The sequence below is a fragment of the Brucella sp. genome (genome assembly GCF_032066345.1).
Classification (GTDB): Bacteria; Pseudomonadota; Alphaproteobacteria; order Rhizobiales; family Rhizobiaceae; genus Brucella; species Brucella pseudogrignonensis.
The window spans coordinates 1-114,231 of sequence record NZ_DAMBKZ010000012.1 but is presented as its reverse complement, the minus strand read 5'-3'; the positions used below and the strand labels follow the sequence as shown (position 1 = coordinate 114,231).

Below are 114,231 nucleotides of genomic sequence, written 5' to 3'. Positions count from 1 at the left end.
GAATAGACCAGCATGATGCGTACCGAGTGCAACCATGATCGCGCCGGTCAGCGTAGCGAGATTGATCATGAACTGCGGCTTGAAACGATCATTGGTGTAGTAGAGTGCATCTGCCAGCACGAGGCGGCCTTCAGCATCGGTGTTAATCACTTCGATTGTCTGGCCAGACATCGATGTAACGATATCACCCGGACGCTGAGCATTGCCATCCGGCATATTCTCAACAAGACCGATCACGCCGATAGCATTGACCTTCGCCTTGCGACCAGCAAGAGCGCGCATCAAGCCGGTAACGGCTGCAGCGCCACCCATGTCGCCTTTCATTTCTTCCATACCAGCAGCAGGCTTGATCGAGATGCCGCCAGTATCGAAAACAACGCCCTTGCCCACGAAGGCAACCGGCTTCTCCTTGGACTTGGCACCCTGCCATTCCATGATGACCAGACGTGGTGGACGAACCGAGCCCTGTGAAACACCCAGAAGCGAGCCCATGCCGAGCTTCTTCATTTCTTTTTCGCCGAGAACTTCGACCTTTACGCCAAGCTTTTCAAGCTTTTCGGCTTCTTCTGCAAATTCTACAGGGCCGAGAATATTGGCAGGCTCATTGACGAGGTCGCGCGCCTTAAGAACACCGTCGGCCACAGCCTCGGCAACTTCAAGCGCTCTTTTGGCACTGTGAACATCTGCCGTCTGAATATGAATTTTTGCTGCGTGCTTCGGTTCGGCGTTTTCTTCGCTCTTGCGGGTCTTGTAGCGATTGAACTCGTATGAGCGGAGAATCATACCCAGAGCAACGTCGCCTGCTTCATCGCCCGCAATTGTCGTTTCAGGCAGAGCCAGCGTTAGGGTTGCGCGTTCGGCCTTGCCGATTCGCGAAAAAGCTGCGCCGCCAATCTTAATCCAATCATCATTACCAAGTTCGCCGGGGTCGCCGACGCCAACCAGAACGACCTTGTCTACGCCGCCTTCCGAGGTGTCAATCGCTTCTGCAGTCTTGCCCAAAGCACCTGTAAAGCCTGCAATTTCGGCGATTCGAGTGATTTTTTCGGCTCCGCCTGCCGCGTGGCCTGCTTCTTCTGCGAAGCCGCCGCCCTTGGCGACCAGAACAATGCTTACGCCTTTTTGCGGTGCTGAAAATTCACTGAAAGAAATGGAAGGACGTTTCGACATAACAACTCCAAACAAAGACCAGACAATGAGATGACACGATTGTGTCGCGACTTTTCCTTACTCATGTGAGACGAATATGGCGAAACGGCAAGTCCGCCGCATCATGAAAATCAGTTTTGCGTTAACTTCGGTGACAACTTGCCAAGCTCCGTTTCCGTACCCACCTATGTTCAGCAAAAACAGGTTGCAACCAGCCACGCTCTCCCTTTAGAGAAGCGAGCGCTAGCTTCGGCTGAAAATCTTTAGTAATCTGTTAACCAAATTTGTTCGGCTAATTTTAGCCAAGTGCAGTTAGACTGAATATTCATTTACGAGCGTTGTTTCTTTAGGGACAGGCTCCTTCAACGGAACCGGGATGTAAACTCCACCTATGAAATTGATTGAGTTGTACATCCTCCGCCGCGTGGCGATTATGTTCTTTGCGGTGTTGGGCGCCGCAGTGGGCATTACGTGGACTGTGCAGGTACTGCAACGTGTCGACTTTCTCACCACAAGCGGTCAATCAATTCAGACAATCATTCAGTTCAGTTCGCTGCTGATTCCGTCCGCAATTCCTCTTGTCATGCCTTTTGCGTTGATCATTGCAATTACGCAGACACTTTCGACAATGAACCAGGATTCCGAGCTCGTTGTCATCAATGCATCCGGCGCGCCTCGCAGCGCGGTAATGCGTCCGATACTCATGCTCGCAGCGATTATCTCTGTCGTTTCCTTTCTCGTCGCTAACTATGTCGACCCTTATGCGCGCATGAACATGCGTGCTATGATCGCCAATGCCAGCGCTGATTTGCTGAATGTGGTTGTTCAGGAAGGTAGCTTCCGCAAACTTGCGGACAATCTCTATATTCAGATCGCCGAGCGCCGTGGTGATGGCAGCATCGGCGGCCTGTTTATTGCAGATTCTCGCGATCCAACGCTTGATCTGATTTACTATGCAGCTGATGGCAACATCGCGAGCACGCCCGCAGGTGACATGCTGCTGATGAAGGATGGTGAAGTCCAGCGCCGCGATGTTTCAGACGGCACGGTTTCGATTATCAAGTTCAACTCCTATGCCTTCGATCTGAGCCAATTCACGTCAGCTGGCGATGATTTTGTGATCTATGCGAAAGATCGGCCGCTTACATATCTGCTGAATCCGGATCCGAACGACCCGATCTTGCAGACGCGCCCTCTGCGCTACAAGGCTGAGCTACATCGCCGTTTGACCGAATGGCTGTATCCAGTTGTTTTTGCTTTGATCGCGCTCGCTTTTGCTGGCGACTCCCGCTCACATCGTGAAGCGCGCGTATCCGCTTCTTTCTCCGCGATCAGCACGGCACTTCTGGTTTACTGGGCGGGTTATTTCTCGGCCGACCGGGCTGATAAGGACGAGACATATATCGTCATGATGTATCTTGTGCCGATTGGTGTAATGCTTGTCACCGGCTTTGCTCTGTTAACAGGACGGCGTGTCGGGCTCCCAGACAAGTGGAACGATCGGATACTTGATAGCTTCGACCGATTGAAACGAAATATAACAGCTACTTCAGATCGTCTACTTGGGCGATCCCGCAAAGATACGGGGGGACGAGCATGATTGGCTGGACTCTCGGTCGTTACTTTTTCATGCGATATGTGCAGATTACACTGTATTTTCTGCTCGGTATCTTTGCTTTGGCACTTTTGCTCGACTTTACCGAGAACGCCAGCAAACTCGCTAATCTGCCTGGTTACACGGTATGGGCTGCGCTAGGTATCTCTGCGATGCGCGTCCCATTCATCATGCAGCAGATGATTCCCTTCGTCGCGCTCTTCTCTGCAATGGCGACACTCATCTCGCTTAATCGCAAATATGAGTTGGTTGTCGCACGTTCCGTTGGCGTTTCGGCTTGGCAGTTTCTGCTTCCGGCATGTTTCGGCGCATTGCTGTTTGGCCTCGCCACCATCTTCATTCTCAATCCGTTTGCGGCCTATGGCTTTTCTAAAGCTGACGAGATCGCTTCGACCTGGAAGAGCGGCAAGGTAACCGACGTTTCCGCGCTCCGTGATCCTTGGCTTCGCCAAAAGACCGACGATGGCGAAACCATCATCGGCGCCAAGAGCATCCTTGATCGCGGGGCAACGCTTGCCGACGCTACCTTCATTCAGTTTGATGATAAGAAGAAAATCAGAGATCGCTATGATGCTCGCACCGCGAAACTCATGGATGGTCATTGGGAATTAACGGACGTAACGAGATTTTCGCGTGGTGAGGAACCGCGCAAACTGGAGAGCGTCAATATTCCTACGCAGTTGCGTCCGGAATATGTGGAAGAAAAGCTCGCCTCCCCTGATACAATTCCATTCACGCAGCTGCGTCACAAGATCGAAGTTGCGCGTTCTTTCGGTTATTCAGCAAACGCATTTGACATGCAATACCAGTCACTTCTGGCATTGCCTGTATTGCTGATGGCCATGACTCTCATTGCTGCAACAGTGTCCCTGAAATTTGTGCGGTTTGGTCAGTCCGGAGCGATGATTCTGGGTGGCGTTGTCGCCGGCTTCATGCTTTATGTCGTTTCGGTACTGGTGAAGGCATTCGGCAATGCAGGATTCGTTCCTCCATTCGTTGCAGCATGGGTTCCTGTAATTATTGCGACATTTTTTGGTGTCTCCTTTTTGTTGCATAAGGAGGATGGTTAGTGGGTTCGAGTAACGCCCGCATGGTATTGCCCCATTCATTCACGCGTCTTGCACGCGGGACTGCTTTGGTGTGCGCCCTTGCTATACCTTTCATTTCAGTCGCAATCCTTCCTTCGCAGGTACAGGCGCAGGATGCTCTGGGAGCAAATTACCAGAGCGATCCTAATGCGCGTATGCTTCTGCAGGCAGATGAGCTTGTCTATGATCGCGATGTGAACGTCGTTACCGCTCAGGGTAAAGTTCGCATTGAATATGACGGCAATCGCCTCGTCGCGGATAAAGTGACCTATAATCAGCAGACCCGTCGCATGACTGCGACTGGGAACGTTGAAATTGTAGAGCGGGATGGCAACAAGATTTACTCCGACCATCTTGATGTGACGGATAGTTTCCGCGACGGCTTTGTGAATGGCCTTCGCGTTGAGACCACCGACAACACCCGTTTTGCAGCCGAAAGCGCTGAGCGCAGCAACGGTGAGATCACCACCTTTAATAACGGTGTGTACACGGCCTGTCAGGCTTGCGAAAAAGATCCGGACAAGCCTGTGCTTTGGCAGATCAAGGCACGTAAGATTATCTGGAACAGCGCGACAAAGACGGTGCGTTTTGAACGTGGCAAGTTTGAGCTGCTCGGCATTCCGTTGGCTTACTTCCCAGCCTTCGAAATGGCCGACCCGACAGTCAAGCGTAAGAGCGGCTTTCTGTTCCCAGGTTTCAGCTATAAAGACGACCTTGGGTTCGGCATCAAGAACTCATATTTCTGGGCTCTAGCACCGAATTACGATCTGACGCTTTCGACCACTGCTTACACGAAGCAAGGCTTCCTGACGCAGGCCGAATGGCGTCATCGTCTCGAAAACGGCTCCTATAATCTTCAGATTGCTGGCATTCATCAGATGAAGCCGGGTGAGTTCAGCACCAATACGCTAGATCGCGGTGAAGATAACCGCGGCATGGTCGCATCCAAAGGCGACTTCGATATCAATTCGCGTTGGAAGTTTGGCTGGGATGTAATGGCCCAGACCGATCGCAATTTTAGCCGTACCTACAATCTTGAGGGCTATAACGCACAAACTCAGGTTTCAAAGATCTATTTAACCGGCATCAATAACCGGAATTACTTCGACCTCAACTTCTATCGCTTCAATGTGCAGGAATCTTATCCGCTCACGTCTACGTATAAAGACGTGGAAATGCATTCGAAGCAGCCTTGGGTTTTCCCAAGTCTCGACTATTCTTACACCGTGCCTGATCCTGTTTATGGTGGTGAACTTAACATCACCACCAATGCGCAGGTTCTGTATCGTCAGAATGCGAATTATACGCTCAATCCAGGTAATAATTCGATCTATTACCCACGCATCCCTGGTTTCAGCGGCACAAATGCGCGTCTTACGACGGAAGCTGAGTGGAAGCGTACATTTATCACGCCATCTGGTTTGGTAATTACGCCGCTTTTGGCTCTGCGCGGTGATGCTATCAGTGCCAATACGAACTTTGATCCAGCTGTTGCGGGTTACACCGACGCCGTAGTTCGCTCCGAAGCATTGCGCGCAATGGCTACCGCCGGTTTGGAATTGCGTTGGCCGATTTTGTTCTCAAGCACCAGCTCGACACATATTCTTGAGCCGATTGCGCAGATCTATATGCGCAACAACGAACGTTACGCGGGCGAACTTCCGAACGAAGATGCACAGAGCTTCGTGTTTGATGCTACGAACCTGTTCTCGCGTGACAAGTTCTCTGGCTATGACCGTGTGGAAGGCGGCACTCGTGCCAATCTCGGTCTTCGCTATTCGGGCAACTTCAGCAATAGCGACTGGGGCTTGTATGCTCTCGCAGGGCAATCATTCCAGCTCGGCGGTGTGAATTCGTATGGCACCAGCGATTTCCTGAATGTAGGGGCAGATTCCGGTCTTCAGGATGCACGTTCCGATTATGTTGCAATGATCGGCACCTCTAATTCGACCGGTCTTGCACTGGCTGCACGCGGACGTTTTGACAAGGATAACCTAGACGTTAAGCGTGGCGAACTCGAAGTACAGCAAAACTGGCAGAAGCTGTCGGTTTCAGCTCAGTATGCTTACATCGCTCCGCAGCCGGCTTATGGTTATTCAGAGCTCCGGCAGGAAGTTACGGGTGCTGCTACTGCACGTTTAGATGCTAATTGGCGTGTCTTCGGTTCAGGCACTTATGACCTTGTGTCGGATACACTTGTTCGCGCATCTTCTGGTCTTGCCTATGACGATGAATGCTTCACCTACTCGATGGCTTACGTTCAAACCCGTAATCCGGGTGAGGACAAGGCATCTCATAGCGTTGGATTCAATATATCGTTCAGAACACTCGGCGACATTGGCAGCGGTGCTCAAACCTTCTAAACTTCCAAAGAGCGGAAACAATCGAACTTGTTTCCGCTCTTTCCTTTTATGCCGCAGCATCACTTAATCATTTCAAATAACGTTCGCTTTTTTATCGATTTTATTCAGTTAAGTACCTTTAATTACCTCGTAAATTGCTAAAGGGTCATTGTTTCGCCGCTTTGGCTCCTCTATACAGGCATCATAATATGTCTGGCCTCTGATATGCTTGTTCAGTTTGAACTTGCGTCAGATGACTAGTAAGATTGGACACATCCGGTGAAATTTGTCATTCGCCGACCTGAAGGAAATCGGGAAATAAAGATGATGTTTGCAAGACCTCTATTCGCCTCCCTGCTGGGCGCTGCCGTATGTGTGACGGCGCTTGGAACGGCTGCGACTTTGACACCGGCATTTGCTGCCGGCGGAACGGAGGTCAAGGTCATTGTCTCCGGCAATGCAATCACCAACGGCGATATTCAGCGCCGTGCCGCATTTCTGAAACTGCAGCGTAAAGGCGGCAATCTTAATCAGGTTGCTCGTGAAGAACTGACTGAAGAAATGCTGAAGCGCGTCGAAATGAAATCGCGCGGCATTAACATTTCCGATCAGGAAGTCGATCAGGCCTATGCAGGCTTTGCGACCCGTAACAAGATGAGCGTCGCTCAGCTTAATCAGCTGATGAATCAGGCTGGCATTACACCTGATCATTTCAAGAAATACATCATGGTCCAGATGGGCTGGGGTCGCCTCGTCAGCGCGCGCTTCCGCGCCACTGGGATGGTTAGCGAGCAGGACGCTGTTCAGCGTATGCTGAAAGACGGCGGCAAAAAGCCTGTCTCAACTGAATACCATCTGCAGCAGGTTATTTTCGTCGTTCCAAATGCAAAGCGTTCGCCTGCTCTGCTCGGCAAGCGTCGCCAGGAAGCAAATGCATTGCGCTCGCGCTTCCAGAGCTGCGACACTACCCGTCAGCTAACCAAGGGCATGATCGACGTTACAGTTCGCGATCTCGGTCGGGTTATCGAACAGCAACTTCCGGGCGAATGGGCCAAAGACGTCAAAGCTGCTGGCGTAAACCGCGCAACTCCTCCACATGACACCGAAAAAGGTGTTGAAATTCTAGCCGTATGCTCGACGCGTCAAGTTTCCGATGACCGAGTCGCGCAGCTTGTCTTCTCCATGGAAGGCACCGATTCCGAAGCGGGACAGGAAAAGAAGGCTGATGATCTGAGCAAGAAGTATCTTGCTGAGCTGCGCGAAAAGGCAACGATTGTAAATCGTTGAGTTTCGCTCCAGAGCCTTGGCAGTGCAAAACTGACCGTATAATTTGAGGGGGCGTCTGCCCCCTTATTTCATCAGCCGAGATAAACAGCTATGACTATTCACCCGGTTCCTCCGCTCGCCGTCAGCATTGGCGATCCTTCAGGTGTTGGAGCTGATGTTGCTCTCAGCGCATGGTTGCAGCGCAAAGAGCTTTCTCTGCCAACGTTTCTGCTCATTGCCGATCCGGCGCAGCTTTCAGACCGCGCGCAGCATCTTGGCCTGAATGTGCCAATCGCAACGATTAGCACCCCTGCCGATGCTTGCGACGTCTTTGATGTAAAACTGCCCGTTTTGCCATTGAAAAACACGCATAAGGAAAGCCCCGGCAAACCTCTGCCGGAAAACGCAGCAGGTGTTATTGAAGCAATAGAACGCGCCGTTGCGCTGACATTGAGTGGCGAAACATCAGCCGTTGTCACCTGCCCGATTGCCAAAAAGCCGCTCTACGATGCAGGTTTCAAACATCCCGGACACACGGAGTTTCTCGCTGAACTCGCTAGCAAACATCTCGGACGCACAGTCATTCCGGTAATGATGCTGGCTGGCCCCGAACTACGTGCCGTTCCAGTCACAATCCACATCCCTCTCGTCGACGTCCCGCGCTTACTGACCAAGGATGATATTCTGGAAGTGGCTTACATCACGGCGCAGGAACTGACGGATCGTTTTGGCATAGCAGCACCTCGTATTGCGATTTCCGGCCTCAATCCTCATGCGGGTGAAGGGGGTGCACTGGGCAAGGAAGATGATGCTATTATTCGGCCAGCAGTCGAAGAATTGCAGCGTGAGGGCATCAATGCCTGGGGACCATTGCCTGCTGACACCATGTTCCATGCACAAGCACGCGTGACTTATGATGTCGCCATTTGCATGTATCACGATCAGGCGCTTATTCCGGCGAAGGCTCTCGCTTTTGACGAGACGGTCAATGTTACCCTCGGGCTTCCATTTATCCGAACATCCCCTGATCATGGAACTGCCTTCGACATTGCAGGAAAAGGCATAGCGCGCCCTGACAGTCTTATAGCATCCATAAGGCTGGCACAGGAACTCGCCGAAAACGAAGCAAGGCGGAAATCATGAGCATCGACAATCTTCCGCCACTGCGTGAGGTCATCGAACGGCATGACCTGATGCCTAAAAAGTCGCTTGGGCAGAACTTTCTGTTCGACCTGAACCTAACATCGAAGATCGCTCGACAGGCAGGCAATCTGCAAGATCAGCCGGTTATCGAGGTCGGTCCCGGTCCGGGTGGTCTGACACGCGCCTTGCTCGCTCAGGGTGCTATTGTCACCGCAATTGAGCGCGATGAACGGTGCCTTGATGCTCTTGCAGAGATCGAAGCGCATTATCCGGGACGTTTGCGCATTATTTCCGGTGATGCATTGGAGCAAGATTTCAAAGCTCTCTTTCCGGATGGCCCGAAGCCACGCATCGTGGCTAATCTGCCTTATAATGTGGGAACACAATTGCTGCTCAACTGGCTTCTGACAGAGCCTTGGCCACCCTTTTATTCCTCGATGACCCTGATGTTCCAACGTGAAGTTGGCGAGCGTATTGTGGCCGCACCTGATACGGATCATTATGGGCGCCTCGGCGTTCTGGCAGGCTGGCGTACGCATTCGAAAATTGCTTTCGACGTGCCCCCACAGGCGTTTACGCCTCCGCCGAAAGTTATGTCGTCGGTCGTCCATATCACGCCGCGTGAAGAGCCGCTCCCATGTCGCGCGGATGCTTTGGGCCAGATTACGCAGGCAGCCTTCGGGCAACGCCGAAAAATGCTGCGTCAGAGCCTCAAGCCTGTCGGCGGCGCACAACTTCTGGAAAAGACCGGAATTGATGGTACCCGGCGCGCCGAAACGCTAAGCGTCGAAGAATTTGTTGCACTGGCCAATGCTTACCGGCCAGTGTGATTCAATTCATCTTTGAACCATCTTTGGCGTCACTTGTCAGTGGCGCCAAATTCATCTGCTTGAAAACCTTATCGACATGATCCATTTCCGAGCGGAAGCTCGACATGGATGAACCTGTCAGCTTTTCACCCGCATTGAGCTGTGCTTTGAGCGGGTCGACATAATGATCACCGACTTTGAGCTCATAATACAAATGCGGTCCGGTCGAGTAGCCGGTTGATCCCACATAAGCGATCACTTCACCCTGCTTCACATGCTGGCCGACTTTCAGCCCCTTCGCTTCTCCGGAGAGATGAGCATAGGTGGTACTGTAGCCGCCCTGGTGGCGAATGCGCACATACTTGCCATAACCCTTTTGCGACGAAATCAGCTCAACCGTTCCATCTCCCGCAGCGACAATCGGCGAGCCGATCGGTGCATCGTAATCCACGCCATTATGATGTTTGCGGACATGCAAAACCGGATGCACACGCCAGCCAAAACCATCATTCAACCGGCCATTTGGTAGTGGCTTGTGCATGAGGTATTTGGTCATCGAGGAACCATCTTCGTTGAAATAGTCAGCGTTTCCCTCGACTTCATGCCTGTAAAGACGCTTGGCCTGACCGTTTGTAGTAAACTCCACAAACACCAGCTCAGGATCGGCATCCACGCTCTCACGAAACAGGAGGTCGATTTTATCAACCCCGTTGGCGCCCTTCTGAAGCGATACGTTATTCTCAGCCGCGAGTTTCTTCACATCATCCGCGACTTCGCTCGGTACCCCTGCTGCAATAAGCCGGGACTGAACAGATCCATCCGTTACTTTTTTAGCGGGCTGGCGCGATGCGGACAACATAGCATCATGAGAAAGACGCGCGAAAAGTCTCTGATTATCATTCGCGCGGAAAACACCATCGTCTGTCCGTCCATAAACGGAATCTGATGCATTACCATGTCTGAACCGTGCCATGGTTATATGCGCTGGCTTGCCCTGCGACTGATCGAGTAGCAGAACCAGATTATCACCAGGAACGAGGTCTTTTCGACCAAGCGCCTGTTCCAGATGTGCTGCATCGTCAGCGGAAACATCCGCCGCCTGCATGAGTACACCCACCTTCTCGCGCGACTGTGGAGCGAGAACAATTTCGTGCGCTTTTTTGTGAGGCGTATCCGCTGGCTTGGCAAAGCTTACATTCAGCGGCACACCTTTTTGATTGGCAAGCGCTGAAATTTCATCTGGCTGATCAGAGGTTTTCTCCCCTCGCCGTTTACCTCGTACCGATGCCAGATCGAGCAGACCCCGCCCGCTTCCTTCATTCTTCAAATCAAGGATGACATGCTGATAGGTAAAGAGCGTCGCTTCTCCATCGTCGGTACCTTCGGCAATATCGATGCGCTTGGCAATGCGTCGGTTCTCATCAACTTCATTCTGAGGAACCAGCCGCGCTTCTTTCATGGCCGCATGACTGTGAACCAGCGTGGTAGGATCGATCATCACAGGCTGTGAAGCATGTCCATGTCGCACCAAACCTCCCGTCACCAGAGCCATTGCGCCACCCGCCAGAAGCGTAGCTGACGCCAGCGCAATACAAGCGCGTCGATGTGTGTGAATTGAAAAGCGTACGCGTTCTAGTGGCTTGAGAGCACGCTGCGAAAGCGGAGGCAATTTCGTATGCTCAGCCAAAGCAGCAGCATGCGCGTCGTTGGACCGGATCATGAGATCTGGCGATACAACAACGTGAATCTGCTTATCTCTGCGGGCAGCACGAAACAGCATGCAGTGAGCGGCTCCAAATTCCATCTGAAATAACAAACGGACCAGAGGGCCAGAGCACGGCCAAATTATGGCTCCGGTGGCCATAATCCACCGGAGATAGAAGCTCAAACGCTCAAGTTAAATTTATCAGGCTCTGGCGCGTGCCTTACGATGCGCCGACAAAGACGACCACGTGTAGATAATCAGGCCTGTCCAGATGAGAACAAAAGCTACGAGCTGCGCATTCGAAAATGGCTCGTGGAAAATGAAAATTGCGAAGATAAACAGCAGCGTAGGCGTAAGATACTGCATAAGGCCAAGCGTCGTATAACGCAGCAGCTTTGCACCGCCAGCATATAGGATCAGCGGAATTGCAGTGAATGGTCCTGCAAGCAACAGCAGCGAAACGTTCGACATAGTGCCTGAGAAGAAATGATCCTGACCATTGGCCATCAACCAGAAAACATAGCCAAGCGCCGGGATTGAAAGGATAACCACTTCAAGCGTAAAGCCCTGCAAAGGTGGCATAGGCAAAGACTTGCGGAAAAACCCGTAAAGACCAAATGTCAGCGGTAGCACCAGTGAAACCCAAGGCAGGCCACCAGCATTGAGAGTCAGAACGAGAACAGCGGCAAATGCAAAGCCGACTGCAACATACTGCACTTTTGACAGCCGCTCACCGAGAAACAGCCCGCCCAAAACCACATTGAATAGTGGATTGATATAGTATCCGAGTGCGGCGCCGATAATCTGGTCATGCGCAACAGCCCAAACATAAACCGACCAGTTTACAGTGATAAGTGCAGCGGTCAGTGCAGCCATTGCAAGCATTCGCGGCTTGCGCAGAGCATCAAGGATCGTGCGAAATTGTCCGATGAAGAGTAGCAAAATCGCCGCAACTGGCACCGACCAGATTACGCGATGTGCGACAATTTCAAGTGCGGGGAGATGTGACAAAGCCTTGAGATAGAAGGGCAAAATAGCCCAAAGACCATAAGCCCCCATAGCCATCATGAAGCCACGGCTTCCATCTGAAAGCTGGCCTCCGGATAAGGTTTGCTCGGTCATTTCTATCTCCGAATTAAGTGTAGGCTCGGAAAAGCTACGAACTTTTTCGAGTTAGTCAGACTGCTATGCGCCGATCAATCCATAAAATCTATTCAATTAAACTGATCAAAGCATCAATCTTCGTGAAAGAAGCGGCTTATTCAGCCGCCACCAGACCAGCTAAAGAACGGTTCTTCATCAATTTATAATTGACCGAATCCATCAGCGCCTGAAACGATGCATCGATGATATTGTCGGAAACGCCGACCGTGCGCCAACGAGCACCCGTAGCATCACCAGATTCAATCAAAACGCGGGTGATAGCTGCCGTACCACCATTGAGGATACGCACCTTGAAATCCACCAGTTCGAGATCTTCGATTTCATCCTGATAGCGGCCAAGATCCTTGCGGAGCGCAATATCGAGAGCGTTGACCGGACCATGACCTTCGGCAACCGACATATGCATTTCACCGTCGACTTCGACCTTCACCACGGCTTCCGAAACAGTTTTCAATGAACCATTGGCATCGAACCGACGTTCAACAAGACAGCGGAAAGAGTCGACTTTGAAGAATTCTGGCTGCGGGTTGAGCATGGCTCTCGCCAACAGCTCGAAACTCGCATCAGCACCTTCATAAGCATAGCCTTCTGCTTCGCGCTCTTTGACCAGCGCAATCAACGTATCCAGTCGCACATCGTCCTTGGCAACGCGAATGCCGCGACGCTCCAGTTCGGCGATAAAGTTCGACTTACCACCCTGATCCGAAACCATGACGCGACGGCGATTGCCAACGGTTTCAGGCGGAACGTGCTCATAAGTCTGCGGGTCTTTAAGCAGTGCTGAGGCATGAATGCCTGCCTTGGTCGCAAAGGCGGACGTACCTGTATAGGGCGCCTGCTCGGTCGGCGCACGATTCAGAATATCATCGAAGGCGCGTGAAATGCGGGTGATTGCTTTCAGCGCATCAGGCTTGACACCAAGTTCAAAGCGATCAGCCCAATAAGGCTTCAATGCCAGTGTCGGAATAAGAGAGACGAGGTTCGCATTACCGCAACGCTCACCGATCCCATTCAGTGTTCCCTGCACATGCCGCACACCTGCATCGATTGCGGCAAGCGAAACGGCGACTGCCTGTTCGGTATCATTATGTGCGTGGATGCCAAGGCTTTCACCCGGAACAACAGCTTTGACCGCATTGATGATTTCAGCCACTTCCGACGGCTGTGTCCCGCCATTGGTATCGCAAAGCACGACCCAACGAGCGCCTGCCTCATAGGCAGCCTTCGCACAAGACAATGCATATTCAGGGTTGGCTTTGTATCCATCGAAGAAATGCTCGCAATCAACCAGCGCCTCACGACCAGCCATACGAACAGCTGTCACCGATGCAGTAATCGATTCCAGATTTTCCTCATTGGTGCAACCGAGAGCGATCCGCACATGGTAATCCCAGCTTTTGGCAACGAAACAGACTGCATCGCTTGAAGCCTGCAGAAGTGCAGTCAATCCCGGATCATTCGATACCGAAACGCCTGCACGCTTGGTCATGCCAAAAGCTGCAAACTTGGCCCGTGAGGTCTGTCGCTTTTTGAAGAAGGCCGTATCCGTTGGATTTGCACCCGGATAGCCGCCTTCCACATAATCGACACCCAGTTCTTCAAGCAGAATGACAATCGCTTTTTTGTCTTCGACAGAGAAGTCAATGCCGGGAGTCTGCTGTCCGTCCCGCAAGGTCGTGTCGTAGATATAGATCCGTTCGCGTGCCATTTTGCCTGCCTGTCGGTGGGTGTATGCCGTTATAATTTATGGCTTTTCAGTTCTCAGTATCGTGGTCGGGGTGCTGGTAGGACACCATGGTTCTCACAAACTCGATACTTTCCGGATCTCGTTCGGTCTCGAAACCGGGCAGTTTTGCGAGGTCATCGACATAGGGAAGCTTGACTTCGACACCCCATTGAATTGTGGGTTCAATCTCTTCTGGTGCATCGAAAGCGCCTATGGAAAGCGCCACACCATCCGGCGCCTCGTAAGTCAGCGGAGTTCCGCATTCAGCACAGAACCCACGCTTGACGTGATTCGACGACTGAAAACGCTTCGGTTCGTTACGGGTCCAGATGAGTTTTGCTTCACCCACCGAGACCAGCGGAGCATAGAAATTGCCAAAGGCTTTCTGACACATGCGGCAATGACAGATAGATGCTGAACCAAGTACGCCCTCGACATGAAAGCGCACCGCACCACACTGGCATCCCCCGCTATAGAGCAGCTTATTATCAAGCGTCATGGCTTCCTCCCAGAAACTAAACGATCGTCAGCTTACCACTTCCCATGTCGTGATGCGTTCGCCGGTGTCAGGATGTTTGCCGTCCTTCAACTGCACGCCCTGCGCCAGAAGTTCATCGCGGATACGATCTGCTTCTGCCCAGTTCTTGCCAGCTATGAAATTCAGGCGCTCGGCAATCAATGCATCGATTGCAGCTGTATCAACATCTGCCTTTGCAAATACTGGCACATCCTGTGCAGTCACAAAGTAAGGGTCGAGCAAGCCTAATAGCGCCATGCCCTCGCCCAAAGCTGCAACGTCCTTGGCCTTGAATGCTTTGCGTAGAGCCGTGATAGCAGACCAGGTGTTGAGATCGTCCGACAATGCGTCAGCGACTTCTTCAACAACGGAAAGTGCAGAAGGCGCAGCAAAGTCTGCATCGCGCAACAAACCATACCACCGATGCAGCTCTTCGGCAGATTCTGCTAGACGCTGCGCCGTCCAGTTGATCGGCTCGCGGTAATGCGTTTGCAGCATAGAAAGACGAGCAGCCAGACCGACCCAGCGATCGCGAGCATCCTTGTCATCCCAGACACCAAGCTGCGGCAAACCATCGTTCAGCACATCGCGAATGGTTATGAAGTTGCCAAGCGACTTCGACATCTTCTGCCCTTCAACCTGAAGGAATCCATTATGCATCCAGATGTTGGCCATACGCTCAGTTCCGAATGCGCAGCATGATTGCGCAAGCTCGTTTTCATGATGCGGGAACACCAGATCGATGCCACCGCCATGAATGTCGAACTGGTTCTTATACGGATCATCGCACTTCAAACCGCCGCCAAAAGGCGCCAGCAGCTTGGCCATAGACATGGCCGAGCACTCGATATGCCAGCCGGGACGACCAAGCGTTGCAATACCTGCCGGTGAAGGCCAACCCGGTTCACCATTGCGCGATGGCTTCCACAGCACAAAATCCATTTCATCGCGCTTATAGGATGCAACATCGACGCGAGCGCCAGCCAGCATCTCATCGAATGGACGGTGGGAAAGCGCGCCATAGCGTGCCCCACCCAAAGCGTTCATCGCTGACGGGGAAAACAGCACATGCTCATCTGCAACATAGGCAACGCCGCGCTCGATCAGCTTCTCAATAATATTACGCATGTCGTCGAGATGCTCGGTTGCACGCGGCTGGCTCGACGGCTCCAGATTTGCCAGAGCCTTGATATCAGCTTGAAACTGGTTGTTTGTGCCTTCGGTCACCCGGCGGATTGCTTCATTGAGCGGAAGGTTGGGATATTCAGTAGCAGCACGCGCGTTGATCTTGTCGTCAACATCGGTGATGTTACGCGCATAAGTGACTTTTTCCGTGCCATAGAAATGGCGCAGCAGGCGGAAAAGAACGTCAAAGACGATAACCGGACGTGCGTTGCCGATATGGGCGAAGTCATAAACGGTCGGTCCGCAGACATACATGCGCACATTATTTGCATCGATGGGGGTGAAATCCTCCTTCGTGCGAGTGGCAGTATTGTATAGGCGTAGTTGCGGCGCATCAGCCATTTTATTTCCCCAAAGGACCTGAAAATACGGGCACGAAAGACCGCAGCCGTCTGGCCGGGGCGTTATCATCCTGTTTCATGGTAGGGGAGACGAAAACGGCCGGGCCAGCAAGCTGCTAGCCAATAATAATCGAACCAGTACAAATGATCGTGGTCGGCGTTTTCATGACGCTACTTATCTCTCTCGACCTCAATCACGTCAAGAGCTTTTGAAAAAGTTCAATAGAAATAAAGTATTTCCCTCAGACTGCTGAAGCTGGAGTGCCTGACAGGCTTATATGAAGCCGGCCTCGTCAAAATCGCTGTTGCATTTCGGCAACCCCACTCCCCCTTCATCCTTATCCCGTTGATGTTAACCGGAATTCCTCAAAACCGGCTCTAAACAGCCTTCATTCCGTCCCAATCAATCACAAAATGGTGAGTGTAATTTGGAAGAGGATGGACCAATGCCTAAAAATGAACTGCAACCACGACAAGACAAGCTCATTGACCAGTACCGCGAAATCGGACCGGCTGTGCTGGTTGCAGCGTTGATGAGCAAGACCAATCGCGAAAGCAAAGGTCGCAACGACAATACGCGCCGCTCAATTCTGGCAGTCAAAAAGACAGGCTGATCCGCTTCATCGCGTCGTCAGCGTCCGGCTCGTCAGAACATGGAAAGCTGACCGTCGGGCTCATCACCCGGCCCAGGCTTTTTCTTTCTTTTGGCCTGATCCAGTGATGGCGCCACAAGATTTTCCTCTACTCTCGCCTGAACGTCAGGAGAGGTATTGGCAACTTTGTTGACCTTGTCCGACACCGGAATGGCTTCAAAAAAGTCATCCTGAACTGGCCGCATGATGTCGGCCACCTCTCGCGGAAGCAGGGTCTTGCAGTTAAGCCAGCGGGCATAATCCTCTGGCTTCACCACCACAGGCATACGCTCGTGGATGGGACGGAGAAATCCGTTTGCACTTGTGGTCAGAATACCCGCTGTATCGATTTGCGAGCCGTCAGCGCTGCTCCATGTTTCAACGAGCGCACCAAAAGCCACGATACCGCCGTTGCGTGGCCTGATCCAATAAGCCTGCGCTTTGTTCTTTCCCTCGCGCCGCCATTCGTAAAAGCCGGAAGCGGGAATCAGCGCACGCCGATGATTGAGTGCCGCACGGAAAGAATTTTTCTCGGCTGCCGTTTCAGAACGAATATTGAAGACAAGATTCCAGTCGTTGGGATCCTTGACCCATGACGGCACAAACCCCCAGCGCACCAACATCCCGATACGGTCGGGCCTGTTGCTTCCCGGAGGCGGCGTTTCGCCTGCCAGAATAGAGAGTATCGGCTGCGTTGGTGCAATATTGTAGCGCGGAGGAAAATCCTCCTCGATCATTGCACCGAGCAGGGCTTCAACTTCTTCGCGGCTGGCAGTCAGAGAAAAACGTCCACACATAACGGCCATGTTCAGATTTTTGAGTTAATCGTCAAGCGGGCTTTGCTGTTGCCAAAAGCGGTTTGCCGCATCATAGCTTGTGCATGGTTACAGTTCCCGTCATCCCTGCCCCCGTTCAGATACACGGTGTTTCTCTCATATGTCGCCGTGATGGCCGCTTTTTGCTGGTCGAACGCGGCAAGGAACCATGGAAAGGCTGGCTGGCTTTTCCGGGTGGAAGTATCGAAGCTGGGGAAACGCCGGAAGAAGCTGCCATTCGAGAACTGAAAGAAGAAACTGCGCTGGATGCGGACTCTCTCCGACATGTTATCACAGTTGATCTGGCACTCGAAGGCAAGGCCTATTCAAAGAGCTACTTCCTGTCAGTTTATCGTGCGTTTGACGTTTCAGGTGAGGAACAGGCTGGTGACGATGCAGCCGCAATACACTGGCTGAGCATCGAAGAAATGGCCCATGCAAATGTGACGGATAGTACGCTGGATGTGGCGCGCTCCATCGCTGAAATCGAGGATGCTTCAGGCGCGCATTCCGTATCGCCTTGAAGTGGCCCCGTTTCTCATTCAGGAATTTCTTTCTTCAGAGGGGCGTATATTGCAGGAAAAACGGCTTTCCATATTGGTCATAGCATTCTGGCTGGGCATCCTGTCCCCGGCCCTTTCTGCCCAGGATGCTCCTTATGAAGGCAAAATGCTCAGAATTGAGGATGCTTCAGGCGCGCATTCCGTATCGCCTTGAAGTGGCCCCGTTTCTCATTCAGGAATTTCTTTCTTCAGAGGGGCGTATATTGCAGGAAAAACGGCTTTCCATATTGGTCATAGCATTCTGGCTGGGCATTCTGTACCCGGCCCTTTCTGCCCAGGATGCTCCTTATGAGGGCAAAATGCTCAGAATTGCGGAAGTGCTTGGCTCGCTTCACTATCTGCGCAACCTTTGCGGAGAAACCAGCAACGAATGGCGTGAGCGCATGGATGCCATTATTGCCGCCGAAAAACCTGATGAAGCCGAGCGAGTACGTCTTGTTTCAAGCTTCAACCATGGATACCGCGTTTTCAGCGACAATTATGTTCGTTGCACGCCCTCGGCTCTTGCGGCGATTGATCGCTACATGAAGGAAGGAGAAAGCTTGTCGAACGAGCTTATCTCGCGCTATGGGAATTAACCAATTATTCAGTCTTGTGCGGAAGGGCAGAAATTGCCTCATTCAAATCCGCTTTAATCTGTTAACACTGTCTTAAACGTGACAGTCAGGCTGCAGGTGATCGTGCTCCCAATGGTGAGAAATCAGCTGATACAGCAAGAAGGGCGCAAGCCGGGATGAAGTCTATGGAATATATGCCAGCAGATCTGGACGAGATGATCGCCCGCGAAAAGAAGCTTGTTGCGATTGAATACCAGAATGAAGCCTGGGCAGACGGCATTTCCGAAGGAATTGAGCCGGAAATTCTGGCGGAAGCTGCTTTCACTACAGCCCTGACAGAACTTATGCGTTCAACGGGCGAAGACAGCGCGCTCGAACTTATCGAGAAGATGCGCGAGCAGATTATTGCAGGCACCTTCCTGCAGGATCGTGTTCTTCAGTAGGCAGAGTTATCTGTCGCAAATGCCCGCATACGACTAGGCGGCGTATCGTATATCCGCTCCCACACTCTGCGGAACTGTCTTGCTGACGCGAACCCTGCTCGCTCGGCAATATTCTCCATATCGAGAGCCGAATTCAGCAGCATCTCGCGAGCAAGGCTTATTTTCAGCCGATTGGCATAATCGATCACGCTCATGCCTGCATGTTCATTGAACAGGCGTGAAAGATTGCGCGGGCTTGCCCCGCTGGCTTCAGCGAGTTTCTCGACAGACCAGTTTTCAGCCGGATTTGCAGCCACAGCATCCTGCGCACGATGCACCACAGGATGCATGTGATTGCGGCCTTCAAGCCATGGCGAAAGCTGCGGATCGCCACCGCTGCGACGCAGATAAACAACAAGATAACGCGCCACTGATAGAGCCAGTGCATGCCCTGCCATCTCGGCCAGAATATGCAGCATTAGATCAATACCGGCAGTAATGCCCGCACTGGTCAGCCTGTCGCGATCCTCCACAAACAAACGGTTTTGCAGAACATGCGCGGTCGGTGCGAGTCGATGCAGCTCATCAATCGCCATATGATGCGTGGTGCAGTCATACCCCTCAAGCAAACCCGCGCGTGCTGCTAGAAGTGCACCAGAGCAGATTGAAACCAATTTGATACCCGGACGGATTGTACGACGCATCCAGCTCACGATTTGCGTTTCAAGCGCTGCATCTTCGTCGCGATTAACGACAGCAATCCCAAGCGGAATGTCAGCTGAGCCGGATATCACCACAAGCGCATCATCTGGCAGGTGATCGGGTAGAGGCTCAATATTGGCAAGCGTGAGACCGATGGAGCTGAGCGTCGTTTCGGAAGGCCCGATAAACGTCACTTCAAACTGCACCCTATTTTGCTCCAGATTAGCCTTGCGCAAAACCTCCATCGGCCCCGCCACGTCAAGCAAAAGCGTGCGCGGCGGGACGACGACAAAGACCCGGACAGTTTTATGGCTGTCGGCGGTTTGGTTCATGCAGCTTTCCGTTCTGCGCTGCCTGCAAGAGCCTGTTCCACCGTTGCTATCCTTGCAAAGCGATCCGCAAGTACCAGCTCGGTACGCGCGCGAATTTCCGCAGCACTCCACACGTGACCACTTATGTCAGTCATGGGGAAAGTCAGCGTGGCTTCGCCGACATAATCGACATCAAAGCCAAGGTCAGATGCATGACGCGTGGTGGTCTCGCAGCACTGCTCGGTGCGGATACCTGAAACGATAACCCGTTTGATGTTGTTAGAAATCAGCCAGACATCGAGACCCGAGCCCACCAATGCGCTATGGCGACGCTTACGGAAAACGGCATCCGGTTCGATCCTGATCGGTGCAAGCGCCTTCACAAGACCTGATGCCTCCGAAAACGGTCCCTCATTCTCAACATGAAAGATTTGCACGACCGGAATCCCTTTGCGCTTGGCACCGTCAATCAAAGCCTGCTGCCGCTCAATGTAAGCGGCAACCTCTTCTTCTCGATAGTAAGGTCGATGCCGAAAAGATTCCTGAACATCGATAACCAGCAAGGCTGTGTCGTTGGCGGACATTTTGTGCTCCTTGTAAATTTATACAAGAACACAATAATCCCGACAATCCAGGCCGAAAGATTAACTTCGGACAAAGATGGGACAGATCACGCCAATCGTTGAGCCATTAGTGGCGAGGCAAAGCTTCCAAAAACTCGACTGGCTCGCCCTTGTTGGGATTAACGATTTCCGCTTCCCACATGACTTTGATACCGCGCACGAAAGTACCAACCGGCCAGCCAGTAACAGTCTTGCCATGATAAGGCGTCCAGCCAGCCTTTGAGCCAGCCTGTTCATGCGTGATCGTTTCGCGGCGTTTCATATCGACGATGGTGAGATCGGCATCATAGCCAACAGCAATGCGACCTTTGCGAGCCATACCGAAAATGCGGTTGGGGCCGTGGCTCGACAGATCGACAAAGCGCTCCAGCGAAAGCTTACCCGCATTGACGTGATCGAGCATGATTGGCACCAGCGTCTGAACGCCGGTCATTCCAGACGGCGAAGCCGGGTAAGACTTCTGCTTTTCTTCCAGCGTATGTGGTGCATGGTCGGAGCCGAGTACATCGATAATGCCCTGATCAACGCCCTTCCAAACACCATCGCGATGGCGCTTTTCACGCACCGGCGGGTTCATCTGGATAAGATTGCCAAGCGTCGCATATTCATCCGCCGACAACGTAAGGTGATGCGGAGTGGCTTCACAGGTTGCCACATCCTTGTGGCCTTGAAGGAAATCTATTTCTTCGGCTGTAGAGATATGCAGGACGTGAATACGTGCACCGGTTTCGCGGGCGATACCGACAAGGCGTTCGGTGCATTGCAGCGCAGTGGTAACATCGCGCCAGACGGGATGGCTCGATGGATCGCCTTCAACACGGAGATTTTCGCGCTCCTTAAGGCGGAATTCGTCTTCCGAATGGAAGGCGGCGCGGCGACGCGCATTTTTCAGGATCGAACGGACGCCTTCATCGTCCTCAACCAGCAGATTGCCTGTCGAAGATCCCATGAACACCTTGATGCCTGCCGCACCTGGCAGGCGCTCAAGCTCGGCAACGTCTTTTGCATTGTCCCGCGTTCCGCCGACCCAGAAGGCAAAATCGCAATGCATACGATGACGGCCACGGCGAATCTTGTCCTCAAGCGTTTCAGCGGAAGTCGTCAGTGGTTTGGTGTTCGGCATTTCGAAAACCGATGTCACACCACCCAGAACCGCAGCAAGCGAACCTGTTTCCAGATCTTCCTTGTGCTCCAGCCCCGGCTCACGAAAATGCACCTGACTGTCAACAACGCCGGGCAAAATATGCAGACCGGTACAATCGATGACTTCACCGGCAGAACCTGCTGCAAGCGAGCCAATCGCCTCGATGCGCCCGTTACGAATACCAATGTCCCGCTGACCTATACCGTCGTGATTGACGATGGTTGCACCTTTCAGGATTGTGTCGAACGTTTGGGCCATTGTTGTCTCCTGCTGGCTGAATGGGACTTGCGAGCCTTTTCAATGCGGCTTACGTAACGATGGTTATAAAGGCAAGGAAGAAGCGATGGCGACGGTAGCGGAAACGATCAATCTTTCCAACAGAGCACTGGTTCACATTACAGGCGAAGACGCGGAAAAATTCGTGCAGGCCGTGATCACAACCAATCTCGACAAGCTTGGCGCCGATGAGCTGAAACCCGGCGCGCTGTTGGCACCGCAGGGCAAGATCATGTTCGACTTCCTTGTGTCGCGCATTGAAGACGGGCTGCGATTCGACATGCCTGCTGGCATTGCAGCTGATTTTGCTAAGCGGATGACCCTCTATCGTCTGCGCGCCAAAGCCGAAATTAGCCAATTGCCAGAATCACTTGTGAGTGTTTGCTGGCAGAACGATTCCGCTTCCTCAGAAAGCGATTCAATTAAGCGCGATACCCGGTTCCCTGAAGAGCTGAATGTTATTCGCATTTACGGACAGGCCGGTAAAATCAGCGATGAAAGTGCATGGATAGCTCTTCGCGCTGAATATGGCATTGCCGAAGGTGAAGCCGATTTCGCCTATAATGATGTGTTTCCGCACGACATTAATTTCGATCAGACTGGCGGCGTGACTTTCCCGAAAGGCTGCTTCATCGGGCAGGAAGTCGTCTCGCGTATGCATCACCGGGGCACGCCGCGTCGACGCGTCCTCGTAGCAAAATCTGATGCACCCCTGCCAGCAATGGGTACGTCGGTTACGGTCGGTGGACGCGATATCGGAACCCTTGGCAGTTCGTCCGGCAAACTCGGTCTGGCGCTTGTGCGCATTGACCGGGTGAAGGATGCGCTTGATTCCGGCACACCGATTCTGGCTGGTGAGATCGAAATTACGCTCGCCCTTCCCCCGCATGTACGCTTCACATTTCCAACTGCCGATGCGGACAAAGCCTGATGGCAGCCGCTGACCGGTCATCGGGCAAAGATCGCGCCTGGCAGCGCATGTTGTCAGGCCGCAGACTGGATCTTCTTGATCCGTCGCCCCTTGATGTAGAGATTGAAGACATCGCGCATGGTCTTGCGCGTGTCGCCCGCTGGAATGGGCAGACCGTCGGCGAACACGCCTATTCGGTTGCCCAGCACTCGCTGCTGGTTGAACAGATTTTCAACCGGCTTGTGCCTGATGCGAGCATCGAATGGCAAATGTTGACGCTCCTGCACGATGCGCCTGAATATGTCATTGGCGACATGATTTCGCCCTTCAAAGCTGTGATGGGCGGGAATTACAAACTGATCGAAGCACGTCTTGAGAGTGCAGTTCACGTTCGGTTTTCGCTGCCAGCTTCCATTTCCGTGTCTCTAAAAAAACTGATCAAGCGTGCCGATCAGGTCGCAGCTTTTTTTGAGGCAACACGACTTGCCGGGTTCAGCGAAACAGAAGCGACCAAATATTTTGGCCGTCCGCGCAGTTTCGATCCGTCAGGGCTAGACCTGACGCCCCGTCCGACACAAAGCGTTCAAAATGATTTTCTGGCGCGCTTTGCAACATTGGAACAGGCGCGAAAAAAATAAGCCATGACGCATATTGTGGTCAGCCCGCTTTCGAGGCTTGAAGCTCAAATAGCGCTGCATCGCCCAAGTCATATCTTGTCATTGAGCAGCAGCGATCTTCCATCAATGCCGAGCGCTGCCACGCGGCTTAGCCTTACTTTCAACGATATCGTTGAGCCGCGCGAAGGGCTGGTCATGCCTGACGATAGTCATGTTCACCAGATACTGGCCTTCGCACGGGATTGGGGTCGCTCCAGGCCAATGCTCATTCACTGCTATGCGGGCGTATCACGCTCTACCGCAAGCGCTTACATTATAGCTCTTGCGCTCAATCCGGCACTGGATGAAGTAGCTCTCGCGCAAAAGCTGCGACAGCTTTCACCATCAGCTACCCCGAATATTCGACTCATCGCGCTTGCGGATCAGATATTGGCAAGAAACGGTCGCATGATTGAAGCGATCAAGGCAATCCGGCGCGGAAAAGATACTTTTGAGGGCGAAGTCTTTAGCTTACCTGTTGCAGGTTGATGCTTCGCGATACCGCATTCAGAAAGCCCCCGCGTGCATCGGGAGGCGTTTGCGCGCGCGGTTCCCAAACATGCCGCAAAAAGAAGAAGCCCGTCATTCTGAATGCATCATTGAGGTCGTCATAGCAGGATGGACGCACTGATGTGCTGTTGACGAAAGCAGGCAACGGCAACATCTTATCGGCCCAAGGAGCACCGGCATCGCCGCAGACCGCACGTCCTGACTTGGGCGATACATAGATCAGGTTTTCACGGACACCTGTTGCTGCACATTCTTTGAGGTCCAGGCCAAAGCCGAGTTCTTCAAGCATCATCACTTCAAACCGAAGCAATAGTTCACCTGAGGCGAGCGGGTCGTCAAAATGCTCGATAATGAGGCGGAGCGTTTCGTATAAGCCACGATGGGAATCACGCTCTGGCAATAAGCGCAGATGGGCGGCAGCAAGCTGAATACCATAAAGCGCCACAGGCGTTTCAATGAGCCGCGCCGCCGCAAAGCCAAGCGGCTCAATGGTAAAGCTGCCCATATGCTCATCAAGCCTTGCCCACCATGATAGATCGACATGATTGCCCGGCTGAAGAAGAGGCTGCATGCGGCGGGAGCGCCCGCCGCGTACCATGCCCATATGACGCCCATGTTCACGGGTCATCACTTCGACAATGGCGCTTGTTTCGCCATGTCGTCGTGTGCCGAGAACTATGCCTTCATCGCGCCATTCCATGGAGCAGCCAGATATACCTTAAGTCGGGAAGTCCAGACCCATTTCACGATAACGCTCAGGATCGTTGCCCCAGTTTTCGCGAACTTTTACAAACAGAAAGAGATGCGCGTTCTGTTCAAGAATTTCGCTGATCTCTTTACGCGCAGCCTGACCGATAGCCTTGATCGTTTCGCCCTTATGGCCAAGTACGATCTTCTTCTGGCTTTCGCGCTCGACATAAATGACCTGCTCGATACGTACCGAGCCGTCCTTACGCTCTTCCCAGCGCTCGGTTTCTACCGTCGAGGAATAAGGCAGTTCTTCATGCAGGCGCAGATACAGCTTTTCACGGGTGATTTCCGCTGCAAGCTGGCGCATCGGCATGTCGGAAATCTGATCTTCCGGATAATACCAAGGGCCATTTGGAACGGTTTCCGCCAGGAACTTTGCGAGATCCTTACAGCCCGAACCGTTCAGCGCAGAGATCATGAAAGTCTGATCGAAGGTTACAAGCTCATTGGCCTTCTTTGCCAGATCCAGCAGAACCGGGGGATCAACGCGATCAACTTTGTTGAGCACCAGCACCTTCTTCTGGCGCACGTTTTTCATGCTTTCCAGAAGCGCTTCTGCATTCTCGTTGAGACCACCCTGTGCATCCAGCAGAACGAGGATGATGTCGGCATCTTTCGCGCCGCCCCATGCGGTCGTGACCATCGCACGGTCCAGCCTGCGCTTTGGACGGAAAATACCGGGTGTATCGACAAGTACGATCTGCGCATTGTTCTCGATGAAGATACCACGAACCAGCGCGCGCGTGGTCTGTACCTTATGCGTGACGATTGAAACCTTGGTTCCCACCAACTGGTTAACCAGCGTGGACTTTCCGGCGTTTGGCGCCCCAATCAGCGCTACAAAGCCAGAACGTGTCTGCCCGGTTTCAATTTCGCCGGAAGTCGGCGTCGTCGGATTATTCATTGCTTATCCTTTTAGGAGCAACCCATTTCACAAGAAGTGGGAAGCACTCCAATTTTGTTTTGCGCAATTCCCGACGCGGTCCCGTCCCCACTTTCGCTGGAATTGCTCGATTTCAAATTGATGGCAGAGATTGGCTCCTCGCCCAAAACCAATCTGCCCTATGCGACAAGCCCACCACTGTCGCTGTTGATCCGATTATAGCCGAATTTCGCTTAAAAGAATGCAGATTTCCGCATTAGCCGGAAGTGTCGCGTTTCCAGACAGATTCCCTATAAAGCATCGCTTCTGCAGCGCTTTGCTCAGCAATCCGCTTGGATCTACCTTCACCCGTTTCGGGTGCAAATCCTTTCACTGTCACTTCAACGGTGAAAAGCGGGTCGTGGTCCGGCCCACTGCGGCTCAAAATGCTGTAAGATGGATGTACATTGCCTTGCTGATGCGCCCATTCCTGCAACTCAGTCTTGGCATCACGGCGAGCTGCTCCGGTCTCAAGCGAACGCTCCTGCCAGTAGCGCTTTATGAAGCCGCGCGCAGCCTCCAGCCCTCCATCAAGATACATCGTGGCGATCAGTGCTTCGACAACATCCGCTCGCACATTCAACAAGCGCTTATCATTGAGCGATTTAATGTCGGAACCTGTGTGGATGAGATCGGCAAGCCCGATTTCGTCCGCAATCGCGGCACAGGTTTCCGCATTGACCAGCGCATTGAGGCGCACCGACAATTCGCCTTCTGGAGCCTCTGGAAATGCTTCAAAAAGCATTTGGGCAACCACGAGACCAAGCACGCGGTCGCCAAGAAACTCAAGGCGTTCATAATTAGCACGGGATGGTGCCTGGACACTTGAATGGGTGAGCGCACGTTCAAGCCGTTTCAGATTTTGAAAACGGTATCCTGTGCGCGCCTCCAGAATTTCTGCTGCTTTATTCGCGGAGACCATTTTAGTTTCCGGTTACAGCTGTATGCGGCTCGCCACTTACCCATGAAATAAGTCGGCTGAAACGAACATCAGACGGCCATTTCCAGATTTCAAGCGGGCTTGACTTATCGGCGATTGAAAAAAAGATGATGTTTGCACGACCGACAAGGTTTTCAAAAGGCACATAGCCGACGCCAAAGCGGCTATCGAGCGAGTTATCGCGGTTGTCACCCATCATGAAATAATGGCCAGCTGGCACCTCAAATACGCGCGTATCGTCGCCAATGGAATTTGGCGCCAGATCAAGCGTGTCGTAGGTCACACCGTTTGGCAGCGTTTCGCGATAGACTTCAACCGGGCGATTGACCTCCGTCACGTCGGGATTATCGATGGTGCCAACGCGTTCGCGCTTTACCGCAACATCGTTGATGTAAAGCACACCACCTCGCATCTGCACACGATCACCTGGCAGACCGATCACACGTTTGATGTAATCGACATTCGTATCACTTGGCAGCTTGAAGACGACAACGTCACCACGTTTTGGCTCAGCGGCCCAGATACGACCTGAGAAAAGGTCGAGACCAAAAGGCAGCGAATAGCGCGAATAACCGTAGGCATATTTCGACACAAACAGATAATCACCTTCCAGCAAAGTGGGGCGCATGGAGCCGGATGGAATACTGAATGGTTGGAAAAGCAGGCTACGGATAACCAGCGCCAGCAACAGTGCTTGCACGATAACGCTGATGGTTTCGCCAAAGCCACCCGATTTTTTAGTCTCACTTTTGCTGGACACGCTCATTGTATCTCCGCTTGCCGATGTGCGATCTAATAACGGCTTAGATTGCCCGAGGCAATCCAATCACCGGTTTCTCGCACGATTATGAGCAGGAGTTTACCTGTCACAATCGCAATTGTTTTGTTCATATCCTTGTCGGGAAACCAGTTTTCACCATTTCCGCAACATCAATTATTCCGCTAAAGGAAGAGCTTCGATAATGACGAAGGCCTGAGCGAGAGGAAAATCATCTGTAATTGTCAGATGTATGGCAGCACGCGTGCCTTGTGGAAGCATACGTTTCAATTGTTCTGCTGCTCCGCCCGTAAGCTTCATCGTTGGCTTGCCCGAAGGCGTATTGACGACACCCATGTCCCGCCAGAACACACCATTCGAAAGCCCGGTACCAAGAGCCTTTGAACAGGCTTCCTTTGCAGCGAAACGCTTTGCATAAGAGGCTGCACGCTGTTTACGACCGTCGGATTTTGCCTGTTCAATCTCAGTAAATACTCGTTGGGTGAAGCGATCGCCGTGCTTTTCAAGTGTTTTCTCTATACGGCGTATATCAATAAGATCGCTGCCAATGCCAATGATCATATGTTTTTCGGCTCCCGCGACCGATAGAGACTGTGCTTCTCAGCAAGGCGTTCGAGCCGACGCCGACGAAAGGCAGTTACCGCAAAGCGTGTGACGAAATAGGCGACTACCGCAAAAGCCGCACCGAGAATCGTCGATCCGAACAACATAGGCTTAAGCAGAGGCGTCCAGACTTCACCGAATTTCATCGTCTGAAGCGCATGTCCCAGGTGTAAAGGCGGCGCGTTTTCCAGGTCTCCGCTTATGACAAAGCGGCCCAGCTCATAGGTGCTTCCCCAGATGAACGGTAGCGTCAACGGATTGGCAAGCGTAGTGCCAAGAGCTGCAGCGGCAATATTACCAGCCAGAAAATAGGCCAGAACGATTGCGATAATCAGGTGAAATCCGAAAAACGGTGTGAAAGCTGAAAAAACGCCAACGGCCAAGCCTGCAGCCACCGCATGTGGAGAGGCGGTGATGCGCAGCACTCGCTTGCCGCCATATTTGAATGAGCGAGCAAAGGAACGGCGCGGCCAGACGAGCAGCCTCAGGCGCTCTTTTCGGCTCGGCGGATTTCGACGTTGGAACAACATGGGCTTCTAATACTGCTCTCTGCTCACCGAGACAATTGTTATTATTGAGCTACCAATCCGGATAACAGCTTCTCGTGACCCTCGATGTTGGCTGTTTGCATACGAGGTAAATAGAACTTCGGAGATACACCCAGCATACGGCGAAACATTGTCGTGAAGGCGGAAACGCTATCGTAGCCCAAATCAAGCGCCACGCTTGTAACCGCTTCGCCTTCGGTAAGGCGTGGGACAGCGGCAAAAAGGCAAGCCTGCTGCCGCCAGACAGATAGGCTAACACCAGTTTCTCGCTGAAAATGACGGGTAAATGAGCGTCTACTCATCGCCATACGGTCAGCCCATTCGTCAATCGTTGCGCGGGCCGAGGGCTTCGTCACGAACTCCCGACACAGCTTTTGTAAGCGTATGTCTGCCGGAAATGGCAATCCCAGCGGCCTTTGCGGCAAGGTGTGTAGGTCTTTCAGAATGAGATCGATTACCAAAGAATCGCGGCTTCCCGGTTCGGGAATGCTATCGACAGAGGTTGCATCGATAATCAGACAGCGCATCAGGTCGGTCAGCCCCACCACATGCAGATAGTCTGGCACACCGGAAATTGCATCAAGAGCGATATAGATTGAGCGCATGAACACATCGCCAACGATTTCGACGGAATGTTTGACACCAGCAGGAATCCACATCGCGTGATCACCGGGGATCATCCAGCGTCCTGCATCGGTTGTAACCAGCACCACCCCCTGTGACGCGCATAAAAGCTGCGCACGGCTATGACTATGTCGAGGAACAAAATAGCCATCAGGATATTTTGTTGGAAGTGCAATGACTGGTCCGCCCATGTTTTCCAACATGGCGATCCGTTGTTCGTGGAACTTTTGCAGGTCCTCACTGCCCGGTAATAAAAGCCCCGGTGGCGATTTTGGCTTCATTGGCTTTGGCCCACTCTCGAAGGTAATGGACCAAATCACGAAAGCAGGCGCGAAACAATATGATTATGAAATGGTCAGGTTAGAAATATTCGTAAACGTACGAATTGGGTTTCCGAACCGACCTCACCACTTTGCGGGAAAATCCCGTTCCAAATTACCTTCGGAGTAGGACTATGAGCATGAGTGCTGCCGAGCAGCCAACAAGCAGTAGCGCGAACAATACGGTTCTCGCCATTATTCTGGCCACGAGTATGGGCCACTTCCTGAACGACATGATGCAGTCGCTCCTTCCGGCCATCTATCCGATGCTCAAGGACAACTACAGCCTGTCTTTCTGGCAGATCGGCTTGCTAACCTTCACCTTTCAGGTAACGGCTTCGATCCTACAACCAATCGTCGGCATCTATACCGACCGTCGTCCGATGCCTTACTCCCTACCCTTCGGCATGGGTTGCACGCTGATCGGCCTGATCCTGCTTGCAACGGCTCATCATTATTCGGTCCTGCTTTTGGGTGCGGCCTTCATCGGCTTCGGTTCTTCGGTATTCCATCCAGAAGCTGCGCGCGTTGCACGTCTTGCATCGGGTGGCCGCCACGGCTTTGCACAGTCGCTGTTTCAGGTAGGCGGTAATTTCGGCTCATCGATTGGACCGCTGCTTGCAGCTTTCATCGTGCTGCCGTTTGGTCAAGCCAGCGTGTCGTGGTTCTCTATCGCAGCCCTGATCGGCATGGCTCTGCTGTGGTATGTTGGCAATTGGTACAACCAGCATAATCTTGCTAATAAGAGCAAGCCAAAGCCCGACAAAACCCTGCCGCTACCACGTAAGAAGGTTATTGCGTCGATCTCCGTGCTCGCCATGCTGATCTTCACCAAATACGTCTATATGGCCAGCCTTACGAGCTACTACACCTTCTATACGATCAGTCATTTCGGCGTGACCGTACAGGCATCGCAGTTGCTGCTGTTCGTGTTCCTCGGTGCAGTTGCAGCAGGTACGATCGTCGGAGGTCCTATCGGCGACAAGATCGGCACGCGCACTGTGATCTGGGTATCGATCCTCGGTATCGTTCCTTTCACACTCGCCTTGCCTTATGCAAACCTTGAAGTAACAGCTGTTCTCACCGTGATCATCGGTTTCGTGCTGGCATCTGCCTTCCCTGCCATCATCGTGTTCGCACAAGAGCTGCTTCCGGGACGTGTGGGCATGGTTTCAGGCCTGTTCTTCGGCCTCGCATTCGGCATTGCGGGCATTGCAGCAGCAGCGCTCGGCATCGTCGCCGACCGCACAAGCATCGAGTTCGTCTATCAGATCTGCTCGTATCTTCCGCTTCTCGGCCTGCTGACGATCTTCCTGCCTAAGATGGAAAAGGCACGATAAGCCCAACCAGCTTTTGGTTTGAAAATAGTGGGGCACCGTTCATCCCCCAACGAACGGTGCCCCTAATGCCACTGACCTTTTGACGGCCCGGTGCAGCGGCAGCTCTAAAATAGAGTGAAAACCACCCTACTTCTTTGCTCTGGCGCACATTGCGAATGATATTTCAGCAATGCGCAAATTGTAGCTCCGGCTACACGGCGAAACTGAAGCCGTGCATACTTTCCCTGCGAAACTCGTCGAATGTTGCCGCCACCAAGCGGATGAGTGGCTTGCCGTCTTCGGTCGCAGTAATTATCCCGTTATCCACCTCGACCAGCCCATCAGCGACCAGCGGACGAAGCAGCGCCATCTCATCGGAAAATTCCATATCCGGCGCGGCATGGTTCAGATCGACACGGAAGTTGCACATGAGGGCGGTAATGATCCCTGCCCGCACGCGATCCGTATCGCGCATTGTATAACCACGCACGGTTGCAAGATCGCCCGCTACTGCCCGCTTGCTGTATTGTCCAACATCGGAAATATTCTGCGCGTATCCACCCGGATATTGTGAAATCGATGACGGCCCAAAGCCGATCAGTGTATGGCAGCGATCCGTCGTGTAGCCCTGGAAGTTACGATGCAGTGCACCTTCACGCGCAGCAATAGCGAGTGCGTCGTCAGGTAGAGCGAAATGATCAATGCCAACAGACTGATAGCCGAAGCCGATGAAACTATCGGCAACTGTGCTTGCCTGCGCAAAACGCTCGTCGGCATCCGGAAGGCTGTCCTCGTCGATCAACCGCTGATTGGCACGACGCTGCGGCAGGTGTGCATAACCGAAGCAGGCAACGCGATCAGGCTTGAGCTCAGCGACCCGCTTGCAGGTCTCACGCAGCGTCTCAATCGTTTGCAGCGGCAGACCATAGATAAGGTCAAAGTTTAGCTTATCTATGCCGACTTCTCGCAGCAGAGTTGCCGCACGAATAACCGTTTCAATCGGCTGAACGCGACCAATTGCTTTCTGCACATCAGCATCCACATCCTGAACACCAAGGCTCGCACGGTTTACCCCCATCAACGACAAGGTCTTTGCCAGAATTGGATTGACCGTGCGTGGATCAAGCTCAATGGCGTGTTCCATGTCCGGATGAAAATCAAACGACAGGCGAAGAGCCGCCATGATACGCTTGAACTGCGTGGCATGCAGAATAGAAGGGGTGCCCCCGCCCCAATGCAGATGTACGACTCGCGGACGAGCCGTCAGACTTGCGCTTACAGTTTCAATCTCGCTCAACAGAGCTACGACGAAATTTTCGATGACATCTTCGCGGATCGCCATCTTGGAATGACAACCGCAATAGTGGCAGATCTCTTTGCAGTACGGCACATGGATATAAAGCGAGACGCTTTCTTCCGGACCGATCTGACGCAGCCAGCGCTTTGTGCTGTCAGGTGTGATAGGCGTGAAATCCACAGCAGTTGGGAACGATGTATAGCGGGGAACGGCAAGCGCCGCATATCGTCTTATCGCGGCTTCATGCATGATGGTTCCACTCCCCGCTCCTGACGATCCGGTGAGAGTCTCTCACCTTTACGCGCACTGGACGAAGACGGGCATTCTGCCGGGCAAGTCGGCATGAGGCGGCAAGGAAGCCCACACACATGACAGCCGATATTGTAATTGCCAGCCACAACGACACCTGTTCACCTCGTTATGATCGAGCAGCACTGCAATGTGCTGCATCATCCTCTACGGTCAGGTGTAATGGTGGCTGGGGCAAAGTTCATTGATTTGAATCAACGAATTCAAAACAAAAATATTGGGATTGCTGTAAATGAAATTATGCGGCGTCAGGGTCCATTCCGGCAACCGCAGCAAGCGAGCGGCGAGACAATATCTCGACCGTGTTGGCGTCCAGTAACTGGATAAGCCCCTGGGTCTTGAGCTTTGTGAAGCTCCGGCTAACGGTTTCAATCGTCAGGCCAAGATAGTCCGCGATGTCAGTGCGGTTCATCGACAGATGAACGAGATTAGGCTTTCCGCCACGCTTTTCCGTGCGTGCGCCTAAAACCAAAAGGAAGCTTGCTAGCTTTTCCACCGGTGCAAGACGGCCCAACACGAGCTGATTATCACGCGCGGTGCGCAATGCTTCGCGAGTCATTTGATGGAGGCGTTCTTTCAGCCTTGGAAACCGCTCCATCAGACTGTCCATTTCCTTGGTGGAAAAGGCACAAAGCACAGACGGAACAACTGCTTCTGCCGATTGCGAGTAGACGTCATCATCGGCCAAGCCGAGATAGTCACCCGGAACAAGAAAGCCCGCAATCTGGCGGCGACCGTCCGGCAGCGATGTATAGATGCGCAACATACCCGATGTTAGGCTGAAAACGCGGCGCTTTGGATCGCCCTCTTCCACCAACATCTCGTTTGCATCGAGCTTCTTGGAGGTCATAATCGCTTCAAGCGCGCCAAGATCACCGTCATCAAGCGCAGAGCAAACCGCCATACGACGCACGTCGCAATCCACGCACACTCCACAGGGAGCACGATAAGGGGATTTTGAGTCGAATATAAGAGGCGCAACAGCCACGACAAATTCCTAGATAGGGGGATGGGCATGGGCGTGCCCTTCCCCCTAAATTAAGGGTACTAGATGAATACCGCAAAGCGCAATTTCGCCGCAGGGTGGAAACAGCCTTGAGCAAAATCAATAATATAGTCGAAATCGCTTAAATATTACGGCTTCCTGGCTTAATCGCTGGGATTGCAGCGAGTTCCGGCGGCAGGTTATCTGGGGAATAGGCTGGTACTTCGTATTCCGCGAGGGCAATCAACTTCGTTCCGACATCAGCCTTACCCGCTGAACGATCAACGATGCATGCAGCAGCAACCACTTCGATGCCAATATCCTTCATGCACTCGATAGTTTCGCGAATCGAAAGACCTGTCGTGACGATGTCTTCCACAATCACAACGCGCGCACCTTTTGGCACATCGAAACGGCGCAGTCGGAAAACGCCATTTTCACGCTCAACCCAAACCGATGGGACACCAAGATGGCGTGAAGTTTCGTATGAAGGGATAAGACCACCGATTGCAGGGCCTACGACATAGTCAATCTTGCCGAGATCAGCGGCCTTGATCTTTTCTGCCAGCGCCTTGCAAAGCTTCTCGGTCTTATCCGCATGCATGAAAACGCGTGCTTTCTGCAAGAAGACCGGGCTACGCAGACCGGAAGTGAGAATAAAGTGGCCTTCAAGGATCGCTCCCGCTTCGCGGAAGACGGCAAGCACATCTTCGGTTTTCATATTTGTCCTACCCGTTCACACGCTTTGCGCCACTAACGCTTGCGCTTTCTTTTAGCTGAGAAATGATGCGGTTGAGGTGCTTTAGGTCCCACACTTCAACGTCAATTATCATTTCAGTAAAGTCCGGTGCAGTCCGCACCATTGAGAGATTGTGAATATTGGCGTCGTTGGCAGCAACGATCTGCGCAATCTCAGCCAGCGATCCCGGCGAGTTGATTGCAGATACGCTGATGCGCGCAGGGAAGCGTTCATGCATCCCTTCATCAATATCCCAGCGCACGTCGATCCAACGCTCCGGCTGGTCGTCATAGGCCGTCAATGCAGGCGACTGGATCGGGTAGATCGTGATACCGGCGCCTGGTTGCATGATACCAACAATACGATCACCCGGCACAGCACCTTCCGGCGCGAAACGCACTGGCAGATCGGAATTGGTGCCACGGATCGGCACAGCTTTGCGCTTCGGTTTTTCGCCGGTCGCAGCGGGTTCTTCGGCACCTTCAGAACCTTCCGGCACTTTAAAGATCATGCCAGCTGCGTTCTGAATGTTAAACCAGCCCTTTTCGCCAGTTTTTGCCGGGCTGTTCTGCGAAGTAACGCGCGTATCCTGATAGTCTGGATAAACTGCCTTCACCACATCTGTCGACGGCAATTCACCGCGTCCCACAGCCGCCAGAACATCTTCAACCTCTTTGCGTGCAAGACGCGGCAAACCAGGCTTGAGGATATCCTTGCTGAATGCTTTTCCGGCACGCTCAAAAGCCCGCTCGAGAATGCGCATGCCAAGGCCGGAATATTGCTTGCGAACAGCAGAACGTGTTGCACGGCGGATCGCAGCACGCGCCTTACCTGTTGCAACGAGCGACTCCCATGCTGCTGGGGGCACCTGCGCCTTGGAGCGGATGATATCCACTTCGTCGCCATTCTTAAGCTCCGTCATCAGCGGCATGATACGACCGTTGACCTTGGCGCCTACGCAGCTATCGCCAATATCGGTATGGACCGCATAGGCAAAATCGATTGGTGTCGCCCCACGCGGCAGCGCAATCAGGCGACCCTTCGGCGTGAAGCAGAAAACCTGATCCTGAAACAGCTCAAGCTTTGTATGTTCCAGAAACTCTTCCGGGTTATCGCCTTCGGACAACTGTTCAATTGTCTGACGCAACCAAGCATAAGCGTTGGTTTCAGTCGAAATCTGATGCGGATTGTTGGCGCTACCACGATCCTTGTAGATCGAATGGGCGGCCACACCGAATTCTGCAATCTCGTCCATGACGCGGGTACGGATCTGCAGTTCGATACGCTGACGCGACGGGCCGATGATCGTTGTATGAATCGAGCGATAATCGTTTTGCTTGGGCGTCGAAATATAATCTTTAAACCGACCTGGGACCATCGACCAGGTCGTGTGAATCAAACCGAGCGCGCGATAGCAGTCCTGCGTGGACTCGACCATAACGCGGAAGCCGAAAATGTCGGATAGCTGCTCGAAAGAAAGGCCTTTGGTTTCCATCTTGCGGAAAACCGACCAAGGCTTCTTCTGGCGACTTTTGACACTCGCCTTGATGCCGTTTTTCTGGAAGATCTCGGAAAGATCTTCTTCGATTTTCTGCAAAAGGCCGCGGTTTTTTTCAAGAAGTTCAGCAAGGCGATCTGTAACCGCACGCCAGGCATCCGGATTGATATAGCGGAACGCCAGCTCTTCAAGTTCTTCACGCGTGTCCTGCATACCCATGCGGCCAGCAAGCGGCGCATAGATGTCCATGGTTTCTTCTGCAATGCGCAGACGCTTGTCTTCGCGCATCACCCCAAGCGTGCGCATATTGTGCAAACGGTCGGCGAGCTTCACCAGAAGAACACGTACGTCTTCCGAGATCGCCAGCAACAGCTTGCGAAGGTTTTCAGCTTGCACCGCTTTCTTGGAAACAAGATCAAGCTTTTTAAGCTTTGTCAGACCTTCGACGAGCTTGCCGATTTCAGGACCAAAAAGCTGATCAATTTCCTGTCGGGTCGCGGTCGTGTCTTCAATCGTATCATGCAGAAGAGCAATCGCGATGGTAGCTTCATCCAGATGCATGTCGGTGAGGATGGCTGCGACTTCGAGCGGATGTGAAAAGTAAGGATCGCCCGATGCGCGCTTCTGACTGCCGTGCTTCTGCATGGCATAAACATATGCCTTATTGAGAAGCGCCTCATTGACGTCAGGCTTGTATCGCTGAACACGCTCTACAAGCTCATATTGGCGCATCATCTACAGAAACTCCCCACAGTCACATACGAAACAACAACTATTCAGATCAGAGCGGTTCCCATTAAACAGAATCCTTTGAGCCGCTCTCTCTTAACTTTTCCGCGCTACCCTACGCAAAACCACTTCGCAGTTTTGTTAGAAAAGCTCCAGATATCGCTAAAAAATAGAATATTTTGCGAGCTTCTGAACCTGTTTTTTACAAACAGCCTTAATTTCTCGTCGAAACCCTACTCAAACTCGCGTGAATTACCGCGTGATGGGCTTCTTGGCCGTCGCGTTCAAGCAGATAAAAACATGCGCTGCAGCCTTGCCGGGCTACAGCGCATGTAAAATACGGTAGTCTGAAAGGCTATTAGAAGTCGTCGTTCTTTTCAGGAGCAACGAGGCCTTCAATACCAGCCAGCAGCTCTTCTTCCGACATACGATCGAAGGAAACAACATCGTCTTCTGCAGCTTCGGAAATGCCCTCGGCCAGTGCGTCGGATGCATCGGTGATCTGAGCTGGAGCAGCAGCTTCTGGCTCATCAACCTCGACATGCTTCTGCAGCGAATGGATGAGATCTTCCTTCAGGTCGTCTGGCGACAGCGTTTCGTCAGCAATCTCGCGCAGAGCAACGACAGGATTCTTGTCGTTATCACGGTCGATCGTGATCTGTGCGCCCTGGGAAATCTGGCGCGCACGGTGACCGGCCAAAAGAACCAGCTCAAAACGGTTCTCGACCTTATCTACGCAGTCCTCAACGGTGACGCGGGCCATAGGCGGTCCCTTTCATCTCTTAAAACTTATCGGAATTTTCCCAGCACATAACGCTTATGCGTCGAAATTACAAGCAAAAGCGCAAATGCGTAGCGATAACCTTCATACAACAACGATGAACTCGTTATTCTTTGTTAATCTGTATGACAAATGTGTCTCTTGATAAATCTGTATGACAAATACGCGTCTTGGTTCAAATCGGAACAATAGAAATCGTGCTATTATCGGTTGCAATGTGCAAAATTCACGTAATGGTAATTTAGTTTGCACAAATAACAATCATAGGTTGCTTGTTTTTCTATAATATGTCCTTAGAACGCAATAAACGCATTGGTAAAAATGAATACCACCCGCCGTTTAAGAAACAAATCTGAATAAGCGGTCGCAGGCCCACTCCCTTCCGACCGTAGAGTGGATATATTACACGATGTTCGATTCTCGTGAAAAGATTGCGCTTTTTATTGACGGCGCCAATTTATATGCAGCTTCAAAAACCCTCGGTTTCGATATCGATTACCGTAAACTTTTGAAAGCCTTCCAGAAACGGGGCTATTTGCTCCGCGCGTATTATTACACCGCTCTGGTTGAAGATCAGGAATACTCATCGATCCGTCCACTGATCGACTGGCTTGATTACAACGGCTATAAGGTCGTGACAAAGGCCGCTAAAGAATTTACAGATTCAACGGGCCGACGCAAAGTCAAAGGCAATATGGATATCGAACTGACGGTCGATGCCATGCAGCTCACCGATACCGTCGATCATTTTGTCATTTTCTCGGGCGATGGCGATTTCCGTTCTCTCGTCGAAGCATTGCAGCGCAAGGGCCGCAAGGTTTCCGTGGTTTCCACTCTGACCACGCAGCCAGCAATGATTTCCGACGAATTGCGTCGCCAGGCCGATCACTTCATCGACCTCGTCTCACTGAAAGCCGAAATCGGCCGTGATCCTTCCGAGCGCCCACAGCAGCAGCGCCGTCAGGATGACGATCTCGACGACGATTATTGATATCGACTGGCAACAGCTCCTAAATCTCGAGCTGCCAGATTGTTTACAAACGAAAAGAGCGCCTAAATGGCGCTCTTTGTTTTTAAAGCGATCCACTTAAGAATGAATCGTTGGAACCGCTGTAACTTTTTGTTTTTACACATTATCCGACGCAAAATCGCTTCGCACTTTTGCTAGAAATGCTATAAAGACCTTCGAGCTGGTCAGCCCCGATCACGCAGCAAACGCGATTTCTCGCGGTTCCAGTCGCGCTGCTTTTCAGTCTCGCGCTTGTCGTGATTCTTTTTACCGCGTGCCACTCCAATTTCTAGCTTTGCACGACCACGATCATTGAAGTAAAGCTTCAACGGAACGACGGTCATACCTTCGCGTGATACGGAGTTAAAAATCCGCGACATCTCGCGGCGGCTTATCAGCAGCTTACGCAAGCGGCGCGGTTCATGGTTGAAGCGATTACCCTGCGTATATTCAGGAATATACGAATTAATCAGCCAGAATTCACCATTCTCAAAGCTGGCATAGCTTTCAGCAATATTGGCCTGATTGGCGCGCAAGGACTTAACCTCGGTGCCAGTCAGAACCAGACCAGCTTCGAGCGTATCGGTAATCTCGAAATTGTAGCGCGCTTTACGGTTTTCAGCGACCATTTTGCGGGCGGGAGAGTTTTTCGGCTTATTCATAATGGCACCATATAATGCTCATTCCCGGAAATGAAAACGCTCTCGCACTGGCGAGAGCGTAAAAATCCATCAACCGGGCAAAAATACCAGCTTTAGTTGACAAGACCGGCGTGTTTCATAGCCTGATCGATCTTTTCTGCGGTTGCTGCTTCGATCGTAACCATTGGCGAACGCAGAACATTTTCAATGCGACCCAAACGAGAAAGCGCATATTTCGGGCCCGAGGGATTTGGCTCGATGAACAATGCCTTGTGCAGCGGCATCAGGCGATCCTGCAATTCCAGCGCCTTCGCATAATCACCAGCCAGACAAGCAGCCTGGAATTCCGCACAAAGACGAGGAGCAATGTTAGACGTCACCGAAATACAGCCTAAGCCGCCATGCGCATTGAAGCCCAGAGCAGTGGCATCTTCGCCCGAAAGCTGGATGAATTCTTTGCCGCAAGTTGCCCGCTGTTCCGAAACGCGTTCAATCTTGCCGGTTGCGTCCTTCACGCCCACAATATTTTTATGGTCGCGAACCAGAGCACCCATGGTTTCCGGTGTCATATCGATTATCGAGCGGCCCGGAATATTGTAGATCACGAGCGGAATAGAGATCGAACGGGCCACACGCGAGAAATGCTCATAGAGACCACGCTGGTTCGGCTTGTTATAATAAGGCGTCACGACGAGAACTGCATCAGCACCTGCCTTTTCGGCGTGCTGCGCAAGCTCGATGGCTTCAACAGTGTTGTTAGAACCGGCACCGGCGATGACAGGCACGCGGCCTGCAGCAACTTCGATGCAAACCTCGATGACACGCTTATGTTCGTCATGGGAAAGCGTAGGCGTTTCACCGGTCGTACCGACAGGAACGAGACCTTTGGTCCCCTCTTCAATCTGCCAGTTTACGAAGTCACGAAAGGCTTTCTCGTCGAACGCTCCTTCACTATCGAATGGCGTGACAAGTGCAGTAATCGAGCCTTTCAGCATCAGTGAACTCCTGAGAAATAGAGACGTAACCCGGCAATACCAAGCTGGCTTTCCTATATGCCAGAACAGTTGCGAGGCGATGCACCATAGTCTCGCAGTGCAAATCCGGCAAGCGGGGGTCCCGCCCAAATCAGCGCCCAAATGACAGTTTTACGAAAATTTCTCTGCTAATGTTTGCTCCAAACTCATCGAAGCATCATCGTAAGATATGCCTTTATGGGGTAAAACGGATAAGAGAAAAACATAACTCTTTATTAACCAATGCTTCACGCATCGAGATCATAGTCTTACAGCAGACAGCCACTCCGTGGATCAGGCTTATAAAAGCCCGATTTGAACAATATTTTGCCTGCAAACAGGCACTCTATTCTCGTTAGATCATGTGTAAGAAAAATATAGATATGCCATTAAAGCAAAGAGCGCTCTTTTCGGGCGGTTTGATTATTGCTGCCTCGCTTCTTGCAGGGCAAATGGGGGCTGCATATGCCCAATCATCTTTGCCAACGGAGGTTCCCACGCCGCTGGCACGCCCCTTTGCGTCAACCGCTACACATGAATCGCCAATCAATCTGGTTACCCCTAAGCCTCGTCCTGCTGCGGCACCAGACCCGGTTATTACCTCCTCCTTTAGTCGCGTAGAAAACCCTGCAGCAATTGGCGGAACGCTAAAAAGCGGTCTCGATGCGCTTTATTCCCGGGACATTACGGGGGCAATTGCCTACCGCAATGGAATGCCCAAGGGCTCGCTTGATCGCCAGATTCTGACATGGTCGATCGCGACATCCGGATTGGACGGCGTTCCTAGCGCTGAGATCGCAATGGCAGCATCAGAGTTGCCAGGCTGGCCAGGCATGTCGGCCTTACGCCGTAACTCAGAACGCGCACTTGCAAAAGAAAACGCTTCGGCTTCAACGGTCATTGCTACATTTGGTACAACACGTCCTCAGACAACTGAGGGCATGATTGTTCTTGCACGCGCCTATGTAGCTAGCGGAAACAGTACCAAGGCGCGCCAGTTGCTAGCGCCATGGTGGGCAACAGAGCGTCTTTCTGCAGATGATGAAGCGAAAATTCTGAAGGAATTTGGCAGCGTTCTGAGCCGAGACGACCATCAGCGTCGTCTTCTGCGCTCGCTTTATAATGATCGCATGCAGTCGGCCAAGCTTCTATCTGGCCCCGCACAGGCACAATCACTTTATAACGCTTACGCAGCGCTTGCGCAAAAATCGCCGAATACGGCAAAAGCCATTGCCGATGTTGATCGGTCTTGGCACTCAAACCCTGCCTATATGTTCCTGCAGATTCGTTTTCTGCGGCGTGCAGATCGCTTTAGCGAAGCAACAGACCTGATGCTGAAAGCGCCAAAAGATGCAGCATCGCTCGTTGATCCAGACGCGTGGTGGGTCGAGCGACGCATTCTATCGCGCGAACTTCTCGATATTAACAAGCCTCAGCTCGCCTATCGACTTGCAGCAGCACATGCTGCCGAATCGCCCACTATGGCAGCCGAAGCCGAGTTTCATGCGGGTTGGTATGCATTGCGTGCACTCAAGCAGCCAAAGCTTGCGGCCCCGCATTTTGCCAAGATTGCAGAGATTTCCTCCCGTCCAATTTCCGCCTCCCGTGCCTATTACTGGTTGGGTCGCGCATCAGAAGCTGGAGCTGGCGGCGATGCACAGGGCTATTATCGACGTTCTGCACATTTCGGCACCACGTTCTACGGTCAGCTTTCTGCCGCAAAGCTCAATGAGAAGGCGCCTGAGCTAGCGTATCCGAGACCAACAGATGCCGAGCGTGTGCGTTTCTCTGGTCGCCCTGCAGTGCAGGCGATCAAGCGTCTTGAGCAGATTGGTTATGGAAATCGCGCAACCTCACTTTATACGCAGCTCTCACAAGAGCTCGGGAGCGTTGGTGAACTCGCCCTTCTCGCTGTGATGGCAGAGAAAAACGAGAATCATTATCTAGCTCTGCGTGTTGGTAAAGCTGCTGCATTCCGTGGATTGGATGTCGGCGCGCTATCGCACCCGATTGGTGCCATTCCAGCACATGCGAATATCAGCGGCTCTGGCAAAGCGCTTGCCTATGCGATCGCGCGTCAGGAAAGCGAATTCAACATCAGTGCAGTTTCGAAAGCTGGTGCGCGCGGTCTGTTACAATTGATGCCAGAAACGGCGAGAAGCGTAGCGACACGCAATGGGATGGCTTTCTCTGCACCGAAGCTCACAACCGACGCCGCTTATAATGCGACACTGGGCGCGCATTTTCTAGGCGAACAGCTCGATCGGTTCAACGGATCCTATGTGCTGACTTTTGCCGGTTATAATGCTGGCCCTCGTCGTGCATCCGATTGGGTTGCAAAATATGGCGATCCGCGCGGTAAACCGATTGAAGAAGTTGTCGATTGGATCGAGCGAATTCCGTTTTCCGAAACGCGAAACTATGTGCAGCGTGTGATGGAAAACTATGAGGTTTATAAAGCTCGCCTCACCGGCAGCGCCGATATCCGAACTGACCTGATTTATGGCCGACGTTGAGTCGGCCTAGTCGGAAAGTTTAGATTTCCAATCTCAAGCCTGTGTCTTCTTTGTACGCGGCGCAGCCTTGGGTTTTGGGGCAGCTTTCTTTGCCTTAGAGCCTCGCTTGGACGTGCCACTTGGGGATGTTTCAACAAGTTTCCCCGCTTGAGCGATCCAACCTTCACGCGAAACGCGTCCGGCGAAACCAATGCGGCGTTCGATCCAAGCTGCTTCATCAGTGCTCCACTGTGCGATTTGCGCATAATGAAACACCCCAAGCTGCTGAAGCATTCCTTCTACGGCTTTCCCAACTCCGTTAATTGCCGTCAGATTATCCGGCTTTCCACGTATTGGTGCATCCAGCAATTCTGGACGATCAGGGTCTTCGACGACCGCAACAGCTTCTTCAACTAAGGCTTGTTCGTCGGCAACAACGCTTTCTGCTTCAGGCGGAGTGACTTCTTCTTCTGAGGCGTTTGTTGCCTGTGCCTCAGCTTCAATAACAGGCTCAGTTTCCTGCCCGCCAACTACTTCAGCTTCTGACGGCGCAAGCGGCTCAGGCTTTTCGTCGATTGCCGGCGAAGAGAGAGCCGCCGCTATGATCGTATCTTCCTTATCATTAGCCGTACTTTTCTTGCCTTTAAAGAGACGTCCCAAAACGCAGCCAATCACAAAGGCAACGGCAATTAGAATCGCCAGTTGGATGATCAACATCGGCATATTTAGGTTCCCTCATACTCTACGCATCTGCGCGTGACCCCAGTCACTGCAGTCAATCAAAAATACCCCGCACAAATCGGCCATTCATGCCCTTGCCCTATCCTGTTACCAGTCACTTTGCAGCGGTCAACCATCCCACTGCAATACCTATCACAAGCGACAACAAGAGAACCGGCCAGAACATTCCCGCAAGATAAAGCATCCAAATTCCGCCTATCATCCAATCCGAAGCGCCCCTTCGATATACATAGGAAAGGGAGAGAAAGGCCTTGTGTCAATTGGGATCTTCTAAGAAACAGGGGAAGAAAGTCGCTAGGCGTAAAAAGATATCAAGGCCGAGCAATTTCCGAACTCGATAGCTTCAAACCGAGCGGCAGAGGGGCTTTCAATAGAGCAGTCAACTCGTCATAGGCCGCCTCATTCAGTGCATGCCCCTTGATCGTTATCGTACTGTCCGAGATTTCAATATCGGATCCAGCCATTTTCTTTGCGAGATCAATAGCCCAAAATACGCGATCTTGAAACTCAGGTGGAGCCCCTCGCGCTAACGCCATCTGATCGTCGACGAGATTGGTGTTGCCCGCCGATTCTGCTGCACTCATTATAGAATCACGCATTACGTTATCTGGAATGAAGCCCAACAGAACCATGCCTTCATTGTTTTTAGTAAGTTTAAATATATAAGGACTGGCTTCTCGGAGAACCGTCGTGAGATCGGAGAGATCACCAATACCATCGACTTCCTGCAGAGCCTTAACGGCAAGCTGTTGGGTTTCCGGGTCTGGAGCCATACCCTTCAGTACAACATCACGACCATCAACATCAAAACCTGTCCAGGCATAGGGTGAAAGCGCCTGCCCCGTACGTTCGGCAATGTCAGTTTCAACCCGTTCGGCGCCGAACCAGAGTGCGAGCGATGTGAGCGCCGCTGTCCATGTTACGCCTGGCCAAAACCATTTCACCATATGTCCATTACTCCGCAGCGAATTCTATCGTTACCAACTAGCTCCAGAGAGACTGCCAAGCGCAAAAAAGCAAGACATATGCCGCATTTTAGAAATGAACATAACAAAAAACCCGGCAGCTAAGCTGCCGGGTTTCCTGTAACCAATCCGTAAGGATTAGAACGAACGCTGGAAGCGGACCATACCCTGCCAAGCGTCGTCACCCTTAAGTTCGGAACGACGGTCGTCCCACTTGGTGTACGAAACTTCTGGAGTGATGGTGAAGCCTGGAACCAGTTCGTAAGCTACGTTTGCAGTAGCTGCGAAGGTCTTTGCGTCTTCATAAGCGAGCTGTACGTTGAAGGTAGCCTTTTCGGTTGCCTTGAACTTTGCGCCGCCCCAAACAGCCCAATCGCCACCCCAGGTGCCGTAGAAGCTGTCGATTGCACGAACGCCGTACCAGCTGTTTGCATCAGCTGCATCGCGGTAGCCAGTGATTGCGTAATGGTCGTTGTTCGACTTGTAGCCGCCCTGTACCCAAACCGAGAACTGGTCGGTTACGTTTACGTCCAAACGAACCTTACCGGCCCATTCTTCGTTAACTGCGTCGTAAGCAGCAACACCAGCGATCGAACCCCAGCCCTGAGCGTACTTCAGGCCACCAACAACATGTGGCGTGTAGTCGTCGATAACGCCATTGAAGTCGATGTCTTTGTTGTTGCCCTGTTCAACAGCGATAACAGCCGAGAAGCCGTTGCCACCGGTGAAGGTGTAGCTGATTGCGTTGGTGCGGTAGCCGCCAGCGAGGATCACGTCGTCGTTGATGACGTCGCCGAGGTAACCAGTGAAGGTTACGAAGTTCGACTCATCGAGACCAAGACGCAGGCCGCCGAGCTGAATGTATGCGTAACGCAGATCGCCGGACGAACCGTTGTCGCCGTTGTTCCAGTCGTAGCGGGTTTCAGCAAACGTCTTCAGGGTGCCGAGTTCGGTTTCCGAAGCGGTCGAGAAACGAAGCGTGAAACGTGCCTTCTGAGCATAGGTGTCACGATCAACGCCTGCACGGGTACGTGCATATACGTCATCGCCGCCACCTACGTCGTAACGAACGTAGCCGTGAACGCGCAGGCAGGTTTCGGTGCCTGGGATGTAGAAGTAGCCAGCGCCGTAAGCATCGCAAACGCGGACATATTCAACTGCTTCTGGCTCTGGTGCGACGATTGCGTCGGCAGCCTGAGCGCCGGAAGCTGCAACCAGAGCTGCAGCGGAGCCAAGGAGAAGGCTCTTGATGTTCATTTCTGACCTCCAGTCAAAGTTAAAAATGGGTCTGGGCATTCTGATTTGGCTGAAGGACAACCTGTCCCCATCCCCTGATGAAAAAGTCGCCCCGAAGCGCTCCTTCTTCTGGATGTGAAGATACTCGCCAACTTTTTCGTTTCAACATCGAATATCGCTCCCAAGCTTTGTTGAGCTTCTATGAGGGACGGTTGTTGCAGAAATGACACGAAATTGCCCCCTTTGGAGCCGTGATTTTAGACTTTGTTAACGTTTGTAAACGCCGGTTAACCGGTCTTAACGATTGAAAACACGTATTTTTTGAGTCTGGGCTGTGAATAGTACCGCGAATCCGCTGAATGGATATCCAAATGTGGCTTTAGAAGCAGCTTTGCGGCGATGCACTGCCGGATAATAGAGAAGAAGTGACGAATCTCTCCATAATAGTGCGCCTCAGAAAGCTGCTTTTCACAGACTTTGAAGCCCACGATTCCGGCTTATTCACATCCCCCTATATATAAAAGTCCAAAATATACTGAGAATTTTGACATTCCGCGCTCAAATCGCTTGAAATGATCAACCGTACCGGCTATCTCGCCCTTACCGGAGAGGTGGCCGAGTGGTCGAAGGCGCTCCCCTGCTAAGGGAGTAGACCTCATAAGGGTCTCGTGGGTTCGAATCCCATCCTCTCCGCCACTGTCATCAACATGATGATTTCCTCCTTAGAGCACTTGAATCCTCTCTGTTAGACGCGCTGTTTTGCCATTTTTTGCCACGCAGTAAGTTTTGGCATCGTTGGATTCCAGCTCCTGACTTTTTTTGCCTTTGCATTCAAAAAGATCAAGCTGTTGAATTTATGGTCTTTTTTGACTTCTTGTCGATTCTTGACTGGAGGTCAGAAATGAACATCAAGAGCCTTCTTCTCGGCTCCGCTGCAGCTCTCGTTGCAGCTTCCGGCGCTCAGGCAGCAGACGCAATCGTCGCGCCAGAGCCAGAAGCCGTTGAATATGTCCGCGTTTGCGATGCTTACGGCGCTGGCTACTTCTACATCCCAGGCACCGAAACTTGCCTGCGCATCCATGGTTATGTTCGTTATGACGCAGCTGCTGGCCGCGATGCCTACAATGGCTACGACGCAAAAACCTGGAACAAAAACACGCGTTTCACGCTCCGCACGTCGACTGCGACCGAAACCGAACTCGGTACACTCAAGACCTACACTGAAAACCGCTTCAACTTCACGAACGGTGAACAGGGCAGCCACACGCTGAACTTCGCATACATTCAGCTCGGCGGCCTGCGCATGGGTCTCGATGAATCGGCGTTCCACACCTTCACTGGTTACCTCGGCGACATCATCAACGATGACGTGGTTGCTGCTGGCGTCTATCGCACCAACCTGATCAGCTACACCTTCACCGGTGGCAACGGCTTCTCGGCTGTGTTGTCGCTTGAACAGGGTGGCGACGGCTATCAGATCGACGGCGATTTCGATGGCGATGGCGATATTGAAACCGTTGAGTTCTCAAACCGTATTGATGATTACATGCCACACGTTGTTGGTGGCCTGAAGTACGCTCAGGGTTGGGGCTCGATCGCTGGTGTTGCTGCTTACGACGCAAACCTCGAAGAATGGGCCGGCAAGGTTCGTTTGGACGTAAACGTGACCGAACAGTTCTCGGTCTGGGTACAGGGCGGCTATTCTTCGTATGAAGGTAACTACGGCATGTACGGCAACTGGGGCGGCGATTGGGCTGTCTGGGGCGGTGCAAAGTTCAAGGCTACCGACAAGGCAACCTTCAATCTTCAGGGTGCTTACGAAGATTGGGGCAAGACCGCAATCGCAGCAAACGTTGCTTATCAGCTGGTTCCTGGCTTCACCATTACTCCAGAAATCAACTACACCCGTTGGGATAGCGACCATCCAGCTCGTCTGGCTGGCGACATCGCAAACAAGGATGCATTCGGCGGCATCATCCGCTTCCAGCGTTCGTTCTAATCTGAACTACGCTTAAGCATCTGACGCCAACGGGAAACCGTTGGCGTCGTCATTTGGGGAGCGTTCACAAAAGCGTGAACAAAATTCTTTCGAGATGGGGATCTCGACGGAATTTGAAATGGGGGAGTTGCGGGGACGAACAAATTTGGGGGCGAGAGGTTCTATTAGAGGATCAAAACATGTCTCCACATAAAGTTAGCTCACTTATCTTGTACTCGATGAATTATTTCTCTATGCATGTTTCCCATAAAAAAATGGGGGACTTGCTATGATCGTCGTTGGGGGCACGAGGATCGATGGAGGCGAAGCTTATTCGCCGGTCATCGACTACAACCTTGAATACACATCAGTCAGAAGCCAGAATCACAGGCTCGTAGAGCAATTTTCGCTCGCTGAACTGGCTGGAAAGTATATCAACATCCTTTGGGATGACGGCTCACACAAGTATAATGTGAAATCGTTCCTTGGTGAAATTGATGAGATTCTGAAAGGCGTGCGCTTTTCAGGATTTGATCAGGAAATGCTCGACTCCGTCATAGGTTCGCTTCGTGAACGCAGCAACAGCAATGCAACCATCAATAGAAAGATGGCTGCGCTGAGCAAGCTGCTGCGAAAGGCGCATAAGATGGGGGACATCTATAATCTGCCGGAGTTTGTCCGACAGAAAGAGCGTGCAGGACGGATTCGGTTCCTCGAATATGAGGAAGAAAAGCGCTTGTTTGCGGCGGTTAAAGCACGTTGCGAGGACAGTTATCGCCTCAGTATTTTCCTTGTCGATACAGGTTGCCGCTTAGGCGAAGCCATTGGGCTCACCTGGAATGACATTCAGGAACATCGTGTTACGTTCTGGTTGACGAAGTCGAACCGCAGCAGAACGGTTCCGCTTACAAAACGAGCAAGAAAGTCTACGGATATTGCGCATGAGCGGCTTAAAGGCCCCTTCTCCATGCTCAATCAGGTACGTTTCCGCCAGATTTGGAATGATGCCAAAATCGAAGTCGGGCTTGGAACCGATGATCAGGTCGTACCGCATATCCTGCGCCACACCTGCGCGTCTCGCCTTGTTCGAGGTGGAATAGATATTCGCCGCGTACAGATGTGGCTCGGCCATCAGACACTACAAATGACGATGCGTTATGCTCATCTCGCTACTCATGATCTCGATTCTTGCGTGAAAGTTCTCGAAATTCGATAACGAGAATATTGAATAATGATTTGGTTTCGCGAGTTTGCGCGAAATCCGCTCGTTTGAAGTAAGTTAGGGTATGTGTGTCGCGCAATTCGACAAAACTCGAGATGCGCAGATTCACTCTGGCATGACGCTGAATACTGATTCCCACCTGAATTGAAGCCCAAGATCCAGCTTTCCAAAGCACGCCTTGCGTCGGACGTCGTGCTGATTCGGTTCTTAACGGGTAGTTTCTTCAAAAGGATCAATAATCAGGATTTACATAACTACCTTTGAAATACCTGAGACTGTCGCCATCAGAATATGCGTGGGGGTTATTCCGTATCGGACGCCGATTTGGTGCGTTGCGGCATATCCGATGAGACTTTAACTTCATTATTGAATTTCCCCTATTCGTGATGTGGCAAGACCCGACGCAAATTGCTATTCCTGCTTGATCTTTTATCGAACGCCCGAGCAAATAATTGACGGTGAATTGACATCACCTTCGGTTCTGCTGCCTCATCCACCAGACCAAGTTGACCGGAAACACAATGGCATCGCCTCGTCTTACGCCGCTTGTTGAAAGCCTTCCCTCCACTGTCCCGTTCATAGGCCCTGAAACACTGGAGCTACAGCGCGGAAAACCTTTCGTTGCCCGAATCGGTGCTAATGAAAGCAGCTTCGGGCCTGCCCCATCTGTCATTGAAGCCATGAAGCAAGAGACATCCGAAGTCTGGAAATATGGTGATCCAGAAAATTATGCGTTACGCCATGCTATCGCAGCGCACCATGGCGTGAAGCCAGAGAATGTCATGCCCGGTGCAGGTGTTGATGCTTTGCTGGGACTTGTTGTCAGGCAGTATGTTCAGCAAGGTGACAAGGTCATCAACTCTTTGGGCGGCTATCCAACGTTCAATTATCACGTTGCAGGCTTCGGTGGCACCTTACTGACAGTTCCTTATCGCGACGACAAACCTGATCTTGATGTGCTTATCGACAAAGCACGCACTGAAAACCCTGCGCTGCTTTACATCGCGAATCCAGACAACCCGATGGGTACGTGGCACGAGGGATCGGACATTCAGGCCTTCATAGAGCGAGTGCCTGAAACGACGATGTTGATTCTCGACGAAGCCTATTGCGAGACGGGGCCAGCATCTGCCTTCCCACCATTTGAGTTGGAACGTCCCAATATTCTACGTATGCGCACTTTTTCAAAAGCTTATGGACTCGCCGGAATTAGGGTCGGCTATGTTCTTGGCTGCGCAAGTGCAATCAAATCATTCGACAAGATTCGCGATCATTTTGCAGTTAATCGAATTGCACAGGCTGCGGCAATCGCAGCATTAAAGGACCAAGAATATTTGCGCGACGTGGTTGAACAAATCCATGGTGGACGCAATAGAATCGCAAAAATAGCCGAGCAGAATGGGCTGAAGCCGATTCCCTCTGCAACGAATTTCGTCACAATTGATTGTTGCCACGATGGCGCCTTCGCCACTTCTGTTCTCAATGGTTTGATTGAGCGAGATATTTTCGTTCGAAAGCCCGGCGCGCCCGTTCTTGATCGCTGTATTCGTGTCAGCGTCGGTGTGAAAGCACAACTGGATAAGTTTGAGATAGCCTTGCCTGATGCGCTGGCTGCCGCTCGAAACGCTTATAAAACTGCTTGATAGCGGAGATACTTCATGTCGATCCAACGGAATGATCAGCCTCGCAATGCTCTGTTCGGCACACTCGCTGGTCTATGCGGGGCTCTGGCAATTGTGTCTTATGCAGGTGCGGCTCATGGTGGGGAAAACCATCTTGGCACTATCGCACCAATGCTTCTGGGTCATGCTCCAGCTCTGCTTGTTTTATCGCTGATCGTGCCAAACAGTCGTGTAGCGAATATTGGCGGGGCATTACTGTTGGTCGGGTTGGTCTTGTTTTGCGGAGACCTGTTTATGCGGGACATGACCAGTAACAGACTCTTCCCAATGGCAGCGCCTACAGGCGGAAGCCTGATGATTCTTGGCTGGCTCGTGGTCGGTATCAGCAGTTGGTTCAAGAAAACCTGATTTTATAATGCGGAAACTTAACCAGAAAAAAAGGCCTTGCAAATCTGCAAGGCCCTCTCTCCAAAACGGGTTAAGTTCAAACCGACTTATAAGCCGTCTCAGATTTGGGTTTATGAATTGCCCTTGAGGCGTGCATTGCAGAGGCTGTAATAACCGCCGCCCTTCTGAACCCACTTCAAACCACCAAGTGCATTGGCGTCTTTCAGAGTGTGATACTGCTCAAGGCAGGTGTGCATACGTGCCTTGCCAGCAGATTCGCTAGAGTATTTTGCCGAAACAGCCGTTGGGAATTTGACACCCTTTGGTGCCGCTACTGTTGGAGCAGCAGGTTCAGAATTGCCATCCGTGGTGAGTGCTACAGCATCAGCACCTGGACCACATTCCGCTTTACGGAAGTCATTCCATTTGGCACCGCCGTCAGTACCGGCATCTTTTGCCGCCTGATATTTGGCACTGCACTGCTTCATGGTAAGACCTTTGGCATCATCTGCAGCTGTCGTGGCTGCACTTTTCGCCGGTGCGGCAGCTTTCTTTGCGGGAGCTGCTGGAGCAGCCGGAGCTGCAGCTGCATCATCACCACACTGGGCTTTGCGGAAGTCGTTCCACTTTACATCGCCAAGCGTGCCAGCATCTTTGGCGGCCTGATATTTCGCGCTACATTCTTTCATCGTCAACGCGCTTGCAGGAGATGAAAAAGCAAAGGCAGATGCGCCTAGAATGATTGCGGTACCAGCAAAGGCTGTAATGGTACGAATAGACATCTCGTCGCTCCCTATCGGATACGGACTATTGATTTTGTTGCATTCGGATTAGCGCTGACCGCTCAAAGCGATCTATTCAGAATATCCGGCCTGCTTTGCCGGTCTTCACACCTTGTAAATTTGTCTTCACCACCAAGCTTGATGCCAGACAAGTTGACTGTCAATCACTCTCTTAATATTACCACTGTCTACAATACAAAAATTCTAACCGTCATTCTTTAGTCGTTACGTAAATTTGAATGACGCGAAGTAAATATACAGTAATTCCATGATCTTGTCTCAGCTTTATTGCAACACAGTTAAAACCCGGAGCTTGCCCAGATGATAAAAAGGATCATGATCATTGGTGGCGCAGGTTCGGGAAAGTCCACCCTCGCCCGTTCGCTTGGTGCAATCACCAAATTACCAGTTGTTCATATCGACACCATCTATTGGCTACCCAATTGGACAATGCGCTCTCGGGACGAAATCGGCCTTCTGAGCGATGAGGTTGCGGATCGCGATGAATGGATATTTGAAGGCAATCACAGCGAAACAATGGCGCATCGCGCAGCACGCGCCGACATGATTATTTTTCTGGATATCTCAACCCCAACACGCGTTTGGCGCGTCCTGCGCAGAACACTTCGCCATTACGGTCAATCCCGTCCTGATATGGCGGAAGGCTGTGACGAGCGTTTTGATTGGGAATTCCTGAAGTTCGTGGCTAATTACCGCAAAAACGGGCGTATTCGGGCAAAATCTTTTCTGGCAAACGCCCCTTCGCATCTGAAAAAGCATCATCTACGCAGTCCCAAGGATGTAGAGCAATTTCTCAGTGAAACTCGCAACGAAATAATCCGAAAAAATGAGCGGTCAAAGCCGAGCTAAAATAAAAATGCGACGTTCAAAATAACAATATTGCTAGCAGTGCCGTCGGGCATCCGCGATGCTATATTTGCGAGGTCTCCCAAGACTTGGCGCTGGCGCGTGGCACATTATCCATCGGATCAGCGGGAATATGCATACACTCAAATGGCGGATCATTGCTCCGGCCCTTTGAGTAATCTTGTCCGAATTTCCGGTTTTCGCAGTTCTGGAGTTAAATGTGACCGATATCGCAGATAGCGCCTCCCCGCTTGTCGATGTGACCAGCACACTGGGGGTCGATCGTCATCGCCTTTATGAAGATGCAATCGCCATGTTGATTGGCACTTCATTCATTGCGTTGGGTATTACGCTTTATAGTCAAGCGACGCTTATGACAGGCAGTACGGCAGGCATCGCGCTGCTGATCCAGTATGCCACCGGCATCGGATTTGGCTTGCTTTATTTCGTGATCAATCTGCCGTTCTACTATTTCGCTGCAAAGCGGATGGGCTGGCCATTTACAATCAGAACGTTCATCGCCGTCGCGCTTCTATCTCTCTTTGCCAAACTCATCCCTCTATGTGTTGATTTCAGCTCAATCAATCCGCTCTTTGCAGCGCTTATGGGCGGCACACTTATGGGCATGGGCGTTCTGGCACTTTTCCGCCATCGTTCCGGCGTGGGCGGCGTCAATATTCTGGCGCTTTACTTGCAGGACGCCTATGGCATTCGCGCTGGTTGGTTTCAGCTCGCGCTCGACATTATCATCATGCTCGGATCGCTGTTTTTCATCCCGTGGGAAAACATGCTTCTGTCGCTTGTGGGTGCGATTGCGATGAACGTTATCATCGCAATCAACCACAAACCAGGGCGCTATCTCGGGATCAGCTGAACAAAAAGCCGCCTCATTGGGCGGCTTTTTGATTTTTACATTCCGTAGTTCAGTGCGAAGTCATCCACTCGCGTGCACCACGCAGTGCCGCTGCCAGCTCGCTCTTGCTCATCGTCGCTGCAACCTGATTGCGCATACGTTCGGCTTTCTGGTTGCCACGGATTGCTGCAATGTTAAGCCACTTGTGTGCTTCGACGACATCAATTTCGCAGTCGCGGCCGATGGCGTATTTCAAACCCATCTCCAGCAGGATACGATCCTGAGAACCTGCCTTGTCGTGCTGTATAACGCTCTGAAACTGTGTCATTTTCGTTGTCCCTGTTAAATCCCGAGAACCGTCCGCTCTTTGTTTCCGTGACTGGCTTTCACCGGCCCGGAACCGTCGGATCTGTCGTTCCGTTCATGGTCTTTAAGATAGGCGACAGGATTAAAATGCACGTTAAACCAGATGCTTAACAACGCGACAACGAAATCCCAACAAGGAGTAAATTTGGGATTTTGTTAAACATCCAAGCTTCGCGAATTGCAGCGTTTTTCCGAAATTGCCGCTTTTTCATCCACAGTGCTTGGAAACCAGATGATAACCATGGCATCGATTGGCTTTGTTGAGAAAGTGATTATCGGCGAATTCGAAGCCACCAATTATCCCTCTTCCGCTTCGGACCAAACTCGATTACGTTTACGTTTGCGTAAGTTTTCTGCAGAGCTGAAAATAGAGAGCTTTGCGGCATTTTGGGAGGAATGCATGATCCGCACTTTTATTATGGGAATGACCGCCGCCGTAGCACTGACGGCAGGCTTAGCCGCACCAGCATTTGCTGAAGAAGCAATTGTCGGTACTTGGAAACGCCCGAATGGTACGATTATCAGCTACGCAGCTTGCGGCGGCGGTAAATATTGCGGCACAGTGCAGACCGGCGAATATAAGGGCAAGTCGATTGGCACAATGTCTGGCAAGGACGGCAGCTACAAGGGCAAAGTCAACAAGCTAGACGAAGGCAAGACTTACACAGGCAAGGCCAGTGTCAAGGGAAACACTCTCTCACTTTCGGGCTGCGTCATGGGCGGCTTGATCTGCAAGAGTGAAAGCCTCGCACGGCAGTAAGCGAATAAAATAAGAAAGGCGGCTTCTAAGCCGCCTTTCTTTCAAGCATTTCTGACCAAAGCGAATTAGCGCGCCTTCTGGCCAAAAAGGATTTTCTGCGCTTCCTTGTCATTGGCGAGGTTAGACTTTTCGCGCTCTTCCTTGCCAACCAAGAGACCACGCTGAACGGCAGGTCGTGCATTCATGGTTTCATACCAGCGCTTGAGGTTAGGGAAATCCTCCAGCTGCTGATCATAGTTTTTGTACGCGTTGATCCAACCAATGCTGGCCATGTCAGCGATAGAATATTCGCCTGCAATATAGTCTTTGCCTTCGAGTTGACGATTCAGGACACCATAAAGACGGTTGACCTCATTGGTGTAGCGATCAATGCCATATTGCACCTTTTCCGGCGCATAAACGCGGAAGTGCCCGGCCTGACCCGACATGGGACCAAGTCCACCCATTTGCCACATCAGCCATTCATCAACGGCGACACGCTTGCGTTCATCCGTTGGATAGAACTTTCCAAACTTCCGGCCGAGATACTGAAGAATTGCGCCTGATTCAAAAACCGAGATCGGCTCGCCGCCCGGCCCTTCCGGGTCGATAATCGCTGGCATACGGTTATTGGGTGCAATTTTGAGAAAGTCCGGTTGGAATTGATCGCCCTTACCGATGTTCACATATTTGACTTCGTAAGGAACGCCTAGTTCCTCCAGCATGATGCTGATTTTGAAGCCATTCGGGGTAGGCCAATAATAAAGCTCAATGGGTTTTGTCTGCTCAGCCATGGGTATCTGTCTCCCGCTTTCTTGGCTTTGTCCGTATTTCCAATGCGGGTTAACATAAGCGCCGTGCAGCCCGGCACAAGTGCGAAGCGATCAAGTTAGTGAAACATCAATATTTTTGAACGCCGGATGAATGCAGCTCTCAGGAGCAGTTCAGGTCGCATCCTTAAACTCAAGCCCGTAGAGCAAACGCTTTTAAAGCCGGGGGAATTATGCTGCTGTGGCGAGTTACGATTGTCTGTTTAATGATTGCCGGTTTTGCGATCATCGCGAGCCTTTTTGTTGATCGCAAATATGATGTTTATCGCGACCAGCCGGTCGTTGGCCCTATCACAGCAATGCACCTCAAGCATGTGGACGGAGACAGGCGGCTATGATCTCGCGTTTCCGTATTTCAGCAGGGATTGCGCTTCGTGTCCTGCTTTTCACCGCCGTCTTCACCGGCCCTGCCGCAACCTTCGCCTACACCCAAATAGGGCAGAAAGCGCAAATGAACGGGGTCGGCCTCGTACTGTATGTAAGCCTTCAAAGAAGTGCTTAAACAGGGACATGCGCGTGTCATGGAGTTTGCTATACTAAGTCATGACACAGCGAATCGAACAAACTTTCATCCCTGATATCAAAACCCCTCCCTTCGTGGAGCCGGAAGTTTTTACCGATGCAAGTGCGGCGGTTGCCGCACTGCGCAAGCTTTATGATCGCAACACCGCGTTCCTTCGCACGGCTTTTGAGCAGCTGGCAAAGGGAGAGGCTCGCCCTCAGCGTTATCGCGCTTTTTATCCCGAAATCTGCCTGTCCACCTCCAGCTTTGCGCATGTAGATACGCGTCTCGCCTTTGGTCATGTGACTACGCCCGGCGATTACGCGGCGACGATTACCCGGCCAGATCTGTTCGACCATTACCTCAACGAGCAAATTCGCCTGCTGATGCGCAATCACGGCGTTGCGGTCACCGTTCGGGAATCGGCAACACCAATTCCGATTCACTTTGCCTTCATGGAAGGCACCTATGTCGAAGCATCGGTTGCCAATGCTTTTACGCATCCGATGCGCGATCTCTTCGATGTTCCGGATCTGGCTGCAACCGACGACAAGATCGTCAATGCCGATTTCGATCCTGTTCCCGGTGAACCAATGCCGCTGGCGCCGTTCACGGCACAACGCGTTGACTACTCTCTACACAGGCTTGCGCATTACACCGCAACCAGCCCCAAGCATTTTCAGAACTTTGTTCTATTCACCAACTATCAGTTCTATATGGACGAATTCTGCGCTTATGCGCGCAAGCTGATGGCAGACGGTGGCGGCGGCTATGATAGCTTTGTTGAGCCAGGCAACGCGATAACACGCGCAGGCGAATCCGAGCCGAGCAGCGGCATTCCGCTACAGCGTATGCCACAGATGCCTGCCTATCACCTTCAACGCGCCGATCATTCCGGTATTACCATGGTCAATATCGGCGTTGGCCCATCCAATGCAAAGACCATCACCGACCATGTTGCTGTGCTGCGTCCACATGCATGGCTGATGCTGGGACATTGTGCCGGTCTGCGCAACACTCAAGAGCTTGGCGATTACGTACTTGCTCATGCTTATATGCGTGAAGACCACGTTCTTGATGACGATCTTCCTGTTTGGGTGCCCTTGCCCGCACTTGCCGAAATTCAGGTAGCACTTGAAGAGGCGGTCGAAGAAATAACTGGCCTTGAAGGCTATGACCTCAAGCGCATCATGCGCACTGGTACAGTCGCAACAATCGACAATCGAAACTGGGAGTTACGCGACCAGCGCGGACCGGTTCAGCGCCTTTCACAGGCGCGTGCAGTTGCGCTTGACATGGAGTCTGCCACGATTGCTGCCAATGGGTTCCGCTTCCGCGTACCATACGGCACGTTGCTCTGTGTTTCCGACAAGCCTTTGCATGGCGAACTGAAACTGCCTGGCATGGCGACAGAGTTCTACAAGCGGCAGGTAGCACAGCATCTGCAAATCGGTATTCGTGCGATGGAAAAAATCGCAGCCATGCCTGATGAGCGACTGCATTCGCGCAAGCTCCGTAGCTTCTTCGAGACAGCTTTCCAGTAGGTATGAGGCAGTAGGGCAATAGGTAGTTAGGGCAGTATGTATTTTGAAAGCATACTGCCCTTTTCCAAATTCCCCTATTCCATCATCGCGCCGTAATCAGCGGCTAGGTGCGTACCATGTCAAAACGCCGCGAAAACCTTTCATTGCTCCTACTGATCACCGCTGTTCTGGTGTCGGTCCCTCTTGTGCTTGGTTTTCTTGGATCAGCGCATCCAATGCTCGATTCATTCGGGCATTTTCGACCACATCTAGCGATTCTGATGGGTTTGCTGGCATTGCCGCTCTTGTTCACAAAGATGCGGCGTGAAGGTGCAATGATCCTGCTTTTTGCGATCCTTGCTTTCAGCACGACGCTTGGTGCCGCACGTAATCTTCTCAACGGATCATCTTCTGCACAGGCCGATGTGCCGACGACCGGCGCACGTTACAGCCTGGTGCAGATCAATCTGCGCTATAACAACCCTGAGCCTAAACGCGTTATGCAGATGGTTGCGCAGGAAAAGCCTGACGTTATCACCTATCAGGAAGCCGGTGCAGATTGGGCAATGTGGATCGACATTCTGAAGGGTACTTATCCTTACCATTTTGAATGCCACAAAGACGGAAGCAATATGGGCGTTGGCATTCTGTCCCGCCGCCCATTCAGTGAAGGTAGCGCTCAGTTGTGCCTTGGCGATGATCGCCTTGCCATGACTTCTATCGATTTTAGCGGCACGAGCGTGAATGTAGCAGCATATCATGCTGTGCTTCCGTGGCCATATGGTCAGGCGGCGATCATCGATGCATTGGTGCCAGAATTGCAGAAATTCAGTGGCCCTATGATCATCGCTGGCGATTTCAACGCTACGCCATGGAGCAATGCTGTCCATCGCATCGAGAAAGCTTCGACCACCAAGGCGATGACTGGTATCGGTGGCACATGGATGTTGCAAAACCTTCCGATAAAACTCGCGCCTTATGTCGGCCTGCCGATCGATCAGGTTCTCGTAAGCCATGAAATCGAAGCGCCCGCTGCAACCACACGCGAGGACGTCGGCTCCGATCACTTGCCAATCAGGCTTGAGTTTTCGGTTCCGATGCCGGTACGTCCAGACACTGACGAGCCGGAAACTCAATCAGTCATGCTCTCTTTTTGAAGCGTTAGAGCGACCTTTGTGCCCCCGGCACTCTAATAAAAAAGGCGGTTTAAAACCGCCTTTTTCAATTACATGTTTCCGCAAACACTACATTGTTCACGTAAACTGGTCCCTCGCCGACATCGTTCTCAACGGCGGTCGATACGGACACAGTTCACGCAAACATTACATGTTTACGTAAACCGGTCCTTCGCCGCCTTGTGGCGGAACCCAGTTGATGTTCTGGTTCGGGTCCTTGATATCGCAAGTTTTGCAATGCACGCAGTTCTGCGCATTGATCACAAAGCGAACATCCTTGGCCTGCGGATCAGCCGCGGAATTGCCGTCAGCATCCACCCATTCATAAACACCTGCAGGGCAATAGCGCGTCGATGGACCTGCAAAGACATCATGCTCTGATGTCTGCTGCAGCTTCATGTCAGCCACATGCAAATGAACTGGCTCGTTTTCGTCATGGTTTGTGTTCGAAAGAAACACCGACGAAAGACGATCAAAAGTCAGAACGCCATCCGGCTTCGGATAATCGATCTTCTTGTGCTTTGCTGCTGGCTCAAGGCTTTGCGCATCGTTCTTCCCATGCTTCAGCGTACCAAAGAATGAGAAGCCAAACAGCTGATTGGTCCACATATCAAGACCACCGAGAGCAACACCCATAACCGTTCCGAGCTTCGACCAGAGCGGCTTCACATTGCGGACCTTCTTGAGATCCTTGCCGATAGCGCTGTTACGCCAGCTGTTTTCGATTTCAATCGGCTCATCATTGGCACGACCAGCGGCCAAAGCTTCCGCAATCTTGTCGGCAGCAAGAATGCCCGACAGAACTGCGTTATGACTGCCCTTGATGCGGGGAACGTTGACTAAGCCAGCCGAACAGCCGATCAGCGCACCACCCGGGAAGGACAGTTTTGGCACTGACTGGAAACCACCTTCGGTAATCGCGCGCGCGCCATAAGAAAGGCGTTTGCCACCCTCGAATGTATCGCGGATCGCCGGATGCGTCTTGAACCGCTGGAACTCTTCAAACGGCGACAGATAAGGGTTCTTGTAGTTGAGATGCAGTACGAAGCCGACTGCAACCATATTGTCTTCAAGATGATAGAGGAACGAGCCACCGCCGGTCTTCATATCAAGCGGCCAGCCAAATGAATGCTGTACCAGACCCGGCTTATGCTTGGACGGATCGACCTGCCAGAGTTCCTTAAGGCCGATACCAAACTTGGCTGGTTCACGACCTTCATCAAGCTTGAACTTCGCGATCAGTTCCTTTGCCAACGAGCCGCGTGCACCTTCACCGATCAGAACATATTTGCCAAGCAGCGCCATGCCGCGCGTGTAATTTGGACCGTGCGAGCCATCACGCTCGACGCCCATATCACCAGTAGCAACACCGATTACAGCGCCTTCATCATTATAAAGCACTTCGGTGGCAGCAAAGCCCGGATAGATTTCAACGCCCAGCTCTTCTGCTTTCGTGCCAAGCCAGCGGCAGACATTGCCGAGTGACACGATGTAATTGCCGTGATTGTTCATCAGCGGTGGCATGGCGAAATTTGGCAGACGCACCGAACCCGCAGGACCAAGCAGCAGGAAATGGTCAGCGGTCACAGGGGTCTTGAACGGATGCCCCTCTTCCTCGCGCCAGCCTGGCAGAAGCTGATCGATACCACTTGGATCAACAACGGCGCCCGACAGGATATGCGCGCCAACTTCCCCGCCCTTTTCAAGAACGACGACTGAAAGCTCCGGATTGATTTGTTTAAACCGAATAGCCGCAGCAAGGCCTGCAGGGCCTGCGCCGACAATCACAACATCAAATTCCATGCTTTCGCGTTCGGGAAGCTCCTGGCTCGCGATTGCTGGGGCTTCAGACATTCTAGGCCTCCGTCTGGTGTAACTTCATCACCCACTAATGGAGTGGGCGTGAAGCATCCAATTGTTTTTACTCATGATCCTATCGCGAACGGCGATAAACCGCTTTTATACAGATAGGCTTCCCCATATTGGTCTTACCCTGTCGCAGAGTTAAAGACTGTCGCATATGCGTCCAATTGTCCAAAATCGCCGCAATACAAGCATTCATAATATTGACCTTAACGTAAACGTCAAATTTTAAACAGCCGATTTAGTGATTATGGGCTATTGTGACGCAACGTAATTCTGCGTGCCCAAAGGCCGCCCCCATCTTCGAGAGAGACGCTTTAATCAACTCTATGAACCGGAAATATGCGCTCTGCTATTGCATTCAACACCAAAATTCGCCACCTCAGTTTGTGAGGTGTAAAATATGATCGATGACCGGGAAACGCTGGATATGGAAGGCTTGCTCCGCTTTTACGCGGAAGCGGGTGTTGACATGCCGCTTTCCGATACGCCGATCGATCGATTTGCAGAAGCTCAGCGTCAGCCGGTACGTTCAGCTCCCGCGCAGCAGGAAAACAAATCAACTTCGTCAGCGGACCGCTCGCGCGCGCAACAACAGCAACCGCGTCAGGCAGCAACGCCCTCACCGACCAGCCGCCCTGTGCAGGCTGCATCCGATGTTCCGGATAATGCGCAAATTGCACTGGCCCGCGAAGCCGCTTTACAAGCCGCAACGCTTGATGAGCTGCGCGAAAAACTTGCAGCCTTTGATGGCTGCAATCTCAAATTCACCGCCAAAAACCTCTGCTTTGCAGATGGTGATCCGTCGTCAGACATCATGTTCGTAGGTGAAGCGCCGGGGCGTGATGAGGACATGGAAGGCTTGCCATTCGTTGGCAAATCCGGCCAACTTCTCAACCGGATGATCGAGGCTATCGGCCTCAAGCGTGAAGGCGTCTATATCGCCAACACTATTCCTTGGCGTCCGCCGGGTAATCGTACGCCAACCCCCGTCGAAACAGAACTTTGCCGCCCGTTCATTGAACGGCAGATCGAACTTGCAGCCCCCAAAGTGCTTGTTGCGCTCGGCGGTCCAGCTGGCAAGGCTTTGACAGGTGCGACTGAAGGCATTCTACGGTTACGTGGCAATTGGAAAGTGCACCGCACGCCGTCGGGTATTGAGATCCCGGTCATGCCCACGCTGCATCCGGCTTATCTCTTGCGTACGCCTGCGCAGAAAAGATTTGCCTGGCGCGATTTTCTTGCAGTGAAAATGAAGCTTGCGGAACTGGCTGAATAATATTCCCAGATTGCACGTATCAGACAGCGAATTGTCACTAACATGCCGCAAACATACATTATTCCGCCGCTTGCACTATATCCGAACTCGACAAACGTTCTTTAAGCTTAGTGCATCGGGGAGGTTTTCATGGCCGGCCAGCTTCTGCCTATAGCTGCCTTGCTTGCAAGCACATTTCTAATGCTGCTTGCCGGTGGACTTGCAGGCATTCTCCTGCCAATCCGCGGAGGCGTTGAAGGCTGGTCAACGACCACAATTGGCTGGATGGGAACGACCTATGCGCTCGCTTTCACCATAGGCTGCATTGTTATTCCTCATCTGGTGCGGCGCGTCGGGCATGTGCGTGTATTCTCGGCACTACTCACGCTTCTATCAATCGCGTTGCTGCTTCATTCGCTGATTGTAAACCCTTATGCCTGGATGATTTTCCGCGGCATCGCAGGCTTCTCGCTTGCAGGCTCCTATATGATTATCGAGAGCTGGCTCAATGAACGCGTCACCAATGAAACGCGTGGCAAGATTTTCTCGATCTATATGATTATTACCATGCTTGGTCTCATGTGTGGCCAATACATCCTGCCATTTGGTGATGCGACGACCGTAACGTTATTCATCATCTGTGCGATCATTTATGCCAGCGCCCTGTTGCCAACCACACTTTCCAGCGCTCAGTCACCAAATCCGCTGACGCAAGCTTCTCTGGACCTAAAGGGGCTTTATAGACGCTCCCCCGCAGCAGCCGTCGGATCTTTCATCGCGGGCATAGTGGCCGGCACATGGAGCTTCCTCGCCGCCATCTATGGTGAAATGAACGGCCTTTCGACCTTTGGCATCGCCACAATGCTGGCCTGCGCAATGATTGGCGGCGCTATCTTCCAATATCCACTCGGGCGCGCTTCCGATATTGTGGATCGCCGTTTCGTCATGGTTATCGCGGGCGCTATTGGCTTTGTGCTCTCAGCCATCATGCTGCTGGTTCATCCGACCTCGCCCTATGCGCTCTACATCATGATGTTTCTGTTCGGCTCGGTACTTTACTCGATCTACAGCCTTAACGTAGCCCACGCCAACGACTATGCCGACGCGAGTGAATTTGTTAAAATTTCTGGTGGCTTGCTTATCATCTATGGCACAGGCAGCATGGTCGGCCCGGCCTTATCCGGCCCACTCATGGATCTTATGGGGGCATCTGGGTTCTTTGTAACTATGGCACTCGCTTATGCAGTCTATGGTCTGCATGCTTTCTGGCGTATTCGCCGTTTCGAGCGACCAGCAGTCAGCGATCAAAAAACAGAGTTCAAAATCTACACGCCAGACGGTCAGCCTACACCTGAAACAATGCAGCTTGATCCGCGCGCAGAAGGTTCACCGGGACAGGCGTAATTCTACTGTGCCTGTTGTGGAGTATTGGTTTTGTGAGGCGCGATCGCCAACTGATGCTCACGGTAGATGATATAGCCGCCAGCGCCCATAACGATCACGCTGCCAATCAGCATCTCAAAAGTTGGAATATCCCCGAAGAATAAAAACCCAATGCCGAGGCCGAGCAGCATTGAGGTATATTCAAATGGTGCAATGGTACTCATCGGGGCATGCCGATAGCATTCGGTCAGCAGAATTTGCGCAATCCCGCCCGCAATACCTGCGCCAATCAGCATTGCGAGCTGAGGCCAGCTCGGTGCAACCCAACCGAACGGCACACTAACTAGCGCAATAACACTTGCTGAAATCGAGAAATAGATAACGATTGTCGATGTGCGTTCGGTCTGCACAAGACGACGCACCAGCATCATGGCAAAGGCAGCCATCACGGCGCCGCCCAATGCCGCCAAGGCGCCCATGGCTTCATTATGTCCGACATTGCCTTCCGCAAACAGCGTCATGCGCGGCCAGATGATAATCATCACACCGAACAAGCCGATGACGACCGCACTCCAGCGATAGAGCCGGACCACTTCATGCAGAATGAGTGCGCCAAGAACAACGGCGATAAGCGGTGATGCGTAGTTGATTGCAATTGCTTCCGGCAAAGGCAGCTTGGTCAGTGCATAAAAGCTCAGAGACATCGCGCCAACGCCGACCATGCCGCGCCAGAAATGGCTGAACCCATGGCGGGTTTGAAGAATGCCGGATAGCTGCCCGCGCAACGCAAAGTAGACCAGGATGGCAAGGACTGCGAAAAAAGATCGGAAGAATATTAACTGGCCAAGCGGGATACCATCTGCAGCCTTGAGCAAGGTCGACATACCGACAAAAACAGCGACGGAAGCGACTTTTAGGCTAATGCCCAGCATTGGATTGTTTTGAAGCAGATCAGGCTCGGCAGTTTCGCCGGTCTGAACATTTGCGGAGGCCGCGTCCGGGAGGGACTTCACAACGCAGTTCCTTAAACGGGGGATGCAGGAGCAAGGCGGGAAATTACAGTTATTGCGCTATCCATAGGCTTGTTCGCAACAAAGTGCCAGCCAAGCAAAGATCAGTAATTAAAAAATATTGAGCAACTTCGCTTTTCTTGTCGTTTGCTAAAAAGCCGGATACGACTCTCGTATCGAAGTGATCACAAAGAAGAGTTTCGCAATGCGTACTGAAACCGGCCAGACATTCCGCCTCGAAGATTATCGCCCGACACCTTACGCAATTCCTCAAACGAAACTCGATTTCACACTTGAGCCCGAGAAAACGATCGTTCGCGCCGAACTGACTATTGAGCGCCGCGCTGGAACGGCTGCTGATACACCACTTGTTCTGGATGGTGACGAGCTGAACTTCGTCAGCATCAGCCTGGATGGGAAGGCGCTCAATGATAACAGCTACTCAGTGACGCCGGATAAACTCGAAATCACTGACCTTCCCGACGCTGAGCGTTTCACTCTGGAAATCGTCACCGAAGTGAACCCCACTACAAACCGGCAGCTTTCCGGGCTTTACCGCTCAAGCGATGTCTATTGCACGCAATGCGAAGCAGAAGGTTTTCGGCGCATCACCTATTATTATGATCGTCCGGACGTTCTCTCAGTTTATACGGTTCGTATTGACGCCGAAAAGGCTGCTACACCAATACTGCTCGCAAATGGCAATCCAGTCGAGCACGGCGCTGTCGTCGGTAATGCCGACAGGCATTTTGCCGTCTGGCACGACCCACACCCCAAGCCTTCCTATTTGTTCGCCCTTGTTGCTGGCCCGCTTGATGTCGTGAAGGATCATTTCACGACACAATCAGGGCATCCTGTCGACCTCGCCATCTATGTTGAACATGGCAAAGAGGATCGCGCACTTTATGCGATGGATGCGTTGAAACGTTCCATGCGTTGGGACGAAGAAAAGTTCGGCCGCGAATATGATCTCGATGTCTTCAACATCGTTGCCGTCTCGGACTTCAATATGGGGGCTATGGAAAACAAGGGCCTCAATGTCTTTAACGACAAATATGTGCTGGCCGACCCGGAAACGGCAACGGATGTCGATTATGCTGGCATCGAAGCCGTGATCGCGCACGAATATTTCCATAACTGGACCGGCAATCGCATTACCTGCCGCGACTGGTTCCAGCTGTGTCTCAAGGAAGGCCTGACAGTTTATCGTGACCATGAATTTTCGGCCGACGAACGCTCGCGTCCGGTAAAGCGCATCGCAGAAGTGAAAATACTGAAAGCCCAGCAGTTCCCAGAAGATAGCGGTCCTCTTTCACATCCGGTACGCCCACGTGAATATAGCGAGATCAACAACTTCTATACGGCGACTGTTTATGAAAAAGGTTCGGAAGTGGTGCGTATGATCCGAACGATCATCGGCCCCGAACTGTTCCGCAAAGGTATGGATCTCTATTTTGAGCGCCATGATGGCGATGCTGCAACCATTGAAGACTTCATCAAAGTTTTTTCCGATGTCTCCGGCCAAGACTTCTCGCAATTTGCGCTCTGGTATGATCAGTCGGGCACACCAAAGGTTGAAGCGAGCTTCAGTTTTGATGCGGCAAAAGAAACTTACACCATCAGTTTCACGCAATCCCTCGCACCCACGCCCGGTCAGCCGGTAAAAAAACCGATGCATATTCCGATCGCCTTTGGCTTGTTGGGATCGGATGGCAAAGATATTCAACCTTCCTCTGTCGAAGGTGGAGATGTGCACGATGGCGTCATTCATCTGCATCGTGTTTCGGAAGCGATCACGTTCCATGGAATCAAGGAACGCCCAGTCCCCTCGCTGTTGCGTGGTTTTTCCGCCCCGATCAATCTGGTCTCACCGCTTAACTCGGAAGACCGAGCCTTCCTCGCTCTCAATGACAGCGACCCGGTTGCCCGCTGGCAGGCTCTGACCGGCATCTTTACACAAGCCTTGCTCGAAGGCGCTAAGAGAGTGCGTGGCGGCTACTCGCCGGAGACCGATGCCAAAATTATCGAACTTGCCGGACGTATTGCCTCGGACAAGACCCTTGATGCCGCTTTCCGTGCACTATGTCTGACTTTGCCAAGCGAAAGCGACATTGCGCGTGAGATGGGCGAGAATGTTGACCCGGATGCAATCTATGCAAGCCGCGACCATCTGATTGCTGCGATTGGTTCCGCCTATGCGAAAGACTTCGCAGCACTTTACACACGGCTGGAGCAACAGGATGCATTCTCTCCTGATGCTGTATCAGCGGGCAAGCGTGCTTTAAGGAATGTGCTGCTTGATTACCTCAGCCGTCACGAGAATAGCCCGGCGCGTGCTGCACAGCAGTTTGCAGACGGCGACAACATGACCGAACGTGCAGCAGCCTTAAGCGTTCTGGTGCATCGCTTCGGCGATAGCCATGAAGCTCAGGGGGCGCTTGCGTCATTTGAAAGACGCTTCGGCGACGATGGCTTGGTGATGGACAAATGGTTCATCGTGCAGGCAACCCGACCGGGCGACAAGGCACTTGAAGCCGTTCGAGCTTTGACGAAACACAAGCTGCTTTCGTTTGATAATCCGAACCGGGTACGCGCATTGATCGGCGCATTCTCGGCGAGCAATCCGACGGGCTTCAATCGCAAAGATGGCGCGGCTTACAACTTCTTTGCCGATATCATTCTGGCAATCGACCCAGAAAACCCGCAACTCGCAGCTCGCCTTCTCACAGCACTGCGGTCGTGGCGTTCGCTGGAAGATACCCGTCGTGAACATGCTCGCGCAGCCCTCGCCCGCATTGCAGGGACGCAGAAGCTGTCGACTGATCTTCGGGACATCGTCGACAGAACGCTTGCTTGATTCGCGAATCAGCTGATTGATTCTCTACTTCATCAAACTCGGCCTCTGAACAGTGCGGGGTTGGCCGTTGCGCAGATATTCAAGCAAAGCTGCATAAAACCTGAAAAGGCTTCCGGCTTTCATGAGTCTTTTCAGGATGTTAGAAGAGCACGCTCTCAAACTGATTCCGCTTAACAGATTGAGATTCAACGGAAAATCCAAAATCGCGAATGGTGTTTTTTACGTCTCGTTAACGAATTCACTGGACAGCACGAATCACTTTTGATTCATTGATGTTGTTCGGAGATGGCGTATTCCGAAACATTTTGAGTAGAGATTTCAGTTCACGCGGCAAAAGCAGTTCTGGGCGGACAGCGCTTTGAGCGCATCTTGGGAACTGTTACGGCAAATCAAAGAGGGGCCAATAGATGGCGAGCACCGACGCGTACGACGCGACGGCGGGGAAGCATCGCGACTCCGGACGGAAGCGAAAGAAAGGCAGGCTTTCTGGCCATGCCAAGCTTCTTGCAGGCCCTGCTTATGGCAAATTCGCAGCGGTTGAACCCGCGTTGCGCCGCCTTGTTCCGGCTCTCATCATCATATTCCTGATCATACTCGGTGTGGCTCGTGTTTTCTCGATGCTGTCATGGCGCGAAGACATTGAGCTTCAGCACAAAGCCGCCCTTTCTGCTGCAACGGCCAATCTGGCGCAGATGATTGAGCGTGCAGCCAATGGAACGCAGGCTGGCGCTCAGATGTCGCCCAAAGACCTCGATAATACAATTGCCGAATTTCGGTCGCGCGGACTGTCCTCCAGCGGCATGACCGTTGCTCTGGTCAATGATGACTCCGTTATCGTCACCGCTTCCGGCCCTGCAACGGACATCATCGGCAAACGGGCTGACGATGTGTTCAGCGACATCCAACCGCTTTTCATGTTTGCGGAGCGCGCAGGCGTTCTGACCATCGTCATGAACGGTGAGGCCGCTTACGGCACGGTATCCAAACCTATGACCGTGCCCTATGCGATTGTAGCCGCGGAACCGGAAAGTACGATCTTTGCCGAATGGAAGCGCGCAGTCTCCCTGAACGTGACGCTGTTTGCAGGCACGACAGGCGTGATGTTTGCCATCCTTTATGCCTATTTCAGTCAGGCAGCGCGCGCTCGCGAAGCTGACGACCTTTCCGGGCAGATTCAGCGCCGCATCGATATGGCGCTTGCGCGTGGCCGTGGTGGTCTATGGGATTGGGACATGGCGCGCGGACGCATCTACTGGTCGCGCTCAATGTATGAAATGCTTGGTTATGAAGCGCAGGATGCGGTTCTCGCCTTTGGCGACGTGTCAGCGATCATCAATCCAGAAGACGGCGATCTCTATTCAATCGCTGAACAGGCTGCGGCTGGCGACATTTCCCACGTCGATCGGGTATTCCGTATGCGCCATGCCGATGGTTCATGGGTCTGGATGCGAGTTCGTGCGGAAATTGCCGCAGAGAATGACCTGCATCTGGTGGGCATCGCCTTTGACGTCAGCGAACAGCACCGTTTTGCGCAGCAAACGGCTGAAGCCGATATGCGCATCCGTGAAGCTATTGAAAACATTTCCGAGGCCTTCGTTTTGTGGGATGCCAATAATCGTCTGGTGATGGCAAATTCCAAGTTCAGTGAATATGCGGGGCTTCCAGTCTGGACACTGAAGCCAGGCGTTCCGCGCAATGAAGTCGATGCCCATACACGCCCATTCAGCTTTGAGCGTCGCATGGCCAACGAGCATAACCGTGCGGGTGGTCAGACCTTCGAACGACAGCTGAGCGATGGACGCTGGTTGCAGGTCAACGAACGCCGCACGCAGGACGGCGGACTTGTTTCCATCGGCACCGACATTACGCAGATCAAGCAACATCAGGAACGTCTGGTTGATAGCGAACGTCGCCTCATGGCAACCATTCACGATCTTTCGATAGCCCGTAAGGGCGAGCGCGACCGCGTTCGTGAACTGTCGGAACTGGCTCGTAAATATGGTCAGGAAAAGGAACGCGCGGAAGCTGCAAACCGCGCGAAGTCTGAATTCCTCGCCAACATGTCTCATGAGTTGCGCACGCCGCTCAACGCGATTATCGGTTTCTCCGAAATGATCCAAGCCGGCACTTTCGGGCCACTTGGTTCCGATCGCTATGAAGAATATATCAACGACATTCACACCAGCGGCAACTTCCTGCTCAACGTTATCAATGACATTCTGGATATGTCGAAGATCGAAGCTGGTCATTTCTCACTTGATCGCGAAGAGATAGACCTTTGCCCGCTGATCAATGAAACCGTACGCATGATCTCGCTTCAGGCAGACGAAAAGAACATCACAGTCGAGACGCGTATCGAAGAAGCGATGCAGCTCAATGCAGACCGTCGTGCGGTCAAACAGGTGCTGATCAATCTGCTTTCCAATGCGGTCAAGTTCACCTCGCATAACGGACACATCACTGTACGCGCTCGTAAAACCGGATCGGCTCTTTTCATGACCATTCAGGATACAGGCGTAGGCATTCCAAAGTCTGCCTTGCGGAAAATCGGCCAGCCGTTCGAGCAGGTGGAAAACCAGTTTACCAAGACGCATAGTGGCTCAGGTCTTGGCCTTGCAATTACGCGCTCACTTGCAGAACTGCATGGTGGCTGGCTGCGCATCCGCTCGACCGAGGGCATTGGCACTGTAGTTTCCGTCTGCATTCCAGACCGCAGACAGAAAGCCATCGTCAGTCATGAGGCAGAAATCCACGCAGCCTGATTGGCGCTAGAGCATTTCACGTTTCAATTTACCCCATGAAAATGCGCCATCTGTTTGCTTCGGGATGCGCTTAATAGCAAGGCGTGAAGATGCTGACGCATCACGCCTTGAAAAAGTTCAATCGCCACTTGGGCTTAACCAAAACTCCATGAGTCATACTCATGGAGTTTTGGTATAAGTTTATTTGATCAACTCATCAAAACTGGCCCGAACACTTGTCGCCAGTTCCGCCAATTGATGTTCGACGCGCTTGATGTCCGGCAATTCGGCAGCGCGACAGAGAAGGTCGATCATCCCCGGAATGAACTCTTCCCGCGACGCGTCGCTACCAAGGCAGAGGCGAATTGTTTGGCTGAGATTGGTGTAGAAGCGATGTGCCTCCACCAGCATGTCGCTTGATGCTGGATCGGCAAAGGACGAATCCAGTCCTGAAAGCACATCTTCGGTTCCAAGCGGTCTGGGCTCAGTGACCAGCTTGCCCGTTAGAACTGCAAATTGCGCGATAAATTCGAGATCGACAATGCCACCGGGTTTCAACTTGAAATCCCAGTCATCGCGCGGTGGCTTTTCCTGATAGATAAGATCGCGCATTTCGCGCACGTCTTTTGCGATCTTCGTTGTATCGCGTGGTGCTGAAAGCACCTCATCGATCTCGCCTTTGATGAAATCAATAAAATCAGCATCGCCATGGATCGGGCGAGCACGCGTCAGTGCCATATGCTCCCATGTCCACGCTTCACTACGCTGATATTTGCCAAAAGATTCAATATGTGTAGCAACCGGCCCCCTATTACCAGAAGGACGCAGCCGCATATCAACTTCATAAAGCACGCCCTCGGCTGTCGGCGCAGACAGTGCAGCGATCAGACGCTGCGTAAGGCGAATATAATATTGGGAAGGCGCAAGAGGTTTTTCACCGTCGGTCTCATCGGTGTCAACGTCGTGATCGTAGAGAAGGATCAGATCGACATCAGAGCCAGCAGTCAGCTCGCGACTGCCAAGCTTACCCATAGCAAGCAACGCCACTTTAGCGCCCGGAACCTTGCCATGTCGGCGTTGTAATTCCGTCTCCACGGCCTCGAATGCCTTGCCGATCATAAGCTCAGCGAGATCGGAGAAAGCACGCCCTGCCCGCACACCATCAATCGCGCCGGTCAAAAGCCGGATACCGATCAGGAAACGATGTTCGGCTGCGAAGATGCGTAGACGATCAAGCACCTCCTCATAATCACTGGCTGATCCGAGAAACGCGCGGAGCCGCTCTTCCAGATAATGACGCGTCGGCATTTCTGAGAAAATTGCCGGATCGAGCAGACCATCAAAGACATGCGGATTACGTGTGATTACTTCTGCAAGACGAGGTGCCGCACTCATGATCATGACAATTAGATTAAGCAGACGCGGATTGGATTGCAGCAGGCTGAAAAGCTGGATACCCGACGGAAGCCCTTGTAAAAAGCTGTCAAAGCGCAGCAAGGATTCATCGGCACGTTTGGTTTCGGCAAAGGCTTGTAAAAGTGCGGGTGTCAGTTCGGTCAGGCGTTCGCGCGCCTCGGCTGATTGCGTGGCGCGATAGCGTCCAAAGTGCCAGGTGCGGATTACACGGCAAATATCGCTCGGCCGTTCAAAACCCATCGATGAAAGCGTTTCGAGCGTACCTGGATCATCAACATCACCGGTGAAGACGAGGTTGCCGCCGGTCGCTGTACCCAGTTCAGGGGCTTGCTCAAACAATGCCGCATACTGCTTTTCAACGACCTTGAGTGCAGCAAGAAAAACATCGGAAAACTCTGCTGGATCGGCATAGCCCATCATATGAGCGACGCGCGCAAAGCCTTCGTCGTCTTCCGGCAGAATGTGCGTCTGCTCATCGGCGACCATCTGAATACGATGCTCAACGTCGCGCAGGAAATAATATTCCTTTGCAAGCGCATCGCGTGCCTTCTCGGTGATCCATCCTCGTTCAGCAAGCCGGGCAAGCATCGGCACGGTCTGGTTTCCGCGCAACTCAGGGAAACGCCCACCGGCAATCAATTGCTGCGTCTGCACGAAGAACTCGATTTCGCGAATACCGCCGCGCCCAAGCTTCACATTATGGCCACGCACGGCAATATCGCCATGCCCCTTATGAGCGTGGATTTGTCGCTTGATCGAATGCACATCGGCAATCGCGGCATAGTCGAGATATTTGCGCCAGACATAAGGGGCGAGTTCGGCCAGCACCTGCAGACCGGATTCACGATCACCGGCAACTGGTCGTGCCTTGATCATTGCAGCGCGTTCCCAATTCTGGCCACGACCTTCGTAATAGTGCAACGCTGCGCCCACCGGAATTGCAAGCGGCGTTGATCCCGGATCAGGACGCAAGCGCAAATCAACACGGAAGACATAACCATCCGCAGTGCGGTCCTGAAGAATGCGGACAAGACGACGCGTCAACCGTGAGAACGTATCAACACATTCATAGGGATCGATGATTGATGGGCGTTCGGAATCAATGAAAACAATGAGATCGATGTCTGACGAGTAATTGAGCTCACGCGCACCGAATTTGCCCATGCCGAGCACAATCCAGCCGCTCTCTTTTTCAGGATTGGCTTGATCGACAAGCTTGATCTTACCCGCACGATCTGCATCGCGAAGCAGGAAGCGAATGGCTGCACCGGTGCAAGCTTCGGCCAGATCGGTGAGCCAGCCGGTTGTCGTTTCCGTATTGAAAACCTGCCCTAGATCGCAAAGCGCAATCAGCACATGGGCTTCGCGCTTCAATCGGCGTAGATCGGACATAAGCGAAGTTTCGCTCGCACCCTCTTCCGCGCCACTGGCCGATATTTCGCCCATGATTTCACTGAGTGCAGTCTCGGGTGTTTTTGCAATCAGACGCTGCAGAATACCAGGATGACGCGTCAGAGCTTCACGAATGAAGGGGGAAAGATCTAGAACAGCAGCAAGAAATGCTTCCGCTTTGGACTGATGCAACAACGCATCAACATCGGAAAGATTTTCTTCCTTGCACCGCTGGATGAGATCAGAAAAAAACGATTTTGCACGCCCACTATCAAGGGGTGTCAGCCCACAAAGGTTTCGGTCGAAAAACAGTACCTTTGTGTCTTCAGCCGCCATGGTCCCCTCATTCATGCAAGTATTAAGATCAGCTGTCCTTCAACAATGGAAACTCGAGAACTGCACGCAGGCCCGGTCCATTGTCTTCCAGACGCAGAGCGCCACCGTGCAACTTCATAACTGCCTTGGCAAGACTTAAACCAAGACCCGATCCGGGCTGCGTACGGCTTTCCTCAAGACGCACGAAGCGTTCAGTTGCCTGCTCACGTTTATCTTCCGGGATGCCGGGGCCATTATCAGCCACCACAATGCGTACCCACTGCTGATCACGTTCCATGGAAAGCGTGACTGTTGCGGTGTTTTCACTATTCAGCGCATATTTAATGGCGTTATCGACAAGGTTGGAAACGGTCTGACCAACAAGCTCGCGATTGATATGCAAAGGCACGTCAATCAGATCACCAAGAGTAAGCTTTACGCCAGCGTCTTCGGCAACCGGCTCATACATTTCCGACACATCGCTGACGATTGGCGCGACCGACATATTCTCCAGATTCTCTGAAGAATAGCCTGCTTCCAAGCGTGAGATCATCAGGATCGCATTAAAAGTACGGATCAGCTGATCGGATTCGCCGATGATGTCTTCCAGCGCTTCACGATATTCCGTTCCTGCTTTTTTGCCTGAGAGCGCTTCTTCCGCCCGATTGCGCAAGCGGGTGAGCGGCGTCTTGAGGTCGTGAGCAATATTATCGGATACCTGCTTCAAACCTTCGTTGAGCTCCAGAATTCGTCCAAGCATGACATTGAGGTTGCCAGAAAGACGATCAAACTCATCGCCGGAACCATTAACAGGCAACCGACCAGTCAGATCGCCATCCATAATGCGTTGCGAAGCACGCGAAACTTCATCAATACGCTTGAGTGCTCGACGGCCCACAAAGAACCAGATCAACAGCGCGCCGACACCCATAATGCCGAGCGCCAACATAAGCGATCGGCGTACCAGATCGCGGAACCGTTCCGGTTCACCAAGATCGCGACCAACCAGAAGACGCATGCCATTCGGAAGCGCGATCACCACAGCAATTGCGCGATGCTCGGTTTCCGTGCCCTGCTCACCATAGCGGCGATATTTGAAGGCTCGTTCAACGATGCCGTCAGTGTCCAGAACGCCCGGTTCAACGCCTTCTACGTTGCCAGAAAGAATCCGCCCCGATGGATCAGCAACGAGATAGAGATAGGCGCCGGGTTGACGCGACCGATAATCAATCGTGCGTACGAGCTGCGGAATGCCGCCACGCGCATAGGCCTTACCAATGCTCGCAACTTCTTCACCCAGTGCTTCCTGCGTCTGGGTATTGATAATCGAAGCGGAAAGATTGGTCATGTAAAAGACCAATGCCACCGCACCAACAGCAAACAATAGCAGATAGAGTGTCGATAGTCGCGCAGCTGTCGTGCGCATGAGCGCAGAAAAGCGACCCATCATTCCACCTTGGCACTCGCTGATGAGCTTTTAGCGCGTCCAGCTTTCAACATGTAGCCGGCGCCACGCACTGTATGCAAAAGCGGGCCATCGAAGCCCTTCTCGATCTTGGAGCGCAGACGCGAGATATGGACGTCGATCACGTTGGTCTGAGGATCAAAATGATAATCCCAGACATTTTCAAGCAGCATAGTACGTGTCACGACCTGACCTGCATGGCGCATCAGATATTCGAGCAGACGAAATTCACGCGGCTGAAGTGTGATGTCTACATCCTGTCGGCGCGCAGTGTGTGCGAGGCGATCAAGCTCCAGATCGCCAACACGATAAATCGTGTCCGCTTCGCGAGGGCTTGAACGGCGCTGCAAAACTTCAACACGAGCCAGAAGCTCGGAAAATGCGTAAGGTTTGGTCAGATAATCGTCACCGCCTGCGCGAAGTCCTGTCACGCGATCATCTACTTCGCCAAGGGCAGAAAGGATAAGAACCGGCGTTTCCATGCCTTTCGCACGCAGCCCGGCGACCACAGAAAGGCCATCGCGCTTCGGCAACATCCGGTCAACGACCAGCACATCATAGCTACCGTTTTCAGCCAACGTATAACCAATCTCACCATCGCCAGCAATGTCGGCAGAATGGCCAGCCTCGATAAAGGCCTTCTCAAGATAGCGGGCCGCTTCGCGGTCGTCTTCAATAACGAGAATCTTCATGGCGCCACCCTAAAGCATGTCGGGGAAAAGTTGGAACGAGTTTCTTCCTTTGACGACACGCGTAAAAACAAAGTTCGATGTGGTAAATGGAGCAATGCCAGGCGGACTGACCGCCTGGCATCTGAATTTCAGACAATAATTGTCCAGACGATCATCATTATCCCTGATCGATAGGCAGCGCCACGAAGCGGCTCTGATCATTGCTCTGGAGCTGCAACAATACCGCCTTACGACCAGCCTTTGAAGCTTCGGTAATGGCCTTATTGATGTCTGCGGCGTTCTTCACCACCTGATTGTTGACGCTTACGATCACATCGCCGGAACGAATGCCTCGATCAGATGCATCGCTGTCAGGATCAACATTTGTGACCACCACGCCGTCACCTTCTTCCGAAGGGGTGACAGTCAGGCCATATGAGTCGAGGGTTTCACCCTGCTCGGTATCGCCACCACCACCGGATTGGGTGTCAGCCTTTCCGAGATCCTGCGGCATGGCTGCAATGGTGATATCGACTTCTTCAGCCTTACCCTTGCGCCATACAGTCAGAGCAGCCTTTTCGCCCGGGATAATGTTCGCAACCTTGCGAGCAAGATCGCGTGGGTCCTGAACTGTCTCACCATTGACGGCAGTGATTACATCACCAGCCTTGATACCAGCCTTGGCAGCCGGACCATCGGCCTGAGGCGATGCAACAAGTGCGCCCTTTTCTTCTGCAAGGCCGAGCGACGCGGCAATGTCCTTGTTTACCGGCTGAATTTGTACGCCGATCCAACCGCGTTCAACTGAGCCCTTCTTGATCAGCTGATCGACAACCTGCTTGGCGGTCGATGCAGGAATTGCAAAGGCAATACCCACGCTGCCACCTGAAGGAGAGAAGATGGCGGTGTTGATGCCGATAACTTCACCGGAAAGGTCGAAGGCTGGACCGCCGGAGTTACCCTTGTTCACTGCAGCATCAATCTGAATAAAGTCGTCGTAAGGACCTGCACCGATGTCACGACCACGAGCAGAGACAATACCGGAGGTTACAGTACCGCCGAGGCCGAAAGGATTACCGACTGCAACGACCCAATCACCGACACGGATCTTGCTGTCATCGCCGAGTTTCACATAAGTGAACTTGCGCTTTGAATCGTCAATTTTCAGTACGGCGAGGTCAGTGCGTGGATCGGTGCCGATCAGCTTGGCATCGAGTTCTGTGCCGTCGTCGAGAACGACGCTATAGGCATCGCCATCTGAAACAACGTGGTTGTTTGTGACAAGGTAGCCATCCTCAGAGATGAAGAAGCCGGAACCCTGTGCGACAGGGCGCTCATGGCCCGGGCGACCCTTTGGAGCTCTGCCAGGACGACGGCTATCAGGACGTGCATCGCCGCGCGGTTCCATACCAAAATCACGGAAGAAGCGCTTCAATGGATGGCCGTCTGGGAGCTGATCAAATCCGGGAGGTCCGGAAAACTGCGAACCGCTGTTTGCTGTTTCCTGAACGTCTTTCTTGACACGAACACTGACGACTGCCGGACGAACCTTTTCGACCAGATCAGCAAAGCCAGCTTGCTGGGGCGGAGTGACACTTACGGCTTCCGCACGGGCATTGTTCATCACGCCCATCGGGCCGGTGGCAACGAAGGCTCCGGCCAGCGCGGCGGACAGCGCTACTGCTGCAACACCCTTGCGGTACTTTGAAGTTATGATCTTCGACATCTGTCTCTCCTTACGAGCAGCAATCTCGGACCAGGAATTTCCACCAAGGCAAATCCGGTCCTGTAATCCTTTATAGAGCACAAGATAGTTCGAGCTACCTTACCGCTCAATTTCCGGAAAATGAAAGTTTTGTAAGGTTTGGGTTCAATTCAGGAGAAGAAAAAGATCTTATTTGTCATCAAGAAGCCGGGAAAGCTCGGCTTTTTCACGCTCAGACAAAGGCTTTTGGACCTCGACGACCGCATTTCGTCTGCGGAAAGCAATGAACAAAGCAATTCCACCAAACAGCAAAACAAGAACAGGGAAACCCCAAAGAAATGCCGTCTGGGCATTGAAACGAGGTTTCAGCAGAACAAATTCACCATATCGATCAACGACAAAATCCATGACCTGCTTGTCAGAATCGCCCGATGTCAGGCGTTCACGCACCAGAATACGAAGGTCACGCGCTAATTCAGCGTTGGAATCATCAATCGATTCGTTCTGACAGACCATGCACCGCAGCTCTGCCGAGATCTGCCGTGCCCGTTTTTCCAATTGCGGATCAGGCAATATCTCATCCGGGTTCACCGCAAGTGCGGCCGACCCGTAAAATGACAAAAGGACTGCCAGGAAAAGTGCTGTAAACCCTCTCGCAATCTTCATGCTGCGGCCTCAGCGGGCTTGGATGAAGATTTACGGGCCTTCGATGGTGCACCAACACGCAGGCGCCGATCGGCAAGCGAGAAGATTGCACCAATCATCATGACCAATGCGCCGTACCAGATGAGCGTCACATGCGGTTTCCACCAGACGCGTACAACGATGGAACCATTTCCCGGCTCATCGCCCAAAGCAACGTAAACCTGACTGAACCAAAGCGTGCGAATGCCTGATTCCGTTGTTGGCATCTGTCGAGCCGGGAAGAACCTCTTCGACGGCTCAATCAGCCCCATGTCACCACCTGAGGAATCCAAAAGCGTGAAGCTGCCGCGATTTTCAGTGAAATTGGAGCCGGTGAGAGGACGCAATCCTTCAAAGCGCAACGAATATTCGGCAACTTTTGTTGTTTCGCCCGGCCGCATTAGCAAGACACTTTCAGTGCCGTAAGTCGTGACACTGACGATGCCGAGCAAGGTCACGCCGAGGCCTATATGTGCCAGCGCCGTTCCAAAGACGGAACGCGGCAGACCTTTGAAGCGAGAAAATGCTTTGCCTGCCGAAACCTTGCCGATACCTGCCTTCAGCCAAAGATCGGTCAGGCTTCCAAGGATCAGCCAAACGGCAAGACCAATACCCAGCGCGGCAAGTACGGAATGGGCATTGCTACGCCAAACCACAATACCGACAGTGATCAGTGAGAGAGCGAAGGCAGTCATCAGCCTTTGTGCGACACCGTACAGATCACCGCGTTTCCAAGCTAGCAACGGGCCAAATGGGACTGCCAACAACAGCGGAATCATCAATGGTCCGAAGGTCATGTTGAAGAAGGGAGCGCCGACAGAGATCTTCTCTCCGGTCATCACTTCCAACAGCAGGGGATAGAGCGTCCCAATAAGGACGGTTGCTGCAGCAGTCGTGAGAAAGAGATTGTTGAAGACCAAAGCGCCTTCACGCGAGATCGGCTGGAACAGCCCGCCTGAAGTCAGGCTCTGAACACGAAGTGCAAAAAGCGACAGCGACCCACCGATGAAGATCGCGAGAATAGCAAGAATGAAGAGACCGCGCCCCGGATCAGTCGCGAAACTATGCACTGAAGTCAACACGCCGGAACGCACAAGGAAAGTACCAAGCAGTGACAACGAGAAAGTCAAGATCGCTAATAACACGGTCCAGATTTTCAGCGCCGAGCGTTTTTCCATGACGATTGCCGAATGTAGCAAAGCAGTCCCGACCAACCATGGCATGAAGGACGCGTTCTCGACCGGGTCCCAGAACCACCAGCCGCCCCAACCGAGTTCGTAATAGGCCCAATAAGAACCCATCGCGATACCGCCAGTCAGAAACATCCAGGCGACCAGCGCCCAAGGGCGAACCCAGCGCGCCCAAGCCGCATCAAGACGACCTTCGATCAGCGCTGCTACGGCAAAGGAAAAACAGACTGAAAATCCGACATAGCCGAGATAAAGCAACGGCGGATGGATCGCGAGACCAATATCCTGAAGGATCGGGTTTAGATCGCCACCTTCAATCGGCGCGGGGATAATACGCGTAAACGGATTGGACGTGAAAATGATGAAAGCAAGAAATGCGGTTCCGATCCAACCCTGAACACCAAGCACATTTGCGCGTAGCGTTTCTGGCAAGTTGCCTGAAAAGGCAGCAACCAACGCACTGAAGAAGCTAAGGATCAACACCCAGAGGAGCATCGAGCCTTCATGATTGCCCCAAACGCCGGTAATTTTATAGAGCATCGGCTTTTGCGAATGCGAATTCTCGACAACGTTCAGAACTGAGAAGTCAGAGACGACATAGGCGAAAGTCAGAACTGCGAAAGAAAAAGCAATAAGAGCAAAAACAGCCAGCGCAGTCGGCACGGCGACGCCCATCAGCTGCATGTCTCTGCGCTGTGCGCCAACAACAGGCGCGATTGACTGCACCACTGACAAAGCCAGTGCCAGAACAAGCGCGAAATGACCAATCTCGACATTCATAGGCTTTTTCCAGTTTCAATCTCAATTACTGGCTCGATTACTGGTCCAATATTCATCATTCGCCCTCCCACACGCCTTTCTTCTTCAGGCTGTCGGCGAGATCTTTTGGTACGTAGTTTTCATCGTGTTTGGCGAGAACATTGTCGGCGCGGAATACACCGTCAGGGCCAAAACGGCCTTCAGCAACCACGCCCTGACCTTCGCGGAACAGATCAGGCGCAATCCCTTCAAATACGACATTGACGGTTTTGATTGTGTCCGTGACGGTGAAATGAAGTTCGCTACCCTCACGAGTAACCGAGCCTTCTTCAACAAGACCACCAAGCCGGAACCGCGCACCCGATGTAATTTCCTGCTCTGTCAAATCAGCTGGCGTACGGAAAAAACGGATGTCCTGGCTAAAGGCCATCAGCATGAGACCTACAGCGATTGCGAGTACGACCAGCGCACCGCCGATCAGCATGAGGCGCTTACGCTTCCTCTGACTGACAGTGCGGGCTAAGCTGCCTGTAGGTTTCGTGTTGCGTCCATTACCTTCTGCAGTCGCACTCATTGTGTTGCGCTCCCTGCTTCCAAACCTAGTCCTGCGGCAAAGCTTGTCAGCTCCGTCCGCTTTTCACCATCCAGCGCCGCAACTCCACGTTTGAGTGCATCGAGTGCTGCATCGCGGCGATTGAGGATCATATAGGAGCGCACGAGGCGCTTCCAGCCGTCGATATCCCTGCTGTTTTCGCGAAGACTTTCATCAAGACGTTGAACCATACCCTCAACCATCGCCTGACGATCTTCCGGGCTCATGGATGCTGCAGCGTCTACGTCGTCTGTCGTGGGTCCTTTGGCTGGCGCGGACGGTGCTAGCGATCCTCGAATGCGCGCAATTGTCTGCTCAACCTGAGCACGCCATGGCGCATCTTTCGGCGCCTTATCAAGGAAAGTCTGCAACCTTGTAATGGCGCTGTCGGCATTGCCGTCCTGCATTTCGCCCTGTGCAAGATAATATTGCGGGCGGATATCATTGGGTTCAAGCGCAGCTGCTTTTTCAAACAGACCCTCTGCCTCTGCAGTGATTGGTCCACCTGAGACAGCAATCAAAGCTTCGCCGAGACCAAGGATACGAGGGAAATTTTCACCCTCAAGACGAATGGCCGAACGATATGCGTTCACTGAGTCGGCACCTCGGCCGATACGCAAATAAATCGGCGCCAGAACATCCCAGCCGCGAGCATCATTGGGGTTTTGAGCCAAGTGTGATTCAGCGCGGGCAATAAGCTCATCAACCGAACTGTTCTGCGGGCTGTTAGCCAAGCGTGCAGCAAGTGGCATGGACGGCGTGTCGGGCGCGCCAAAAAGTGGATAGACACCCCAGGCGATAAGGGGGACAGCCAACACAGCTGAAAAAGCCAGCAACCGTCCTGAGTGAACCTTTTTCACCTCGGCAGCAGCGTCGGCGCTGCTCTTTTCAGCACCGAGTATACGACGGGAAATTTCGATACGTGCTTGCTCCGCGCTGGGAGCATCGATCATGCCGCGCGCAGCATCGGCCTCTACTTCGCGCAGCTGGTCTCGATAGACCTCTAGATCGTTTTTTTCAGGGGGCAAAAATTCTTGCTTGTTCCGCGTCAGCGGCAACAAAACAGTCAAAGTAGCTGCAAAAGTCAGCAGTGCGGCAGTCAACCAGAATTCCATGGCTGAGACTTAATCTCAGCGAAGGCAAAAACCAACTCGAAGGACGTGGAATTAGGCTGACTAGGGCAATTCGCCGCAAAGGTTTAATCAAAGGACGCGGATTTGTGCCCGCACATACGCATGGGATAAAATTTAGCGATGCATCCCATGCATGACTGTTTAAGCACCTTTGGCTTTATGTAAGCGGGGTCCAGCTGCCATCGGCATTCCGGCAAGCGGTGCCGCGCGAGGTTTGCGACGCATCGCCAATCGAGAATGTGTGGGTATATTGGCGGCAGTTCTGAGAACCCACCTGATAAGGCTGTGCGGCAGTCACATCGCCGGAAGTCGAACCACTACCACTCCATGAAACCGCTTTACCTGCCGGAGAATACTCAAGCGCGCGATATTCCGCTTCAAGTGCCTTCTTACGGTCGCCCGTGGTCAGCTGACCTGCTGAACTGCCAAGGAGTCCGTTGCCGAGCGACGCGAGCAGATCCGGACGTGTTTCTGCTTTCGAGGAAAGCCCACCAAGCGAAGTCAGCCCTGAGCCCTTGCCGCCGCCGGAAGTTCCGCAGGCAGAGAGAGCGAACGCTATAGAAGCGATCAAAAACGGAGCAGAAAACCTTGATACCATCGTCATAACAAATCGGCCTTCATAAAAATGAGCATGCATACTATCGTAGGATGCAGCTATTAATCTAACCTTCTAGTCTGCCTCGTGGCAAAAACAACTATCAATCTTCAGTCAGCGGCAACACAACGCGCACCTGAAGGCCGCCAAGATTGCTTTTTCCCAAGAACAAGCTGCCCCCATATTCACGAACCGTATCCTGAACGATTGCCAAACCAAGCCCAGTGCCTGGCTTCGTTTCATCAACGCGGTTACCCCGTTTCAATGCGGCATCAATCTTGTCGGGAGCAAGACCAGGGCCATCATCCTCAATCAGAATCTCGAACTGGCGTTGCACATCCGCCGCAGGTCGCAGAACGATCTTGATCCGTCGACGTCCCCATTTGCCTGCGTTCTCCAGAAGATTACCGACAATTTCTTCCAGATCTTCCTTTTCACCAGCGAAAACTGCATCCGGCAAAACATTTCTGAATGCAATATTGAACGACGGATTGAGCTTTGCAGTTACGCGTTCCATACGCTCAAGAACAGGTGTAACCTGAGTTCGAAATACGACACTATCCCGTTGCGCAGCAATCCGAGCGCGCTGGAGATAGTGTTGTATCTGAACCTGCATGGCCTCGCTTTGCTCAAGCACCACGCGGCCCTGTTCACCACCCATGGAGCGCGCTTCATTCGTCAGCACCGAAAGCGGTGTTTTCAAAGAATGGGCGAGATTTCCGACCTGCGTTCGCGAGCGCTCAACAATGCGGCGGTTATTCTCGATAAGCGCATTCATCTCGTTTGCCAGCGGTGCAATTTCCAGCGGCAGCGACGTATCGAGTTTGGCCGATCGCCCCTCGCGAATATCAGCTAAAGCCTGACGCACTTTATCAAGTGGTCGCAAACCAAAGAGAATAATACCAGCATTGATGAACACGCTGCCAAGGCCGAAAATCGCCAGATAAAGAGCCAACTTGCTTCTGAAGTCTGAGATTTCATTCATCACTTCGCTGAGATTGCCCATGACACGGAAGCGTGCGACGCGATTGTCGTTATCGAGAACAACTTCGGTCTCGACAATATAGAGCTCTTCACCGTTCAGGCCTGGCAGCGTGTAGCTGCGCATAAATGAGCTATCAAAGGGTGCCTGCGTGATCGGCATTTCAGGCACGATGCGCCCGACCGAGGACAGCGACTGGAGTTTGCCGGAAATATTTGAGGAAACGGGATCTACAGACCAGTACCAGCCAGAAAGCGGACTGGAATAACGCAGTTCGCCCAGCTCCGGACGCCCTTGAAGGGTGCCTTCCGGAGAGATGCTCACAGCACCGACGAGACTGAAAAGGTGCGCAGTCAGAAGACGTTCAAAGTTGTTGCGTGCAGCATCGCCATAAAGCGTGCTTATCAATGTCGCGACAACAACAAGCGCCAGAATGACCCAAAGCGTCGAAAGGGTTACGACGCGTATCGCAAGAGAACGCAGAGGGGGGAAAATGCTAAGAAGCTTCAGTTCCCGCTCCCTTTCACATCTGTATTTCCTTCCGAACGGATACGATAGCCCATGCCACGTACCGTTTCGATCAGATCAACGCCCATCTTCTTGCGCAGGCGGCCGACAAAGACCTCAATCGTATTGGAATCTCGGTCAAAGTCCTGATCGTAAAGATGCTCGACCAGTTCGGTGCGCGACACCACTTCGTCCATATGATGCATCAGATAGGAAAGCAGGCGGTATTCGTGCGAGGTAAGCTTCAGCGCCACACCGTCAATACTGGCCTTTGAGGTCTTGGTGTCCAAATGCAGCGGACCGCACACCAGCTCCGACGAAGCATGACCGGCAGCGCGTCGGATAAGCGCGCGCAGTCGCGCCAGCACTTCCTCAATATGAAAAGGCTTTGCGACATAATCGTCGGCACCAGCATCGATACCTGCAACCTTATCGCTCCAGCGATCACGGGCGGTCAGCATAAGAACAGGCATTGTACGACCGCTGCGGCGCCAACGCTCAACAACGCTGATGCCGTCCATCTGCGGCAGACCGATATCGAGGATGACGGCATCATAAGGCTCGGTATCACCGAGATGATGACCTTCTTCGCCATCAAAGGCACTATCGACAACATAGCCCGTAGCAACCATCGCATCCGAGAGCTGCCTGTTCAGGTCCTTGTCGTCTTCAACGATCAGGATACGCAAGTTTAAAGCTCCTCGCAGGAACGCATTACTGTGCGGGGACGGCCACTTCTACACGGCGCGGGCGTTCGCCATCGCGACCAGGTACGAGCACAACGATCACACACATGGCACGACCATTTTGCGTGGTTGGTGTTGCCTTGGCCAATTGGCCACCCTGTGAGGCTGCCACTTGTTCTCCAACTGCCGCGCAATCACCAGCGGCAGCGACCAGAAGATTGGACTTCTGTGGCGTCGCAATTGGCAGGGCACCGGCATCAACCGGCAACAGACCAATGCTAACGGCCAGAAGCGCGAAAATTTTGAGAGCAGGGTTCTGTTTCATCATGTCCCTTATATAGCGCCTCCCAGCTGAACGATGCATGAACGATACACTCTGCTTGTCGACACAAAGGAAATTATGCTCATAAAACAGCTTCAACCCCATCTCCGGATTGAAGCCATTCTAAACTATTGTTTTTATGCATAATATCAACCGGAACATCAGTCAATATTCCGGTTTCATGCATCTTTTCAAAACCTTGCTATCACGGATTATAAAATTATGAAATGCGTGAAGTTGCCCCTATGCGCCCAAAAACGGCGATAAGACCGGCAATAGCTGTAGCAAGCTGCAACAAAATATCCGTCAGAGCCCCCTGATCCACAGTTTCACTGACCAGACCAAAAGCTCCGGCAAGTGATAGAAACAGGGCAACAAGGCCTGCCCAGACTGTACGAGAAAGATACCAAGGCTTATCTTCGATCATGACTTTTCCTTTCTAAATTCAGATCCTGCTTGAAATATCAATGCAAGCAAAATCCCCTGCTCCGATTTTAGAACTCACCATTGCAACGCGAAGCTGGAAGTCGCTGGCCCCCAAATCCGAAAGCCGGTCTGCACCGGGGTAAATCCAGGAAGCCGCTTGCACCTGAACGCTTCGGACAAGCACATCCGAACGCCAAATTTCGACCTGATAGGCTTCGCGCTCTTCACCCAGTGGAATCTCTTCCCCAAGCCAGCTATCGGCATCAACACGTCCACGCCTGATCCAGCCAAACAACAGATCATTATTACTGAGCCGATCTGATCTGAGGTGAACGGGACTCAATGGTTTCGACGCCTGCACACCGCCGGTTGCTTTTACGGTGTCGAAAAAATCATCCGAGAACGATTTACCGGCCGCCCCAATGCGCCAGTTGAGTTCCAACCCGATTTCAGATGTTTGCAAACCTATGCTTTGAACGCCCCCATCCAGCAGGATGAAGGGCGTACCCGTCGGCTTTTCATTGAGGCTAATGGCTTCTGTGCCAAGCTGCCCGCGCAAAAGACTGCTTAAGCGCCAATGGTTATGGCCGATTTCTTGAGCCTCAAGAAACTGCAGTACCTCCCATTTTCCATCGGAGGACTGCACAAGCGCGGTATTGGCACCATTCAGGATTTGCGTGAACGGTTTCGATTCCAACTCACCCGAATACAGCACCAGTTCCAGTGTTTGACCATCGATAAGTCGCCCACTTGCCCCTCCGGGCAATGGAGCTGTCAGCTCACCCATAACGGCGCGTTCGCCGATCAGGCCACGCTCGACAAAGCCGTCATCGGAGGGCGAGGCATAAGTCGCGACCCCACGCCAAGGCTTCGCATGACAGGCAATGCGAAACTGACCAGCCGGATCTTCTGCACCCGGCCAGAGTGGCAGGTCGATGAGATGAAATATCGGCTTCATATCCGAAACAGGTCCGCCCGGCGTCAGCTGCGGCGTTTCTCCCCTATCAGCAAAAGCCACATTGGGTGCCAGCGCCACAGCCTTGACCACCCGCACCTCTCCGTCTTCGAGAGACGACACAACATAATCGCGTCCACCGCCCAGCATATCGAGCCGCACACGATCCCCGACATGCAGGGCAGCCTCAGACCACGGCAATGAGAAACTTGCTGTCCGCCTTTCGGCATAACGGCGCGCCATCCAGGCTTCTGCGAGTGCAGTCGCCTGTCCCGCTTCCATTGAGCCGGAGAGGCTGAGGCTTTCCGTGCCTTGGCCCATATCGCGCCGCACCGATGCACCGACCACCTGAAAATCACGCAGCGGATCGTTGCAGTAAAGTTCAGCTACCGAAGGTAAATCGCCCTGATCCTCAAGAACCGCGGTCAGCGCTTCGCCATCGGTCGGTTTAACAAGCACAGCCGCCACGTCGAGTACAGGGGCCACGCGACCAATGCTACGGAACTTGAACTGCCCTGACTGTTCGAAGCCCTGCACACCAAACACATTCATCAGTGGCTCCAGCACACCGCGAGCCGTGCTGGGCTCTGAAATCACGAAGCCAGTCAGATGCCCATCTGCGCCTGTGCAGTCTGCTTCCGGCAATCCAAAATCTGCGAGGATAGCTGCAATAAGCTCATCAAGTGCAACACCGCTCATGCGGCCATTGAGCCAATGTCCCAACCGCCAGTTTGGCGTGTCTCCCCACACATCGGCTTTTAGCGGAAACTCCGGAAAAGGTCTCGTATCCCATGACCAAAGATAGACGCGATCCATGTCGAGCATCGGCCCGCCATAGATGGAGGAAACTGGGTTCCTATCCGGCCAGTAGTGATAATGCGCCCGCAGAAAGCGATCCATGGCAATATCGGAACGCGCCCCATTCGAAAAATAGGGTGTCGCGTTTTCCGAGGATTTCGGATCAGGGAACACATTAGGCTGGTTTGGTCCTTTATCGACCGCAGGGCATCCCAGTTCGGTGAACCATATGGGCTTTGATTGTGGTGCCCATGCCGTTGGCGCAAGAGCCTCAGCACCATCAATGCGATTATAGTGCGGGTTGCTCCACCATGAGCGAATGTCTTTGTATCGGTAAACCCATGGCTTGCCCGCAAGCCCATCCGTGATTGGTGTGCGCTTGCGCTGCTCACGGTTTTCGCTATTGGCATAATACCAGTCGAACCCCTCACCCGCTTCGATGTTGCTGCTCAAACCATCAAGATCGTAAGCGCCTTCAAAACCATCAGGGTTGCCACCATCCAGGTCGCCGTCTCGCCAGTCAGCGAGCGGCATATAATTATCGATACCAATGGCATTGATGGCTGGATGCGCCCATAGCGCGTCAAGATTGAAGAAGAGATCGCCGGTGCCATCCTGTGCCTGATAACCGAAATATTCAGTCCAGTCCGCGCCATAACTGATGCGACAGCTCTGCCCGAGTTTCGTGCGCATTTCGGCTGCAAGCGTGCAGAGATGGGTTACAAACGGAAAGCTGTCGCGGCTTTCGCGGATGCTGGTAAGACCACGCAGTTCGGAACCCAGCAAAAACGCATCAACTCCGCCCGCCTGCATTGCGAGGCTTGCACAGTGATTCAGAAAACGTCTGTACCCCCATGTTCCGTTGACGAAAGCTGTAACCTGATTGGCCGCTTCCAGCGTCTTGTCAGGTGATCCAGAGATACCAATCGCGGGACTACAGGTTATGCGCCCACGCCATGGGTAAACGGATTGTCCCACACCGCCGTAAGGCGACGGCAACGAGTTGCCGGCGGGAACATCCATCATGATGAAAGGATATAGCGTTACTTTCAGGCCGCGCGCCTTGGCATCGCGAATTGCATCAACCACACTCTGGTCGGATGGTGTACCACCATAGGCCGCTCCCTCGCCGCTCTGGGAAATCAAGTGCGCTCCGCTGCGCGTAACACTCTCAACTTTCCATGTCTGGCTCGACGACAAAGCACTCTGATGCGTAACACCGGGGCGTATCTGGCAATATCCCGCGCGCAAGTCATCGCCAAACCACGGCAGGACAATCGCCACATGCTGCAACTGAGGACAAAGCGACTGCAGCTCATCCATAGCAACCGTCCAATCGCTGCGGCCGCGTTTTGCATTGCGATTAAGCGTGCGGCTTTCACCGGGCGACGGTCGATCCGTAACGGGAGTTGGTGAAAGACCGAACTCGGTTGAACCTGGAATAAGTGCTACAGCACGGACCTCTCGCGCCAGCTTCCCAACCGGACGCAGAACCTCGAACTGAAACTGCGGCAGGCGATTGCCAAAGACATCAAGCGGAATACGCTCAAACACCACATAGGCCGTTCCGCGATAGGCGGGTGCATTGCCTGTGCCTTGCTTGGCTTCAATCAGCGGATCGGGCTGCTGCGTATCCGTGCCGTGATAAATGCGCATTTCGATTTCGGTAAGATCAAGCTCCTGCCCGTCGGCCCAGACACGGCGAATGCCAGCTATTTCCCCCTCTGCAACAGCATAGGCTGCGTTACCGAAATAGCTGTAGGAGGTCACTTTCGGACCACCCTTACCGCCCTGCCGTTCCGTAGTTTTCTTTTCCTCATGCCGTGTCGCCCAGATCAATGTGCCGGAAAGTCTTGCCGTGCCATAGACGAACGGCAGAGCTGCTCCTTCTTCAGCTGTCGCCACGCGCCCGCCATTGAGCCTTGCCCCTTCCATATGGCGGGTGGAGTTGATGATAGCCGTATCGATGACATAACCACCCATTGCGCCAAGCCCTGCGCCGATGGCAGCACCCACAGGGCCAAAAATGCCACCGACGGCAGCGCCCACCGCCTGCAGAACAACAGTCGCCATTGCTTAACCTTCTGGTTCAGGAAAAATGAAAATGCCGGCTATACGTTTTCGCCATTGCGGCACCAGTGCAGAAGCCATCACCCGATGCCCCTCATAGGCATGGATGAAACGGTTCTCACTGGCCATAATGCCAAGATGCTTGGCCGCCATATCGGACCGCCAACGAAAAACGAGGAGATCACCCGGCTGCGGATCAGCGCCTTCGCGGCGCTGCATATGGCGTGATGCGGCTTCAAGCAGCGGATCGCCGTGAGCGGCCTCTGCCCAGTCTGGCGCATAGGTACCGGGACTTTCCGGCTCAGTGCCATAGATCTTGCGCCAGATACCGCGCACGAGCCCAAGGCAATCGCAACTGATACCGCGCGCGGAAGCACCGTGGCGGTAGGGCGTGCCAATCCAGCTTTCCGCCTCCGTCAGAACTCTGTCTGCAATAATCATGGGACCAGCGCGCTCCCGTCATATTCGTTGTTGGAGCTGACATAGGCAAAGGCGGCGTCATTGCCCGGCAGGTGCGGGAAGCCGCGAAAATTTGCGCTATTGGCAAACTTTGCTTTGCAGGTGGCAAAGCTCTTGTCACAGCCTGCCACCAGTCGAAAACCGTCGCCCGGTTTTGCGGCAAGAACTGGCGGTTCTGTGAGATTCAAGCGATTGCCGCTATGTGCGAGGACGCGCACCGAACCGCCCTGATTATCTCCGCTTGTCCATGTGAGCCGCCCTTGTGCAAACCAGTTGCTGGCAAAACCATCGAGCCCACTTACATCGAGAATTGCACCGTCGGAACTTACAACAAAACCAACGGCAAAAAAGCGCGGGTCGTCGATACTCACGCCGCAGCGTTTATCCCCCAGCACCGCATCGCATTGACGCAGAACACGCCGCCCACAGACAGCATCAAAAGTCGCAGCAGCACCTTTCAGTTCCATCACAAATCGGCCACCTGAGCGCGTGATTGCCCCGACTGTCCAGCGCCGCAAAAGCATGTGCTGATCAGGCACATTCCAATTGGCGAGATAGCTCTCGACCACGGCACCATCAAAGCGCCCCTGCTCAATGTCGGTCTCGCTGATGCGTATCGAGGACAACACACCTTCGACATCGCCGCCCGCGATGGAAAGACCGAGCGTTGTTGTGGCTTCACTGCTGTTGAGACCCGTCAATGGTTCGCAGGAAATACCTTCCAGAACCAGCGCCTGGTCGTGATCTGTGAAACCCAGGACCACCTGATCGGAACGTCTGATAAGCCATGCAAAGCAATGGCTTGTCACTTCTCCCTTCAGATGTGATTCAAGTTCTGCCGGGACAGGGATCATGCCTTGACCTCGATAATGGGAATAGAGGGGATTTCACCTGCTTGAAACGAAGCAATGCTTGCCGTGAGGCGGTCTGTGTCGAAGCGCACAGGCACATCGAACAGAAAACCAGCCGTCACCTTTGCGCCATCAGCAGGCACGTAATCGGGGGTAAAAGATACAATCCCCTTGGCATGGTCGAGCGTATAAGCCTCACCCTCATCGAGCCTTACGCCGTTGACGCCAATCAGTATGGAATTCGCGACAGGGCGTGTGATCGGTCGGCTGTATGCTTCGTAATGTTTGACAAGCTGGAACATGGCGGTTGCGCCATCGCCTGTTCCGATCACCTGATCGGTAAAGGATGGTGCGAAACTGCCCGCAGCCGAAGAAAAGTCGAACGGATCGCGGAAGCGGAAACTATGCAGCGATCCGCGTCTTGCCTCGAAAAAGGCAAGCACCGATTTCAGATCGTCCAGCGACCGCAAACCGGTTCCCGCATCGAAATGTCTGCGTGAATGCGCCCATCGGGCATTGCGCTTTTCAAAGCCTGATGTGAGCGTGACGATTTCGTTGCGCCACTCCGGTCCGGCCGTCGCACCGAATGAGACACCCAGCGGAAAACGGACATCGTGAAAAGCGTCCATCTCACATCCTCCGTGCGCCGCGGCGCACAGCACCCGCAAGCATGGTTGAAAGCTGCGCTTCGGATTTGCGGAAGGAAGATGCGTCGGGCGATGTCATGTTGAACACGACCTGCACGGGCTTGGAGCCACTGCCGCCAGTTGCAACGCCCAGCCTGCCATCGGCACCCCGCGCCAGCGGCAGGATCGCTTCCGCACCCGCCTCACCCGTAAGGCCCAGCGAACCATTTCCCATGCCAAAATAAGTGGGGCTTGAAACCACCCCGCCCTTGGCAAAAGGCATGACGCCGCGAATGCCGCCCATCACACCCGACATTAGCGAGGAACCAAGGCTTTGCAGTGGCTGAAGCCCAGCAGAGAGCGCTGAGCCTGCCAAACTGCTGGCAAGCCCGCGCAGCACATCATCAAGCCCCTTGCCGGAAACGATTGCACTTTTCAGTGCCGTTGTCAGGCTTGAGCCGAAGCTTGACGAACGCTTTTCAAGATCGGTCAGAGCGCGATCAAAGGCGCTCGTGTCCGCCTCAACGGAAACGGTTACGTTTTCATCTGTCATGTTAAATTACCTGTCGGGAAAGGCGTGCATCAGCGCGTCGAGTGTCGCGCGCGAAGGAGCATTCGTGCTCTGCGAAACGGGTCCAAGAACGGCGCCAAGTTCGCGTGGGGTCATGGCCCAGAAGTCTTTTGAGGAAAGCCGCAGCAAACCAAAACCTGCGCGCATCACCTCTTCCCAGGGAAAAGGCTGACGTGAAGGAACTGATTCAACTGCGGCACTCAAGGGTTTGAAGGAGAATCGCTTTCTTCCGTTCCGAAGGTCGCGGTGAGCAATGCTGAAACGATGCGAGCATAACCGCTCGCGCCGCCATCTGCTCTCATCTCCGCTACGTCTTCAAACGGCACATCATGTCCACCGCCATGCAAACCGGCGCAGATGATACGCTGCATATCGAAGGCGGAAAGCTTGCCGCCGGAAAATCGGGCAATCAAATCGGAGAGATTGTCCGCTTCAAAAGCAGACTCCAATTGTGCCAGCGCACCCAGCGTCAGGCAGAGTGTCCAGTCGCGGCCATCAAGTTTTGCCGCAACCTCGCCGCGATGGCGATTGACCATCATAGTGCATCTCCGAAGGAGATCAGTCCTGCGGATTCCAGCGCAATTTCAAACGTCACTTCCGCATCGTGATTGCCGCCATATTCAAGGGCCACAATCTGGAAGGGACCGGTGATGGTGCCGAAATCGGGCAGCAATATCTGCCAGTTGCGAATCTCACCATCAAAGAACACACTACGGATAAGAGCATCCGATGTTGCATCCTTGAATATGCCCGATCCGCTGATCGAAGCTCGTTGCACGCCGCTTCCGGCCAGCAGTTGCCGCCACCGACCGGCAACATCCGCATCTGTCACATCGACGGTTTCGGCATTGAAAGCAATGCGCTTGGTGCGCAAGCCAGCACAGGTTTCAAACTGGTCAGTTCCATGCGTAATTTTCAGCAAGATGTCCTTGCCGCGTTGAGCTGTCATTCTGTGTTCCTCGATCTTTTTTGCTTTTACGCGCATCTTAATTCCGATCGAAGCGGGATCAGAAATCAGTCCAGTGGACTGATTTCCCCGCGTAGGCGGTTCCCACTTTTCGGGATGCGCTTTAATTTTCCGGTTCGGTCACGGCGCGGTAGCGCATGGTGCCGAGATAGCTGCCGAACCCGTCCGTATTGCGGGCTAGAACTTCGGTCAGCATGAGGTTAACGACGCGATGACCATTGAGGTCGAGTGGTTCTTCGTCGAGCCTCGTTGCGATACGCCCAGCAATTTCAAGCACGCGTTTGCGACCTGCTTCACGCGCCCATATCTGGATATTGAGAAAATGTTCTCCACCTGGCTCAGAGGCCGTATTCCAGTCCTTGCTCAGCGTTTCGCCGAGCGTGACATAAGGAAATGGAGTCTTGGGCGGAACGTGATCATAAACATGCTCACCCCCAAGTGTTTCAATAAGTTCTTCGTCATTCTTCAAGGCGTCATAAAGTGCCTTCTGCAATGCTGCCGCGCCGTTCCTCATCTTGCTCCCCGCCTGATTTTTGAGTGTCGCGCCGGGCAATCAGCTGCCCGGTGGCAATATCCTCCCGCACCGCGATTTGCCTGAAACGCAGTGCCCGAATGAGACCATCGAAGGTCAGTTTCATCGTGATATTCACCGCCCCTCCTCCACCGCCAGGCAGATAAGGTAACGTCCGCGTTCATCCGGATCGTGGACAGAGCGCAGCGTGAAAACACGCCCACCTTTGCGGAAGCGTTTGTCTGTCGCGATATCTTCACGATGACGCACCAGAATGCGGTGGGTGATCTCAGGGCGTGGCCGGATACCGGAATCCCGCTGACTGGTTGATAGGGGTTCAATACGACCCCAAACAGTCCCGATCTCCGACCATGTTTCGCGATAGCCGCCCATACCATCAGCAACAGGCTGCATGGCTTCCAGGGCCAACTCAGTCGTGAGCTGACCCGGATCAATAAACAGCATGTTGTTCATAGGGATATTCGTCGCCAGCTATCGACCATCGTGGGCAGTTCAGCCTTGGCTGTATCCAGACCTGCGCGGTTCTCATAGAGATGCGCGGTCAAAGTGAGTATTGCCTGCTTGAGTGCATCCGGCACTTCAACGCCGGTTTCCCCAAACCCTGCAATAAAGTCGACCTCAAGGCCACAGAACGTCTGTGCATCCGGATATTGCGCCATGTAAACACGTTGCGGACGGCGGCCATGCTGGAGCATGAACTCTTCAGGCTCCATGCCGATTGCACTGCCGTCGGGACGATATGCGACCACAGCTGTGACAGCTTTTACCGGATACTTGAAAATAGCGAGACGCCCCGAGCGCGGCCAACGATCAACGCGAAGACGCCATGTCTGATCAACCAGTGCAAGTCCGGTCTCGGCTTCGACAAGCTCGCGCGCGGTCTTGATGATACGGCGCAGAACATCATCTTCACTATCGGTCGAAATTCGCAAAAATGCGCGTGCGTCAGCAATCGTCACCGGCTCCAGCGCCGGCGGCGTGACAAGAAACATTGTCATGTATTTTCCCCTTAAATAACTCTCAAATCAGATAGTTACGCATGCAACCCCAGAAAAAGATTCAACCTGTTCGCAAATTGAATCTAGCTGCCAAAACCGGCAGGGAGATCACTGCTAAAAATATCAGGCTGCGAATTTCAGAAGCTTGATCGCATCAAAATCCTGCACGCCGCCGCCCACGCGTTTGGTGGTGTAGAAAAGCACATATGGCTTGGCAGAATATGGATCGCGCAACACGCGCACGCCGATACGATCCACCACCAGATAACCGCGTTCAAAATCGCCAAAAGCAATAGGCGTTCCGTCAGCAGCAATGTCTGGCATATGCTCGGCCTCGACCAGACCAAAGCCCATCAGCGATGCCTTTTCACCAACAGCCGCTGGCGGCTGCCAGAGGTAATTGCCATCCGCATCTTTCAGCTTGCGCAACACGCTCTGCGTCTTGCGGTTCATCACGAAATTGGCGTTCTGGCGATAACCAGCTTTCAGCGCATAGATGAGTTCAATCAGTTTGTCGGATGGATCGGAAGCAGGCAATGCGCCGTCAACACCAGTGGCTATGTGGCCGATCTTACCCCACTCCCAACTCGCATCTTCAACGGTGCTATAGCTCAGGAAGCCCATCGGCTTGTTCAGGCCATTGCCGGTGATGAAGGCAGCAGCTTCCTGTTCGGCAAAGGCTGCTTCGACTTCTTCGGTGATCCACTGCTCAACGTTGACAGCTGCGTCATCAAGCAATGAAGAAGTGGCCGCTGGCATTGCGTAGATTTCCATCGTTGGGAACTGCAGCTCTGCAAGCTTGGCCGAAGCGGTCTGCGGACGCGCATCGGTTTCGCCGACCCAGCCCGTTGCCGGGCCACTGACCGAGAATGGCTTTTTCAGCACGGCACCAGAAACCTGGCGCACACTGGAGATGCCACGTATCGGCGAGAGCACGGCCAGACGGCGACCGATTTCAGTCTCTAGTTCCGCAGGCACCAGATAGCCACCGTCCGGACCAGAGGCATAAGAATGTGCCTTTTGCTCAATGCCACGCATCGCCTGCTCGTCGCCACGGCGCACATAACCGTCAAAGGCCTGCTTATGCTCGACATCAACAATAGCATTGCCCTTGCCAAGCTGCGGACGGGCGCTTTTCAAAACATACTGGTCAAGTGCTTGTTTCTGTTCGTCGAGCGCGCGGTTGATACGATCAACCTTGTCGCGCAACAGCACATCGACATCGGCGCTCTTTTCAACCTTCTTCAAACGTTCGTCATTGGCTTCACGGAACGCCGAGAAGGCCGTCATAAACTCGTCAAAAGCTTCCGACACATCGCCGTTGTTCCCAAGCGCCTTCGTTTCCACGCTCTTGGTTTCGAGCGGGATTGCATGATTTTTTACCATTTTTGATCCTGATTTAATTAAGTTGCATCATCTTGCAGGCGGCACGCATACGCTGCGCAAGTGCCTTATCATCTGCCTGGAAAGCGTCCCGCCCGTCCCGGCTTTGCATGGCTGCAAGTGCTGAATAGCCTTTGGCTATAACCAGACGTGCAGCAGAACGGCTCAGCCCCGCATCCCGCGTGAGCCAGCGTTCAAATTCTCTGACTGTCGGCAAATCCGCCTTGAGATTATCGATGCGTGCCTGTGGCAGCATAGGAAACGTGACCACCGAGATTTCCCAGAGATCCGCTTCCGTGATGTGGCGCAAACCGGTCCGCGCATCCTTGCGCGCTTTGACAGTGCGAAAGCCAATCGACAAGCCATCCAGCCCGCCAGCGCGCATGAGTTCCAGGGCTTCGCGTGCGCGTGCCACGCCTTTGGCCAGTCTGCCCTCGACATAAAGGCCGCGTGCATCCTCACGAATATCAGTCCAGACACCAATCGGTTCAGCCGCATCGTGTTGCCAGAGCATTCGCACGCCCGATGATTTGCGCGAGGTGAGCGACTTCGCAAAGGCGCCTTTTTCGATCACATCATTGCCGAGATCAGCTAAACCAAACACGCTTGCATAGCCTGAAAAGCTGCCATCGATTTCGATCTCTTCAAGCGCCAATGATGCACGCTTAGTTTCAAGTTTCAGGTCAGGCTTTGCCATTCCTGTTCCTTTCAACGGGTAGAATTCCAGTTAGCGATGCGTTCTTCACCCGCTCAGCAAAACGTTTGAGGATGCCCAGCACAGACCATGCCGCGAGGCTTGCAGCCGTTGACCCCATCAACATAAGCTCGGCTCGTCCAAGCAAGGTCTGCAGAGAAAGCGTTTCGGCAATTTTCACGCCTGCAGCGCCCCCAAACACCATGCCGCAGATAATGCCGACTGCAAATCGGATCGCCGCTTCCCGCTTGCCATTTGGCAGCATGTAGGCGAGCGACACGGCAGAACCGGCCACCGCACCCGCAATCTTGGCAAACCACACCAGACTTGCATCAGACGCCATAACGGTTTCGCTCAGATTGCTCATGAAACTCTCCTTTCCGCACGCGGCTGATAGCCAACCGCATCGCGTTTTTCGTCATCACTCAGGAATGAGGCTTCCGACACGCGCCGCCAGAGCGATTCACGTTCCAGCGACAGACCTTCGATGCGGTCGGTATCGTGCTCAAGTCTGAGATCGTCACCAAACAATGGGCCGAGCCAGCAACCGAGAGCCTTGGCGGTACGGTTAATCAGCGGCAGCACAGTCAGGCGATAGAAGGCGCGATTGGCCTCGGCATAATTGGCGTAAGTGTTGTCGCCCGGAATGCCTAGCAGCATCGGCGGCACGCCAAATGCCAAAGCAATGTCGCGAGCCGCCCCATTTTTCGCTTCGATGAAATCCATATCCTGTGGGCTGTAACCCATAGCCTTCCAGTCGAGCGCACCTTCAAGAAGCAGCGGCCGCCCCGCACCAGATGCTCCGGTGTAGCCCTCCTCAAGTTCGGTTTTCAGGCGGTCAAACTGCTCTTCAGTCAGGTTGCCACCGTCTTTGGGCGCATAGACCAGCGCACCGGAAGGCCGTGCAGAGTTATCAAGCAAAGCCTTGTTCCAGGCACCTGCCGCATTGTGCAGATCAAGCGCCATCAGAGCTGCTTCAAGCGGCGGAAAACCATAATGATCATACAGCGGATGAAAAAGCTTCAGATGCAGGCCAAAACACCCTGCCCCCGCGAGCGAAACCATGCGGCTCGTATTGGCTGAGCAGTAGACCAGCGATTGCGGCCAGCCGTCACTCGATGTTTCCAGCGTCACTCTTTCAGGCCGCAGAAGATGCAGCTCACGTCTACCGCTCGGCAGATCGACGCGCTCGACATATGCATTTCCCGAAATCAGCAAATGCCCATAAAGCCGCTCGAAGAAACTGCTACCATCAAGCCCGCATTGCGGTGTCGCGATGAGGTCGAGCAACGGATGCACTTCATGTTCGGTCATGCCTTCATAGAGCAGCCACGGTACATTGCTGGCCGCTTCCGCGATCAGCCGCACGCAGCGATGCGCGACCGGATTGCGCATGAAGCCCTCACGAGCGAGCGACGTATAATCCCGCGCAATCCACGAAGCGCCGCGCTCCATATGCAGCGCCACGAAGCCATTTGCGCTTTTTCTCTCTCGCCCCGCTTCAGAATACGAAGGGGCATTCGCAGCACCTCTGCGCCACGGCCAGTTCCACGCCATATATCGGCTCTCCAATAAAGTTAAATTTTACCCGAAGCGCCGGATACGTGGCTTTCGTTCGCCACCCAGCATGAGTTCGGTCAGCGCCCAAACGAGTGCATCAAGGCGATCCGGCGAGCGTCCGTTCGAGAGCCCTTCAGGCGCAAAGTCACACATTTCGTCTTCAAGAGCTACGAAACGCCCGGTATGGCGAACACGCCCCTGTTCATAAAGGGCTGCCACCGGCTCGGCGCGCAACCACTTGCCGCGCGAGGCACGCCGCATCAAAACCGGCACCGTCGCATCTTCCGCCGCAAGCACGGCTGCAACCATTTCGCCGCCCTGATTAACCTCAGCCAGAACCGCATCCGCTTCAAAGGAATGATAAAGCGCAATCGCCCGCCGCGCCCATTGATGTGGCTTGGCCATGTTCATGGTTTCATCGGCAAGCACATGCGCAAAACCATTTTCATCGATACCTGCAACCACGATCCCGCAAGCATCCGACGACTTACCCGATGAAGCAGGCGGATCAATCGCCACGAGAATGCGGATAAGTTCCGGTGCCTGAACCTCAAAGCACTGTTCTATCCGCTCACGCGACCACAATGCTCCTGCGCGCTCTTCAATCAATTCGCCGTCGAGTTCCTGCCGTCCAAGCCTTGTTCCGGCATATCGCTGGTTAATCGTCTCAATAAAACCATTCGCCAGATTGGTTGCGTTTTCACATGTCCGCATATGCGTCATCGAAACTGAAGCATCGCTGATCAATGCCTTCAACAAAGGCACGGCCCGCGGTGTCGTCGTCACAACCTGACGCGGGAAGTCGCCCAGACGCAGGCCAAATTGCAGCATGTCCCATGTGGCTTGCGGGTTCTTCCATTTCGCCAGCTCGTCGCACCATGCAGCATCAAATTGCGGTCCGCGTAATCCATCCGGATCCTCGGACGAATAAAGCGACGCCACCGCACCATTGTCCCACAGAAGTCGCTTACGCGTTGCTTCATATCGCGGCCGCGAAAGCCGTGAGACAGACAATATGCCGGATGGACCATCCACCATCACCTCGCGCGCGTCGGCAAAAGTTTCACCAACCAGCGCGATGTGCCCACAAGCGCTTGCTGCAAAAGGTGCCAAACCCAGAGCCATGCCAGAAACCCATTCAGCACCAGCACGCGTTTTGCCAGAGCCGCGACCACCCAGAATAAGCCAGGTTCGCCAACCGGCGGGCGGCGGCAATTGCGCATCACGCGCCTTGAGCAGCCATTCGCTTTCCACTGTCATGATCTGATTTCGCGTCAAGTCCGCGCCCCAAGATTTCCTGCGCGCGCCTTTTTGCAAGTTCGTCGATTCTCCTGTCTATGCGAGCCAGAGCCTGTCTGGCTTCATGAAGGCTTGGTACCAAAGCACCACCGCCTACTTCCGACGCCCCCGTCTCAGTTGCAAGCTCACCAACCGTCTTCACTGCTTTCGCCAGAGCCATGAGGGCTTCTGCCTTGTTTTTGTCTGGCAGCTCCTCCCCATCGATCAGTTTGTTGAGCTCAGTCCGCAATCGTTGCAGAGCATTTTCGGTGCTGGACGATTTGTTTTGCACCTGCTCATTCAGACCAAAGCGCTTCAACCAGTGAAGATATTGCCTCTCGGAACATCCCATCACCTTTGCGATTTCGGTGACGGCAACGTCGTGTTTCATTTGCAGGCAAAAAGCCAGCCTGACTCTTGCCTCGCGGCACTCGTCAATTTTTCGCGTTTTCAACGGCCTTATCCGTCAAACTCCCCTTTTCATGCAAAACCCCGAAAGCATGACGCTTCCGGGGGTTTGCATTGCCGATAAAAGCCGGGGGTATCGAGGCTTCTTCGGCACCAGTCACACTTTTCTGACTGTATCTAATAGCTAGCAAATGACCGTTACGCCGTCAAGGACTATTTTCCTATCAATGATTATTTTCCTGATCTTTTTATGATATCTGTTTACTAATTTACGTGAGTTATAGCTTATTAATCTGATATGATTGACGGGTAGGTTTCGCTCGTCTCACAACTTTAACGGCTATAAAGTAGAGTTCATGCGTAAAACGGCCGATGAAGATACTGACAAGAAAAAGCGCAAGCCCTTCCGGGTTTCGCGGCTCATCGGTCTTGACGCCTGGATTGACTCCGGCCTCTACAATCTGCGTTTTTATGCCCGTGAATGGTGGGAAAACATCACTATTTTCTCCCGGCGTTTCCGGGTGCGCGGGTTCCGTCGTCTCGTCGTCGAGGTTCTCGATGAAGGTTTTACGCTGGGCGTGATCGGCTCTGTCGTCATGCTCGCGCTCGCGCTGCCTGCCTTTGAGGAAACCAAGAAGGACTGGCGCGCGCAGGATGATTATGCCGTCACATTCCTCGACCGTTACGGTAACGAAATCGGCCAGCGCGGCATCCTGCACCGGCAGGCTGTGCCGATTGATGAATTGCCAGACCACGTCCTCAAAGCTGTGCTTGGCACCGAAGACCGTCGCTTTTTCGATCATTACGGCATTGATTTCTGGGGGTTGAGCCGTGCGCTGAGCCAGAACCTGCGCGCGAATGGTGTGGTTCAAGGCGGCTCTACTCTCACACAGCAGCTTGCCAAAAATCTGTTTCTTTCCAATGAGCGCACGATCGAACGCAAGATCAAGGAGGCTTTCCTTGCAATCTGGCTTGAAAGCAATCTGAGCAAGAAAGAGATACTCCAGCTTTATCTCGACCGCGCCTATATGGGCGGCGGCACCTTCGGCATCGCAGCCGCATCCGAGTTTTACTTTGGTAAAAACATCAAGGATGTAAGTCTCGCCGAAGCTGCCATGCTGGCAGGTCTGTTCAAAGCGCCAGCGAAGTTCGCGCCTCATGTCAATCTTCCTGCCGCCCGCGCTCGCGCAAATGTCGTTCTTTCGAACATGGTGGAAAGCGGTTTCATGAGCGACGGACAGGTGGCAGTTGCACGCCGCAACCCGGCCAGCGTCATCGACCGCGCCAAAAATGAAAGTCCGGACTATTTCCTCGACTGGGCCTTTGAAGAGGTGAAGAAAATCGCGGGCAACGTGCCGCAACACACCTTGACGGTGCGGACTACGCTCGACCGTAATATCCAGAAGGCAGCAGAAGAATCGCTCGAATTCCATCTGCGCCAGTACGGTAAGGATTATAAGGTTTCCGAAGCTGCAACAGTCGTCATCGCCAATGACGGCTCGGTGCGTGCGCTAGTCGGCGGACGCGACTACGGCGAAAGTCAGTTTAACCGTGCAACAAAGGCGCTGCGGCAGGCTGGATCATCCTTCAAGCCATATGTTTATGCAGCTGCGATGGAGAAAGGCATGACGCCGAACACCATCGTTTCCGACGCGCCAATCAGCTGGGGCAATTGGTCACCACGCAATTATGGCCGCAGCTTTGCCGGTCGCGTGGACCTGACAACCGCGCTCGTGCGCTCGTTGAATTCCGTGCCGGTTCGGCTGGCGCGCGATCATCTGACGACCGCGCCGATTGTGGCGCTCACCAAGGCAATGGGTGTGGAATCACCCATTTCCTCACACAAGACCATGGTGCTTGGTACGTCCGAAATGACCGTGATGGATCAGGCGACAGGCTTCAATGTCTTCCCGAATGGTGGCATGGCTGGCAATCGTCATGCCTTCACGCAGATCGTCTCTTCGGAAGGCAAAGTTCTCTGGGACTTCTCTCGCGATGCGCCCAAACCACATCGGGCATTGTCCGAGAAAGCGGCTTTCGAAATGAATTCGATGCTGGTGCAGGTGCCTGAACGCGGCACAGCCCGCCGGGCAGCACTTCCAATGACGCGCGTTGGCGGAAAGACCGGCACGACACAGAATTATCGTGACGCCTGGTTTGTAGGATTTACCGGCAATTTCACCGCCGCGGTCTGGTTCGGCAATGATAATTTCACGCCGATGAAGGATCTGACCGGCGGTGTGCTGCCTGCCATGGCCTGGCAGCGAATGATGAATTATGCCCATCAGAATATCGAGCTAAGGCCAATTCCAGGCATCACCCCCGCCTTCCCTGCACCGGCCAAGACGGCTGAGCCAAAGGTTGCTGCAACCGGAAAGCCGGAAGAGATGATGTCGGCACCACCGCGCGTTCTGTCACCTGTCGCCACGAAGGCGCTCAAGGAACTCAACGACAAGATTCGCAACGCGCCACCTGTGCCTGCACTTGCCGGGCGCTCGAAAGTATCGGTACTCTGAGCGCCTTATGCTGAAGACTATTCTCAAAGTTCTGGTGGTTCTGGTCATCTCGCTTGGTGGGGGCATCTGGGTAACAGATTACACCCTCGACAATTTCGATGGTTTTGGTGAATTGCAGTTGGGGGCATGGAGTGCTTACCCAGCTTCCGGCACGACAGACGCCGATCCTTATTCAAAAGCGCGTGCTGCCCGCAAAGCCTTCCTCGCTATCGGCACAGCAGAAGGCCTCCCCTTCTATGCGCGCCGTGACAGCAATGGCAGGGAGCTGCGTCGTGGGTGCAGTTATCGTTTGACCGGCCTTACACCATCAACGCGGTTCTGGACGCTTTATCCAGCCAACACCAATCTGGAGCCTATTGTTCCTCGCGAAGGTCTTCAGACCGCACTGCATTCGCGTGAGATGCTCTATGACAATGACGGGCGCGTGCAGGTTACGGTTGGTCCGAATGCAAGCCCGGACAATTGGCTTCCCGTTGAAGGTAGCGGCAACTTCGTTCTGGTGATGACGCTTTACGACACGCCAGCTGCAAGCTCTTCCGGCCTCGTCGATCTTGTCATGCCCCGTATTGTGCCGGTCGCAAATCTGGAGGCATGTCGTGGCTAAAGTCCTGCGTTTACTGCTTCTTGGCCTGATCGGTGCTGCAATCGTGCATATTGCTGTCCTGCTGCTTGTCCCGCTTTATTCAAGCAAGAATGCATGGTCTCATCTGGAAGCTTTGGGTGATGCCTACCGTTTCCACCTTCTATCCGAAAAATCGGGGTTGATAAGTGATCAGGACCCGCTGATGGAGCAGGCTGCCTGTCGGTTTGATTTGTCGGAAGGGCCGGTCCACATCACGACGAAAGGCGCCACGCCCTTCTGGTCACTATCTGTCTATGCTCCCAATGGTGACAATCTTTATAGCCTCAACGACAATGTATCGGCCGACAAACAGCTTGATCTCATTATCGCTGACCCGATTGGCATCGCTGCTCTTCGCTCTGAAGGCGTGCAGAATGATGGACGCTCGATCATTATTGAGCAGGATGTAAGCGAAGCCGCAGTGGTTCTGCGGAGTTTCATTCCCGATGCAAGCTGGCGTCAACAAGTGCAAAACTTCTTCACGCAAGCGAGCTGTGCGCCGTATGAAGCGAGCTACAGCGGTTCCAGTTAAGAAAGAATCGTTGGAACCGCTGTAAGCTTTGGTTTTTAAACTTGCCTTTATCCCGAAACTGGTTCCCACTTTCGGGAGACATGCTGTCGTTAACTACCTGCAAAACAGACACTTTCCTACTCACGGTTAATGAGTTGCTAAGGCTTCATGCCTATTATCCAGTCTGCCGACATGCGGCAGGCCGCGTTAATAGTATTAGCCTACCGGAGTACCTTGCGTGACAAACGATCAGTTCCGCGTCCTGGAAGAGATTTCAGGCAATCGGAACCAATCAAATTTGAGAGCTGATGGGAGCAAAGCAGATGACCTTCTTGGCGCTGCTATAGCTGCGTTTGCCTCAATCACACGCCCCGGACGGCATGATGCCCACCAACTTGAAGATCTTGCATTTCCGCTGCTTGAACGCGCAACTATGCGAGGCAAGCGGCAGGCCGCTTCTGCGCTGGCACAGATTGAAGACGCGCCACGACGCCTCGTATTGTCGCTCGCAAACGAACCTGTCGAAATCTCCGCACCGATTCTTTTGCGTTCGCCTGTGCTACGGTCTGAGGATCTCGTCGATATCATCGGCAAGAACGGCCTTGCTCATGCCCGCGCCATTGCCCGCAGACAATCCGACGATGCGTTGTTGAAGGGCGTGTTACGCAGCTTCACCGATCCGGTTATTGATAGGCTGTTGGCCTTACAGGAAAACCTTGCTGGGCTCGGAACCGATAAGACTGAAATCCAGCCCACTATCAATGAGGCCGAAAGTTCAGAAGGCGTGCTGCCGCATCAGCCATCGTTTTTCAACTCTGGTGCCTTATCCAGCCCGGAACATCTCATCGATACAGCGCTTCTGATCGACGACCAGATTTTCCGCACGGCATTGGCTGATTCTCTCGATGTATCTTTTGAGCGTGCCGATCACATTATCGGTCAGTGGCCCGCCTCACATTTACCTATCGCCTTGCGTGCGCTTGGCTTGTCTGCTTCTGAATGTTTCATGGTCATGTCTGCCGTGCTTGGGCCAGTGGCCGCTGATCGCGAAGGCCTACGCGAATTCATTCAGATTTATCGTTCAATCGATCAGGAAAAGGCTGTCATGCTCGTGCGCCGATGGAAGGCAGATGACATGTCCAAACTGCTTCGCAGCAAGTTGCGCGAGATGGTAACGGCTACGGATGAAGAGTCCGCAACGAAGCGTTCAACCTTATAACTCGTCTTTCGAGACTGAGAAAAAGCCCTCAGGATCGGCAATATCTTCGAGCTCTATAAGCCAAAGATCGGGATCAAATCTGACCTCTCGATCCATGCGTTCTGATGCTTTAACGTCATCGACATCATGAAGAATGCGCAGAAACATGCGCTCTCCGTCTGTGCTTTCCTCATAGGACGTTTGCGGCGCAGGTGAATAAAGATCACATGTGCCAAAGCGCGAACTTACCTTGATGAAAATTGCACCGGCTTCTTTAGAACCGCGGCGGGCGAGATACGCAAAGCCGCCCTCGCCCTGAACTTTGCGTATGAGTGCCGAAACCCAGAAATCCGATGTCAGGCGCATAGTTTACCCTGCATCAACTGATGAGACCGATTTCACGCATCTTGGAAATCAGTGCGGCATCCACTTCGCCGGTGACACGAAGATTGAACAGCTTCTGGAACTCGCGAATCGCGTCCTGCGTGGATTTACCCGGAACACCATCAACGCTCACCATTTCGTTGCCGAAGGCTTTGAGGCCAGCCTGCACCCGCACGATATCCTGCGAGGAAATCTTTGCCTGCTGTTGTACGGCAGGTTCTGCAGCCAGCTGCTTCTTTTCCTGCCTCGGCTTGCTTTCCAGCGATGCAAGGTCAGGTGCACGTTTTGCTGATGCGTCGATTTTCAAAACTGCCGGTTCAGGCCTTGGGGACGGCACCGCTAAATCAATCACCTTCGCGACATCATCTTCATTCGCCGTCTGCACCGCGCCACTTTGTGCCGGAACGCCTACCTTCTTTTGAAGTGCCTGCCAACGCTCAATTGCTTCGCGTGTTTGCGGACCGGTAAATCCGTCTACAGCACCTTTATATATGCCGAGCGTCAGCAATCTTTGCTGCAATCGAGCAATTTCAATATCGGCATTTGGCGCAAGGGCGGGCAGCATTTCATCAATCGAGCCGGTCGTTTGCAGCCGATCAGGAGACAGGTCCGCAGTTTCCGTCGGTTGCTGATCTGGCTTCGTCTCAGCTGTTGCAGATGTTTCCGCACTTGCCGTTTGGGTAGGTGCTGTTTCCTCAGATTTGTTAGCAGCAGCCGTGCCCGGCAGAACCGCACGCGGCGTTGCCTTGAACACAAAGTCCGCACGGGTTTTAAAGAAGACGGCATTGTGCGCTTCTGGCTGGTACCAAAGCGCATTGGCTGAAACAAAGCCCATCACCACAGCAAAGGCCGTCGCACCACCGGTTAGCACGGGATTGCGCACAATGAATTCGCCAGCAGCTATCGCCAGCTTAGAAGCAGAATTGAAAAAGAACTGAAGGAGGCGGCGACCGAGACTATGCCGTTTTGCGGGTTTGCGCATCGATCCGCTCTGGGCCTTGGTCCCGGTTTTCGTCTTTCTGCCACTCATTAATCCGTTCTCCCTGGTGACGGTGGATATCAATCACCGTGCCAAGCTTCTGTTGATCTTCTTCTCCCAAAGAATCCTGCTCAAGCAGTTTTTGCGGGCCTGCGACCGGCAGAAGAACAGTTACGACCGTTCCCTCACCCACACAGCTCTTAATGGTCATCGAGCCCTGATGAAGCTCGACCAGCCCCTTGACCACTGAAAGGCCAAGTCCACTTCCCTCTTGCGCACGCGTATAGTTATTGTCAGCTCGCACGAATGGCGATCCGATGCGCTGCATATCTTCCGGTTCGATACCGATACCCGTATCGGCGACGATGATTTCCAACTGTGGACGTCCATCAATCATGACGCGGGTAGCGTCGATGGTGACGCAGCCGCCAGTCTCGGTAAACTTCACCGCGTTGGCAGCAAGATTAAGCAAAATCTGCTGTACTGCACGGCGGTCAGCAACGACCTCCCCGGTTGTCGCGTTCACACGATGACAGAAGGCAAGACCCTTCTTTTCAGCGAGCGGCAGCATAACCGCGGCACACAGTTCAGCAGCATCACGGAAGCTGAAGCTCTGCGGTTCGATCCGATACGTGCCGGTTTCCAGCCTTGAATTATCAAGGACAGAATTGACCAGCTCAAGCAGATAGTGGCCCGACTTGTGAATGAGACCAGCATATTCACGCTGCTTTTCATTCTGCAGCTGGCATCCCATTTCATGCGACAGCATATCGGAGAAGCCGATGATCGAATTAAGCGGCGTACGCAGCTCGTGGCTGACAGTTGCGAGCAATCGACCTTTGCCGATGCGTTCCGCTTCAAGCTGCGCCTTCAGCGCATTGATTTCCTCAATGAGCTTCTGCTCACCTTCAAGCGAACGTCCGATCAGCGTGATCACGCCATTCATAGCCGCACCATCCATGCGGAATGACAGAAAGACCGGGCTGCCGTTTTCAAGTGTGCGCAGGCGAATATCTGCTGCGCGGGCAGTGCGCAACGAGCGCAGGTCTGCGAGAAGCGACAAATATTGCACGCGATCAGCCACATGAACGCGATCAATCAGTGCTGTGCCTTCCAGCATCTTGGGTTCGACGCCCAGAACAGCGGCAGACTTCGCATCAATTTCCGATACAATACCTTCAGCATCCATCGAAAGCTGCACATCGCCTTCAGCAACGACAGGCTTGTTCAAAGTCTGTGGCGCCAATGTTATCGCGCTTCGGATCATGAAGCTGCGCGCAACAAGGCTCGCCATATAAAACATCAAAACAAGCAACGAGACCGACGATACACCAGCAACGGTGGCCCCGCCGATCAACCCAAACGCACTTAGTACGGAAGCCGCAACAGCTGCGCCGCCAAGTGTTGCCATAGGCTTGCGGCTCACAAACCATGCTTCCAACGGCAAAGCTGCAGCCATAAGCCAAAGCGTGACATTGCTGGTATTCGCGAAGGCGGCAATTGAAACCAGCCCTGCGCCATAGGCGGCAAAATTCAGACCACCAAGGACTGCGGCACTCAAGCCCATCAGGCTTAGCGCACAGAAAATCATGGCAACGCCTGCAAGGCTCGCCGCGAGAACGGCTATGGCTGCAATATCAGTCACCACGCCGGATGCGAGTACCGCAGCAAACAAGAGAACCGGGAAAAGCATGAATGAGCCGACGACGCGAATCGCAGACGCGTCTGATTGCTCAGTCCAGCGCTGACAGAAACGTTCGTGAAAACGCGCGAGCGCCTGCACCTGCGTGCCTACGATCTGTGCTGCGTTCAAAAGAATGGCGTTCAACTTGCCTTACTCACTCAATACTCGTTTGGCTTCACCATCAGGGATCAGCCCGTCGACAGTAGAATTGCAGGTGAGGCTTTAAAGAAACGATAAAACTGAACCGTGTTGCGTCCATTGAGCCAAAATCTGACGGTTCAGAGGCCGGGTTTTTTCACTATGGTAAACAGAAGGTAGACAAGTGACATCAAGGCCTTCGGCTCTCGGCATTTGTTTCATGTCATGAATGCGTCGAATCCGTCAGTTACGGAATCTTTTCAAATTCCGTAGAGAATAGCCCCGAAGCTTCCGATCAACATTTTTGAGCTAATGATCCGTTTTCTCATCAAATCCGCAATCTGGCTGTCGCTGGCATTCATGGTGATGCCGCACTTCTTTCCTGCGGATCAGGAAAACACATCGACGAAGAACAGCGCTCCGGTTCAAACCAAAGCGGAGCCGGATTCGATTGACCAATTGCTCAATAATGGCAAAACGGCCCTGGAACTGGGCAAGCTTTGCGTAAACAACCCTGCTTTATGTGAAAACGGCGCGTCTGTTCTTTCCAGTGCCGCGAGCGGTGTGCTGGAACGCAGCGGTGGGGTACTTGAATATTTAAGCGATCGCTTCGGTACAAAGCCGCAGACTGCGTCGCCAGTTACTGTAACGCAGGACACAACGACGGAGCAGCCCACGAAAAGCTTACTCCATGCCATTCCGATCCCTACGCCACGCGCTGAAGCACTGCGCGCACTTGATCATTCTTCCACAGGTGCAATTCCCGCACGCAAGTGATGCTTTTCCGTGACCTTTGTCACATTTATCCCTATATAGACGGCATATCCGGGATCAAATCTGAGCAAATATCATGACCACCACAATCGACAGCATTATCTCCGACTTCGAATTTCTCGACGATTGGGAAGATCGCTATCGCTATGTGATTGATCTTGGTAAGGAATTGCCAGCCTATCCAGATGATGCCCGTGATGCGGCGCATAAGGTTCAAGGCTGCGTCAGCCAGGTGTGGCTGAAGACTATTCCACATGAAGGCAATGATCCGGTTGTCGAATTTCTCGGCGATTCTGACGCCCATATCGTCCGCGGTCTCGTTGCTATTGTGCTTGCATTCTATTCCGGTCGTAAAGCGTCTGAAATCGTCGCTTCCGATCCGGAAGAGGTGCTGAAGAAGCTCGGACTTGATGAGCATCTTACGCCACAGCGTTCAAATGGCCTTCGCTCCATGGTCGCGCGCATCCGCCGCGATGCAGCAGCATTGAAAGTCTCAGCCTAAAGCATTTCCTGTTCAGATTGAATCATTGGAGATGCTTTATCTGTTTGTCTTTACGCGCATCTTATTCCGAAAACCGGTTCCCACTTTTCGGGAGGCGCTTTAGCAACTTTTCGACGGCAAGAGCTGCAGCAAACAACAACTTGTCGGCACCGTTTCGGGCTGTCAGCATGAATCCTGCTGGCATTCCTTTAACCGGCATCGGCAGAGTGATGCTGCAAAGGTCGAATTGATTGGCGATCTGCGTGTTACGCAGCAGCAATCCTTCAACACGGTCATATTCAACGGGATCTTCGCTGACAGACGCAATCGTCGGCGCAACAATTGGCGTCGTGGGGGTTACGAAGAAATCCATGCCACCCAATCGCCGGTCCATTTCCTGAACCAGATTTTTCCGCGTTTGCATCAAGCCTTCATATGCCTGATCTGAGACATTCAAGCGTTCTGCAAGCGTATACTTCACCCGATGATCGACATTTGCATCCGGGTCTTTGAGCCAGGTGTCGGCATGAACATGGCTTGCTTCAATACCGGCAATCGAACCAATCCGTGCTGCTTTGCGCAGCTCTAAAATAAGATCGTTGACCTCAAGCGGGACGACCCTAACGCCCGCATTTTTGAGAGCGTTTAACGCCTCACCAAAAGCTTCCGCTACTTCCGGCTCCATATCAGCCAAGAGCACGCCTTCCGGCAAGCCAACCGTCAGCGTGCTCAAATCTGTAGCATCAGGCAGAACGGGCGCTTCGCCGGCCATTATCGCGTCCGTCAGAATGCAATCCGCAACCGTCCGCGCCAGAGGACCGATAGAATCAAGTGAAGGGGCCAGTGGAAATGCGCCATCCAGCGGAATGCGTTTAGCGGTTGGTTTGAAGCCAACTACGCCATTCAAAGCGGCAGGGATTCGCACAGAGCCGCCAGTATCTGAACCTATGGCGATTTCGCTCGTACCTTCTGCAACCGAAACTGCCGCCCCCGACGATGAACCACCAGGAACGCGCGTTGGGTCCACTGCATTGGCTGGCACGCCGTAATGGGGGTTTAATCCGACTGCAGTAAAGGCGAATTCCGTCATATGCGTTTTACCGACAATGATCGCGCCCGCATCTCTCAAATGTTGCACAATGAGGGCATCATTGGTGGCAGGCGATCCAACTTTACGCACGATGGAACCAGCGAGCGTTGGCTCGCCAGTTACATCGAATAGATCCTTGATCGATACAATCCGACCGTCCAGAGGTCCGCGGGAACGTCCTTCTTTGATGCGCTGATCAGCGGCATCGGCTTCATTACGCGCGGTTTCGGCATAAATCTTACCGAAGACACGTTCGGTTTTCGCTCGAGCTTCAAGCTCTGCAAGAACTCGTTCAAGACTTTGCCGATTGCTTTGCATTTTCACCCCCGCTGCTAATGCTTTGTTGTTCAAAGTCTTCAAAGGGTCAATGCGGTCAAAATGAGCACCCCCACTCAACCCTGGCCGGGACGAGCAGTCGGACGATAATCGTCCGCACCCCAATGCAGCACTGCCGGCGACCTATGTTCGACTGCGCGCGGCGGATTATAGTGCCTATTCAGCATTGCCAGCCCCATTTTTAGCAACATCTTCCCTGAACGCACCGGCCATTGACGCTCACGCTCGACTGTTTTCAATCCCTTCAGGAAGCAACAGATATCAATCAAGACCCCGCTAAGTTCGGGGCCAACCGCTTCCAGCGCACGCTCCACACGGATTCTGCTCGCCAGTGCAATATCAGTCAGCTCGGCCATCCCGCCGGGACCGGAACGACCCGAATTGCCCACACTTGCATCCCATCGCGCAGAAATCGAAGGCATTAAAGAACCGCGCGTGAAATCAGCCCTTAAGCGCTCGCCTGCCCGAAACTCGTCCTCAGAAATGAAGCTGCAACCATCGGCACTTCTAAGGCGATAAAGCTTTGCGAGCGGAGATTCGGCTGGATTAATTTCAACAGTCTCCCCCTGCTCCGTTTCAATTGTCTGACTGACCCGTGCTGTCTTTGCTGGTTTGGCACATTTTGCAGCGACCTTGCGGATTGGCCCAGAGAGAGCCAGGCGCTGGCCATCACAGATGATGACGCCGCGCTTCTGCATTTCGCTGATCTCGATACGCGTTGCGGCAATAGTTCCCTGCTCGCCAACCAGCAATACATGCGTTTCGCGAACGGAGTCCTGCATTTCGCAGCCGCCCTGCTTTAAAAAGCGGACCAATCTTGTTTCAGAAGCTGATAACGCCGCGCTCATGCTGCCATCCTCCAAGCCGAGAACCCTGAATTCACAACCTTTTCAAGTGTGGAAACCACTGCATCAAAATCTTCGTCATCACGTCTGTCTTCAACAAGATGGCACGCATAAACAACGGTGCTCCTGTCTCTCGAAAACCCACATGCAACCTCGCTCATCACCATTCCAAACGATGTGTGCGCCAAATACATTCCGATCTGTCTGACCTGTGCTACTTCTCTTCTGCATCTTAGCGGTGAACGCAATTCAGCGCCGCTTACAGCAAAATGTGCCGACAACAAATCGATCAACGCGTCACAGAGTTCCACGCTTTTTTCCTGGCGCCTGCGACCCAACGCACGACCAGAATTATCTATCCTGAGGGCTCGACCGTGTCGCGCCGCAATCACCTTCAAAGCCTCAAGAGCTTCAGCCCGGGTATGGATGATATCTGTTAGTTCCAAAGACATTCATCTTTCCTCACCGTAATAGGAATATCTTCTTATAGTGAGGAATTTGCAAGCGTGGATAAGTTTTTTACAACAGAAAATTGATACCGCGTCTAACAAAATTATAAATAATAGGAATTTATCCATCAAACCGCGAAATGCGCGATCCTTTCGGCACCAAACTAAGCCGACGAGGAGTATGATAATGGAATTAGCCCTAAGAGAAGCAACCCAAACCTTTTTGAACGCGCGCAAAGAAGAGCGCATGAGCGCGATACAACGCGCAGCGCTGCAAATCATAGCAGGGATTGATATGGATAAGCTTCTCCGCGCCCCAGCTGAGGAGCAGCGGCAGGCAAAAGGCCGCCTAAACCGCCTTATCGAACGCGAACGTCTTCGTGGTGTTCGCGGGCACTGGAGCTATGATCTTAATCGACATATTGCATTAAAACAGGCTTTGGACCGGCTATGCGGGATAAAAGCAAAGCAAAAGTCGATGCTATAAATTCAAATGAATAATGGCCCGGAGAGCATGAAGGTTACCTCATGCGTTCCGAGCCATCATCAAACAAATCGCATGTCAGTATCGAAACACAAGCTTCCGATACCAGGATTTGATTACAGCGGCTCCAGTTCAGACTGAATCGTTGGAACCACTGTAACTGTTTGGTTTTACGCATTATCCAAAGCAAAACTGCTTCGCACTCTTGCTGGAAATGCTATAATTATGCGTCCTTAGGCTTGCGGCCCAGACCCATTTTCTTTGCAAGACGCGAACGTGCTGCAGCATAGTTTGGAGCAACCATTGGGTAGTTAGGATCGAGATCCCACTTTTCACGGTATTGTTCTGGCGTCATGCTGTAATGAGTCATCAGGTGACGCTTCAGCGACTTGAACTTCTTACCATCTTCCAGGCAGATGATGTAATCGTCAGTAACCGACTTCTTTGGGTTGACGGCTGGCTTCGGCTTTTCAACAACGACCGGAGCTTCTTCACGCTCAACGTGACGCTTGAAAGCAGAATGCACTTCCGAAATCAGGAGAGGCAGTTCGCTCGCACGAATGGAGTTGTTTCCGACGTAAGCAGCAACAACATCAGCAGTAAGGCTGAGAAGCAGCTCTGCGCTTTCGTCGTAAATTTCAGGGTTTTCCATTGTATTTCCTTTTTTTGTCTTTGCTTTTTATCAAGCAGACTGCGACTCTCAAAACCGATTGCCGTCTACGCGAATTCTTATGCCCTGCCCAACTCATTTCGCGATGCGAATACCAATGAATAGTGCCATTTGCAATAGAATTGTCAAACCACTTTACATTAACGGAATTGATTTCTTCTTGGTTGTGCAAATACAATGTACTTAAACACAAAAAACCAATTACCGTTCAAACTAGAGCGCCGTACGCCCTCTTGGGCACACAAAGATCGCTCTAACAATCTATATTTACAGCATAACTTTACCTTAAACTGATTCAAGTTTAAGGAATTATGCTGTAGCCAAACGCGTTTGACGCTATTTTCAGCTCAGCCATATATTCTTAAAGATGGGGGGATTTGCATCTCTTTTCCGCAGCTTCATTAATTTGTAGCTCACACATAAGCAATAGTTTTTTTCTGCCAAGTCTATTTACCCACGCCACTACAAACACAATTTATTGATTGCGACCATGAACAGGGAGTCGGGCAGCAAAAAGGCATAATTAAAATATATTTCATTCAGATCAGCTCGCATTTGGCTTATCCAACAACTATATAATCGCTACGAAACGCAGAGCACATGCAGGCATCTAAGCGCACAAGCAATTCAACAATATATTGAAGAGTTTATGTCCGTTTGCACTGTGCCGCATTCAAATCCATACGGCTTCGCTCAAGAGAGGAGATATATATGTCTAGCTCTACCGATCAAACCCGCCCATTGAAGGTTGTGAAGACCGATGCGGAATGGCGCGAACAGCTTACGCCGATCCAGTATCAGATCACCCGACAGCACGGTACGGAACGCGCTTTTTCAAGCCCGAACTTCGACAGCTCCTTACACGGCACCTATCGTTGTGTTTGCTGCGACCGTCCACTCTACAAGTCGGAAGCGAAATACGAGTCCGGCACTGGCTGGCCGAGCTTCTTTCAGCCGATCGAACCAGATGCCGTCTCAGCATTTGAAGATCACTCCTACGGTATGAACCGCACGGAAATTCGTTGCTCGGATTGCGATGCACATCTGGGTCACGTTTTCCCGGACGGCCCTCCGCCAACCGGCCTGCGCTATTGCATGAACGGCAATGCACTGATCTTCGATCAGGATTAATTCCTGTGCTTCACAGTCCGGACCGGCACAACGGTTCGGACTGATTTCATTTGCTTTTTACTGGATTTTACATGCCACACGACACCAATTTTCCTCAGCCACCAAAAGCACCAAAGCACCCCGCGAGCGACACGCGCCACGGCATCACCCGAACTGATGATTATGCCTGGCTCCGCGCTGACAACTGGCAGGAAGTGTTCAAAGACCCGTCGGTTCTGGCGTCTGAAATCCGCGAGCATCTGGAGGCGGAAAATGCCTACCAGACCACTTTGATGCAGGACACAGATGCACTGCAGAAGCAGCTTTTTGCTGAGATGCGCGGTCGCATCAAGGAAGACGATTCATCCATTCCTTCAAAGGATGGCCCCTATGCTTACGGCATGTCGTTCCGGACCGGCGGCGAGCAGCCTTACTTCATTCGCACCCCGCGTGATGGCGGTGATGAAACCATTCTGCTCGACGGCGACAAGGAGGCGAAAGACAAAGCCTATTTCCGCCTCGCATCTGCCGATCATTCACCCGATCACAATCGTTTGATCTGGGGGTATGATGACAAGGGATCAGAGTTCTACAAGCTCAAGGTACGTGACCTCGACAGCATGTCGGATCTCGAAGATATTCTGACAGATACCAATGGCGGTGGCAGCTGGGATGCTGACAGCAAAGGTTTCTTCTATACTTTGCTGGATGAAAATCACCGACCATCCAAGGTTTTCTACCACAAGATCGGCACAGCACAGACGCAGGACAAGCTGATCTTTGAAGAAAAGGATGCTGGTTTCTTCCTAGGCGTTGGTGGCTCGGCACTCGATGACTTCATCTTCATCGATATTCATGATCACGAGACTTCGGAATGCTGGTTGTTGCCTGCAAATGATCCGTCTGCAAAACCACAGCTGATCATGGCTCGTAAAACAGGCGTTGAATACGATATCGCGCCCGGTGGCGATGAGTTCTTCATTCTGACTAATGTTGATGGGGCCAAAGACTTCAAGATCATGCGCGCACCGGCTTCGGCACCGCAGCCTGAAAACTGGGAAGAGCTGGTTCCGGAAGTGCCGGGACGCCTGATCCTGTCGCACTCCGCCTATAAGCGGCATCTGGTCTGGATGGAGCGTGACAATGGCTTGCCGCGCATCGTTATTCGCGATCGCGAAACAGGCGAGCAGCACGCCATCGCATTCGACGAAGAAGCCTATTCGCTCGGCCTGCATGGCAGCGCGGAGTACGATACGGATGTTATTCGTTTCTCCTATTCTTCGATGACCACGCCTGAGCAACTGTTCGATTACAACATGCGCACGCGTGAACGCGCACTGCTCAAAACGCAGGAAGTCCCATCAGGCCATAATATTGCTGATTACATCACACGGCGCGTTCTCGCTCCGGCAATGGATGGCGAACTGGTGCCCGTTTCGCTGATCTATCATAAGGATACAAAGCTCGACGGCTCTGCCCCTTGCCTGCTTTATGGCTATGGTTCGTACGGCATCACCATCCCGGCAAGCTTCAGCACCTCGCGTCTGTCGCTCGTGGATCGCGGCTTCATCTATGCCATCGCGCATATTCGTGGCGGCA

Annotated in this window: 109 protein-coding genes and 1 tRNA gene (1 of these 110 only partly in view); 40 read left to right on the top strand and 70 right to left on the bottom strand. The window is 52.9% G+C overall.

The features are described 5' to 3' along the window. A protein-coding gene (locus tag RT142_RS15810) for a leucyl aminopeptidase (RefSeq protein WP_113159080.1) crosses the window boundary here: on the bottom strand, positions 1 to 1,170 show its 5' portion. Its footprint begins 324 nt before the window's first position; 1,170 of the gene's 1,494 nt are visible here — the first part of the coding sequence; its start codon is at positions 1,168 to 1,170; its stop codon lies beyond the left edge, outside the window. A 370-nt stretch (positions 1,171 to 1,540) separates the two neighbouring features. Here RT142_RS15810 and lptF point away from each other — a divergent pair, with 370 nt between their 5' ends. From lptF to rsmA, 6 genes are all read left to right on the top strand, one after another. Beyond that, positions 1,541 to 2,749, top strand: a complete 1,209-nt coding sequence (lptF, locus tag RT142_RS15805; RefSeq protein ID WP_007874331.1) for an LPS export ABC transporter permease LptF — start codon at positions 1,541 to 1,543, stop codon at positions 2,747 to 2,749. Beyond that, a complete protein-coding gene (lptG, locus tag RT142_RS15800; protein ID WP_313029859.1) occupies positions 2,746 to 3,834 on the top strand; it encodes an LPS export ABC transporter permease LptG in 1,089 nt (362 codons plus the stop codon). Before lptF ends, lptG begins: the two co-directional genes overlap by 4 nt. Before the next feature lie 20 nt (positions 3,835 to 3,854). Next, complete coding sequence (locus RT142_RS15795; protein ID WP_112805026.1) at positions 3,855 to 6,215, top strand: LPS-assembly protein LptD; 2,361 nt, start codon at positions 3,855 to 3,857, stop codon at positions 6,213 to 6,215. 303 nt (positions 6,216 to 6,518) lie between these two features. After that, positions 6,519 to 7,481, top strand: a complete 963-nt coding sequence (locus RT142_RS15790) for a peptidylprolyl isomerase (protein ID WP_007874325.1) — start codon at positions 6,519 to 6,521, stop codon at positions 7,479 to 7,481. 90 nt (positions 7,482 to 7,571) lie between these two features. After that, positions 7,572 to 8,603, top strand: coding sequence for a 4-hydroxythreonine-4-phosphate dehydrogenase PdxA (gene pdxA / locus RT142_RS15785; protein WP_215776217.1), 1,032 nt, complete (start codon positions 7,572 to 7,574; stop codon positions 8,601 to 8,603). Next, the gene (rsmA, locus tag RT142_RS15780; protein ID WP_112805030.1) at positions 8,600 to 9,433 is read left to right on the top strand and encodes a 16S rRNA (adenine(1518)-N(6)/adenine(1519)-N(6))-dimethyltransferase RsmA; all 834 of its coding nucleotides are present in this window, start codon (positions 8,600 to 8,602) and stop codon (positions 9,431 to 9,433) included. Before pdxA ends, rsmA begins: the two co-directional genes overlap by 4 nt. 1 nt (position 9,434) lies before the next feature. On the opposite strand, the gene RT142_RS15775 is transcribed toward rsmA, so the two are convergent. The 5 genes from RT142_RS15775 to cysS all read right to left on the bottom strand — a co-directional run bounded on the left by RT142_RS15775 (position 9,435) and on the right by cysS (position 16,051). Further along, positions 9,435 to 11,192, bottom strand: coding sequence for a M23 family metallopeptidase (locus RT142_RS15775; RefSeq protein ID WP_194778764.1), 1,758 nt, complete (start codon positions 11,190 to 11,192; stop codon positions 9,435 to 9,437). A 126-nt stretch (positions 11,193 to 11,318) separates the two neighbouring features. Beyond that, positions 11,319 to 12,239 carry an EamA family transporter RarD gene (rarD, locus tag RT142_RS15770; RefSeq protein ID WP_007874321.1) on the bottom strand — a complete coding sequence of 307 codons (921 nt, stop codon included), beginning with the start codon at positions 12,237 to 12,239 and terminating at the stop codon, positions 11,319 to 11,321. Between the two features lie 136 nt (positions 12,240 to 12,375). Then, the gene (gene cimA, locus RT142_RS15765; RefSeq protein WP_313029853.1) at positions 12,376 to 13,989 is read right to left on the bottom strand and encodes a citramalate synthase; all 1,614 of its coding nucleotides are present in this window, start codon (positions 13,987 to 13,989) and stop codon (positions 12,376 to 12,378) included. 46 nt (positions 13,990 to 14,035) lie between these two features. Further along, entirely contained in the window at positions 14,036 to 14,506 is a 471-nt protein-coding gene (locus tag RT142_RS15760; protein WP_313029851.1) for a GFA family protein, read from the bottom strand. A gap of 27 nt (positions 14,507 to 14,533) precedes the next feature. Beyond that, the gene (gene cysS / locus RT142_RS15755) at positions 14,534 to 16,051 is read right to left on the bottom strand and encodes a cysteine--tRNA ligase (RefSeq protein WP_079211702.1); all 1,518 of its coding nucleotides are present in this window, start codon (positions 16,049 to 16,051) and stop codon (positions 14,534 to 14,536) included. A gap of 445 nt (positions 16,052 to 16,496) precedes the next feature. On the opposite strand from cysS, the gene RT142_RS15750 reads away from it, so the two are divergent. Continuing rightward, entirely contained in the window at positions 16,497 to 16,664 is a 168-nt protein-coding gene (locus RT142_RS15750) for a hypothetical protein (protein ID WP_007874312.1), read from the top strand. 32 nt (positions 16,665 to 16,696) lie between these two features. On the opposite strand, the gene RT142_RS15745 is transcribed toward RT142_RS15750, so the two are convergent. Continuing rightward, a complete protein-coding gene (locus RT142_RS15745) occupies positions 16,697 to 17,479 on the bottom strand; it encodes an SOS response-associated peptidase (protein ID WP_112805038.1) in 783 nt (260 codons plus the stop codon). 83 nt (positions 17,480 to 17,562) lie between these two features. On the opposite strand from RT142_RS15745, the gene RT142_RS15740 reads away from it, so the two are divergent. The 3 genes from RT142_RS15740 to RT142_RS15730 all read left to right on the top strand — a co-directional run bounded on the left by RT142_RS15740 (position 17,563) and on the right by RT142_RS15730 (position 19,060). Beyond that, a complete protein-coding gene (locus RT142_RS15740; protein ID WP_112805040.1) occupies positions 17,563 to 18,021 on the top strand; it encodes an NUDIX hydrolase in 459 nt (152 codons plus the stop codon). Between the two features lie 239 nt (positions 18,022 to 18,260). Next, entirely contained in the window at positions 18,261 to 18,638 is a 378-nt protein-coding gene (locus RT142_RS15735; RefSeq protein ID WP_084479887.1) for a TIGR02301 family protein, read from the top strand. 164 nt (positions 18,639 to 18,802) lie between these two features. Further along, positions 18,803 to 19,060 carry a hypothetical protein gene (locus tag RT142_RS15730; RefSeq protein WP_171379961.1) on the top strand — a complete coding sequence of 86 codons (258 nt, stop codon included), beginning with the start codon at positions 18,803 to 18,805 and terminating at the stop codon, positions 19,058 to 19,060. On the opposite strand, the gene RT142_RS15725 is transcribed toward RT142_RS15730, so the two are convergent. The 3 genes from RT142_RS15725 to RT142_RS15715 all read right to left on the bottom strand — a co-directional run bounded on the left by RT142_RS15725 (position 19,054) and on the right by RT142_RS15715 (position 22,077). Beyond that, a complete protein-coding gene (locus tag RT142_RS15725) occupies positions 19,054 to 20,073 on the bottom strand; it encodes a GlxA family transcriptional regulator (protein ID WP_112805042.1) in 1,020 nt (339 codons plus the stop codon). The two genes, RT142_RS15730 and RT142_RS15725, sit on opposite strands and share 7 nt — an antisense overlap. Beyond that, positions 20,070 to 20,636, bottom strand: coding sequence for an isochorismatase family protein (locus RT142_RS15720; protein ID WP_105518331.1), 567 nt, complete (start codon positions 20,634 to 20,636; stop codon positions 20,070 to 20,072). The genes RT142_RS15725 and RT142_RS15720 overlap by 4 nt, the downstream gene beginning before the upstream one ends. Positions 20,637 to 20,742: 106 nt before the next feature. Next, positions 20,743 to 22,077: a dihydroorotase gene (locus RT142_RS15715; protein WP_112805046.1), complete on the bottom strand. Its 1,335-nt coding sequence runs from the start codon at positions 22,075 to 22,077 to the stop codon at positions 20,743 to 20,745. 85 nt (positions 22,078 to 22,162) lie between these two features. Between RT142_RS15715 and RT142_RS15710 the strand changes: the two genes are divergently transcribed. From RT142_RS15710 to RT142_RS15700, 3 genes are read left to right on the top strand one after another with little or no spacing between them, the layout of a single operon-like run. After that, positions 22,163 to 23,026: a YgfZ/GcvT domain-containing protein gene (locus RT142_RS15710; protein WP_112805048.1), complete on the top strand. Its 864-nt coding sequence runs from the start codon at positions 22,163 to 22,165 to the stop codon at positions 23,024 to 23,026. After that, entirely contained in the window at positions 23,026 to 23,643 is a 618-nt protein-coding gene (locus RT142_RS15705) for a YfbR-like 5'-deoxynucleotidase (protein WP_007874295.1), read from the top strand. Before RT142_RS15710 ends, RT142_RS15705 begins: the two co-directional genes overlap by 1 nt. A gap of 3 nt (positions 23,644 to 23,646) precedes the next feature. Beyond that, a complete protein-coding gene (locus RT142_RS15700; RefSeq protein ID WP_112805050.1) occupies positions 23,647 to 24,150 on the top strand; it encodes a tyrosine phosphatase family protein in 504 nt (167 codons plus the stop codon). On the opposite strand, the gene recO is transcribed toward RT142_RS15700, so the two are convergent. From recO to RT142_RS15665, 7 genes are all read right to left on the bottom strand, one after another. Next, positions 24,128 to 24,871, bottom strand: a complete 744-nt coding sequence (recO, locus tag RT142_RS15695; protein WP_064320384.1) for a DNA repair protein RecO — start codon at positions 24,869 to 24,871, stop codon at positions 24,128 to 24,130. The two genes, RT142_RS15700 and recO, sit on opposite strands and share 23 nt — an antisense overlap. Before the next feature lie 18 nt (positions 24,872 to 24,889). Beyond that, complete coding sequence (gene era / locus RT142_RS15690) at positions 24,890 to 25,825, bottom strand: GTPase Era (RefSeq protein ID WP_007874292.1); 936 nt, start codon at positions 25,823 to 25,825, stop codon at positions 24,890 to 24,892. A gap of 235 nt (positions 25,826 to 26,060) precedes the next feature. Continuing rightward, positions 26,061 to 26,765 (bottom strand): ribonuclease III, encoded by a 705-nt coding sequence (gene rnc / locus RT142_RS15685; RefSeq protein WP_112805052.1) that lies wholly within the window; start codon positions 26,763 to 26,765, stop codon positions 26,061 to 26,063. A 1-nt stretch (position 26,766) separates the two neighbouring features. Beyond that, positions 26,767 to 27,549, bottom strand: a complete 783-nt coding sequence (gene lepB / locus RT142_RS15680; protein WP_007874290.1) for a signal peptidase I — start codon at positions 27,547 to 27,549, stop codon at positions 26,767 to 26,769. Between the two features lie 168 nt (positions 27,550 to 27,717). Next, positions 27,718 to 28,122, bottom strand: a complete 405-nt coding sequence (gene acpS / locus RT142_RS15675) for a holo-ACP synthase (protein ID WP_064320381.1) — start codon at positions 28,120 to 28,122, stop codon at positions 27,718 to 27,720. Next, positions 28,119 to 28,694, bottom strand: a complete 576-nt coding sequence (gene bspA / locus RT142_RS15670) for a type IV secretion system effector BspA (protein WP_313029836.1) — start codon at positions 28,692 to 28,694, stop codon at positions 28,119 to 28,121. The genes acpS and bspA overlap by 4 nt, the downstream gene beginning before the upstream one ends. A 41-nt stretch (positions 28,695 to 28,735) precedes the next feature. Continuing rightward, the gene (locus tag RT142_RS15665; RefSeq protein ID WP_105518328.1) at positions 28,736 to 29,617 is read right to left on the bottom strand and encodes an AraC family transcriptional regulator; all 882 of its coding nucleotides are present in this window, start codon (positions 29,615 to 29,617) and stop codon (positions 28,736 to 28,738) included. Positions 29,618 to 29,790: 173 nt separating this feature from the next. On the opposite strand from RT142_RS15665, the gene RT142_RS15660 reads away from it, so the two are divergent. Next, positions 29,791 to 30,996, top strand: coding sequence for an MFS transporter (locus RT142_RS15660; protein ID WP_007874284.1), 1,206 nt, complete (start codon positions 29,791 to 29,793; stop codon positions 30,994 to 30,996). A 190-nt stretch (positions 30,997 to 31,186) separates the two neighbouring features. Here RT142_RS15660 and hemN read toward each other — a convergent pair whose 3' ends face one another. The 5 genes from hemN to rpoZ all read right to left on the bottom strand — a co-directional run bounded on the left by hemN (position 31,187) and on the right by rpoZ (position 37,295). Further along, a complete protein-coding gene (hemN, locus tag RT142_RS15655) occupies positions 31,187 to 32,521 on the bottom strand; it encodes an oxygen-independent coproporphyrinogen III oxidase (RefSeq protein ID WP_313029832.1) in 1,335 nt (444 codons plus the stop codon). 298 nt (positions 32,522 to 32,819) lie between these two features. Continuing rightward, positions 32,820 to 33,485 (bottom strand): helix-turn-helix domain-containing protein, encoded by a 666-nt coding sequence (locus tag RT142_RS15650; protein ID WP_153223320.1) that lies wholly within the window; start codon positions 33,483 to 33,485, stop codon positions 32,820 to 32,822. A 223-nt stretch (positions 33,486 to 33,708) separates the two neighbouring features. After that, a complete protein-coding gene (pyrE, locus tag RT142_RS15645) occupies positions 33,709 to 34,287 on the bottom strand; it encodes an orotate phosphoribosyltransferase (RefSeq protein WP_064320377.1) in 579 nt (192 codons plus the stop codon). Positions 34,288 to 34,294: 7 nt separating this feature from the next. Continuing rightward, positions 34,295 to 36,538, bottom strand: a complete 2,244-nt coding sequence (locus RT142_RS15640) for a RelA/SpoT family protein (RefSeq protein ID WP_079211690.1) — start codon at positions 36,536 to 36,538, stop codon at positions 34,295 to 34,297. A 352-nt stretch (positions 36,539 to 36,890) separates the two neighbouring features. Then, positions 36,891 to 37,295, bottom strand: coding sequence for a DNA-directed RNA polymerase subunit omega (gene rpoZ / locus RT142_RS15635; RefSeq protein WP_007874272.1), 405 nt, complete (start codon positions 37,293 to 37,295; stop codon positions 36,891 to 36,893). A gap of 427 nt (positions 37,296 to 37,722) precedes the next feature. Here rpoZ and RT142_RS15630 point away from each other — a divergent pair, with 427 nt between their 5' ends. Continuing rightward, positions 37,723 to 38,304: an NYN domain-containing protein gene (locus RT142_RS15630; RefSeq protein ID WP_064320375.1), complete on the top strand. Its 582-nt coding sequence runs from the start codon at positions 37,723 to 37,725 to the stop codon at positions 38,302 to 38,304. A 203-nt stretch (positions 38,305 to 38,507) separates the two neighbouring features. Here RT142_RS15630 and smpB read toward each other — a convergent pair whose 3' ends face one another. Next, entirely contained in the window at positions 38,508 to 38,984 is a 477-nt protein-coding gene (gene smpB, locus RT142_RS15625; protein WP_024897322.1) for an SsrA-binding protein SmpB, read from the bottom strand. Positions 38,985 to 39,076: 92 nt separating this feature from the next. After that, on the bottom strand, positions 39,077 to 39,958 hold the full coding sequence (gene dapA, locus RT142_RS15620; protein ID WP_313029825.1) for a 4-hydroxy-tetrahydrodipicolinate synthase: 882 nt from the start codon (positions 39,956 to 39,958) through the stop codon (positions 39,077 to 39,079). Between the two features lie 470 nt (positions 39,959 to 40,428). Between dapA and RT142_RS15615 the strand changes: the two genes are divergently transcribed. Then, the gene (locus RT142_RS15615) at positions 40,429 to 42,492 is read left to right on the top strand and encodes a lytic transglycosylase domain-containing protein (RefSeq protein WP_105519147.1); all 2,064 of its coding nucleotides are present in this window, start codon (positions 40,429 to 40,431) and stop codon (positions 42,490 to 42,492) included. A gap of 33 nt (positions 42,493 to 42,525) precedes the next feature. Here the strand turns inward: RT142_RS15615 and RT142_RS15610 are convergent, their stop codons facing one another. The 3 genes from RT142_RS15610 to RT142_RS15600 all read right to left on the bottom strand — a co-directional run bounded on the left by RT142_RS15610 (position 42,526) and on the right by RT142_RS15600 (position 45,434). After that, complete coding sequence (locus RT142_RS15610; protein ID WP_112805054.1) at positions 42,526 to 43,194, bottom strand: endonuclease; 669 nt, start codon at positions 43,192 to 43,194, stop codon at positions 42,526 to 42,528. Positions 43,195 to 43,523: 329 nt separating this feature from the next. Next, positions 43,524 to 44,159: a BON domain-containing protein gene (locus RT142_RS15605; RefSeq protein ID WP_112805056.1), complete on the bottom strand. Its 636-nt coding sequence runs from the start codon at positions 44,157 to 44,159 to the stop codon at positions 43,524 to 43,526. Positions 44,160 to 44,315: 156 nt separating this feature from the next. After that, positions 44,316 to 45,434, bottom strand: a complete 1,119-nt coding sequence (locus RT142_RS15600) for a porin (RefSeq protein WP_007874257.1) — start codon at positions 45,432 to 45,434, stop codon at positions 44,316 to 44,318. A gap of 584 nt (positions 45,435 to 46,018) precedes the next feature. Between RT142_RS15600 and RT142_RS15595 the strand changes: the two genes are divergently transcribed. From RT142_RS15595 to RT142_RS15575, 5 genes are all read left to right on the top strand, one after another. Beyond that, positions 46,019 to 46,109 (top strand) — tRNA-Ser (locus RT142_RS15595). Positions 46,110 to 46,314: 205 nt separating this feature from the next. Further along, positions 46,315 to 47,412 carry a porin gene (locus RT142_RS15590; RefSeq protein ID WP_007874255.1) on the top strand — a complete coding sequence of 366 codons (1,098 nt, stop codon included), beginning with the start codon at positions 46,315 to 46,317 and terminating at the stop codon, positions 47,410 to 47,412. Between the two features lie 268 nt (positions 47,413 to 47,680). Then, entirely contained in the window at positions 47,681 to 48,607 is a 927-nt protein-coding gene (locus RT142_RS15585; RefSeq protein WP_237853573.1) for a tyrosine-type recombinase/integrase, read from the top strand. 527 nt (positions 48,608 to 49,134) lie between these two features. Next, positions 49,135 to 50,256 carry a pyridoxal phosphate-dependent aminotransferase gene (locus tag RT142_RS15580; protein WP_313029817.1) on the top strand — a complete coding sequence of 374 codons (1,122 nt, stop codon included), beginning with the start codon at positions 49,135 to 49,137 and terminating at the stop codon, positions 50,254 to 50,256. 15 nt (positions 50,257 to 50,271) lie between these two features. After that, positions 50,272 to 50,643: a DUF423 domain-containing protein gene (locus RT142_RS15575; protein WP_313029815.1), complete on the top strand. Its 372-nt coding sequence runs from the start codon at positions 50,272 to 50,274 to the stop codon at positions 50,641 to 50,643. Positions 50,644 to 50,753: 110 nt separating this feature from the next. Here RT142_RS15575 and RT142_RS15570 read toward each other — a convergent pair whose 3' ends face one another. Next, a complete protein-coding gene (locus RT142_RS15570) occupies positions 50,754 to 51,404 on the bottom strand; it encodes an antifreeze protein (RefSeq protein ID WP_313029811.1) in 651 nt (216 codons plus the stop codon). Between the two features lie 321 nt (positions 51,405 to 51,725). Between RT142_RS15570 and RT142_RS15565 the strand changes: the two genes are divergently transcribed. Then, positions 51,726 to 52,274 (top strand): DNA topology modulation protein FlaR, encoded by a 549-nt coding sequence (locus tag RT142_RS15565; RefSeq protein ID WP_313029808.1) that lies wholly within the window; start codon positions 51,726 to 51,728, stop codon positions 52,272 to 52,274. 217 nt (positions 52,275 to 52,491) lie between these two features. Further along, positions 52,492 to 53,145: a YitT family protein gene (locus tag RT142_RS15560; RefSeq protein WP_112805180.1), complete on the top strand. Its 654-nt coding sequence runs from the start codon at positions 52,492 to 52,494 to the stop codon at positions 53,143 to 53,145. Positions 53,146 to 53,194: 49 nt separating this feature from the next. On the opposite strand, the gene RT142_RS15555 is transcribed toward RT142_RS15560, so the two are convergent. Beyond that, a complete protein-coding gene (locus RT142_RS15555; RefSeq protein ID WP_064320365.1) occupies positions 53,195 to 53,452 on the bottom strand; it encodes a sel1 repeat family protein in 258 nt (85 codons plus the stop codon). A 438-nt stretch (positions 53,453 to 53,890) separates the two neighbouring features. Here RT142_RS15555 and RT142_RS15550 point away from each other — a divergent pair, with 438 nt between their 5' ends. Further along, positions 53,891 to 54,250: a DUF2147 domain-containing protein gene (locus tag RT142_RS15550; RefSeq protein WP_313029804.1), complete on the top strand. Its 360-nt coding sequence runs from the start codon at positions 53,891 to 53,893 to the stop codon at positions 54,248 to 54,250. Positions 54,251 to 54,315: 65 nt separating this feature from the next. On the opposite strand, the gene RT142_RS15545 is transcribed toward RT142_RS15550, so the two are convergent. Next, on the bottom strand, positions 54,316 to 55,023 hold the full coding sequence (locus RT142_RS15545; protein WP_112805064.1) for a glutathione binding-like protein: 708 nt from the start codon (positions 55,021 to 55,023) through the stop codon (positions 54,316 to 54,318). Positions 55,024 to 55,393: 370 nt separating this feature from the next. On the opposite strand from RT142_RS15545, the gene RT142_RS15540 reads away from it, so the two are divergent. The 3 genes from RT142_RS15540 (at position 55,394) to RT142_RS15530 (ending at position 58,241) form a co-directional block, all read left to right on the top strand. Continuing rightward, entirely contained in the window at positions 55,394 to 55,561 is a 168-nt protein-coding gene (locus tag RT142_RS15540; RefSeq protein WP_007874239.1) for a hypothetical protein, read from the top strand. Between the two features lie 41 nt (positions 55,562 to 55,602). After that, positions 55,603 to 57,105: an AMP nucleosidase gene (locus tag RT142_RS15535; protein WP_064320363.1), complete on the top strand. Its 1,503-nt coding sequence runs from the start codon at positions 55,603 to 55,605 to the stop codon at positions 57,103 to 57,105. Positions 57,106 to 57,221: 116 nt separating this feature from the next. Beyond that, positions 57,222 to 58,241: an endonuclease/exonuclease/phosphatase family protein gene (locus RT142_RS15530; protein WP_112805066.1), complete on the top strand. Its 1,020-nt coding sequence runs from the start codon at positions 57,222 to 57,224 to the stop codon at positions 58,239 to 58,241. Between the two features lie 165 nt (positions 58,242 to 58,406). On the opposite strand, the gene RT142_RS15525 is transcribed toward RT142_RS15530, so the two are convergent. Beyond that, positions 58,407 to 60,113: an electron transfer flavoprotein-ubiquinone oxidoreductase gene (locus RT142_RS15525; RefSeq protein WP_112805068.1), complete on the bottom strand. Its 1,707-nt coding sequence runs from the start codon at positions 60,111 to 60,113 to the stop codon at positions 58,407 to 58,409. Positions 60,114 to 60,525: 412 nt separating this feature from the next. Here RT142_RS15525 and RT142_RS15520 point away from each other — a divergent pair, with 412 nt between their 5' ends. Continuing rightward, positions 60,526 to 61,401, top strand: a complete 876-nt coding sequence (locus tag RT142_RS15520) for a uracil-DNA glycosylase family protein (RefSeq protein ID WP_112805070.1) — start codon at positions 60,526 to 60,528, stop codon at positions 61,399 to 61,401. Between the two features lie 129 nt (positions 61,402 to 61,530). Beyond that, complete coding sequence (locus tag RT142_RS15515) at positions 61,531 to 62,784, top strand: MFS transporter (RefSeq protein WP_105518314.1); 1,254 nt, start codon at positions 61,531 to 61,533, stop codon at positions 62,782 to 62,784. Positions 62,785 to 62,786: 2 nt separating this feature from the next. Here RT142_RS15515 and RT142_RS15510 read toward each other — a convergent pair whose 3' ends face one another. Then, on the bottom strand, positions 62,787 to 63,695 hold the full coding sequence (locus RT142_RS15510; RefSeq protein WP_039859604.1) for a DMT family transporter: 909 nt from the start codon (positions 63,693 to 63,695) through the stop codon (positions 62,787 to 62,789). A gap of 283 nt (positions 63,696 to 63,978) precedes the next feature. On the opposite strand from RT142_RS15510, the gene pepN reads away from it, so the two are divergent. Then, positions 63,979 to 66,630, top strand: a complete 2,652-nt coding sequence (gene pepN / locus RT142_RS15505; protein ID WP_112805183.1) for an aminopeptidase N — start codon at positions 63,979 to 63,981, stop codon at positions 66,628 to 66,630. A gap of 407 nt (positions 66,631 to 67,037) precedes the next feature. Beyond that, on the top strand, positions 67,038 to 69,392 hold the full coding sequence (locus tag RT142_RS15500) for a PAS domain-containing sensor histidine kinase (protein WP_105518312.1): 2,355 nt from the start codon (positions 67,038 to 67,040) through the stop codon (positions 69,390 to 69,392). Positions 69,393 to 69,572: 180 nt separating this feature from the next. Here RT142_RS15500 and RT142_RS15495 read toward each other — a convergent pair whose 3' ends face one another. The 31 genes from RT142_RS15495 to RT142_RS15345 all read right to left on the bottom strand — a co-directional run bounded on the left by RT142_RS15495 (position 69,573) and on the right by RT142_RS15345 (position 98,344). Further along, entirely contained in the window at positions 69,573 to 72,515 is a 2,943-nt protein-coding gene (locus RT142_RS15495) for a bifunctional [glutamine synthetase] adenylyltransferase/[glutamine synthetase]-adenylyl-L-tyrosine phosphorylase (protein WP_313029792.1), read from the bottom strand. Positions 72,516 to 72,543: 28 nt separating this feature from the next. Next, positions 72,544 to 73,944 (bottom strand): sensor histidine kinase, encoded by a 1,401-nt coding sequence (locus RT142_RS15490; RefSeq protein ID WP_083898624.1) that lies wholly within the window; start codon positions 73,942 to 73,944, stop codon positions 72,544 to 72,546. Continuing rightward, entirely contained in the window at positions 73,941 to 74,651 is a 711-nt protein-coding gene (locus tag RT142_RS15485) for a response regulator transcription factor (protein WP_007874215.1), read from the bottom strand. Before RT142_RS15485 ends, RT142_RS15490 begins: the two co-directional genes overlap by 4 nt. 157 nt (positions 74,652 to 74,808) lie before the next feature. Beyond that, the gene (locus RT142_RS15480; protein ID WP_064320354.1) at positions 74,809 to 76,356 is read right to left on the bottom strand and encodes a Do family serine endopeptidase; all 1,548 of its coding nucleotides are present in this window, start codon (positions 76,354 to 76,356) and stop codon (positions 74,809 to 74,811) included. A gap of 168 nt (positions 76,357 to 76,524) precedes the next feature. After that, positions 76,525 to 77,001 carry a cytochrome c-type biogenesis protein gene (locus RT142_RS15475; RefSeq protein WP_007874212.1) on the bottom strand — a complete coding sequence of 159 codons (477 nt, stop codon included), beginning with the start codon at positions 76,999 to 77,001 and terminating at the stop codon, positions 76,525 to 76,527. Next, positions 76,998 to 78,989 carry a heme lyase CcmF/NrfE family subunit gene (locus tag RT142_RS15470; protein ID WP_113159822.1) on the bottom strand — a complete coding sequence of 664 codons (1,992 nt, stop codon included), beginning with the start codon at positions 78,987 to 78,989 and terminating at the stop codon, positions 76,998 to 77,000. The genes RT142_RS15475 and RT142_RS15470 overlap by 4 nt, the downstream gene beginning before the upstream one ends. 55 nt (positions 78,990 to 79,044) lie before the next feature. After that, on the bottom strand, positions 79,045 to 79,542 hold the full coding sequence (ccmE, locus tag RT142_RS15465) for a cytochrome c maturation protein CcmE (protein WP_113498240.1): 498 nt from the start codon (positions 79,540 to 79,542) through the stop codon (positions 79,045 to 79,047). Next, positions 79,539 to 80,675 (bottom strand): c-type cytochrome biogenesis protein CcmI, encoded by a 1,137-nt coding sequence (gene ccmI / locus RT142_RS15460; protein WP_313029785.1) that lies wholly within the window; start codon positions 80,673 to 80,675, stop codon positions 79,539 to 79,541. The genes ccmE and ccmI overlap by 4 nt, the downstream gene beginning before the upstream one ends. Positions 80,676 to 80,850: 175 nt before the next feature. Further along, on the bottom strand, positions 80,851 to 81,297 hold the full coding sequence (locus RT142_RS15455; RefSeq protein WP_113498418.1) for a hypothetical protein: 447 nt from the start codon (positions 81,295 to 81,297) through the stop codon (positions 80,851 to 80,853). Between the two features lie 94 nt (positions 81,298 to 81,391). Further along, a complete protein-coding gene (locus tag RT142_RS15450; protein ID WP_079211667.1) occupies positions 81,392 to 82,702 on the bottom strand; it encodes an ATP-binding protein in 1,311 nt (436 codons plus the stop codon). Between the two features lie 74 nt (positions 82,703 to 82,776). Next, complete coding sequence (locus tag RT142_RS15445; RefSeq protein WP_007874201.1) at positions 82,777 to 83,466, bottom strand: response regulator transcription factor; 690 nt, start codon at positions 83,464 to 83,466, stop codon at positions 82,777 to 82,779. A gap of 25 nt (positions 83,467 to 83,491) precedes the next feature. Next, complete coding sequence (locus RT142_RS15440; RefSeq protein ID WP_079212552.1) at positions 83,492 to 83,788, bottom strand: hypothetical protein; 297 nt, start codon at positions 83,786 to 83,788, stop codon at positions 83,492 to 83,494. A 217-nt stretch (positions 83,789 to 84,005) separates the two neighbouring features. Next, the gene (locus RT142_RS15435) at positions 84,006 to 84,212 is read right to left on the bottom strand and encodes a hypothetical protein (protein ID WP_064320349.1); all 207 of its coding nucleotides are present in this window, start codon (positions 84,210 to 84,212) and stop codon (positions 84,006 to 84,008) included. Positions 84,213 to 84,230: 18 nt separating this feature from the next. Next, the gene (locus RT142_RS15430; RefSeq protein ID WP_313029781.1) at positions 84,231 to 88,037 is read right to left on the bottom strand and encodes a glycoside hydrolase/phage tail family protein; all 3,807 of its coding nucleotides are present in this window, start codon (positions 88,035 to 88,037) and stop codon (positions 84,231 to 84,233) included. A 3-nt stretch (positions 88,038 to 88,040) separates the two neighbouring features. Then, entirely contained in the window at positions 88,041 to 88,475 is a 435-nt protein-coding gene (locus RT142_RS15425) for an NlpC/P60 family protein (RefSeq protein WP_112805090.1), read from the bottom strand. Continuing rightward, positions 88,472 to 89,347: a DUF2163 domain-containing protein gene (locus RT142_RS15420; RefSeq protein WP_112805092.1), complete on the bottom strand. Its 876-nt coding sequence runs from the start codon at positions 89,345 to 89,347 to the stop codon at positions 88,472 to 88,474. Before RT142_RS15420 ends, RT142_RS15425 begins: the two co-directional genes overlap by 4 nt. Beyond that, a complete protein-coding gene (locus tag RT142_RS15415) occupies positions 89,344 to 89,973 on the bottom strand; it encodes a DUF2460 domain-containing protein (protein WP_079211662.1) in 630 nt (209 codons plus the stop codon). Before RT142_RS15415 ends, RT142_RS15420 begins: the two co-directional genes overlap by 4 nt. A 1-nt stretch (position 89,974) precedes the next feature. Next, a complete protein-coding gene (locus RT142_RS15410) occupies positions 89,975 to 90,523 on the bottom strand; it encodes a phage tail tape measure protein (RefSeq protein ID WP_079211661.1) in 549 nt (182 codons plus the stop codon). Between the two features lie 6 nt (positions 90,524 to 90,529). After that, positions 90,530 to 90,745 (bottom strand): rcc01693 family protein, encoded by a 216-nt coding sequence (locus RT142_RS15405; protein ID WP_105518303.1) that lies wholly within the window; start codon positions 90,743 to 90,745, stop codon positions 90,530 to 90,532. Further along, positions 90,742 to 91,080 carry a gene transfer agent family protein gene (locus tag RT142_RS15400; protein ID WP_039859598.1) on the bottom strand — a complete coding sequence of 113 codons (339 nt, stop codon included), beginning with the start codon at positions 91,078 to 91,080 and terminating at the stop codon, positions 90,742 to 90,744. Before RT142_RS15400 ends, RT142_RS15405 begins: the two co-directional genes overlap by 4 nt. Next, the gene (locus tag RT142_RS15395) at positions 91,077 to 91,490 is read right to left on the bottom strand and encodes a phage major tail protein, TP901-1 family (protein ID WP_313029755.1); all 414 of its coding nucleotides are present in this window, start codon (positions 91,488 to 91,490) and stop codon (positions 91,077 to 91,079) included. Before RT142_RS15395 ends, RT142_RS15400 begins: the two co-directional genes overlap by 4 nt. Positions 91,491 to 91,611: 121 nt before the next feature. Further along, positions 91,612 to 92,022, bottom strand: a complete 411-nt coding sequence (locus RT142_RS15390) for a DUF3168 domain-containing protein (RefSeq protein WP_064320342.1) — start codon at positions 92,020 to 92,022, stop codon at positions 91,612 to 91,614. Further along, a complete protein-coding gene (locus RT142_RS15385) occupies positions 91,982 to 92,158 on the bottom strand; it encodes a hypothetical protein (RefSeq protein ID WP_313029752.1) in 177 nt (58 codons plus the stop codon). The genes RT142_RS15390 and RT142_RS15385 overlap by 41 nt, the downstream gene beginning before the upstream one ends. Continuing rightward, the gene (locus tag RT142_RS15380) at positions 92,155 to 92,493 is read right to left on the bottom strand and encodes a phage head closure protein (protein ID WP_313029749.1); all 339 of its coding nucleotides are present in this window, start codon (positions 92,491 to 92,493) and stop codon (positions 92,155 to 92,157) included. Before RT142_RS15380 ends, RT142_RS15385 begins: the two co-directional genes overlap by 4 nt. Beyond that, positions 92,490 to 93,038, bottom strand: coding sequence for a head-tail connector protein (locus RT142_RS15375; RefSeq protein ID WP_007874182.1), 549 nt, complete (start codon positions 93,036 to 93,038; stop codon positions 92,490 to 92,492). Before RT142_RS15375 ends, RT142_RS15380 begins: the two co-directional genes overlap by 4 nt. A gap of 123 nt (positions 93,039 to 93,161) precedes the next feature. Next, the gene (locus tag RT142_RS15370) at positions 93,162 to 94,424 is read right to left on the bottom strand and encodes a phage major capsid protein (protein ID WP_007874181.1); all 1,263 of its coding nucleotides are present in this window, start codon (positions 94,422 to 94,424) and stop codon (positions 93,162 to 93,164) included. Positions 94,425 to 94,437: 13 nt separating this feature from the next. Continuing rightward, positions 94,438 to 95,118: an HK97 family phage prohead protease gene (locus tag RT142_RS15365; protein WP_313029744.1), complete on the bottom strand. Its 681-nt coding sequence runs from the start codon at positions 95,116 to 95,118 to the stop codon at positions 94,438 to 94,440. Further along, complete coding sequence (locus RT142_RS15360; protein ID WP_113159830.1) at positions 95,105 to 95,482, bottom strand: DUF6107 family protein; 378 nt, start codon at positions 95,480 to 95,482, stop codon at positions 95,105 to 95,107. Before RT142_RS15360 ends, RT142_RS15365 begins: the two co-directional genes overlap by 14 nt. Then, the gene (locus RT142_RS15355) at positions 95,479 to 96,672 is read right to left on the bottom strand and encodes a phage portal protein (RefSeq protein ID WP_313029741.1); all 1,194 of its coding nucleotides are present in this window, start codon (positions 96,670 to 96,672) and stop codon (positions 95,479 to 95,481) included. The genes RT142_RS15360 and RT142_RS15355 overlap by 4 nt, the downstream gene beginning before the upstream one ends. 27 nt (positions 96,673 to 96,699) lie before the next feature. Then, positions 96,700 to 97,935, bottom strand: a complete 1,236-nt coding sequence (locus RT142_RS15350; RefSeq protein ID WP_113159832.1) for a DNA-packaging protein — start codon at positions 97,933 to 97,935, stop codon at positions 96,700 to 96,702. After that, complete coding sequence (locus tag RT142_RS15345) at positions 97,898 to 98,344, bottom strand: hypothetical protein (protein ID WP_313029738.1); 447 nt, start codon at positions 98,342 to 98,344, stop codon at positions 97,898 to 97,900. The genes RT142_RS15350 and RT142_RS15345 overlap by 38 nt, the downstream gene beginning before the upstream one ends. Positions 98,345 to 98,717: 373 nt before the next feature. On the opposite strand from RT142_RS15345, the gene RT142_RS15340 reads away from it, so the two are divergent. The 4 genes from RT142_RS15340 to RT142_RS15325 all read left to right on the top strand — a co-directional run bounded on the left by RT142_RS15340 (position 98,718) and on the right by RT142_RS15325 (position 103,229). Beyond that, entirely contained in the window at positions 98,718 to 100,877 is a 2,160-nt protein-coding gene (locus tag RT142_RS15340) for a penicillin-binding protein 1A (RefSeq protein ID WP_007874163.1), read from the top strand. A gap of 7 nt (positions 100,878 to 100,884) precedes the next feature. After that, on the top strand, positions 100,885 to 101,481 hold the full coding sequence (locus RT142_RS15335; RefSeq protein WP_313029732.1) for a DUF1214 domain-containing protein: 597 nt from the start codon (positions 100,885 to 100,887) through the stop codon (positions 101,479 to 101,481). Further along, positions 101,474 to 102,031, top strand: coding sequence for a hypothetical protein (locus RT142_RS15330; protein WP_313029729.1), 558 nt, complete (start codon positions 101,474 to 101,476; stop codon positions 102,029 to 102,031). The genes RT142_RS15335 and RT142_RS15330 overlap by 8 nt, the downstream gene beginning before the upstream one ends. Positions 102,032 to 102,248: 217 nt before the next feature. Next, on the top strand, positions 102,249 to 103,229 hold the full coding sequence (locus RT142_RS15325; protein WP_313029727.1) for a DUF2336 domain-containing protein: 981 nt from the start codon (positions 102,249 to 102,251) through the stop codon (positions 103,227 to 103,229). On the opposite strand, the gene RT142_RS15320 is transcribed toward RT142_RS15325, so the two are convergent. From RT142_RS15320 to RT142_RS15310, 3 genes are read right to left on the bottom strand one after another with little or no spacing between them, the layout of a single operon-like run. Next, positions 103,224 to 103,574: a DUF1491 family protein gene (locus RT142_RS15320; protein WP_313029724.1), complete on the bottom strand. Its 351-nt coding sequence runs from the start codon at positions 103,572 to 103,574 to the stop codon at positions 103,224 to 103,226. The genes RT142_RS15325 and RT142_RS15320 overlap by 6 nt on opposite strands. Positions 103,575 to 103,587: 13 nt before the next feature. Next, complete coding sequence (locus tag RT142_RS15315; protein WP_313029896.1) at positions 103,588 to 104,574, bottom strand: peptidoglycan-binding domain-containing protein; 987 nt, start codon at positions 104,572 to 104,574, stop codon at positions 103,588 to 103,590. Next, the gene (locus tag RT142_RS15310) at positions 104,549 to 106,399 is read right to left on the bottom strand and encodes a HAMP domain-containing sensor histidine kinase (RefSeq protein ID WP_313029722.1); all 1,851 of its coding nucleotides are present in this window, start codon (positions 106,397 to 106,399) and stop codon (positions 104,549 to 104,551) included. The genes RT142_RS15315 and RT142_RS15310 overlap by 26 nt, the downstream gene beginning before the upstream one ends. Positions 106,400 to 106,705: 306 nt before the next feature. Here RT142_RS15310 and RT142_RS15305 point away from each other — a divergent pair, with 306 nt between their 5' ends. Both RT142_RS15305 and RT142_RS15300 read left to right on the top strand, forming a co-directional pair. After that, entirely contained in the window at positions 106,706 to 107,170 is a 465-nt protein-coding gene (locus RT142_RS15305) for a hypothetical protein (protein WP_313029719.1), read from the top strand. A gap of 73 nt (positions 107,171 to 107,243) precedes the next feature. Beyond that, complete coding sequence (locus RT142_RS15300; protein WP_007874152.1) at positions 107,244 to 107,669, top strand: SufE family protein; 426 nt, start codon at positions 107,244 to 107,246, stop codon at positions 107,667 to 107,669. A gap of 61 nt (positions 107,670 to 107,730) precedes the next feature. Here RT142_RS15300 and RT142_RS15295 read toward each other — a convergent pair whose 3' ends face one another. From RT142_RS15295 to RT142_RS15285, 3 genes are all read right to left on the bottom strand, one after another. Beyond that, positions 107,731 to 109,056, bottom strand: coding sequence for an amidase (locus RT142_RS15295; RefSeq protein WP_313029717.1), 1,326 nt, complete (start codon positions 109,054 to 109,056; stop codon positions 107,731 to 107,733). A gap of 74 nt (positions 109,057 to 109,130) precedes the next feature. Then, positions 109,131 to 109,922 carry a DUF6456 domain-containing protein gene (locus tag RT142_RS15290; protein ID WP_313029714.1) on the bottom strand — a complete coding sequence of 264 codons (792 nt, stop codon included), beginning with the start codon at positions 109,920 to 109,922 and terminating at the stop codon, positions 109,131 to 109,133. After that, the gene (locus tag RT142_RS15285) at positions 109,919 to 110,365 is read right to left on the bottom strand and encodes a helix-turn-helix domain-containing protein (protein WP_112805185.1); all 447 of its coding nucleotides are present in this window, start codon (positions 110,363 to 110,365) and stop codon (positions 109,919 to 109,921) included. Before RT142_RS15285 ends, RT142_RS15290 begins: the two co-directional genes overlap by 4 nt. Positions 110,366 to 110,552: 187 nt before the next feature. Between RT142_RS15285 and RT142_RS15280 the strand changes: the two genes are divergently transcribed. Then, positions 110,553 to 110,855: a cytoplasmic protein gene (locus RT142_RS15280; RefSeq protein ID WP_407976329.1), complete on the top strand. Its 303-nt coding sequence runs from the start codon at positions 110,553 to 110,555 to the stop codon at positions 110,853 to 110,855. A gap of 220 nt (positions 110,856 to 111,075) precedes the next feature. Here the strand turns inward: RT142_RS15280 and RT142_RS15275 are convergent, their stop codons facing one another. Then, positions 111,076 to 111,504 carry a MucR family transcriptional regulator gene (locus RT142_RS15275; RefSeq protein WP_007874141.1) on the bottom strand — a complete coding sequence of 143 codons (429 nt, stop codon included), beginning with the start codon at positions 111,502 to 111,504 and terminating at the stop codon, positions 111,076 to 111,078. A 729-nt stretch (positions 111,505 to 112,233) separates the two neighbouring features. Here RT142_RS15275 and msrB point away from each other — a divergent pair. Both msrB and RT142_RS15265 read left to right on the top strand, forming a co-directional pair. Continuing rightward, positions 112,234 to 112,653, top strand: coding sequence for a peptide-methionine (R)-S-oxide reductase MsrB (msrB, locus tag RT142_RS15270; protein ID WP_007874139.1), 420 nt, complete (start codon positions 112,234 to 112,236; stop codon positions 112,651 to 112,653). 71 nt (positions 112,654 to 112,724) lie between these two features. Continuing rightward, positions 112,725 to 114,231 (top strand): S9 family peptidase (locus RT142_RS15265; RefSeq protein WP_313029708.1); only part of this gene is annotated, 1,507 nt, incomplete at its 3' end.

What these genes read in the sequence shown, in the direction of transcription:
- RT142_RS15535 (WP_064320363.1), top strand. Translation starts at nt 55,603, where the DNA reads ATGACACAGCGAATCGAACAAACTTTCATCCCTGATATCAAAACCCCT.
- RT142_RS15665 (WP_105518328.1), bottom strand. Translation starts at nt 29,617, where the DNA reads ATGAAGCCAAAATCGCCACCGGGGCTTTTATTACCGGGCAGTGAGGAC.
- ccmI (WP_313029785.1), bottom strand. Translation starts at nt 80,675, where the DNA reads ATGGAATTCTGGTTGACTGCCGCACTGCTGACTTTTGCAGCTACTTTG.
- RT142_RS15790 (WP_007874325.1), top strand. Translation starts at nt 6,519, where the DNA reads ATGATGTTTGCAAGACCTCTATTCGCCTCCCTGCTGGGCGCTGCCGTA.
- RT142_RS15375 (WP_007874182.1), bottom strand. Translation starts at nt 93,038, where the DNA reads ATGACAATGTTTCTTGTCACGCCGCCGGCGCTGGAGCCGGTGACGATT.
- RT142_RS15610 (WP_112805054.1), bottom strand. Translation starts at nt 43,194, where the DNA reads ATGCCGATGTTGATCATCCAACTGGCGATTCTAATTGCCGTTGCCTTT.
- RT142_RS15340 (WP_007874163.1), top strand. Translation starts at nt 98,718, where the DNA reads ATGCGTAAAACGGCCGATGAAGATACTGACAAGAAAAAGCGCAAGCCC.
- RT142_RS15510 (WP_039859604.1), bottom strand. Translation starts at nt 63,695, where the DNA reads ATGCTGGGCATTAGCCTAAAAGTCGCTTCCGTCGCTGTTTTTGTCGGT.
- RT142_RS15495 (WP_313029792.1), bottom strand. Translation starts at nt 72,515, where the DNA reads ATGGCGGCTGAAGACACAAAGGTACTGTTTTTCGACCGAAACCTTTGT.
- RT142_RS15395 (WP_313029755.1), bottom strand. Translation starts at nt 91,490, where the DNA reads ATGACAGCTCAACGCGGCAAGGACATCTTGCTGAAAATTACGCATGGA.
- RT142_RS15715 (WP_112805046.1), bottom strand. Translation starts at nt 22,077, where the DNA reads ATGGCCCAAACGTTCGACACAATCCTGAAAGGTGCAACCATCGTCAAT.
- RT142_RS15775 (WP_194778764.1), bottom strand. Translation starts at nt 11,192, where the DNA reads ATGCTGTTTCGTGCTGCCCGCAGAGATAAGCAGATTCACGTTGTTGTA.
- RT142_RS15555 (WP_064320365.1), bottom strand. Translation starts at nt 53,452, where the DNA reads ATGACACAGTTTCAGAGCGTTATACAGCACGACAAGGCAGGTTCTCAG.
- RT142_RS15490 (WP_083898624.1), bottom strand. Translation starts at nt 73,944, where the DNA reads ATGATGGGTCGCTTTTCTGCGCTCATGCGCACGACAGCTGCGCGACTA.
- acpS (WP_064320381.1), bottom strand. Translation starts at nt 28,122, where the DNA reads ATGATCATTGGCATTGGCAGCGATCTTATTGATATACGCCGTATAGAG.
- RT142_RS15290 (WP_313029714.1), bottom strand. Translation starts at nt 109,922, where the DNA reads ATGAGCGCGGCGTTATCAGCTTCTGAAACAAGATTGGTCCGCTTTTTA.
- RT142_RS15500 (WP_105518312.1), top strand. Translation starts at nt 67,038, where the DNA reads ATGGCGAGCACCGACGCGTACGACGCGACGGCGGGGAAGCATCGCGAC.
- RT142_RS15585 (WP_237853573.1), top strand. Translation starts at nt 47,681, where the DNA reads ATGATCGTCGTTGGGGGCACGAGGATCGATGGAGGCGAAGCTTATTCG.
- RT142_RS15365 (WP_313029744.1), bottom strand. Translation starts at nt 95,118, where the DNA reads ATGGCAAAGCCTGACCTGAAACTTGAAACTAAGCGTGCATCATTGGCG.
- RT142_RS15470 (WP_113159822.1), bottom strand. Translation starts at nt 78,989, where the DNA reads ATGAATGTCGAGATTGGTCATTTCGCGCTTGTTCTGGCACTGGCTTTG.
- era (WP_007874292.1), bottom strand. Translation starts at nt 25,825, where the DNA reads ATGAATAATCCGACGACGCCGACTTCCGGCGAAATTGAAACCGGGCAG.
- RT142_RS15390 (WP_064320342.1), bottom strand. Translation starts at nt 92,022, where the DNA reads ATGAGGAACGGCGCGGCAGCATTGCAGAAGGCACTTTATGACGCCTTG.
- RT142_RS15525 (WP_112805068.1), bottom strand. Translation starts at nt 60,113, where the DNA reads ATGTCTGAAGCCCCAGCAATCGCGAGCCAGGAGCTTCCCGAACGCGAA.
- RT142_RS15425 (WP_112805090.1), bottom strand. Translation starts at nt 88,475, where the DNA reads ATGATTATTGCAGACAGAGTTCTGACGGAGGCGGAAAGCTGGATTGGC.
- RT142_RS15640 (WP_079211690.1), bottom strand. Translation starts at nt 36,538, where the DNA reads ATGATGCGCCAATATGAGCTTGTAGAGCGTGTTCAGCGATACAAGCCT.
- RT142_RS15760 (WP_313029851.1), bottom strand. Translation starts at nt 14,506, where the DNA reads ATGACGCTTGATAATAAGCTGCTCTATAGCGGGGGATGCCAGTGTGGT.
- rpoZ (WP_007874272.1), bottom strand. Translation starts at nt 37,295, where the DNA reads ATGGCCCGCGTCACCGTTGAGGACTGCGTAGATAAGGTCGAGAACCGT.
- RT142_RS15515 (WP_105518314.1), top strand. Translation starts at nt 61,531, where the DNA reads ATGGCCGGCCAGCTTCTGCCTATAGCTGCCTTGCTTGCAAGCACATTT.
- cimA (WP_313029853.1), bottom strand. Translation starts at nt 13,989, where the DNA reads ATGGCACGCGAACGGATCTATATCTACGACACGACCTTGCGGGACGGA.
- RT142_RS15485 (WP_007874215.1), bottom strand. Translation starts at nt 74,651, where the DNA reads ATGAAGATTCTCGTTATTGAAGACGACCGCGAAGCGGCCCGCTATCTT.
- RT142_RS15750 (WP_007874312.1), top strand. Translation starts at nt 16,497, where the DNA reads ATGCCTAAAAATGAACTGCAACCACGACAAGACAAGCTCATTGACCAG.
- bspA (WP_313029836.1), bottom strand. Translation starts at nt 28,694, where the DNA reads ATGTTGTTCCAACGTCGAAATCCGCCGAGCCGAAAAGAGCGCCTGAGG.
- RT142_RS15580 (WP_313029817.1), top strand. Translation starts at nt 49,135, where the DNA reads ATGGCATCGCCTCGTCTTACGCCGCTTGTTGAAAGCCTTCCCTCCACT.
- pyrE (WP_064320377.1), bottom strand. Translation starts at nt 34,287, where the DNA reads ATGAAAACCGAAGATGTGCTTGCCGTCTTCCGCGAAGCGGGAGCGATC.
- hemN (WP_313029832.1), bottom strand. Translation starts at nt 32,521, where the DNA reads ATGCATGAAGCCGCGATAAGACGATATGCGGCGCTTGCCGTTCCCCGC.
- RT142_RS15335 (WP_313029732.1), top strand. Translation starts at nt 100,885, where the DNA reads ATGCTGAAGACTATTCTCAAAGTTCTGGTGGTTCTGGTCATCTCGCTT.
- RT142_RS15545 (WP_112805064.1), bottom strand. Translation starts at nt 55,023, where the DNA reads ATGGCTGAGCAGACAAAACCCATTGAGCTTTATTATTGGCCTACCCCG.
- rsmA (WP_112805030.1), top strand. Translation starts at nt 8,600, where the DNA reads ATGAGCATCGACAATCTTCCGCCACTGCGTGAGGTCATCGAACGGCAT.
- lptF (WP_007874331.1), top strand. Translation starts at nt 1,541, where the DNA reads ATGAAATTGATTGAGTTGTACATCCTCCGCCGCGTGGCGATTATGTTC.
- RT142_RS15440 (WP_079212552.1), bottom strand. Translation starts at nt 83,788, where the DNA reads ATGAAACAGAACCCTGCTCTCAAAATTTTCGCGCTTCTGGCCGTTAGC.
- RT142_RS15705 (WP_007874295.1), top strand. Translation starts at nt 23,026, where the DNA reads ATGGCAGCCGCTGACCGGTCATCGGGCAAAGATCGCGCCTGGCAGCGC.
- RT142_RS15710 (WP_112805048.1), top strand. Translation starts at nt 22,163, where the DNA reads ATGGCGACGGTAGCGGAAACGATCAATCTTTCCAACAGAGCACTGGTT.
- RT142_RS15345 (WP_313029738.1), bottom strand. Translation starts at nt 98,344, where the DNA reads ATGAAACACGACGTTGCCGTCACCGAAATCGCAAAGGTGATGGGATGT.
- lepB (WP_007874290.1), bottom strand. Translation starts at nt 27,549, where the DNA reads ATGAGCGTGTCCAGCAAAAGTGAGACTAAAAAATCGGGTGGCTTTGGC.
- RT142_RS15275 (WP_007874141.1), bottom strand. Translation starts at nt 111,504, where the DNA reads ATGGAAAACCCTGAAATTTACGACGAAAGCGCAGAGCTGCTTCTCAGC.
- RT142_RS15400 (WP_039859598.1), bottom strand. Translation starts at nt 91,080, where the DNA reads ATGATGGTCAATCGCCATCGCGGCGAGGTTGCGGCAAAACTTGATGGC.
- RT142_RS15435 (WP_064320349.1), bottom strand. Translation starts at nt 84,212, where the DNA reads ATGATCGAAGATAAGCCTTGGTATCTTTCTCGTACAGTCTGGGCAGGC.
- RT142_RS15320 (WP_313029724.1), bottom strand. Translation starts at nt 103,574, where the DNA reads ATGCGCCTGACATCGGATTTCTGGGTTTCGGCACTCATACGCAAAGTT.
- RT142_RS15315 (WP_313029896.1), bottom strand. Translation starts at nt 104,574, where the DNA reads ATGCGCAAACCCGCAAAACGGCATAGTCTCGGTCGCCGCCTCCTTCAG.
- RT142_RS15430 (WP_313029781.1), bottom strand. Translation starts at nt 88,037, where the DNA reads ATGGCGACTGTTGTTCTGCAGGCGGTGGGCGCTGCCGTCGGTGGCATT.
- RT142_RS15650 (WP_153223320.1), bottom strand. Translation starts at nt 33,485, where the DNA reads ATGGCGGTTTGCTCTGCGCTTGATGACGGTGATCTTGGCGCGCTTGAA.
- cysS (WP_079211702.1), bottom strand. Translation starts at nt 16,051, where the DNA reads ATGGCTGATGCGCCGCAACTACGCCTATACAATACTGCCACTCGCACG.
- RT142_RS15700 (WP_112805050.1), top strand. Translation starts at nt 23,647, where the DNA reads ATGACGCATATTGTGGTCAGCCCGCTTTCGAGGCTTGAAGCTCAAATA.
- msrB (WP_007874139.1), top strand. Translation starts at nt 112,234, where the DNA reads ATGTCTAGCTCTACCGATCAAACCCGCCCATTGAAGGTTGTGAAGACC.
- RT142_RS15570 (WP_313029811.1), bottom strand. Translation starts at nt 51,404, where the DNA reads ATGTCTATTCGTACCATTACAGCCTTTGCTGGTACCGCAATCATTCTA.
- RT142_RS15740 (WP_112805040.1), top strand. Translation starts at nt 17,563, where the DNA reads ATGGTTACAGTTCCCGTCATCCCTGCCCCCGTTCAGATACACGGTGTT.
- RT142_RS15725 (WP_112805042.1), bottom strand. Translation starts at nt 20,073, where the DNA reads ATGAACCAAACCGCCGACAGCCATAAAACTGTCCGGGTCTTTGTCGTC.
- ccmE (WP_113498240.1), bottom strand. Translation starts at nt 79,542, where the DNA reads ATGAGTGCGACTGCAGAAGGTAATGGACGCAACACGAAACCTACAGGC.
- lptG (WP_313029859.1), top strand. Translation starts at nt 2,746, where the DNA reads ATGATTGGCTGGACTCTCGGTCGTTACTTTTTCATGCGATATGTGCAG.
- RT142_RS15380 (WP_313029749.1), bottom strand. Translation starts at nt 92,493, where the DNA reads ATGAACAACATGCTGTTTATTGATCCGGGTCAGCTCACGACTGAGTTG.
- RT142_RS15630 (WP_064320375.1), top strand. Translation starts at nt 37,723, where the DNA reads ATGTTCGATTCTCGTGAAAAGATTGCGCTTTTTATTGACGGCGCCAAT.
- RT142_RS15480 (WP_064320354.1), bottom strand. Translation starts at nt 76,356, where the DNA reads ATGTCGAAGATCATAACTTCAAAGTACCGCAAGGGTGTTGCAGCAGTA.
- RT142_RS15305 (WP_313029719.1), top strand. Translation starts at nt 106,706, where the DNA reads ATGATCCGTTTTCTCATCAAATCCGCAATCTGGCTGTCGCTGGCATTC.
- RT142_RS15415 (WP_079211662.1), bottom strand. Translation starts at nt 89,973, where the DNA reads ATGGACGCTTTTCACGATGTCCGTTTTCCGCTGGGTGTCTCATTCGGT.
- RT142_RS15360 (WP_113159830.1), bottom strand. Translation starts at nt 95,482, where the DNA reads ATGAGCAATCTGAGCGAAACCGTTATGGCGTCTGATGCAAGTCTGGTG.
- RT142_RS15615 (WP_105519147.1), top strand. Translation starts at nt 40,429, where the DNA reads ATGGGGGCTGCATATGCCCAATCATCTTTGCCAACGGAGGTTCCCACG.
- RT142_RS15590 (WP_007874255.1), top strand. Translation starts at nt 46,315, where the DNA reads ATGAACATCAAGAGCCTTCTTCTCGGCTCCGCTGCAGCTCTCGTTGCA.
- RT142_RS15370 (WP_007874181.1), bottom strand. Translation starts at nt 94,424, where the DNA reads ATGGTAAAAAATCATGCAATCCCGCTCGAAACCAAGAGCGTGGAAACG.
- RT142_RS15605 (WP_112805056.1), bottom strand. Translation starts at nt 44,159, where the DNA reads ATGGTGAAATGGTTTTGGCCAGGCGTAACATGGACAGCGGCGCTCACA.
- RT142_RS15660 (WP_007874284.1), top strand. Translation starts at nt 29,791, where the DNA reads ATGAGCATGAGTGCTGCCGAGCAGCCAACAAGCAGTAGCGCGAACAAT.
- RT142_RS15720 (WP_105518331.1), bottom strand. Translation starts at nt 20,636, where the DNA reads ATGTCCGCCAACGACACAGCCTTGCTGGTTATCGATGTTCAGGAATCT.
- RT142_RS15355 (WP_313029741.1), bottom strand. Translation starts at nt 96,672, where the DNA reads ATGGCGTGGAACTGGCCGTGGCGCAGAGGTGCTGCGAATGCCCCTTCG.
- RT142_RS15575 (WP_313029815.1), top strand. Translation starts at nt 50,272, where the DNA reads ATGTCGATCCAACGGAATGATCAGCCTCGCAATGCTCTGTTCGGCACA.
- RT142_RS15410 (WP_079211661.1), bottom strand. Translation starts at nt 90,523, where the DNA reads ATGACAGATGAAAACGTAACCGTTTCCGTTGAGGCGGACACGAGCGCC.
- rnc (WP_112805052.1), bottom strand. Translation starts at nt 26,765, where the DNA reads ATGGTCTCCGCGAATAAAGCAGCAGAAATTCTGGAGGCGCGCACAGGA.
- recO (WP_064320384.1), bottom strand. Translation starts at nt 24,871, where the DNA reads ATGGAATGGCGCGATGAAGGCATAGTTCTCGGCACACGACGACATGGC.
- RT142_RS15600 (WP_007874257.1), bottom strand. Translation starts at nt 45,434, where the DNA reads ATGAACATCAAGAGCCTTCTCCTTGGCTCCGCTGCAGCTCTGGTTGCA.
- RT142_RS15520 (WP_112805070.1), top strand. Translation starts at nt 60,526, where the DNA reads ATGATCGATGACCGGGAAACGCTGGATATGGAAGGCTTGCTCCGCTTT.
- dapA (WP_313029825.1), bottom strand. Translation starts at nt 39,958, where the DNA reads ATGCTGAAAGGCTCGATTACTGCACTTGTCACGCCATTCGATAGTGAA.
- RT142_RS15295 (WP_313029717.1), bottom strand. Translation starts at nt 109,056, where the DNA reads ATGCAAAGCAATCGGCAAAGTCTTGAACGAGTTCTTGCAGAGCTTGAA.
- RT142_RS15300 (WP_007874152.1), top strand. Translation starts at nt 107,244, where the DNA reads ATGACCACCACAATCGACAGCATTATCTCCGACTTCGAATTTCTCGAC.
- RT142_RS15550 (WP_313029804.1), top strand. Translation starts at nt 53,891, where the DNA reads ATGATCCGCACTTTTATTATGGGAATGACCGCCGCCGTAGCACTGACG.
- pdxA (WP_215776217.1), top strand. Translation starts at nt 7,572, where the DNA reads ATGACTATTCACCCGGTTCCTCCGCTCGCCGTCAGCATTGGCGATCCT.
- RT142_RS15540 (WP_007874239.1), top strand. Translation starts at nt 55,394, where the DNA reads ATGATCTCGCGTTTCCGTATTTCAGCAGGGATTGCGCTTCGTGTCCTG.
- RT142_RS15350 (WP_113159832.1), bottom strand. Translation starts at nt 97,935, where the DNA reads ATGACAGTGGAAAGCGAATGGCTGCTCAAGGCGCGTGATGCGCAATTG.
- RT142_RS15475 (WP_007874212.1), bottom strand. Translation starts at nt 77,001, where the DNA reads ATGAAGATTGCGAGAGGGTTTACAGCACTTTTCCTGGCAGTCCTTTTG.
- RT142_RS15565 (WP_313029808.1), top strand. Translation starts at nt 51,726, where the DNA reads ATGATAAAAAGGATCATGATCATTGGTGGCGCAGGTTCGGGAAAGTCC.
- pepN (WP_112805183.1), top strand. Translation starts at nt 63,979, where the DNA reads ATGCGTACTGAAACCGGCCAGACATTCCGCCTCGAAGATTATCGCCCG.
- RT142_RS15745 (WP_112805038.1), bottom strand. Translation starts at nt 17,479, where the DNA reads ATGTGTGGACGTTTTTCTCTGACTGCCAGCCGCGAAGAAGTTGAAGCC.
- RT142_RS15730 (WP_171379961.1), top strand. Translation starts at nt 18,803, where the DNA reads ATGGAATATATGCCAGCAGATCTGGACGAGATGATCGCCCGCGAAAAG.
- rarD (WP_007874321.1), bottom strand. Translation starts at nt 12,239, where the DNA reads ATGACCGAGCAAACCTTATCCGGAGGCCAGCTTTCAGATGGAAGCCGT.
- RT142_RS15420 (WP_112805092.1), bottom strand. Translation starts at nt 89,347, where the DNA reads ATGATCCCTGTCCCGGCAGAACTTGAATCACATCTGAAGGGAGAAGTG.
- RT142_RS15795 (WP_112805026.1), top strand. Translation starts at nt 3,855, where the DNA reads ATGGTATTGCCCCATTCATTCACGCGTCTTGCACGCGGGACTGCTTTG.
- RT142_RS15530 (WP_112805066.1), top strand. Translation starts at nt 57,222, where the DNA reads ATGTCAAAACGCCGCGAAAACCTTTCATTGCTCCTACTGATCACCGCT.
- smpB (WP_024897322.1), bottom strand. Translation starts at nt 38,984, where the DNA reads ATGAATAAGCCGAAAAACTCTCCCGCCCGCAAAATGGTCGCTGAAAAC.
- RT142_RS15455 (WP_113498418.1), bottom strand. Translation starts at nt 81,297, where the DNA reads ATGACGATGGTATCAAGGTTTTCTGCTCCGTTTTTGATCGCTTCTATA.